104 protein-coding genes, 1 other RNA gene, 2 pseudogenes and 1 riboswitch (2 of these 108 running past the window's edge) are annotated in these 112,814 nt (G+C 71.9%); of the genes and pseudogenes, 40 read left to right on the forward strand and 67 right to left on the reverse strand.

Going from position 1 to position 112,814, the window contains the following annotated elements:
* A protein-coding gene (locus AB0I52_RS05735; protein ID WP_363069246.1) for a cytochrome P450 crosses the window boundary here: on the reverse strand, positions 1-981 show its 5' portion. The gene continues 270 nt to the left of window position 1, outside the view; the window shows 981 of its 1,251 coding nt (coding positions 1-981); it begins with the start codon at positions 979-981; the stop codon falls past the left edge of the window.
* 303 nt (positions 982-1,284) lie between these two features.
* Here AB0I52_RS05735 and AB0I52_RS05740 point away from each other — a divergent pair, with 303 nt between their 5' ends.
* Positions 1,285-2,454: a steroid 3-ketoacyl-CoA thiolase gene (locus AB0I52_RS05740; protein WP_362958764.1), complete on the forward strand. Its 1,170-nt coding sequence runs from the start codon at positions 1,285-1,287 to the stop codon at positions 2,452-2,454.
* Positions 2,455-2,665: 211 nt separating this feature from the next.
* Here AB0I52_RS05740 and AB0I52_RS05745 read toward each other — a convergent pair whose 3' ends face one another.
* From AB0I52_RS05745 to AB0I52_RS05775, 7 genes are all read right to left on the reverse strand, one after another.
* On the reverse strand, positions 2,666-3,106 hold the full coding sequence (locus tag AB0I52_RS05745) for a transglycosylase SLT domain-containing protein (protein WP_363069248.1): 441 nt from the start codon (positions 3,104-3,106) through the stop codon (positions 2,666-2,668).
* Positions 3,107-3,408: 302 nt separating this feature from the next.
* A complete protein-coding gene (locus tag AB0I52_RS05750; protein WP_363069250.1) occupies positions 3,409-4,236 on the reverse strand; it encodes an ECF transporter S component in 828 nt (275 codons plus the stop codon).
* Positions 4,233-5,957 carry an ATP-binding cassette domain-containing protein gene (locus tag AB0I52_RS05755; protein WP_363069252.1) on the reverse strand — a complete coding sequence of 575 codons (1,725 nt, stop codon included), beginning with the start codon at positions 5,955-5,957 and terminating at the stop codon, positions 4,233-4,235. The genes AB0I52_RS05750 and AB0I52_RS05755 overlap by 4 nt, the downstream gene beginning before the upstream one ends.
* Entirely contained in the window at positions 5,954-7,147 is a 1,194-nt protein-coding gene (locus AB0I52_RS05760) for an energy-coupling factor transporter transmembrane protein EcfT (protein ID WP_363069254.1), read from the reverse strand. Before AB0I52_RS05760 ends, AB0I52_RS05755 begins: the two co-directional genes overlap by 4 nt.
* A complete protein-coding gene (locus AB0I52_RS05765; RefSeq protein WP_363069256.1) occupies positions 7,144-7,833 on the reverse strand; it encodes an SCO2322 family protein in 690 nt (229 codons plus the stop codon). Before AB0I52_RS05765 ends, AB0I52_RS05760 begins: the two co-directional genes overlap by 4 nt.
* Complete coding sequence (locus AB0I52_RS05770) at positions 7,830-9,092, reverse strand: prenyltransferase/squalene oxidase repeat-containing protein (RefSeq protein ID WP_363069258.1); 1,263 nt, start codon at positions 9,090-9,092, stop codon at positions 7,830-7,832. Before AB0I52_RS05770 ends, AB0I52_RS05765 begins: the two co-directional genes overlap by 4 nt.
* Before the next feature lie 127 nt (positions 9,093-9,219).
* A riboswitch (cobalamin riboswitch) is annotated at positions 9,220-9,295 on the reverse strand.
* A gap of 354 nt (positions 9,296-9,649) precedes the next feature.
* Positions 9,650-10,690 (reverse strand): MBL fold metallo-hydrolase, encoded by a 1,041-nt coding sequence (locus AB0I52_RS05775; RefSeq protein WP_363069260.1) that lies wholly within the window; start codon positions 10,688-10,690, stop codon positions 9,650-9,652.
* Positions 10,691-11,334: 644 nt separating this feature from the next.
* Between AB0I52_RS05775 and AB0I52_RS05780 the strand changes: the two genes are divergently transcribed.
* Both AB0I52_RS05780 and AB0I52_RS05785 read left to right on the forward strand, forming a co-directional pair.
* Entirely contained in the window at positions 11,335-12,798 is a 1,464-nt protein-coding gene (locus AB0I52_RS05780) for an aldehyde dehydrogenase (RefSeq protein WP_363069262.1), read from the forward strand.
* A complete protein-coding gene (locus AB0I52_RS05785; protein ID WP_362958791.1) occupies positions 12,798-13,031 on the forward strand; it encodes a ferredoxin in 234 nt (77 codons plus the stop codon). The genes AB0I52_RS05780 and AB0I52_RS05785 overlap by 1 nt, the downstream gene beginning before the upstream one ends.
* 22 nt (positions 13,032-13,053) lie before the next feature.
* On the opposite strand, the gene AB0I52_RS05790 is transcribed toward AB0I52_RS05785, so the two are convergent.
* Together AB0I52_RS05790 and AB0I52_RS05795 are read right to left on the reverse strand one after the other, a co-directional pair.
* Positions 13,054-15,033, reverse strand: coding sequence for a GAF domain-containing protein (locus AB0I52_RS05790; protein WP_363069264.1), 1,980 nt, complete (start codon positions 15,031-15,033; stop codon positions 13,054-13,056).
* Positions 15,034-15,069: 36 nt separating this feature from the next.
* Positions 15,070-15,891 (reverse strand): 3-hydroxybutyrate dehydrogenase, encoded by an 822-nt coding sequence (locus AB0I52_RS05795; RefSeq protein WP_363069266.1) that lies wholly within the window; start codon positions 15,889-15,891, stop codon positions 15,070-15,072.
* Between the two features lie 257 nt (positions 15,892-16,148).
* Between AB0I52_RS05795 and AB0I52_RS05800 the strand changes: the two genes are divergently transcribed.
* Positions 16,149-17,639, forward strand: coding sequence for a PHB depolymerase family esterase (locus AB0I52_RS05800; RefSeq protein ID WP_363069268.1), 1,491 nt, complete (start codon positions 16,149-16,151; stop codon positions 17,637-17,639).
* A gap of 53 nt (positions 17,640-17,692) precedes the next feature.
* On the opposite strand, the gene AB0I52_RS05805 is transcribed toward AB0I52_RS05800, so the two are convergent.
* The 7 genes from AB0I52_RS05805 to AB0I52_RS05835 form a co-directional block, all read right to left on the reverse strand.
* A complete protein-coding gene (locus AB0I52_RS05805; RefSeq protein ID WP_363069270.1) occupies positions 17,693-18,583 on the reverse strand; it encodes an alpha/beta hydrolase in 891 nt (296 codons plus the stop codon).
* Entirely contained in the window at positions 18,580-19,722 is a 1,143-nt protein-coding gene (locus tag AB0I52_RS05810) for a branched-chain amino acid ABC transporter permease (protein ID WP_363069272.1), read from the reverse strand. Before AB0I52_RS05810 ends, AB0I52_RS05805 begins: the two co-directional genes overlap by 4 nt.
* Positions 19,719-20,606 carry a branched-chain amino acid ABC transporter permease gene (locus AB0I52_RS05815; protein WP_363069274.1) on the reverse strand — a complete coding sequence of 296 codons (888 nt, stop codon included), beginning with the start codon at positions 20,604-20,606 and terminating at the stop codon, positions 19,719-19,721. The genes AB0I52_RS05810 and AB0I52_RS05815 overlap by 4 nt, the downstream gene beginning before the upstream one ends.
* Entirely contained in the window at positions 20,606-21,352 is a 747-nt protein-coding gene (locus AB0I52_RS05820) for an ABC transporter ATP-binding protein (protein ID WP_363069276.1), read from the reverse strand. Before AB0I52_RS05820 ends, AB0I52_RS05815 begins: the two co-directional genes overlap by 1 nt.
* On the reverse strand, positions 21,349-22,140 hold the full coding sequence (locus AB0I52_RS05825; RefSeq protein ID WP_363069278.1) for an ABC transporter ATP-binding protein: 792 nt from the start codon (positions 22,138-22,140) through the stop codon (positions 21,349-21,351). The genes AB0I52_RS05820 and AB0I52_RS05825 overlap by 4 nt, the downstream gene beginning before the upstream one ends.
* Positions 22,141-22,143: 3 nt before the next feature.
* Positions 22,144-23,442 (reverse strand): substrate-binding domain-containing protein, encoded by a 1,299-nt coding sequence (locus AB0I52_RS05830; protein ID WP_363069280.1) that lies wholly within the window; start codon positions 23,440-23,442, stop codon positions 22,144-22,146.
* A gap of 153 nt (positions 23,443-23,595) precedes the next feature.
* Positions 23,596-24,207, reverse strand: a complete 612-nt coding sequence (locus AB0I52_RS05835) for a TetR family transcriptional regulator (RefSeq protein ID WP_362958820.1) — start codon at positions 24,205-24,207, stop codon at positions 23,596-23,598.
* A 230-nt stretch (positions 24,208-24,437) separates the two neighbouring features.
* Between AB0I52_RS05835 and AB0I52_RS05840 the strand changes: the two genes are divergently transcribed.
* The 6 genes from AB0I52_RS05840 (at position 24,438) to AB0I52_RS05865 (ending at position 30,408) form a co-directional block, all read left to right on the forward strand.
* Positions 24,438-25,781 (forward strand): glycosyltransferase family 4 protein, encoded by a 1,344-nt coding sequence (locus tag AB0I52_RS05840; protein WP_363069282.1) that lies wholly within the window; start codon positions 24,438-24,440, stop codon positions 25,779-25,781.
* Between the two features lie 69 nt (positions 25,782-25,850).
* Positions 25,851-26,627 carry a methyltransferase domain-containing protein gene (locus AB0I52_RS05845; protein WP_363069284.1) on the forward strand — a complete coding sequence of 259 codons (777 nt, stop codon included), beginning with the start codon at positions 25,851-25,853 and terminating at the stop codon, positions 26,625-26,627.
* Positions 26,624-27,697, forward strand: a complete 1,074-nt coding sequence (locus tag AB0I52_RS05850; protein ID WP_363069286.1) for a prenyltransferase — start codon at positions 26,624-26,626, stop codon at positions 27,695-27,697. The genes AB0I52_RS05845 and AB0I52_RS05850 overlap by 4 nt, the downstream gene beginning before the upstream one ends.
* A 203-nt stretch (positions 27,698-27,900) precedes the next feature.
* Complete coding sequence (locus AB0I52_RS05855) at positions 27,901-28,452, forward strand: hypothetical protein (protein WP_363069288.1); 552 nt, start codon at positions 27,901-27,903, stop codon at positions 28,450-28,452.
* Positions 28,453-28,491: 39 nt separating this feature from the next.
* The gene (locus AB0I52_RS05860; RefSeq protein WP_363069290.1) at positions 28,492-29,271 is read left to right on the forward strand and encodes a maleylpyruvate isomerase family mycothiol-dependent enzyme; all 780 of its coding nucleotides are present in this window, start codon (positions 28,492-28,494) and stop codon (positions 29,269-29,271) included.
* A 96-nt stretch (positions 29,272-29,367) separates the two neighbouring features.
* The gene (locus tag AB0I52_RS05865) at positions 29,368-30,408 is read left to right on the forward strand and encodes a PHP domain-containing protein (RefSeq protein WP_363069508.1); all 1,041 of its coding nucleotides are present in this window, start codon (positions 29,368-29,370) and stop codon (positions 30,406-30,408) included.
* On the opposite strand, the gene AB0I52_RS05870 is transcribed toward AB0I52_RS05865, so the two are convergent.
* From AB0I52_RS05870 to AB0I52_RS05900, 7 genes are all read right to left on the reverse strand, one after another.
* Positions 30,398-31,408 (reverse strand): LLM class F420-dependent oxidoreductase, encoded by a 1,011-nt coding sequence (locus tag AB0I52_RS05870; RefSeq protein ID WP_363069292.1) that lies wholly within the window; start codon positions 31,406-31,408, stop codon positions 30,398-30,400. The two genes, AB0I52_RS05865 and AB0I52_RS05870, sit on opposite strands and share 11 nt — an antisense overlap.
* A gap of 111 nt (positions 31,409-31,519) precedes the next feature.
* A complete protein-coding gene (locus AB0I52_RS05875; protein ID WP_363069294.1) occupies positions 31,520-32,302 on the reverse strand; it encodes a hypothetical protein in 783 nt (260 codons plus the stop codon).
* A 221-nt stretch (positions 32,303-32,523) separates the two neighbouring features.
* Entirely contained in the window at positions 32,524-33,453 is a 930-nt protein-coding gene (locus AB0I52_RS05880) for an N-acetylmuramoyl-L-alanine amidase (RefSeq protein ID WP_363069296.1), read from the reverse strand.
* Positions 33,454-33,494: 41 nt separating this feature from the next.
* On the reverse strand, positions 33,495-34,139 hold the full coding sequence (locus tag AB0I52_RS05885) for a class I SAM-dependent methyltransferase (protein ID WP_363069298.1): 645 nt from the start codon (positions 34,137-34,139) through the stop codon (positions 33,495-33,497).
* A gap of 202 nt (positions 34,140-34,341) precedes the next feature.
* Positions 34,342-35,670 (reverse strand): M20/M25/M40 family metallo-hydrolase, encoded by a 1,329-nt coding sequence (locus AB0I52_RS05890; protein ID WP_363069299.1) that lies wholly within the window; start codon positions 35,668-35,670, stop codon positions 34,342-34,344.
* Positions 35,667-37,058, reverse strand: coding sequence for a cytosine permease (locus AB0I52_RS05895; RefSeq protein WP_363069301.1), 1,392 nt, complete (start codon positions 37,056-37,058; stop codon positions 35,667-35,669). Before AB0I52_RS05895 ends, AB0I52_RS05890 begins: the two co-directional genes overlap by 4 nt.
* Positions 37,058-38,011, reverse strand: coding sequence for a DUF1177 domain-containing protein (locus AB0I52_RS05900; protein ID WP_363069303.1), 954 nt, complete (start codon positions 38,009-38,011; stop codon positions 37,058-37,060). The genes AB0I52_RS05895 and AB0I52_RS05900 overlap by 1 nt, the downstream gene beginning before the upstream one ends.
* A 153-nt stretch (positions 38,012-38,164) precedes the next feature.
* On the opposite strand from AB0I52_RS05900, the gene AB0I52_RS05905 reads away from it, so the two are divergent.
* Positions 38,165-38,986 (forward strand): IclR family transcriptional regulator, encoded by an 822-nt coding sequence (locus tag AB0I52_RS05905; protein ID WP_363069305.1) that lies wholly within the window; start codon positions 38,165-38,167, stop codon positions 38,984-38,986.
* A gap of 62 nt (positions 38,987-39,048) precedes the next feature.
* Positions 39,049-39,777: a dipeptidase PepE gene (pepE, locus tag AB0I52_RS05910; protein WP_363069307.1), complete on the forward strand. Its 729-nt coding sequence runs from the start codon at positions 39,049-39,051 to the stop codon at positions 39,775-39,777.
* On the opposite strand, the gene AB0I52_RS05915 is transcribed toward pepE, so the two are convergent.
* Positions 39,740-41,533, reverse strand: coding sequence for an MFS transporter (locus tag AB0I52_RS05915; RefSeq protein WP_363069309.1), 1,794 nt, complete (start codon positions 41,531-41,533; stop codon positions 39,740-39,742). The two genes, pepE and AB0I52_RS05915, sit on opposite strands and share 38 nt — an antisense overlap.
* A gap of 260 nt (positions 41,534-41,793) precedes the next feature.
* Between AB0I52_RS05915 and AB0I52_RS05920 the strand changes: the two genes are divergently transcribed.
* From AB0I52_RS05920 to AB0I52_RS05930, 3 genes are all read left to right on the forward strand, one after another.
* Entirely contained in the window at positions 41,794-43,974 is a 2,181-nt protein-coding gene (locus AB0I52_RS05920) for an acyl-CoA dehydrogenase (RefSeq protein WP_363069311.1), read from the forward strand.
* A 33-nt stretch (positions 43,975-44,007) separates the two neighbouring features.
* Complete coding sequence (locus tag AB0I52_RS05925; RefSeq protein ID WP_363069313.1) at positions 44,008-45,219, forward strand: lipid-transfer protein; 1,212 nt, start codon at positions 44,008-44,010, stop codon at positions 45,217-45,219.
* Between the two features lie 113 nt (positions 45,220-45,332).
* Positions 45,333-46,754 (forward strand): MFS transporter, encoded by a 1,422-nt coding sequence (locus AB0I52_RS05930; protein ID WP_363069315.1) that lies wholly within the window; start codon positions 45,333-45,335, stop codon positions 46,752-46,754.
* Positions 46,755-46,817: 63 nt separating this feature from the next.
* On the opposite strand, the gene AB0I52_RS05935 is transcribed toward AB0I52_RS05930, so the two are convergent.
* The 3 genes from AB0I52_RS05935 to AB0I52_RS05945 form a co-directional block, all read right to left on the reverse strand.
* Positions 46,818-47,450 (reverse strand): response regulator transcription factor, encoded by a 633-nt coding sequence (locus AB0I52_RS05935; RefSeq protein ID WP_363069510.1) that lies wholly within the window; start codon positions 47,448-47,450, stop codon positions 46,818-46,820.
* A gap of 111 nt (positions 47,451-47,561) precedes the next feature.
* A complete protein-coding gene (locus AB0I52_RS05940) occupies positions 47,562-48,716 on the reverse strand; it encodes a N(5)-(carboxyethyl)ornithine synthase (protein WP_363069317.1) in 1,155 nt (384 codons plus the stop codon).
* 135 nt (positions 48,717-48,851) lie between these two features.
* Complete coding sequence (locus tag AB0I52_RS05945) at positions 48,852-49,160, reverse strand: hypothetical protein (protein WP_363069319.1); 309 nt, start codon at positions 49,158-49,160, stop codon at positions 48,852-48,854.
* Positions 49,161-50,665: 1,505 nt separating this feature from the next.
* Here AB0I52_RS05945 and AB0I52_RS05950 point away from each other — a divergent pair.
* Positions 50,666-51,250 (forward strand): hypothetical protein, encoded by a 585-nt coding sequence (locus tag AB0I52_RS05950; RefSeq protein WP_363069321.1) that lies wholly within the window; start codon positions 50,666-50,668, stop codon positions 51,248-51,250.
* Positions 51,251-51,271: 21 nt separating this feature from the next.
* Here the strand turns inward: AB0I52_RS05950 and AB0I52_RS05955 are convergent, their stop codons facing one another.
* From AB0I52_RS05955 to AB0I52_RS05970, 4 genes are all read right to left on the reverse strand, one after another.
* Entirely contained in the window at positions 51,272-51,766 is a 495-nt protein-coding gene (locus AB0I52_RS05955) for a MarR family winged helix-turn-helix transcriptional regulator (RefSeq protein ID WP_363069323.1), read from the reverse strand.
* Between the two features lie 34 nt (positions 51,767-51,800).
* Positions 51,801-51,983 (reverse strand): hypothetical protein, encoded by a 183-nt coding sequence (locus tag AB0I52_RS05960; RefSeq protein WP_363069325.1) that lies wholly within the window; start codon positions 51,981-51,983, stop codon positions 51,801-51,803.
* Between the two features lie 609 nt (positions 51,984-52,592).
* Positions 52,593-52,796 carry a hypothetical protein gene (locus AB0I52_RS05965; protein ID WP_363069327.1) on the reverse strand — a complete coding sequence of 68 codons (204 nt, stop codon included), beginning with the start codon at positions 52,794-52,796 and terminating at the stop codon, positions 52,593-52,595.
* Entirely contained in the window at positions 52,793-52,987 is a 195-nt protein-coding gene (locus tag AB0I52_RS05970) for a hypothetical protein (protein WP_363069512.1), read from the reverse strand. The genes AB0I52_RS05965 and AB0I52_RS05970 overlap by 4 nt, the downstream gene beginning before the upstream one ends.
* A 156-nt stretch (positions 52,988-53,143) precedes the next feature.
* On the opposite strand from AB0I52_RS05970, the gene AB0I52_RS05975 reads away from it, so the two are divergent.
* Together AB0I52_RS05975 and AB0I52_RS05980 are read left to right on the forward strand one after the other, a co-directional pair.
* Positions 53,144-53,983: a helix-turn-helix transcriptional regulator gene (locus AB0I52_RS05975; protein WP_363069329.1), complete on the forward strand. Its 840-nt coding sequence runs from the start codon at positions 53,144-53,146 to the stop codon at positions 53,981-53,983.
* On the forward strand, positions 53,980-54,195 hold the full coding sequence (locus tag AB0I52_RS05980) for a DUF397 domain-containing protein (RefSeq protein ID WP_363069331.1): 216 nt from the start codon (positions 53,980-53,982) through the stop codon (positions 54,193-54,195). Before AB0I52_RS05975 ends, AB0I52_RS05980 begins: the two co-directional genes overlap by 4 nt.
* A 66-nt stretch (positions 54,196-54,261) precedes the next feature.
* Here the strand turns inward: AB0I52_RS05980 and AB0I52_RS05985 are convergent, their stop codons facing one another.
* The 4 genes from AB0I52_RS05985 to AB0I52_RS06000 form a co-directional block, all read right to left on the reverse strand.
* Positions 54,262-55,695 carry a glycosyltransferase family 39 protein gene (locus tag AB0I52_RS05985; RefSeq protein ID WP_363069333.1) on the reverse strand — a complete coding sequence of 478 codons (1,434 nt, stop codon included), beginning with the start codon at positions 55,693-55,695 and terminating at the stop codon, positions 54,262-54,264.
* Positions 55,696-55,949: 254 nt separating this feature from the next.
* Entirely contained in the window at positions 55,950-57,197 is a 1,248-nt protein-coding gene (locus tag AB0I52_RS05990; RefSeq protein WP_363069335.1) for a sensor histidine kinase, read from the reverse strand.
* Between the two features lie 11 nt (positions 57,198-57,208).
* Complete coding sequence (locus tag AB0I52_RS05995; RefSeq protein WP_363069337.1) at positions 57,209-57,931, reverse strand: ABC transporter permease; 723 nt, start codon at positions 57,929-57,931, stop codon at positions 57,209-57,211.
* Entirely contained in the window at positions 57,931-58,851 is a 921-nt protein-coding gene (locus AB0I52_RS06000; RefSeq protein ID WP_363069514.1) for an ABC transporter ATP-binding protein, read from the reverse strand. The genes AB0I52_RS05995 and AB0I52_RS06000 overlap by 1 nt, the downstream gene beginning before the upstream one ends.
* Positions 58,852-59,178: 327 nt before the next feature.
* Between AB0I52_RS06000 and AB0I52_RS06005 the strand changes: the two genes are divergently transcribed.
* The 3 genes from AB0I52_RS06005 to AB0I52_RS06015 all read left to right on the forward strand — a co-directional run bounded on the left by AB0I52_RS06005 (position 59,179) and on the right by AB0I52_RS06015 (position 62,177).
* Positions 59,179-60,051: a MaoC/PaaZ C-terminal domain-containing protein gene (locus AB0I52_RS06005; protein ID WP_363069339.1), complete on the forward strand. Its 873-nt coding sequence runs from the start codon at positions 59,179-59,181 to the stop codon at positions 60,049-60,051.
* 67 nt (positions 60,052-60,118) lie between these two features.
* Positions 60,119-61,195 carry a Zn-dependent alcohol dehydrogenase gene (locus AB0I52_RS06010; protein WP_363069341.1) on the forward strand — a complete coding sequence of 359 codons (1,077 nt, stop codon included), beginning with the start codon at positions 60,119-60,121 and terminating at the stop codon, positions 61,193-61,195.
* A gap of 40 nt (positions 61,196-61,235) precedes the next feature.
* Entirely contained in the window at positions 61,236-62,177 is a 942-nt protein-coding gene (locus AB0I52_RS06015; protein WP_363069343.1) for a 3-oxoacyl-ACP reductase, read from the forward strand.
* Positions 62,178-62,583: 406 nt separating this feature from the next.
* On the opposite strand, the gene AB0I52_RS06020 is transcribed toward AB0I52_RS06015, so the two are convergent.
* On the reverse strand, positions 62,584-63,966 hold the full coding sequence (locus AB0I52_RS06020) for a hypothetical protein (RefSeq protein ID WP_363069345.1): 1,383 nt from the start codon (positions 63,964-63,966) through the stop codon (positions 62,584-62,586).
* Positions 63,967-64,163: 197 nt separating this feature from the next.
* On the opposite strand from AB0I52_RS06020, the gene AB0I52_RS06025 reads away from it, so the two are divergent.
* The 4 genes from AB0I52_RS06025 (at position 64,164) to AB0I52_RS06040 (ending at position 68,136) form a co-directional block, all read left to right on the forward strand.
* Positions 64,164-65,207, forward strand: a complete 1,044-nt coding sequence (locus tag AB0I52_RS06025; RefSeq protein WP_363069347.1) for an iron-siderophore ABC transporter substrate-binding protein — start codon at positions 64,164-64,166, stop codon at positions 65,205-65,207.
* Between the two features lie 84 nt (positions 65,208-65,291).
* Positions 65,292-66,128, forward strand: a complete 837-nt coding sequence (locus AB0I52_RS06030) for a Nif3-like dinuclear metal center hexameric protein (protein ID WP_363069349.1) — start codon at positions 65,292-65,294, stop codon at positions 66,126-66,128.
* The gene (locus AB0I52_RS06035; RefSeq protein ID WP_363069516.1) at positions 66,125-66,868 is read left to right on the forward strand and encodes a C4-type zinc ribbon domain-containing protein; all 744 of its coding nucleotides are present in this window, start codon (positions 66,125-66,127) and stop codon (positions 66,866-66,868) included. The genes AB0I52_RS06030 and AB0I52_RS06035 overlap by 4 nt, the downstream gene beginning before the upstream one ends.
* Positions 66,868-68,136 (forward strand): bifunctional RNase H/acid phosphatase, encoded by a 1,269-nt coding sequence (locus AB0I52_RS06040; protein ID WP_363069351.1) that lies wholly within the window; start codon positions 66,868-66,870, stop codon positions 68,134-68,136. Before AB0I52_RS06035 ends, AB0I52_RS06040 begins: the two co-directional genes overlap by 1 nt.
* Positions 68,137-68,410: 274 nt before the next feature.
* Here the strand turns inward: AB0I52_RS06040 and eda are convergent, their stop codons facing one another.
* Both eda and yaaA read right to left on the reverse strand, forming a co-directional pair.
* The gene (eda, locus tag AB0I52_RS06045) at positions 68,411-69,031 is read right to left on the reverse strand and encodes a bifunctional 4-hydroxy-2-oxoglutarate aldolase/2-dehydro-3-deoxy-phosphogluconate aldolase (RefSeq protein WP_363069353.1); all 621 of its coding nucleotides are present in this window, start codon (positions 69,029-69,031) and stop codon (positions 68,411-68,413) included.
* 159 nt (positions 69,032-69,190) lie between these two features.
* Positions 69,191-69,991, reverse strand: coding sequence for a peroxide stress protein YaaA (gene yaaA / locus AB0I52_RS06050; RefSeq protein WP_363069355.1), 801 nt, complete (start codon positions 69,989-69,991; stop codon positions 69,191-69,193).
* 177 nt (positions 69,992-70,168) lie between these two features.
* Between yaaA and AB0I52_RS06055 the strand changes: the two genes are divergently transcribed.
* A complete protein-coding gene (locus AB0I52_RS06055) occupies positions 70,169-71,611 on the forward strand; it encodes an RNB domain-containing ribonuclease (RefSeq protein WP_363069357.1) in 1,443 nt (480 codons plus the stop codon).
* On the opposite strand, the gene AB0I52_RS06060 is transcribed toward AB0I52_RS06055, so the two are convergent.
* A complete protein-coding gene (locus AB0I52_RS06060; protein ID WP_363069359.1) occupies positions 71,562-72,422 on the reverse strand; it encodes a hypothetical protein in 861 nt (286 codons plus the stop codon). The two genes, AB0I52_RS06055 and AB0I52_RS06060, sit on opposite strands and share 50 nt — an antisense overlap.
* On the reverse strand, positions 72,419-73,192 hold the full coding sequence (locus tag AB0I52_RS06065; protein WP_363069361.1) for a MerR family transcriptional regulator: 774 nt from the start codon (positions 73,190-73,192) through the stop codon (positions 72,419-72,421). The genes AB0I52_RS06060 and AB0I52_RS06065 overlap by 4 nt, the downstream gene beginning before the upstream one ends.
* Positions 73,193-73,427: 235 nt before the next feature.
* Here AB0I52_RS06065 and AB0I52_RS06070 point away from each other — a divergent pair, with 235 nt between their 5' ends.
* Complete coding sequence (locus AB0I52_RS06070; protein WP_363069363.1) at positions 73,428-73,955, forward strand: TetR/AcrR family transcriptional regulator; 528 nt, start codon at positions 73,428-73,430, stop codon at positions 73,953-73,955.
* Between the two features lie 56 nt (positions 73,956-74,011).
* Positions 74,012-74,413, forward strand: an RNA gene (gene rnpB, locus AB0I52_RS06075) — RNase P RNA component class A.
* A gap of 188 nt (positions 74,414-74,601) precedes the next feature.
* Here rnpB and AB0I52_RS06080 read toward each other — a convergent pair.
* From AB0I52_RS06080 to AB0I52_RS06105, 6 genes are all read right to left on the reverse strand, one after another.
* Positions 74,602-75,204, reverse strand: coding sequence for an IS3 family transposase (locus AB0I52_RS06080; RefSeq protein ID WP_363069518.1), 603 nt, complete (start codon positions 75,202-75,204; stop codon positions 74,602-74,604).
* A gap of 234 nt (positions 75,205-75,438) precedes the next feature.
* Positions 75,439-76,107, reverse strand: coding sequence for a DUF998 domain-containing protein (locus AB0I52_RS06085; protein ID WP_363069365.1), 669 nt, complete (start codon positions 76,105-76,107; stop codon positions 75,439-75,441).
* 1,001 nt (positions 76,108-77,108) lie between these two features.
* Positions 77,109-77,876, reverse strand: coding sequence for a nucleotidyltransferase domain-containing protein (locus AB0I52_RS06090; protein ID WP_363069367.1), 768 nt, complete (start codon positions 77,874-77,876; stop codon positions 77,109-77,111).
* A gap of 519 nt (positions 77,877-78,395) precedes the next feature.
* The gene (locus AB0I52_RS06095) at positions 78,396-78,959 is read right to left on the reverse strand and encodes a hypothetical protein (protein WP_363069369.1); all 564 of its coding nucleotides are present in this window, start codon (positions 78,957-78,959) and stop codon (positions 78,396-78,398) included.
* A gap of 196 nt (positions 78,960-79,155) precedes the next feature.
* Entirely contained in the window at positions 79,156-79,545 is a 390-nt protein-coding gene (locus tag AB0I52_RS06100; RefSeq protein ID WP_363069371.1) for a VOC family protein, read from the reverse strand.
* 150 nt (positions 79,546-79,695) lie between these two features.
* The gene (locus AB0I52_RS06105) at positions 79,696-80,358 is read right to left on the reverse strand and encodes a ScbR family autoregulator-binding transcription factor (protein WP_363069373.1); all 663 of its coding nucleotides are present in this window, start codon (positions 80,356-80,358) and stop codon (positions 79,696-79,698) included.
* 125 nt (positions 80,359-80,483) lie between these two features.
* Here AB0I52_RS06105 and AB0I52_RS06110 point away from each other — a divergent pair, with 125 nt between their 5' ends.
* Positions 80,484-81,548, forward strand: coding sequence for a ScbA/BarX family gamma-butyrolactone biosynthesis protein (locus tag AB0I52_RS06110; protein ID WP_363069375.1), 1,065 nt, complete (start codon positions 80,484-80,486; stop codon positions 81,546-81,548).
* Entirely contained in the window at positions 81,545-82,471 is a 927-nt protein-coding gene (locus AB0I52_RS06115; RefSeq protein WP_363069377.1) for an NAD-dependent epimerase/dehydratase family protein, read from the forward strand. Before AB0I52_RS06110 ends, AB0I52_RS06115 begins: the two co-directional genes overlap by 4 nt.
* Positions 82,472-82,621: 150 nt before the next feature.
* On the opposite strand, the gene AB0I52_RS06120 is transcribed toward AB0I52_RS06115, so the two are convergent.
* Positions 82,622-83,089, reverse strand: coding sequence for a lamin tail domain-containing protein (locus AB0I52_RS06120; RefSeq protein WP_363069379.1), 468 nt, complete (start codon positions 83,087-83,089; stop codon positions 82,622-82,624).
* A gap of 207 nt (positions 83,090-83,296) precedes the next feature.
* Positions 83,297-84,070 carry an SDR family oxidoreductase gene (locus AB0I52_RS06125; RefSeq protein WP_363069381.1) on the reverse strand — a complete coding sequence of 258 codons (774 nt, stop codon included), beginning with the start codon at positions 84,068-84,070 and terminating at the stop codon, positions 83,297-83,299.
* A gap of 319 nt (positions 84,071-84,389) precedes the next feature.
* On the opposite strand from AB0I52_RS06125, the gene AB0I52_RS06130 reads away from it, so the two are divergent.
* Positions 84,390-86,030, forward strand: a complete 1,641-nt coding sequence (locus AB0I52_RS06130; RefSeq protein ID WP_363069383.1) for an alkaline phosphatase D family protein — start codon at positions 84,390-84,392, stop codon at positions 86,028-86,030.
* Positions 86,031-86,097: 67 nt separating this feature from the next.
* Here the strand turns inward: AB0I52_RS06130 and AB0I52_RS06135 are convergent, their stop codons facing one another.
* Positions 86,098-87,096, reverse strand: a complete 999-nt coding sequence (locus AB0I52_RS06135; protein WP_363069385.1) for a Gfo/Idh/MocA family oxidoreductase — start codon at positions 87,094-87,096, stop codon at positions 86,098-86,100.
* 78 nt (positions 87,097-87,174) lie between these two features.
* Here AB0I52_RS06135 and AB0I52_RS06140 point away from each other — a divergent pair, with 78 nt between their 5' ends.
* Positions 87,175-88,500, forward strand: a complete 1,326-nt coding sequence (locus AB0I52_RS06140) for a multidrug effflux MFS transporter (protein WP_363069387.1) — start codon at positions 87,175-87,177, stop codon at positions 88,498-88,500.
* Between the two features lie 41 nt (positions 88,501-88,541).
* Here the strand turns inward: AB0I52_RS06140 and AB0I52_RS06145 are convergent, their stop codons facing one another.
* The gene (locus AB0I52_RS06145; protein WP_363069389.1) at positions 88,542-89,861 is read right to left on the reverse strand and encodes a hypothetical protein; all 1,320 of its coding nucleotides are present in this window, start codon (positions 89,859-89,861) and stop codon (positions 88,542-88,544) included.
* 153 nt (positions 89,862-90,014) lie between these two features.
* Between AB0I52_RS06145 and AB0I52_RS06150 the strand changes: the two genes are divergently transcribed.
* Positions 90,015-91,013 carry a small ribosomal subunit Rsm22 family protein gene (locus AB0I52_RS06150; protein ID WP_363069391.1) on the forward strand — a complete coding sequence of 333 codons (999 nt, stop codon included), beginning with the start codon at positions 90,015-90,017 and terminating at the stop codon, positions 91,011-91,013.
* Here AB0I52_RS06150 and ddaH read toward each other — a convergent pair.
* The 4 genes and pseudogenes from ddaH to AB0I52_RS06170 all read right to left on the reverse strand — a co-directional run.
* Positions 91,010-91,825, reverse strand: a complete 816-nt coding sequence (ddaH, locus tag AB0I52_RS06155) for a dimethylargininase (protein ID WP_363069393.1) — start codon at positions 91,823-91,825, stop codon at positions 91,010-91,012. The genes AB0I52_RS06150 and ddaH overlap by 4 nt on opposite strands.
* Before the next feature lie 212 nt (positions 91,826-92,037).
* Positions 92,038-92,763, reverse strand: a pseudogene (locus AB0I52_RS06160) (ISKra4 family transposase); the annotation flags it as partial.
* Between the two features lie 73 nt (positions 92,764-92,836).
* Positions 92,837-93,142, reverse strand: coding sequence for a transposase (locus tag AB0I52_RS06165; RefSeq protein ID WP_363069395.1), 306 nt, complete (start codon positions 93,140-93,142; stop codon positions 92,837-92,839).
* Positions 93,143-93,185: 43 nt separating this feature from the next.
* Positions 93,186-93,554: pseudogene (locus tag AB0I52_RS06170) on the reverse strand (GAF domain-containing protein); the annotation flags it as partial.
* Between the two features lie 471 nt (positions 93,555-94,025).
* On the opposite strand from AB0I52_RS06170, the gene AB0I52_RS06175 reads away from it, so the two are divergent.
* Positions 94,026-94,772 carry a bifunctional DNA primase/polymerase gene (locus AB0I52_RS06175; RefSeq protein WP_363069397.1) on the forward strand — a complete coding sequence of 249 codons (747 nt, stop codon included), beginning with the start codon at positions 94,026-94,028 and terminating at the stop codon, positions 94,770-94,772.
* A gap of 235 nt (positions 94,773-95,007) precedes the next feature.
* Here AB0I52_RS06175 and AB0I52_RS06180 read toward each other — a convergent pair whose 3' ends face one another.
* The 7 genes from AB0I52_RS06180 to AB0I52_RS06210 all read right to left on the reverse strand — a co-directional run bounded on the left by AB0I52_RS06180 (position 95,008) and on the right by AB0I52_RS06210 (position 102,593).
* A complete protein-coding gene (locus AB0I52_RS06180) occupies positions 95,008-95,940 on the reverse strand; it encodes a hypothetical protein (RefSeq protein WP_363069399.1) in 933 nt (310 codons plus the stop codon).
* Positions 95,873-96,844, reverse strand: coding sequence for an iron uptake transporter permease EfeU (efeU, locus tag AB0I52_RS06185; protein ID WP_363069401.1), 972 nt, complete (start codon positions 96,842-96,844; stop codon positions 95,873-95,875). Before efeU ends, AB0I52_RS06180 begins: the two co-directional genes overlap by 68 nt.
* 39 nt (positions 96,845-96,883) lie before the next feature.
* On the reverse strand, positions 96,884-98,200 hold the full coding sequence (efeB, locus tag AB0I52_RS06190) for an iron uptake transporter deferrochelatase/peroxidase subunit (protein ID WP_363069403.1): 1,317 nt from the start codon (positions 98,198-98,200) through the stop codon (positions 96,884-96,886).
* Between the two features lie 23 nt (positions 98,201-98,223).
* Positions 98,224-99,360 carry an iron uptake system protein EfeO gene (gene efeO / locus AB0I52_RS06195; protein ID WP_363069405.1) on the reverse strand — a complete coding sequence of 379 codons (1,137 nt, stop codon included), beginning with the start codon at positions 99,358-99,360 and terminating at the stop codon, positions 98,224-98,226.
* A 220-nt stretch (positions 99,361-99,580) separates the two neighbouring features.
* Positions 99,581-100,420 carry a heme ABC transporter ATP-binding protein gene (locus AB0I52_RS06200; protein WP_363069407.1) on the reverse strand — a complete coding sequence of 280 codons (840 nt, stop codon included), beginning with the start codon at positions 100,418-100,420 and terminating at the stop codon, positions 99,581-99,583.
* Positions 100,417-101,517: an iron ABC transporter permease gene (locus AB0I52_RS06205; RefSeq protein ID WP_363069409.1), complete on the reverse strand. Its 1,101-nt coding sequence runs from the start codon at positions 101,515-101,517 to the stop codon at positions 100,417-100,419. The genes AB0I52_RS06200 and AB0I52_RS06205 overlap by 4 nt, the downstream gene beginning before the upstream one ends.
* The gene (locus tag AB0I52_RS06210; protein WP_363069411.1) at positions 101,514-102,593 is read right to left on the reverse strand and encodes an ABC transporter substrate-binding protein; all 1,080 of its coding nucleotides are present in this window, start codon (positions 102,591-102,593) and stop codon (positions 101,514-101,516) included. Before AB0I52_RS06210 ends, AB0I52_RS06205 begins: the two co-directional genes overlap by 4 nt.
* 132 nt (positions 102,594-102,725) lie before the next feature.
* Between AB0I52_RS06210 and AB0I52_RS06215 the strand changes: the two genes are divergently transcribed.
* The 3 genes from AB0I52_RS06215 to AB0I52_RS06225 all read left to right on the forward strand — a co-directional run bounded on the left by AB0I52_RS06215 (position 102,726) and on the right by AB0I52_RS06225 (position 106,554).
* A complete protein-coding gene (locus AB0I52_RS06215; protein ID WP_363069413.1) occupies positions 102,726-104,144 on the forward strand; it encodes an HtaA domain-containing protein in 1,419 nt (472 codons plus the stop codon).
* 71 nt (positions 104,145-104,215) lie between these two features.
* A complete protein-coding gene (locus tag AB0I52_RS06220; RefSeq protein ID WP_363069415.1) occupies positions 104,216-105,802 on the forward strand; it encodes an HtaA domain-containing protein in 1,587 nt (528 codons plus the stop codon).
* Positions 105,803-105,882: 80 nt separating this feature from the next.
* Positions 105,883-106,554 carry a PhzF family phenazine biosynthesis protein gene (locus tag AB0I52_RS06225; protein ID WP_363069417.1) on the forward strand — a complete coding sequence of 224 codons (672 nt, stop codon included), beginning with the start codon at positions 105,883-105,885 and terminating at the stop codon, positions 106,552-106,554.
* Positions 106,555-106,703: 149 nt separating this feature from the next.
* Here AB0I52_RS06225 and AB0I52_RS06230 read toward each other — a convergent pair whose 3' ends face one another.
* The gene (locus AB0I52_RS06230) at positions 106,704-107,369 is read right to left on the reverse strand and encodes a biliverdin-producing heme oxygenase (protein WP_363069419.1); all 666 of its coding nucleotides are present in this window, start codon (positions 107,367-107,369) and stop codon (positions 106,704-106,706) included.
* 266 nt (positions 107,370-107,635) lie between these two features.
* On the reverse strand, positions 107,636-108,493 hold the full coding sequence (gene map, locus AB0I52_RS06235; RefSeq protein ID WP_363069421.1) for a type I methionyl aminopeptidase: 858 nt from the start codon (positions 108,491-108,493) through the stop codon (positions 107,636-107,638).
* Between the two features lie 107 nt (positions 108,494-108,600).
* On the opposite strand from map, the gene AB0I52_RS06240 reads away from it, so the two are divergent.
* Positions 108,601-108,834 (forward strand): hypothetical protein, encoded by a 234-nt coding sequence (locus AB0I52_RS06240; protein ID WP_363069423.1) that lies wholly within the window; start codon positions 108,601-108,603, stop codon positions 108,832-108,834.
* Positions 108,835-108,881: 47 nt separating this feature from the next.
* Here the strand turns inward: AB0I52_RS06240 and AB0I52_RS06245 are convergent, their stop codons facing one another.
* Positions 108,882-110,195 (reverse strand): MFS transporter, encoded by a 1,314-nt coding sequence (locus AB0I52_RS06245; RefSeq protein WP_363069425.1) that lies wholly within the window; start codon positions 110,193-110,195, stop codon positions 108,882-108,884.
* Between the two features lie 88 nt (positions 110,196-110,283).
* Positions 110,284-110,886 carry a hypothetical protein gene (locus tag AB0I52_RS06250; RefSeq protein ID WP_363069427.1) on the reverse strand — a complete coding sequence of 201 codons (603 nt, stop codon included), beginning with the start codon at positions 110,884-110,886 and terminating at the stop codon, positions 110,284-110,286.
* A 191-nt stretch (positions 110,887-111,077) separates the two neighbouring features.
* On the opposite strand from AB0I52_RS06250, the gene npdG reads away from it, so the two are divergent.
* Together npdG and AB0I52_RS06260 are read left to right on the forward strand one after the other, a co-directional pair.
* Positions 111,078-111,788, forward strand: a complete 711-nt coding sequence (npdG, locus tag AB0I52_RS06255; protein WP_363069429.1) for an NADPH-dependent F420 reductase — start codon at positions 111,078-111,080, stop codon at positions 111,786-111,788.
* Between the two features lie 96 nt (positions 111,789-111,884).
* Positions 111,885-112,064 carry a hypothetical protein gene (locus AB0I52_RS06260; RefSeq protein ID WP_363069431.1) on the forward strand — a complete coding sequence of 60 codons (180 nt, stop codon included), beginning with the start codon at positions 111,885-111,887 and terminating at the stop codon, positions 112,062-112,064.
* Here AB0I52_RS06260 and AB0I52_RS06265 read toward each other — a convergent pair.
* A protein-coding gene (locus AB0I52_RS06265) for a site-2 protease family protein (RefSeq protein WP_363069433.1) crosses the window boundary here: on the reverse strand, positions 112,061-112,814 show its 3' portion. The gene runs 32 nt beyond the window's last position; only the last 754 of its 786 coding nucleotides appear in the window; the start codon falls outside the window, past its right edge; its stop codon occupies positions 112,061-112,063. The two genes, AB0I52_RS06260 and AB0I52_RS06265, sit on opposite strands and share 4 nt — an antisense overlap.

A 112,814-nucleotide genomic window follows, 5' to 3' on the forward strand; every position in this document is an offset into this window, starting at 1 on the left:
CAGCCCGACCCGGTCGCCCTTCTTGATCTGCTGACCTCCCAGTTCGAGGTCCTGGGTGGCGGTCCGCTGGAAGGAGACCACGGGCGTCGCCCAGCGGACGATCTCCTCGGCGGTCGTCTCCGGCCGCTCGCGCTTGTAGAGCTCCCACTGATCGGGATGGGTGAGGAAGGCGTGCATGCCGTGGCTGATGGCGTTGCGGGTGGTCTCGTTCCCGGCCACGGCGAGCAGGATGACGAAGAAGCCGAACTCGTCGGACAGCAGGTTGCCCTCGCCCTCGGCGGCGACCAGCTGGGAGACGATGTCCTTGGCCGGGCACTCCTTGCGCGCCGCCGCGAGGTTCATCGAGTACGAGACGAGCTCCATGGCCGCCTCGGCGCCGATCTCCTCGGTGATCGCGTACTCCGGATCGTCGTACGAGGCCATCTTGTTGGACCAGTCGAAGATCCTGGTCCGGTCCTCCTGCGGTACGCCGATCAGCTCGGCGATGGCCTGGAGCGGCAGTTCGACGGCGATGTTGTTGACGAAGTCGAACGAGCCGTCGTCGTCCGCGGCGGCCAGCGCCGTCTCGACGATCGAGCGCGCCCGGCTGCGCAGCGCCTGTTCCAGGGAGCGGACGGCGCGGGGGGTGAAGCCGCGCTGGACGATCTGGCGGACCCGGGTGTGCTCGGGCGGGTCCATGTTCAGCATGATCAGCTTCTGGACGTCGATCTGGTCGCGGCTGATCGTCTCGTTGAAGCGGATCACCGCGGTGTTGGTGTTCGACGAGAACAGCTCGGGACGGGTCGAGACGTACTTGACGTCCGCGTGCCGGGTGACGACCCAGTAGCCCTCGTCGTCGAAGCCGGAGATGCCAGCGGGCTGGGTGCACCACCAGACCGGCGCGGTCTCGCGCATCCGGGCGAACTCCGGGTGCGGTATGCGGGATTGGAGCAGGTCGGGATCGGTGAAGTCGAACCCTTCGGGCAGATGGGGGCAGGGCATCGGCAACTCCAGGTCGGTCCGAGAGCCGCCCGAACGATGTCTGACGACCCATCAGAAGTTGCCCGAAAGGTAGTAACGAGTTCTACAACTGGCAAGGGGCGTGGCCGGATCTGTTGCGTGAAGTGCCGGTGAACCGGGCCGGTTTGGGGTGGGTTCTGGCAGTGAAGTGCGGGCAAGTTCCGTGCAGGCCCCTTGCGTACCCGGGGTAATCCTCATAAGACTGCACACAGAACTAGAACGCGTACTAGTTCCTTCCGTGGGCGCCGGGACGCCTCTGCGGAAGTGCGAGGAGAGGACGAGCTCATGGCCGCGGAACCCGTCATCGTCGAAGCCGTACGCACTCCCATCGGCAGGCGCGGAGGCGCGCTCGCCAATCTGCACCCCGCCTATCTGCTGGGTGAGACCTACCGTGAACTTCTCGGCCGGACCGGTATCCACGCCGACTGCGTCGAGCAGATCGTCGGGGGCACCGTCACCCACGCCGGCGAACAGTCCATGAACCCCGCGCGCAACGCCTGGCTCACCGTGGGGCTTCCGTACGAGACCGCCGCGACGACCGTGGACTGCCAGTGCGGCTCCTCGCAACAGGCCTCCCACATGGTCGCCAACATGATCGCGGCCGGGGTGATCGACGTCGGCATCAGCTGCGGGGTCGAGGCGATGTCGCGGGTGCCGCTCGGCAGCGGCTCCAAGCACGGGCCGGGCAAGCCGTGGCCCGACGAGTGGAACGTCGACCTGCCCAACCAGTTCGAGGCCGCCGAGCGCATCGCCCGCAAGCGCGGCCTCACCCGGGAGAACGTGGACTCGCTCGGACTGATCTCGCAGGAGCGGGCCGCCGCCGCCTGGGCCGAGGAGCGCTTCAAACGGGAGACGTACGCGGTCCAGGTGCCCACCACCGAGGCGGAACAGGCCGCCGGGCAGGGTATGTGGCGGCTGGTCGACCGCGACGAGGGGCTGCGCGACACCACGATGGAGGGGCTCGCCGGGCTCAAGCCGGTGATGCCCACCGCCATCCACACCGCGGGCAACTCCTCACAGATATCCGACGGCGCCTGCGCGATCATGTGGGCGTCCAAGCGCATGGCGCGGGCGCTCAAGCTCAAGCCGCGGGCCCGGATCGTGGCCCAGGCACTCGTCGGCTCCGACCCGCACTTCCACCTCGACGGTCCCGTCGACGCCACCCGCGCGGTGCTCGGCAAGGCCGGGATGTCGCTCAAGGACATCGACATCGTGGAGATCAACGAGGCCTTCGCGTCAGTCGTGCTGAGCTGGGCCCAGGTCTTCGAACAGGACCTGGAGAAGGTCAACGTCAACGGCGGTGCGATCGCGCTCGGCCACCCGGTCGGCTCCACCGGGGCCCGGCTGATCACCACGGCCCTGCACGAACTGGAGCGCAGGGACAAGGAGTTCGCGCTGATCACCATGTGTGCGGGCGGGGCGCTCGCCACCGGAACGATCATCCAGCGGCTGTAGGGGCCCCGGCGGTTCCCGGCGGCGCCGGTGACCGACCGGGGGCCGACCAACCACAACGAGACGTTCCTGAAGTCGGGTCCGGAGATCGTGCGCTGGTTCGACGCCGCGGCGGCGCGGCGCTGACACCGGGCACGGACGCCGACAACGCCGACAACCCCGACCGCAGTGCGGTCGGGGTTGTCGGTCACTGCCGGACGGAGTCCGGGCCGGCTCAGTACCAGCTGTTGGACTGCCAGAACGTCCAGGCGCCGCACGGGCTGCCGTAACGGGAGTTCATGTAGTCCATGCCCCACTTGATCTGGGTGGTGGGGTTGGTCTGCCAGTCGGAGCCGGCGGACGCCATCTTCGAACCGGGCAGGGCCTGGACCAGGCCGTAGGCGCCGGACGAGGCGTTGGTGGCGCTCGGGTTCCAGCCGCTCTCGTGGCTGACGATGTTGCTGAAGCACTGGAACTGCGCCTCGTCACCGATCAGCTGCCTGGCCGCGTCCTGCGCACCGCCACCGGCGGCGGCCGGTGCGGCGGACGGGGCCGCCATGGCGGAGGAGGCGCCCACGGCCAGGCCGCCGACGCTCAGGAGCGCGGCTGCGCCGGCCATGACGGTCTTGCGACGGGCGGTGCGGGGCTTGGCGAGAAGGGTGCTGGCGAACGACACAGGGAACCTAACGTCGGGAACGGATGAGTCGCCCGCCGGTCCGAATCCTGCCTGGCCCGGTGCTCGTTGACCGCTGTCCGTTCCGGTGGACGCTGCGGTGCTCGGCGACTTCTCAAGTGTTAGCGGCGCCGTTCAACCACCGCAATGACCTCCGATACGACCCCGCTTCGCACCCAGGACCAAAGGTCCTGAACCGCCCCAAAACGCTGCATAGCAGGTCGGAGGGGATGGAGCGGGGGTTGGCATACCGCCCCCGCCGCTCCTATTCCGCGTAGTACAGGACCAAGGTCCTGTGGGTGCCCTCACTCCTGCGGGACGTCGAATGTGACCTGGGCCTCGAAGGCGGCGCGACGGGTGGCCCTGCGCAGCGCCTTCAGCAGCGCCGCCCCGACGGTCAGCGTCAGTACGACGGTGAGCACGGCCCGGCCCAGGTCCCAGCCCAGCGAGGTGGCCGTGCAGTACGCGAGGAAGCGCACCAGGTTCTCGGACAGCGGGTCACCGGGATGGAAGGAGATACCCGAACCGAGGCCCGGCACGATCGTCCACCCGTACAGATTCATGACCGTCCCGTACGCGAACGCCGCCACCGCCCCGTACGCCGCCAGCATCAGCAGCTCGGCGCGCCCGCGCAGCCGGTCCGGTCCCGGCAGCAGGCCCGCGCCCATCGTGAACCAGCCCATCGACAGCATCTGGAACGGCATCCACGGGCCCACCCCGCCGGTCAGCAGCGCGGACGCGAACATCGTCACCGAGCCGAGCACGAAGCCGAAGCCCGGCCCCAGCACCCGCCCGCTCAGCACCATCAGGAAGAACATCGGCTCAAGGCCCGCCGTGCCCGCCCCCAGCGGCCGCAGCGCCGCGCCGACCGCGGCCAGCACCCCCAGCATCGCCACCGCCTTCGCGTCGAGCCCGGCGTCCGCGATCATCGCGACCACCACCCCGACCAGCAGCGGCAGCAGCGCGGCGAACAGCCACGGCGCGTCCTGCGAGTGCGCGAGACCCGAGTCGGCCCCGGCCAGCAGCGGCCAGCCGAACGCGACCACACCGATCGCGCTGATCAGCACCAGCGCGGCGACGGCCCGCGGCCCGAGCCGCACCGGCCGCGCCCCGCGCCCGCCCGTCCCGCTCACGCGCCACCCCCCAGCGCCCCGCGCACCTGTGTCACGGTCAGCCATTCCTGCGGGGCGAGGATCTTGGCGATCTGCGGGGCGAACGCCGGGGACGACACCACGACCTCCGGGGTCGGCCCGTCCGCCACCACCTCCCCGTCGGCGAGGATCACCACCCGGTGAGCCAGCTCGGCGACCAGCTCCACATCGTGCGTGGCCAGCACGATCGCGTGGCCCTCGGCCGCCAGGGCGCGCAGCACCCCGACAAGCCGGGCCTTCGCCGCGTAGTCCAGGCCCCGGGTCGGCTCGTCCAGGAGCAGCAGCGGGGGCCGGGCGGTGAGCACGAGGGCGAGCGCCAGGGCGAGCCGCTGCCCCTCGGAGAGATCACGGGGATGGGTGTCGTCCGGTACGCCGGGCAGCAGCTCGGACACCAGGGTCCGGCAGCTGCCCGGCGCGGCGCCCGCGTCGGCGTCCGCCGCCGCGCACTCGGCCGCGACCGTGTCCGCGTACAGCAGATCGCGCGGCTCCTGCGGTACGAGGCCGACCCGGCGCACCATCTCGCGCGGCGGTGTCCGGTGCGGGGTCCGGCCGCCGACCAGGACGCCGCCGGAGGTCGGCTCGACCATGCCGACGAGGGCGGCGAGCAGCGTGGACTTGCCCGCGCCGTTACGTCCCATCAGCGCGACGGCCTCGCCTGGCGCGACGGTGAGCGTCACCCGGCGCAGCGCCTCGACCCGGCCGCGCCGCACCCCGAGGCGCTCGATCCGGGTGGTGGCGTCGGTGACGGGCCCGGGGGCGGCGCTTTCCTGCGGCCCGCGGCCGAACAGTCTGGCCAGGGCGCCCCGCCGCGCGGCGGGGCGGGGCGCGGCGGTCACCTCGGCCGGGAGCGCCGGCCCGTCCGTACCGCCGACCGGCCCCGGCCGCTCGCCCGCCAGGGCCTCGCGCATCCCGGAGGCGCGCCGCCGGGCGTCCCGTACCGAGAGCGGGAGCGGGTCCCAGCCCGCCAGCCGCCCCAGCGCCACGACCGGCGGATGCACCGCCGACACCGCCATGACGTCGGCGGGCGCGCCCATCACCGGGGCGGTGCCCGGCGCGGGCAGCAGGACGACCTGGTCGGCGTACTGCACGACGCGCTCAAGCCGGTGCTCGGCCATCAGGACCGTCGTCCCCAGGTCGTGGACGAGCCGCTGGAGCACCGCGAGGACCTCCTCGGCCGCCGCAGGGTCCAGCGCGGACGTCGGCTCGTCCAGCACCAGGACCCGGGGGTGCGGGGTGAGGACCGAGCCGATCGCGACCCGCTGCTGCTGACCGCCGGAGAGCGTGGCGATCGGCCGGTCGCGCAGCCCCGCGAGGCCCAGCAGGTCGAGGGTCTCCTCGACCCGCCGCCGCATCACGTCCGGGGCCAGGCCCAGCGACTCCATGCCGTACGCCAGCTCGTCCTCGACCGTGTCGGTCACGAAGTGGGAGAGCGGGTCCTGACCCACCGTGCCGACCAGGTCGGCCAGCTCGCGGGGCTTGTGCGTGCGGGTGTCGCGCCCGCCGACGGTGACCCGCCCGGTCAGCCGGCCCCCGGTGAAGTGCGGGACCAGCCCCGACACGGCACCCAGCAAAGTCGACTTGCCGACCCCCGACGGCCCGACGAGCAGTACCAGCTCACCCTCCGGAACGGTCAGATCGACCCCCGACAGGGTGGGGCGCTCCGCCCCCTCGTACCGCACCGAAACATCGTCGAACCGGATCACACCTGCTCCTCGAAGCCTGTGGGGGAAGGCGGGACGGGCGCGACCAGCGCGGGCAGCAGACCGATCAGCACCGCGGCGGCGGGCCACAGCGGCAGCACCGGCGCGGTCAGCGGTACGACACCGGGGTGCAGCGCCGCCGGATCCGCGCCGCCCGCCCAGATCATCGCCGCCGCGACCGCGGCACCGGAACCCGCGACCAGCCAGGCCCGTACGCCCCACCGGTCGGGGCGGTAGCGGGTCCGCACCGAACGCGCCCCGCCGAGGCGCAGCCCGGCCATCGCCGCGACCAGCCCGGCGACCAGCAGCGGCAGACCGTACACCGCGCCCTGCGCCGCCAGCAGCCCGTACGTACCGGCGCAGACACCGAGCAGCCCGCCGAGGGTGAGGACGTTGGTGGTGTGCCGGACGGCGGCCGGCACCTGTGCGGTGCGCCCGTAGCCGCGCGCGTCCATCGAGGCCGCCACCGCGACCGAGCGCTCCAGCGCCCCTTCCAGGACCGGCAGCCCGATCTGGAGGACGGCCCCGACGCCGCCGGTCGGCCGGCCGCGCAGCCGGCGGGCGGTGCGCAGCCGCACCACGTCGGCGACCATGTTCGGCGCGAACGTCATCGCGACGACGACGGCGACCCCGGCCTCGTACAGCGCACCGGGCAGCGACTTCAGCAGCCGGGCCGGGTTGGCGAGGGAGTTCGCCGCGCCGACACAGATCAGCAGGGTGGCCAGCTTCGCCCCGTCGTACAGCGCGAAGAGCAGCTGCTCGGCGGTGACCCGGCCACCGATCCGGACGCCCTTCGCCCACTCCGGCAGCGGCACCTCGGGCAGCGTGAACACCACATGCGCGCCGGGGATCGGCGATCCGAGGAAGACCGAGAAGAGCAGCCGCACCCCGATGACGAACAGCCCGATCTTGATGAACGCCCCGTAGGACCGGGCCCACGGCGCATCCGTCCGGCGCGCGGCCACCACATACCCCGCCACGCCCACCAGCAGGCCGAGCAGCAGCGGGTTGGTCGTGCGGGACGCGGCGGTGGCGAGCCCCAGCGCCCACAGCCACCACGCCCCGGCGGGCAGCGCGTTGCTCCGGCTCGCGGCGGGCGCGCGCCAGGCGGGGACCGGGGAGGGGCCGGACGCCGCACGGCCCGCGGTGCCGGTCACCGGGTCCTCCCCGATGCCGGCTGTCGAGCGGCTCATCCGCGGCGGCGGCGGGCCTGCGCGACTGCGGCGATGCCGAGCAGAAGGACGGCGCCGACCCCGAAGAGCACCCCGGCGGACGGACCGCCGCCGGAACCGCCGCCGCTGCCGGCGGCAGCGGACGCGGACGTGGGCGCGGACGCGTCCGCCGTGGCCCGCCCGCTGCTGTCCCCGTTCCCGGAGACCTGCTCACCGCACCCGGTGACCGGGTAGCCGGAGATCGCGCAGAGCAGCGCGTCGCTTCCGTAACGCAGCGGCTTCGCCACCGACGCGAGCGCCACCGCGCTGCTCGCGTCCTTCGGGACCTGAGCGCACGCGGTACGCGGCGGGGGCGGGGTCTCACTCTCCGGCGCGTCGGCGGCGGTGCCGGGGTCGATGACGAGCGCGACGCGCTTGGTGCCGGTCCGGGCGGGGGTGTCCGCGCAGATCTCCGAGAAGTCGGGGGAGCGGCGCGGCTTCGCCGCGTCCTGGGAGTCGGCGCTCACGGCGAACCGGAAGCCCTGCACCGCACCGTCGTCCGGCCGGACCAGGGACGGCCCCTGGGTGGCGTACGCCCACCCGCTGCCGGAACCCTCCCAGAAGGACCAGTAGCGGTAACCCGCCGCCTGGGCCGTGCCCGTGCCGAGCACGGCCAGGACGGAGCTCAGGACGATCAGCAGCGCGGTGGCCCTTCCACGTCCTTTCACAGCTGCTGGTTCTTCCGGCGGCCGCTGATCAGGAATCCGGCGCCCGCGCCGACGGCGAGCCCGATTCCGACGAACCACCAGACACCGCCGATCCCGTCGCCGTCGCCGCTGTCCTTCTTCTCCTCGTCCTTGGTGGCGCTCGCCTTCGGCTTCTTCACGGCGGCGGGTGCGGGCCCGGTCGCGTTCAGCTGCGCGACGAGGTCGGCGCCGCCGAAGTCGTGCACGTCGGCGCCGGTCGCGTGGGCGGCCATGACGAGCTGGGCGTAGGCGGCGGGGCCGCTCTGCCCGGCCCAGCCCGCGGAGTTCTTCGCCAGCCAGTCGACGGACGCGGCGGCCTTGTCCTTGTGCCCGGCGGCGGACAGGGCGACGACCGCGTCCGCGGTGTTGCCGAAGTCGGGCTGCGGGGCGCTGTCCTCGGCGCCCGGCATCGGCGGCTGGTCGAGGTGACCGGTCTTCGCGAGGGCGCCGGCGAGGTAGTAGGCGCCGTTCTGGGCGGCCTGCTCCGGCTTGAGCGCGGCGCCCTTGTGGCAGCTGGGGTCCTTGACCGCGGCGTTGTCGGCGACGAGGAGCCCCTTGCCGAGCGAGCCGAGCACGCCCGCCGCGGTGGCGTCCCCGTTGGCGACGAGCTTGCCGGCCTTGTCGGGCTGGTAGGCGAAGGCGCCGCCGTCCTTGCCGCCGCAGGGGATGGCGAAGGTGAGCAGGGCGTCGTACGGGGTCCTGCCGCCGTCCGTCGTCACATCGCCGAGCTTCTGTCCGGCGCGGGCCAGGGCGCCGATCACGATCGAGGTGGAGTTCGCGTCACTGGCCCCGTCGGCGGTGTACCCCCAGCCGCCGTCCTCGTTCTGCACGGACTTCAGCCAGTGGACCCCGTTGGCGACCAGGTCCTTGTGCCCGCCGACCTCGTGCAGCGCCTGTACGGCGGCCGCCGTCGCATTGGTGTCGATCATGGTCTTGGCATCGCACGGCACGGAGGAGTCGGGACGGTACGCGGGGAACGCGCCGCTGTCGCACTGCTGCCCGATCAGCCAGTCCACCGCCTTCGCGGCGGGCGTGACGCCCACGGCCCGCTGCGAGACGAAGGCCAGGGACTGCCGCCACACACCGTCGTACGTGGGGTCCGCCGTGCCGTACAGCCCCGAGGGCAGCGCCGCGGACGGCGACGGGGAGGGGGACGGTGCGGCGACCGCGGCGGGGGCTGCGGCCGCACAGAGCACGGTGGCGGTGGCGGCGAGCGCGGCTGCGCTGCGGCGTACGGTCATGGCGGGTGGGGCCTCTCCTGCGGGAAACCGGGCACAGGCACACACAGGCACCAGGCTCCGGCTCCGTATACCTCGACGGTGCCGGCCACCGGGGTCCCGATGGCGCGAGCCGGTCACGACACGGACAGGGCATTCCGGCTCGCCGCCGAAGGGGCGGCATACACGGTTGCGGGTCAGCGCCGGATTCGCACCGGCTTCCCCCTGAACGGGCATGATGACGACTCGCACACTCTACCGGGCAGGTACAAGGAGAGCCCTGGCCGGGCGCTGCCGCCGGGGCGGAATCCGGCCGGGACACCGCGGCTGTCCCCGCGTGCTCCGTGCCGCAGCCGCCGAGCGACAAGGCGGCGAGGATCACCAGTGTGTCGTACGAGGTCAATGTGTCCGTGACCGCCCCCGTCGCGAAGTGGCCGCCCTCTCGATCGTGGTCCGGACCCCGCACCGGCTCCGTGGGCTTTTGAGCGGGGTGCAGGGTCGCCGCGCTGAACGGCGGCTGACCCTCCGGTGGCCGGCGCGAACGGCGCGCCCGTCACACCGCGACGAACAGCGCGCCGTCGTCACACCGCCACGAACGTCACCGGCTCGCTTCCCGTGACCGCCTCAGCGCGCCCCAGTTTCACCAGTCGGCGCAGATGCGCCTCGGCCTCCGAGACGGCGATGTTCCGTGACCCGTAAGGGATTTGCTCCCAGGGGCGGTTCCACTCCATCCGCTCGGCCAGCTGCCACGGCGTGAGCGGTTCGGCCAGCAGGGACAGGAGGCCGGTGAGGCGCTCCTCGTGGTGGTCGAGGAGTTCCCGTACACGGCCCGCAGCGTCCGGGAACGCGTGCTGGTGGGCGGGCAGTACCTCCGCGACGCCCAGGCGCCCGATCCGTTCCAGCGAGGCGAGGTAGTCCCCGAGCGGGTCGGTCGCGTTCGCGCTGTCCGGGTCCTCGTAGAGGCCGACGTGCGGGCTGATGCCGGGGAGCAGGTGATCGCCGGAGAAGAGGCGGCCGCGGCCGGGCAGGTTGGCCGGGTGGTCCTCCTCCAGGTGGAGACAGACATGGCCCGGGGTGTGGCCCGGGGTCCAGATGGCACGCAGTTTGCGGCCCGCCAGGTCGAGGAGTTCGCCGGGCACGATCTCGCGGTCCGGGAGCGCGGCCCGCAGACCGGGCAGGGTGCGCATCCGGCCGCCCTTCTCGCGGGCGGCCAGGAGCGGGGCGATGTGGTCCTCGGGTGCGCCGACCGTGGCCAGCTTCGTCGCGAGGTAGGACAGCCAGGTGCCCGGTTCGGACTCCCGGGTGCGGCGGACGATCGCCGTGTCGGCGGCGTGCATCGCGATCCAGGCCCCGGAGGCGTCGCGCACCTGGCCGGACAGGCCGTGGTGGTCGGGGTGGTGGTGGGTGATGACCACGCCGTGGATATCGGCGATGTCCACGCCGACCGTCGTGAGCCCGGCCGTCAGGGTGTCCCAGGCCTCCGGGTCGTCCCAGCCCGTGTCGATCAGGACCGGCCCCCGGCCGGTGTCCAGGACATGGACCAGGGTGTGGCCCAACGGGTTGTCCGGGATGGGGACTTTGATGCTGTGGACGCCTCCACCGTGGTTCATCACCTGCGTCATGGACTCCCCATCTCTCCGCGGTCTCGGCGGCGTGCGGGGTACGGCCACGACGCGCCGCGTCCACTGTAACGAGAACTTGTTCCAGTGGTAGCCCCGGGCACCTGTCCGATCGGGGTGGAGTGCAGGCGGACGGCGAGGGGGGCTCGTTGTCCTCGGGGTCTCCCGGTCATGTTGCCGGTCTCACCCTGACCTGCAACATGACCGGCCGGACGATTCCTGGTCGGCGAGGTCCGCCCAGGCGCTCACGACGTACGACGCACCCCACGGGTTGGAGGCGACCGAAGCCTGCCCGACCGGGGACCGGTCGCCGAGGATGATGCGCTGCGGAAGTCTGGGGTCGAGTGGGTTGAGCACCGCGTGAATCGCCAGTCAAATCCTGCCCGGACGCGCGGTTCCCGGCAAGAGCGCGGCCAGGCTTGGTGCAGACCAATTGTCGTTCCGTCGGGGGTGTTTGACGTGGGGTGGCGACGAGGCGTCCGGCGTTCCGCCTCGGTGCGTGTGGCCCATCCGTGGACTCCTGGAACTGGAACTGGTATCAGTTCTGACATGGAGTCAGATGTGGACCGGGAACAGAGCCTCGGAACGCAGGGCTCGGAACCAGTCATCGAGTCGGGTCACGTGCCGCGTCGCGGGAGGCAGCAGCCATGAGCGAGCTTGTCGAACACGGAAAACTGTTCATCGGCGGGGAGTTGGTCGATCCGCTCGGGCGGGAGGTCATCGAGGTCATCTCCCCGCACACCGAGCAGGTCATCGGCCGGGTGCCGCATGCCGCCGAGGGAGATGTGGACCGGGCCGTCGTCGCCGCCCGGCGGGCGTTCGACGAGGGTCCCTGGCCCCGGATGACGCTTGACGAGCGGATCGCCGTCGTCACCCGGATCAAGGACGCGTTCGCCGTCCGGTACGAGGAGATCGCCCGGGTCATCAGCTCGGAGAACGGCACCCCGTACAGCTCCAGCGTCATGGTGCAGGCCCTCGCCGCGATGATGGTGTGGGACGCGGCGATCACCGTCGCCCGCACCTTCCCGTACGAGGAGCGCCGGGACGGGGCGCTGGGGCCGCTGCTCGTACGGCGGGAGCCCGTCGGGGTCGTCGCGGCCGTCGTGCCCTGGAACGTGCCGCAGTTCACCGCCGCCGCCAAACTCGCGCCCGCGCTGCTCGCCGGGTGCTCGGCCGTCCTGAAGGTGTCGCCCGAATCGCCGCTCGACGCCTACATCCTGGCGGAGATCGTCGCCGACGCCGGGCTGCCCGAGGGCGTGCTGTCGATCCTGCCGGCCGACCGCGAGGTGAGCGAGTACCTGGTCGGGCACCCCGGCGTCGACAAGGTCTCATTCACCGGGTCCGTCGCCGCCGGAAGGCGCGTCATGGAGGTCGCCTCGCGCAACCTCACCCGCGTCACCCTGGAGCTGGGCGGGAAGTCCGCCGCCGTGATCCTCCCCGACGCCGATCTGGACGCCGCCGTCGCGGGCATCGTGCCCTTCGCCTGGATGATCAACGGGCAGGCCTGCGTGGCCCAGACCCGGATCCTCGTGCCGCGTTCCCGCTACGAGGAGATGGCCGAGGCGTTCGCCGCCGCCGCCGGTGCGCTGAAGGTCGGCGACCCGCTCGACCCGGCCACCGAACTCGGCCCGCTCGTCGCGCGGCGCCAGCAGCAGCGCTCCCTCGACTACATCCGGATCGGGCAGGAGGAGGGGGCCAAGATCCTCACCGGTGGCGGCCGTCCGGCCGCGCAGGAGCGCGGGTGGTACGTCGAGCCGACGCTCTTCGGGGACGTCGACAACTCCATGCGCATCGCCCGCGAGGAGATCTTCGGCCCGGTCATCTGCCTGCTGCCGTACGGCGACGAGGACGAGGCCGTACGGATCGCCAACGACTCCGAGTACGGGCTCAGCGGCAGTGTCTGGACCGCCGACACCGAGCGCGGCATCGACATCGCCCGCCGGGTCAGGACCGGCACCTACAGCGTGAACACCTTCAGTCTCGACATGCTCGGGCCGTTCGGCGGCTACAAGAACTCCGGTGTGGGAAGGGAGTTCGGGCCCGAGGGGTACGGGGAGTACTTCGAGCACAAGATGATCCATCTGCCCGCCGGGTACGGGGGCGCGTCCTGATGGGTGACCGGTGGAGCGTCGAGGTCGACCGAGGGGTGTGCATCGGGTCGGGGATGTGCGTGAACCACGCGCCGGACGGCTTCCGGCTGGACTCCGCCCGGCAGTCCCACCCCGTCGACCCGGAGACCGACGCCAACGAGCGCGTCCTCGCCGCGGCCGAGGGGTGTCCGGTCGAGGCGATCACGGTCGCCCTGGCCGACTCGGGAGAGGTGGTGTTCCCCCCGGAGGAATGAGGGCTGCGGGGGGACGGGTGGGTCAGCGGCCGTCCGGTGTGCTCGACAACAAGTGCAGGCGCAGCGCCAGTTGCAGTTCCAGGGCGCGGTCCGGCTCGTTCCAGTCCCGGCCCAGCAGCACCTGGATCCGGTCCAGCCGCTGCACCACCGTGTTGACGTGGACGTGCAGCTCGTCCTTGGCCCGGATCAGGCTGCCGCCCGCGCCGAAGTACGCGCCGAGCGTCCGCACCAGGTGGGTGCCGCGCTGGGCGTCGTACTCCAGCAGCGGCCCCAGCGTCGCCGACACGAAACCGTCGACGTCCTGCCCGTTGCCCAGCACCACGCCCAGGAAGCCCAGTTCGTCCACGCACGCGCCCTCGCCCGTACGCCCCAGCACCCGCATCGCCCGCAGACAGCGCGCCGCCTCCGCGTACGCGGCGGCCAGCTCACGGGGGCCCCGGGCGGGGCCCGTCGCCGCCACGGTGACCGGCGTCTGCGCCAGCTGGCCGAGCTGGGCCGCCGCCGAGCGGGCCACGGTCCCGGCCGCCGGGCCGGAGCCGTCCGCCTCTATCAACAGCACCACCCCGCCCGCGTGTTCGGCGCTCACGCCATGGGTGTCCCCGCCGAACAGATAGCGCATCGCGGCCGGGGCCAGCCGCTCCCGGGCGCCGGTCTCCGCGACCAGCAGCAGGTGCGGGCGGTCCAGGTCGATGCCCAGCCGGCGGCCCCGTTCGGCGAGGCCCGCCGGGTCGCGGCCGGTGTCCGTCAGCAGGTCGGCGATCAGTTCGCCGCGGATGCGGTTCTCGGTCTCGGCCACCGTGCGCCGCAGCAGCAGAAGGAGCCCGGTGACCACCGCCGACCGCTCGAACAGCCGGCGGTCGGAGTCGTCCAGCCGCCGGCTCCGGTGCAGCACGAGACCGGCCAGGAGCTCCTGCCCGGCGAGCACCGCGCAGACCACCCTCCCGTCGCGGTGCACGGCGCGGGCCCCCGTACGGGACTCCTCGGCCGCCTCCGCGAGCCACCCGGCGTCCATGCTGTCGGCGGCGAAGCCCGTACCGTCCGGGCGGACCGCCGCCAGCGGGCGCCCGCCCGGGTCGTGGATGGTCAGCGGGGAGTCGAGCAGTCCGGCGACGGCCGCCGCCACGTCCTTGACGTCCCGGCCGCGCAGCACCAGGTCCGTCAGCCGGTCGTGCGACTCCTCGGCCCGCCGCATGGCCGCCGAGTGGGCCCGCACCGAGGCGTTGGCCTCGGCGAGCTCGGCGTTCGCCCCCGCCAGTTCGGCGAGGGCCGAGGTGGTGTCGGCCAGGGCGCGGGCGGTGTCGATGGCGATCGCGGCGTGGGCGGCCAGCGAGCACAGCAGGGCGACCTCGTCGGGGCTGAAGACCCGCGGCGCCCGGTCGGCCGCGAACAGGACGCCGATCACCTTGCCCGTGCCCCCGCGGCTGGAGCCGAGCAGCAGCGGCACACCCAGAATGGCGACCAGGCCCTCGTCCAGGACCCCGGCATTGATGTTGTGGGTGTGGCGGAAGCGCTCGTCGGTGCGGTAGTCCGGGGTCGCGTACGGGCTCGCCGTCTGCGCCACGAGACCGCCGAGGCCCTCGCCGAGTTCGAGGCGCAGCCGCTGGAAGACCAGCGACACCGACCCGTCGGTCACCCGCATGTAGGTGTCGCCCGCCTCCTCGTCCGGGAGCGTGAGGTAGGCCGTGTCCGTCCCCAGCAGCATCCTGGCCCGCCGCACGATCGCCTTCAGCACGTCGTCCAGATCGCGGGAGGCCGCCAGGTCGCCCGCCGTGTCGAAGAGCGCGGTGAGCTGGAGCTCGCGGCGCCGGTGCTGGCGCAGGGCGCCCCTGATCCGCAGTGCGATGGCGGTGGCCCGCTCCACCTCGGCCAGCTCTCCCTCCGCCACCCCGTCGGCCCGCGCCGTCGACAGGACCGCGCCCAGCGCCTCGGCGGGGGCGTCGTCGGCCAGCAGGTCGAAGAGGTACCGGAGATGGGGTGCGGCGGAGGGGGACGGTTCAGACATGGCGGCCAGCGTTCGTAGACAGGGGCGGTGAGGGGGTCAGTTGGCGGTCCAGCCGCCGTCCATGGAGAGCGAGGTGCCGGTGATGTGGCCGGTACGCGGACCGCACAGCCACAGGACGGCCTCGGCGACGTCCGCCGGCTCGATCAGCCGCTTGATCGCGCTGCGCTCCAGCATCACCCGCCCCACCACCTCCTCCTCCGAGATGCCGTGCGTACGGGCCTGGTCGGCGATCTGGTTCTCGACCAGGGGAGTGCGTACGTAACCGGGGCTGACGCAGTTGCTCGTCACCCCGTGCTCCGCCGCTTCGAGCGCCACCACCTTGCTCAGTCCCTCCAGTGCGTGCTTGGCCGTCACATAGGCCGACTTGTACGGGCTCGCGCGCAGCCCGTGCACCGACGAGATGTTGACCACGCGCCCCCAGCCGCGTTCGTACATGCCCGGCAGGGTCCGGCGCAAGATGCGGAACGGGGTCTCCACCATGACGCGCTGGATCAGCGCGAAGCGTTCCGGCGGGAACGTGTGGACCGGGGCGACGTGCTGGAGCCCCGCGTTGTTGACCACCACGTCCGCGTGGGCCGGCAGCGTGTCGACGACTCCGGGGTCCGACAGGTCCACCACCCAGGCCGTCCCGCCGATCTCCCCGGCCAGGCTCCTGGCCGCCTCACCGGCCTTGTCCACCACGTGCACATGGGCGCCGGCCGCCGCCAGCGCCTGTGCGCAGGCCCGCCCGATCCCGCTCGCCGCACCGGTCACCAGCGCGGTCCGCCCGGCCAGGAACGGTGCCGCGGGCACCTGCGTCGGTCCGCCGCCCGGGGCGGGGGCGGGGGGCTCGTGATCGGGTCTGCGGGAAGTCTCCATGGCCGTCACCGTAGGTACGCGGCGGCCCGTGTCACACGGGGCCGGTGCACACACCCTCCCGCCCCGGCATGGTGGCGGCGTACATGGTGCGGTGCGGCGCCGGGCGGCCCCGCCGGGCGGCCGGCGGGGCCGCACAAGGGACCCGCCGCACACACCCCGCACCCGCGGGTGTCCGCCTGCCACATGGGCGTGCGGCGCCGCTGCTCGTAGGTTCCGGCAGCAGCCAGTACCCGCACGTACCGACCAGGGAGGCACCCGTGCGCCCACCGATCCTGAGACGCCTGTTCCGCCGCGTCGCGTCCACGGCCGTCCTCGGCCTGCTCGCGGCCACACTGAGCACCACCACCGCTGTCGCCGACGCCCGGCCGGCCGCCGCTGCCGCCGGGGGCCTCCAGCAGGTCACCGGCTTCGGCTCCAACCCCGGCAACCTCCAGATGTACGAGTACACCCCCGCCGGCCTCCCCGCGAACGCGCCCCTGGTCGTCGCCCTGCACGGCTGCGCCCAGACCGCCGACGCGTACTACACCAACTCCGGCTGGCCGAAGTTCGCCGACCAGTGGGGCTTCGACGTCGTCTTCCCGCAGACCACGTCCGCGAACAACGCCCTCTCCTGCTTCGGCTGGTTCGACCCGGCCGAGGACAGCCGGGGCAGGGGCGAGGCCGCGTCGATCGTGCAGATGGTGGAGCACGCGAAGCAGAGCCGCGGCTCCGACGGCCAACGGGTCTACGTCACCGGTCTTTCGGCGGGCGGCGGCATGACCGCGGACCTGCTGGCCGCCTACCCGGACGTGTTCGCGGGCGGCTCGGTGGCCTCGGGGCTGCCCGCGCAGTGCGCGACGAGCCAGGCGGCCGCGTCGGGCTGCCAGACCGGCCCGCAGAAGCTGACCCCCACGCAGTGGGGCGACAAGGTCCGCGGCGCCCATCCCGGGTACGGCGGCCCGTGGCCCCGGGTGGCGATCTGGCAGGGCACCGCCGACTACACCGTGTACCCGGCCAACGCCACGGCCCTGCGCGACCAGTGGACGGACGTCTGGGGCATCGGCCAGACCCCGTCGTCCACCGGCACCCTCCCCGGCAACACCACACGCGCCGTCTACAACGACTCCGCAGGGCAGCCGGCCGTGGAGACGTACACCGTCTCCGGCATGGGCCACGGCCTTCCGGTGGGCCCCGGTTCGGGCGCCGAGCAGTGCGGGACGGCGGCCGCGTACTTCCTGAACACCATCTGCTCGACGTACTACACGGGCGTCTTCTGGGGCCTCGACGGCGGCGGCACCCCGGGCGGTGGCGGCGACGGCCGGCTGCCGGCCCCGGCGGGCGTGACGGTCACGGGCGTCACCGACACCACCGCGTCCCTGTCCTGGAGCGCGGTCGAGGGCGCCGCCTCGTACGCCGTGTTCCGCAACGGTACGAAGACCGCGTCCCCGGCCGGCACCACGTACACGGACACCGGCCTGACCGCCGGTGCCACCTACCGCTACACCGTGGCGGCGGTCGACGGATCGGGGACGGCAGGCACCACGTCGGCCCAGGTGACGGCGGTCACGACGGGCGGCGCGACCGCGCGGTGCTTCACCGCCACCAACTACGCGCACGTGGTCGCGGGCAGGGCCCACACCACGGGCGGGTACGTCTACGCCAACGGCTCCGAGGCGAACATGGGCCTGTACAACGTCTTCGTCGCGCACACCCTCAAGGAGTCACCGGCGGGGTACTTCGTGATCGCGGACAGCGGCTGCACCGGCTGATCCGGAACGGCGGACGGGGCCCGGCGCAGCCGCCGGGCCCCGTCCGCCGGGCGTCAGCCGCCCTGTCGCGCGTACGCCACCAGGCGGTCGGCGATCTCCCGCCCGCCCCGGTCACCCGTGAGCACCGTGTAGTGGTTCACGTCCCGCACCGCCACCGGCGTCAGCCGGGTCCCGGCCAGGTCCGCCGCCGCGAGGCGCTTCTCGTCGTACAGGCCCTGCTCCTCGTCCATCAGGCCGCGCGCCGCCCACAGCAGCGTCGCCTCGACGGGCAGCTTCCGTACCGCCGAGAGCACCTCCTCGTCGAAGAGGCCGATGCCGTCCGTGCGGACCGCCTCGATCCGGCACGTCGAGTGCATGGCCGGTTCGGCGCCCGTCAGGTCGCGCTGGATGTACGCGTCCACCTCGTCCGACCAGGCGCCCGCGAACGCCGGGTGCGCCTGCCAGAAGGCGCGGTAGGCGGCCCGGTGCGCGAACGTCATCGACAGCCGGTCCATCGCCGGACCGATCACCGCCGTCATCAGCTCGTCCGGTGACAGGTGCACGGGCGCCGGGAAGCCGATGCCGCCGTCGACGAGCAGCAGCGGCCCGAAGCGCTCCGGGTGGCGTACCGCGGCGAACGCCGCCACGAACGCCCCCATCGAGTGGCCCGCCAGCACCACCCGGTCCGGGCCGAGCGACTCGGCCAGGGCCGCGATGTCGTCCGCGTGGGCGGCGATGCCGTACGGGCCGGGAAGCCCCGAACTCCCCGCCCTGCCGCGCAGATCCGGGGCGATGAGGGTGACGCGGCCGGCCAGCAGCCGGGCCACCGGGCCCCAGGACAGCGCGTTGGCCGTGATGCCGTGCAGCGCCACCACCACCGGCGCGTCCGGTCCGGCGGCCGGCCAGCGCACGGCCGCCAGCTCGCCGCCGGCGACAGGAACCTTGATCTCTTCGTACGGAATCACGGGTTTCCGTTCTCCTTCCGGGGCGGGATCTCTTCGGCGGGCCCGCCTCGGCGCGACGCGGCCAGTCTGGACGGCAGCCGGGCCAGGCCGCCCGGCAGCAGATGTACCACGGCCACGAACAGCACGCCCAGCAGGAACAGCGGCTGGGAGAGCGGGACGCGGAGCACCGCCGGGAGGCCGGCGACCGCGCCCGAGCCGGCCAGGTCGCCGAGCCGGTGATCGGCCCAGGTGTAGAGGATGCCGCCGACCATCGGGCCCCACCGGGTCCCCGAGCCGCCCAGCACCACCATCACCAGCAGCGACAGCGTGAAGTCGGACGTGGTCGTCTGCGGAGTGGAGCCACCGGTCAGCAGCAGGTGCACGATGCCGCCGAGAGCGGCCAGCGCGCCCGCGAGGACGAAGGCCGTCAGCTTGAACCCGTACGGTTTCAGCCCCAGCACCTCAACCCGGCGCTCGTTCTCCTTGATGCCCTCCCAGACGCGTCCGGTGGGGGAACGGACCGCCCAGTGGACGACGCCCAGGGTGAGCACGAGGTAGGCCAGCGCGATCCAGTAGAGGTTCGCGGTGTTGTCGATGCCGACGAGCCAGGAGGGCAGCAGATCCGCCGGTGCCGCCCGGCCCTCCTCGCCGCCGGTGACGCCACCGGGGTTGCGGGAGACCAGGATCGAGCCCGCCTGGGCGAACGCCAGCGTCACCATGGAGAAGCCGATGCCGGTGACGCGCAGGCTCACCGACCCCAGGACCAGGGCCAGCGCGATCCCGAAACAGAGCCCGAGGACGGCTGCGGCCGCGAAGGGGAGCCCCGCCTCCAGCAGGAACACATTGGTGGCGTAGCTGCCCGCCGCGAAGTACAGGGCGTGCCCGAAGGAGAGCAGCCCCGTGCGGCCGAGCAGCAGGTCGTAGCCGGTGGCCAGGGCGCCGAACAGCAGGCAGGTGGCGATGAGTTGCAGGCTGCCCGCACTGCCCAGCGGACCGTCGAGGAGACCCGGCACGGGCAGCGCGCTGTAGGGCGCCACGGCCAGGACCAGCAGGACGGCGCCGGGCCACCAGCGCAGCAGCCGCCGGGACCGGCCGGGGGGCGCCGGTGCGGCCAGGGGGCCGCCGTCGGTGCGGTCGTGTGTCTCGGTGGCGGTGCTCACGCGAGCCTCCCCGTCAGTCCGCGCGGGCGGATCAGCAGCAGCGCGGCGAGCAGGACGACGACCGCCAGATCGCCGAGGCCCGCCGCGGTGTAGTAGTTGGCGAACTGCTGGACCAGACCGATGACCACGGACGCCACGGCGGCGCCGGTCACCGAGCCCATGCCGCCGGTGACCACGACGACGAACGCGAAGATCAGCAGCGAGGTGCCCTGACGGGGGTCGACCGAGCCGAAGTACAGCCCGCCGAGCGCCCCGCCGAGTGCGGCGGCGCACCCGCCGATCGCGAAGACGAGGGTGAACGCCCTGCGGACGTCGATGCCGAGCGCGGTGACCATCGCCCGGTCCTCGACCCCCGCCCGTACGACCAGGCCGTGCCGGGTCCGGCCGAGGAAGAGCCGCAGCGCCGCCAGGACCACGACCGCCGCCGCCACCAGGACGAGGCGGTTGACCGGGACCTGCGCGCCCAGCAGCCCGAACGTGCCGGACAGTGCCTCCGGGCCGGGGAAGGTCCGGGCGTCCGATCCCCAGATCCCCGACAGCAGCGCGGGGACCGCGAGGCCCACCCCGACCGTGGCGAGCACCTGCTCGCGCGGCCGGGTGTAGAGCGGGCGGACGACGGCGAGTTCCAGGAGCACGGCGGCGGCGGCGCCCACCGCCGTGCCGAACAGCACCGCGAGGACGAAGCCGGCCCCGCCGGGTCCCGCGCCCGGCAGATGGCCGGACGCCGCCCACCAGGTGCCGTACGCGCCGATGGACAGCAGCGCCCCGTGCGCGAAGTTGAGCACGTCCATCAGGCCGAAGATCAGCGAGAGCCCGGACGCGACGAGGAAGTAGAGGGCTCCCAGACCGAGTCCGGTCATGGTGAGCAGCACGATGGTGGACATCAGGAATCCGCCTCCACGGAGAGCGCTTCGGTGGCCGGCCCGTGCCCCACACCGAGCAGCCGGCGGGCCGCCTCCGCGTCGCCGAGCAGTTCGGCGGCCGGGCCGCGGTGGGCGGTCCGGCCGTCGGCGAGCACCACGCAGTGCTCGGCGAGCCGGCGTACGACGGCGAGGTTCTGCTCCACGAGCAGCACCGGCACCGCCTCGGCGGCCCGCTCCAGCACCTGCGCCACCTCGGTGACCACCTTCGGCGCCAGGCCCTTGGTGGGCTCGTCCGCGATGATCAGCCGGTTGGCGTTGAGCAGGGTCCGGCCGATGGCGACCATCTGCTGCTGGCCGCCGGAGAGCGTCCCGGCCAACTGCCGTGCCCGCTGCTTGAGTTCGGGGAAGAGTTCATGGACCAGGGGGTAGTCGGGACCGCCCGCGCCGCGCCGTTCGGCCAGGCGCAGGTTCTCCGCCACGGTCAGCCCGGCGAAGACGCCCCGGTCCTCGGGGGCGTAACCCACACCCCGCCGGACCACGGCGTGGGTGGGCAGGGACACGGTCTCCTCGCCGTCCAGCAGCACGCTGCCGCTGCGCGGGACGAGGCCCAGGATGCCCCGTACGGTCGTGGTCTTCCCGGCGCCGTTGCGGCCCAGCAGCGCGGTCACGCCGTGGGCGGCGACGTCCAGGTCGACGCCGTGCAGGATGTGCCGGCCGCCGATCAGGACCCGCAGGTCCCGTACGGCGAGCAGGGCCCGCTCGCTCACAACCCCTCCCCGAGGTAGGCCTGTTGCACGGTCGGATCGGCGGTGACGGCCTCGGGGGTGTCCAGGGCCAGCAGCCGGCCGTGATGCATCACCGCGAGCCGGTCGGCCAGGCCCAGGAGCACGTCCATGTGGTGCTCGACCATGAGGACGGTGCGCCCCTCGTCCCGGTGCAGAGTGCGGATCAGCTCGGTCAGCGCCGGGACCTCCTCCGCGCTCACCCCGGCCATCGGCTCGTCGAGCAGCATCAGCCGGGGCTCGCCCACCAGCAGCACGGCCAGCTCCAGCTTCCGCTTCTCGCCGTGCGACAGCTCGGACGCCGTCGCCCCGGCCCGGTGGCCGAGACCGGTGCGCTCCAGCACGCCGGCCACCTCGGCGGTGTACGGGTCGGCGCGCCGCCAGAGCCGGTACGAGCCGCCCCGGGCGGCCTGCGCCGCCAGCCGGACGTGGTCGGCCACGGTCATGGCGGGCCAGAGGCTGGACGTCTGGAACGTCCGGCCGATCCCGCGCCGGGCCCGCACGTGCGCGGGCCGGTGGGTCATGTCGGCGCCGTCCAGCGCGATCGTGCCGGCGGTCGGCATGACCAGTCCGCTGATCAGGTTGAACAGGGAGGTCTTTCCCGCCCCGTTGGGGCCGATGAAGGCGAGGAACTCGCCCTCGCGGACGCCGAGCGTGATGTCCTGGAGGATGGTCGCGCCGCCGATGCTCCAGCCGAGTCCGTCCAGCCGGAGCACCGGGGCCGCGGGGTCCGCCGGCCCGTCCCGGCGCCCGAGGGTGTGCGGTGCGGTCATGGTTCAGCCCGCCGAGGGCTTCACGGGCGGCGCCACGGCGTCCATCGGCTCGGTGTCCAGCAGCTCCGGCTTCGCGGCGGCGCCCTTGCCGGTCAGCCGGGCCACGAACATCGGCTGCACCAGGGCGTGGTCCTCGGCCCTGACCTGTGTCCTGCCCTTCACCCCGTCGAAGGTCCAGCCCTCCAGGGCCTTCACCATCGCGGCCGGGTCGGTGGCGCTGCCCTCGGCCACGGCGTGCACGATCATCTGGGCCGCGGTGAAGCCGTCCGGGGTGAACAGGTCGGGGGTGCCGCCGGCCTTCGTCACCGAGTCGAGCATGGCCTTCTCCGCGGCGTTGCCGCCGCCCGCGCCGGGGAAGTAGTGCGCGAGGAACGACACCTTGGCCCCGGCCGTCCCGAAGACCGGGTACGAGGCCGTCCCGGCGAGCCCGGTGACGACCTTGCTCGCGCCCAGCACGCCCTGCTGGTCCAGCGCGGTCCACAGCGCCGGTGCGGTGGAACCGGCCCAGGCCACGAAGACCAGATCCGGCCCGCCCGCCTTCACCTGCCGGGCGAACGGCGTCAGGTCCGTCGCGCTGGGCGGCGCCAGCACGGAGCCCACCTTCGCGCCCTTCGCGCCGAGCACCGCCTTCACCGCGGTGACGTTCGCCTGGCCGAACGTGGAGTCCTGGGCCAGCACGGTGACCTTCTTGCCCTTGGCGTCGCCGAGCATCGCCCCCGCCGTGAGGATGTCCTGGTAGGACTGGCGGCCCGAGCGGAAGGTGTAGCCGTTGATCCCGGTCACCGCGTCGGTGGCGGCCGGGCCGTTGACGAACAGCACCTTGTTCTGGGCGGCGAGCGGCGCCATCTGGAGGGCGACGCCGGAGTCGGTGGTGCCGGCCAGCACCTTGTACCCCTTGCCGATCAGGTTCTTCGCCGCCGAGACCGCCTTGCCGGGGTCGCCCGCGTCGTCCTGCTCGGTGACCTCGATGCGGTGGCCGGCGACCTTGCCGGTGCCCTTCGTCGCGTAGTCCAGGCCCGCCATGAAGCCGTCCCGGTACTGCTTGCCGTAGTCCGCGAGCAGCCCGGTCCGGGAGTAGACCAGGCCGACCTTCACGGCCGAACCGCTGCCGGACTTCCCGGACCCGGAATCGGTGCTGCCCGCCTTGCCGGCGGCGCTGCACCCGGTCGCCAGCAGACCGGCGGCGGCCAGTACGGCCACGGCGGACAGGGCTGTGGGCCGGACGGTGCGGGTGGCCCCGCCTGCTCTGCTGGTGCTGCTCGTCCTGCTGTCCGCGCTGGCTCTGCTGGCTCTGCGACGCATGGTGACCGGCTCCTCGGCGTGTTCCTGTGATGTCGCCGAACCGTATGAACACCGTGCCGTCGTCGATATGGTGCAGGGCACCTCACCTGACGGGGGACCCATGTGGGTGCCGTACATGGGCAGGACCCGAACCGGGGCGGGGCCGCGCGGAAGTCAGCGGACCGGGCCCTCGGCCGTCAGGTCGATCAGCCGGCACACCGTCTCGATGTCTATCTTCACCTGGGCGATCGACGCCCGGCCGGACAGCCAGGTGATGAGCGCGGAGTGCCAGGTGTGCTCGATCACCCGGACGGCCGAGAGCTGCTCCGGCGTCGGGTGCTCAAGTCCCATCGAGTCCAGGATGATCGCCGTCGTGAGGCGCGAGACGGTGTCCACCTCGGGGCTCACGCTGCGGTCCGCGAAGGTCAGCGCGCGCACCATCGCGTCCGCCAGATGCGGTTCGCGCTGGAGCGCCCGGAACGCCCTCATCAGGGTGTCGGCGACCCGGTCCGCCGCGTCGGCCCCGGCCGGCGGACGTTTGCGCAGCGTGCCGTGCATGTGCTGGAGCTGGTCCTGCATGGTGGCGACCAGCAGGTGGACCTTGGACGGGAAGTAGCGGTACAGGGTGCCCAGGGCGACCCCGGCGGCCTCCGCCACCTCACGCATCTGGACGGCCTCGAAACCGCCCCTGCTGGCGAGCTGCGCGCTGGCGTGCAGGATGCGGCGGCGGCGGGCCTCCTGGCGTTCTGTCAGGGGCGGCGATGCCGGTCTGGCTTCCGCTGTCATGTGTCCCATCCCCGTGGCTTCTGTCCGCGACCGCGAGGACGCGGTGGCCGGTCCGGAGGCGCACAGCATGCCAGGGTGTGTGTCGTGGCGCGAATCACCTGATCCGGCCGTTGCGCCGACGCTACCTGCCGGTAGATTCGTAGCTCATTGAACGATCCGGTCTATAACTTGTTCTAGATTAGCGCGAGCGGTTACGCTCCGGCGAACACGCAGTGAGAAGGGGGCCGAGTGTGACCGCTGAGGCCATAGAGTCGGGCCCCCGCACGGGCGTCGGTACGTCGGACACGGAGGCAGGACCCGACGGCGACCGGCCGTTGCGCATCGCGCTCCTCACCTACAAGGGCAACCCCTTCTGCGGCGGCCAGGGCGTCTACGTGCGCCACCTCGCCCGCGAGCTCGCCCGCCTCGGCCACAGCGTCGAGGTCATCGGGGCCCAGCCCTACCCCGTGCTCGACGAGGGCGTCCCGCTCACCGAGCTGCCGAGCCTGGACCTCTACCGGCACCCCGACCCGTTCCGCACGCCCAGGCGCGGCGAGTACCGGGACTGGATCGACGCCGCCGAGGTCGCCACCATGTGGACCGGCGGCTTCCCCGAACCGCTCACCTTCAGCCTGCGCGCCCGGCGCCATCTCGCCGCCCGGCGCGGCGAGTTCGACGTCATCCACGACAACCAGACACTCGGCTACGGACTCCTCGGCGATCTCGGCGCCCCCCTCGTCACCACGGTCCACCACCCCATTACCGTCGACCGGCGACTCGACCTGGACGCCGCCCCGACCCGCCGCCGCCGCGTCTCCGTACGCCGCTGGTACGCCTTCACCCGTATGCAGAAGCGGGTCGCGCGCAGGCTGCCGTCCGTGCTCACCGTCTCCGGTTCCTCCAAGCAGGAGATCGTCGAGCACCTCGGGGTGAGTCCCGGCCGCGTCCACGTCGTGCACATCGGCGCCGACACCGACCTGTGGTCGCCCGACCCCGCGGTCGAGGAGGTCGAGGGCCGGATCGTCACCACCTCCAGCGCCGACGTACCGCTCAAGGGCCTCGTCCACCTCGTCGAGGCGCTCGCCGTGCTCCGTACCGGGAACCCCGCGGCGCACCTCGTGGTCGTCGGCCGGCGGGCCGAGGACGGGCCGGTCGCTCAGGCCATCGAGCGGCACGGGCTCGGGGACGCCGTCGAGTTCGTCAAGGGCATCAGCGACGCCGAACTCGTCGACCTGGTGCGCGGCGCCCAGATCGCCTGCGTCCCCTCGCTGTACGAGGGCTTCTCACTGCCCGCCGCCGAGGCCATGGCCACCGGCACCCCGCTCGTCGCCACCACCGGCGGTGCGATCCCCGAGGTCGCGGGACCCGACGGCGAAACCTGTCTCGCGGTCCCGCCCGCCGACGCCGGGGCCCTGGCCGACGCGCTCGGCCGGCTGCTCGGCGACGCCGCGCTGCGCGAGCGGCTCGGGGCGGCGGGCCGCGCACGGGTCCTCGCCCGGTTCACCTGGAAGCAGGCGGCGATCGGTACCGCCGCCCGCTACCGGGAGGCCATCGCCGCCCGCGCCGCCGCCACTGGACCCGACGGCCGTCGGTGACACCGCACCGCCCCTGACGTCTCCGCTCTCCCGCCCCCTTCGAACCCCCGACCGCGAAAGCAGGCATTCGTGCTGACCGTGGACTTCACCCGCTTCCCGCTCGCCGCAGGCGACCGAGTGCTCGACCTGGGCTGCGGCGCCGGACGCCACGCCTTCGAGTGCTACCGGCGCGGCGCCCAGGTGGTGGCTCTCGACCGGAACGGTGAGGAGATCCGCGAGGTCGCGAAGTGGTTCGCCGCGATGAAGGAGGCCGGAGAGGCCCCGGAGGGCGCCACCGCCACCGCGATGGAGGGCGACGCGCTCAACCTGCCGTTCCCCGACGAGTCCTTCGACGTCGTGATCATCTCCGAGGTGATGGAGCACATCCCCGACGACAAGGGCGTGCTCGCCGAGATGGTCCGGGTGCTCAGGCCCGGCGGCCGGATCGCGGTCACGGTGCCGCGCTACGGCCCCGAGAAGGTCTGCTGGACGCTCTCCGACGCCTACCACGAGGTCGAGGGCGGCCACATCCGCATCTACAGGGCCGAGGAGCTCCTCGGCCGGATGCGCGGCGCCGGCCTCAAGCCGTACGGCACCCATCACGCGCACGCGCTGCACTCGCCGTACTGGTGGCTGAAGTGCGCGTTCGGCGTCGACAATGACAAGGCGCTGCCGGTGCGGGCGTACCACAAGCTGCTGGTCTGGGACATCATGAAGAAGCCGATGGCCACCCGGGTCGCCGAGCAACTGCTCAACCCGGTCGTCGGCAAGAGCTTCGTCGCCTACGCGACCAAGCCCCACCTGCCCGCCACCCCGGTCACCGACACCCCGGCGAAGGCCGACGACTCCGCCGAGGCCAAGGCGTGACACTTCCCGAGCGGACCGAACACCTTGTGCTGCCCGGAGTGCTCACCGCCGGGGAAGCGACCGAGACCGTCGCCGCGCTGCTCGCCATGCAGTGCGAGAACGGCGCGCTGCCCTGGTTCCGCGGGCACCACCTCGACCCGTGGGACCACACCGAGGCGGCCATGGCCCTGGACGCGGCCGGCGAGCACGACGCCGCGGCACGCGCCTACGAGTGGCTGGCCCGCAACCAGAACGGCGACGGCTCCTGGTACGCCGCCTACCACGACGGTGACCCGCGGCGGCCGACCGACCGCGGTCAGGAGACCAACTTCTGCGCGTACGTGGCCGTCGGCGTCTGGCACCACTACCTCGCCACCGGCGACGACGCGTTCGTCGACCGGATGTGGCCGACCGTCTTCGCCGCCGTCGAGTTCGTGCTGAGGCTCCAGCAGCCCGGCGGCCAGATCGGCTGGAAGCGGGAGGCCGACGGCACCCCGGTCCAGGACGCGCTGCTGACCGGCTCCTCCTCCGTCCACCAGGCGCTGCGCTGCGCGCTCGCCATCGCGGAACGCCGCGAGGAGCCGCAGCCCGACTGGGAGCTGGCCACCGGCGCACTCGCCCACGCGATCCGCAGCCATCCGGAACGCTTCCTGGACAAGAGCCACTACTCGATGGACTGGTACTACCCGATCCTCGGCGGCGCGCTCGACGGACCGGCGGCCACGAAGCGGCTCGCGGAGGGCTGGGACCGCTTCGTCGTCCCGGACCTCGGGGTGCGCTGTGTGCTGCCCAACCCATGGGTGACGGGCGGCGAGAGCTGCGAACTCGCCCTGGCGCTCTGGGTGATGGGCGAGTCCGACCGGGCCCTGGAGGTCCTGCAGTCCATCCAGCACCTGCGGGCCGAGGACGGGCTGTACTGGACGGGGTACGTCTTCGAGGGCAACCGGGCGTTCTGGCCCGAGGAGCGCACGGCCTGGACCGCCGGTTCGCTGCTGCTGGCGGTGGCCGCGCTCGGCGGGGACGAGGCGACCACCGCGGTCTTCAGCGGGGAACGGCTGCCGAAGGGGCTGGAGCCGGACTGCTGCGGCTGAGCAGCCGCCCCGGTGCGCCGGGCCCGTCGGCCTCGGGGGAGGCCGTCAGCGGCGGAGGACATGCCGTCCGGGTTGCCGCACTCCGCCGGGCGGAACCCGGACGGCGTACCCGGGTGGCGGGCCGTCCGGGCCGGGGCAAGCCTTGCGGGGGAGTGCCGGGCCCCGGCGCCCCGTCGTGACGTGCCCGGTCAGGGAGGCCCGCCGTGCCCCGTTCCGTACCGCTTCGCCGTCTGCTCGTGGCGCTGCTGCTGTCCTGCACCGTGCTGGTGGGCGCCACCGCGTGCGGCGGTGACGGCGACAGCGGCGCGAGCAGCTCCGCGTCGCCCACCGGTACGTCCTCGGCCCAGGCGCAGAAGTTCGCCAAGACCCGGTTCGTCACCAACGCGGGGCTGGCCGCGGGCGCCACGTACCAGTGGGTCGTCAAGCCGTACCGCGCCGGCAAGTTCAAGAAGGGCGCGGACGGCCGGACGTTCGCGCTCGTCAAGGCCGGACTCGCGGGCGGCTTCGCCTACAACAGGCTCAAGGCCGCCTCCGACAACGCCAAGGGCGACCCGCTGCTCTCGAAGGCCGTCGCCCCGCTGACCGCGGGCATCGCCTCGCTCAAGGGCCTCGCCACCAAGCTCCGCAAGGGCGAGGCGGGAGAGGGCGACATCGGCGCCTTCGAGAGCGTCATCAACAGCATCAAGGGTGCCGGCAAGAGCGCGGGCGCCGAGGTGAAGGACAAGGTGCCGTCCACCTCGCAGCTCGGCGGATAACCCGTGGGGCACGGATCGAACCCCCATTAGGGTGCGGGCATGAGCCATCTTTCCCATGAGCGCTACTGCGACGAAATCGTCCTGAGGACCGAGGCGTTGAGGGCCGCGGTGCGCGGCGCGGACCTCGACGCGACCGTACCGACCTGCCCCGGCTGGACGCTGCGCGACCTCGCCGTCCACGTCGGCCGCGCCCACCGCTGGGCCGGTGAGATCGTGCGCACCCGGGCCACCGAGGAGGTCCCGAAGGAGAAGGTGCCGCACTTCACCCCCGACGGCGACGACCCCGCCGTGCTGGACGCCTGGCTGGCGGAGGGGGCGGCGCTGACCGCCGGGGCGCTGCGGGAGGCGGGACCGGAGCTGCCGGTCTGGTCCTGGGCCTGGGAGCACAGCTCCGGGTTCTGGGCCCGCCGCATGGCGATCGAGACCGTCGTCCACCAGGCGGACGCGGCCCTGACCGCGAAGGTGCCCTATGAGATGGCGCCCGACCTGGCCGCGGACACCGTCGACGAATGGCTGGAGATCGTCGCCTTCGCCCAGGCCGCCGGGTACGACCCGGAGACGGCGGAGCTGCGCGGCGCCGGGCGCTCCATCCACCTGCACGCCACCGACGCCCCCGGCGCCGAATGGCTGATCGAGTTCGGCGAGGACGGCTTCATCTGGCGCCGCGCGCACGCGAAGGCGACCGTGGCGCTGCGCGGGCCGCTCACCGACCTGATGCTGGTCTTCAACCGCCGCCTCGCCCCCGACAGCGACCGGGTCGAGGTCCTGGGCGACGCGGAGCTGCTGGACTTCTGGCTGGCGCGGTCGTCCTTCGGCTGACGGGCGGGGGCCGCGACGGCTCCGGCCGGTGTGCGGGGCGGGCGCCGCTGGGCCAAGCTGGAACGGCAGCCCGTCCTGTCCGGCGAGGAGGTGGCGATGGACCCGGTCCGGGCCCTGGAGCGGATCGCCTTCCTGCTGGAGCGCGGCAGGGGCGACACCTACCGCGTCCAGGCCTTCCGCACGGCCGCCCGCACCGTCGCCGCGATGGGCGAGGGCGAGGCCGTCCAGCTGGTGACGGACGGCTCGCTGGAGCGGGTCAAGGGCATCGGCCCCCGGACCGCGCAGGTCGTCCGCGAGGCCGTGGCCGGAGAGGTGCCCGCGTATCTGGAGCGGCTGGAGACCGAGACCGAGGAGGGCGGACCGCTCGCCGAGGGCGGTGAGCGGCTGCTCGCGCTGCTGCGCGGCGACTGCCATCTGCACTCCGACTGGTCGGACGGCGGCAGCCCGATCGAGGAGATGGGACGCACCGCGGCGGAGCTCGGCCACGACTGGGCGGTGCTCACCGACCACTCGCCCCGGCTGACCGTGGCCAACGGACTCTCGCCCGAGCGGCTGCGCCGGCAGCTGGCGGAGGTGGCCGAACTCAACGAGCGCTGGGCGCCGTTCCGGCTGCTGACCGGCATCGAGTGCGACATCAACCTCGACGGCAGCCTCGACCAGGAGGACGAACTCCTGGAACAGCTGGACCTGGTGGTCGTCTCCGTCCACTCCAAGCTGCGGATGGACCCCGGCCCGATGACCCGGCGGCTGCTCGCGGCCGTCCGCCATCCGCGGGCGAACGTCCTCGGGCACTGCACCGGACGCCTGATCACCGGCCGGGGCCGTCCGGAGTCGCGGTTCGACGCGGACGAGGTCTTCGCCGCCTGCGCGGAGGCGGGCACGGCGGTGGAGATCAACAGCAGACCCGAGCGGCTGGACCCGCCCAGGCGACTGCTGCGCCGGGCCGTCGAGGCGGGCACGCTCTTCGCCGTCGACACCGACGCGCACGCGCCCGGACAGCTGGACTGGCAGATCCACGGCTGCGCCCGTGCGGAGGAGTGCGGGGTCCCGGCGGAACGCGTCGTCACGACGTGGACGGCCGACGAGCTGACGGCCTGGACGCGCGAGGGGCGGCTTCCCGTCGGTTCTACTGACTGAGCTCCGCCAGCACCCGCAGGGTGTGCGGGTCGGGGGCCGTCACCAGGAGGTCGGTGACCGGCCCCTTGCGCCACAACTCCAGCCGCTCCGCGATCCGTTCACGGGGACCGACCAGGGAGATCTCATCGGCGAACGCGTCCGGCACGGCGAGGACGGCCTCCTCCTTGCGGCCCTCCAGGAAGAGCTGCTGAATCCGCCGGGCCTCCTCCTCGAACCCCATCCGCGCCATCAGGTCCGCGTGGAAGTTGCGGGCGGCGGCGCCCATGCCGCCGATGTAGAAGCCGAGCATCGCCTTCACCGGCAGCAGTCCCTCCGCGACGTCGTCGCAGACCTGCGCACGGGCCATCGGCGCGATCATGAACCCGTCGCGGAGGCCGGTGAGCGAGGCCTCGTACACGTCGGTGCGCAGCGGCGACCAGTACAGCGGCAGCCAGCCGTCCGCGATCCGGGTGGTCTGCGCGATGTTCTTCGGCCCCTCCGCGCCGAGCAGCACCGGGAGGTCCGCCCGCAGCGGATGGGTGATCGGCTTCAGCGGTCTGCCGAGCCCGGTGGCGTCCGGGCCGTTGTACGGGTGCGAGTGGAACCGGCCGTCCAGCTCGACAGGCGCCTCGCGGCTGAGCACCTGGCGCACCACGTCGACGTACTCGCGGGTCGCGGTCAGCGGGCTGCGGGGGAACGGCCGGCCGTACCAGCCCTCGACGACCTGGGGGCCGGAGAGCCCGAGACCGAGCATCATCCGGCCGCCGGAGAGGTGATCGAGCGTCAGGGCGTGCATGGCGGTCGCGGTCGGGGTGCGCGCCGCCATCTGCGCGATGCCCGTGCCCAGCCGGATCCGGGAGGTGTGGGCGGCGATCCAGGTCAGCGGGGTGAAGGCGTCCGATCCCCAGGCCTCCGCCGTCCACACCGACGCGTAGCCCAGGTCCTCGGCCTCGCGGGCGAGGTCCAGATGGGCCGGGTTCGGGCCGCGGCCCCAGTATCCGAGAGCGAGTCCGAGCCGCATTCCGCTGCCTCCCAGTATTTCTGACGATGCATCAGATATATCCGGAGGGTACGACAGCGGCCCCCCGCCCGGAAGGGGCGGGGGGCCGCCGTCGGTTGTCCGTGCGCCGCGTCAGCCGCGCTGGATGCCCGTGGTGTCCTGGAGCACGCCACGACGGCCGTCCTGTGTCTGGGCGATGAGGCCCGGACCGCGCTGCTCGACCGCGAGGTACCAGGTACCCGGGGCCAGTTCGGCGATCGGGGACGGCGAACCGTCCTCGCCGTACAGCGGACGCGCCACCGGAACCGCGAACCAGAACGGGGTGAACTCACCGCCCGCCGCCGGGGCCTGCTGAGCCGGCGCACCGGCCTGCTGCGGCTCGGGCTGACCGGGCTGCTGGGCACCGTACGGCTGCGGCTGGCCCGGCTGCTGACCACCGAAGGACGGCTGCTGCGCGCCCGGGTAGCCGTAACCCTGGCCGGGCTGCGGCTGGCCGCCGTACGGCGGGTGCACGGCCTGCGGCTTCGGGGCGCCCATGAGCGGGCCCTTGAGCGCGGGAAGCAGCGGGGAGGCGACCGCACCGGCGGCCAGCACCAGAGCGGCGATCATGCCGAGGATCAGACCGGCACCGGCGTCGATCTGGCCGAGGTCGATGATCGTCCAGAACAGGTTCCACGCGGTGAACACCGTGGCGGCCACGCCGAACTGGGCGAGATCCAGACCGGCGACCTTGCGCGGCTGCGGCTGGGAACGGGAGAGCACGATCAGTGCGGCACCGGCCACCCCGACCATGTAGACACCGATCGCGTTGCCCAGCGAATCCCAGGAGTTCGGCGCGTCAATGCTGGAGTTCCCATAGGAGAAGTAGTCGAGGAAAGAGGCGATGAACAGCACGACCGCTGCTCCGATCACCACGCCATCGCCTCGAGTGAGGGAGCGGATATTCACGTGAAGGTCCTTAGTCGGTCGTCTCGTCGGGGCGGTCGTCGCTGCCACCGGTACGGGCGGGCACGGCGCGAAGCTCGGGGGCGGCTCCCCATCGTACGGATGAATCTATCGTCTGCCCGGTCGGGTGGTGGCCCCCCGTCCGGACGTTGGGCGGGCATCCTCCCGATTCATCGCAGAACCACCTCTTACTACCCGTTGAGGTAGCTGCTGATGCCGTCGGCGATCCCCTGCGCCGCCTTCTGGCGCCAGCTCGCACTGGTGAGCAGGGCCGCGTCCTTCGGATCACGCATATTGCCGCATTCGATGAACACTTTGGGCACGGTGGACAAATTAAGTCCGCCGAGATCCTTGCGGGTGTCCAGTCCGGTATTGCCGCCGATGTAATTGGAAGGAGCACTTCCGGTAGCGCGGACGAAGAGTCCGGCGATACGCGTACCGAGATCGCGCGACGGGCCGACGATCTTCGAGGTGTCCGCGTCGCCGCCGCGCACCGAGGCGGGAAGGATCACGTGGAAGCCCCGGTTGCCGGCCGCCGATCCGTCCGCGTGGACCGAGACGACCGCGTCCGCCCCGGCCTTGTTGCCGATCCGGGCCCGTTCGTCGACACACGGGCCGAACGGCCGGTCGTCGTCGTACGTCAGCACCACCTTCGCGCCCTGTGCCCGCAGCAGCGTGCGCATCCGGTGCGACACGTCGAGGGTGAACTCGGCTTCCGCGTAACCGGAGTTGGTGGAGGTGCCGGTGGTGTCGCACTCCTTGCGCGTGGTGCCGATGTCCACCTGCCGGCCGATCTCGGCGTTGTGCAGGTGGTTGCGCGGATTGTGCCCGGGGTCGATGACGACCGTCTTCCCCGACAGGGGCCCGGACGGGGCGTCCGGCGCGGACGCCGACGGGGAGGGCGGCCGGGTGGCGGAGGGGCTGCTGCGCACCGGCGACGGGGAGGCCGGGGCCGGTGAGGAGGCCGTCGCGGCGGCCGTGGTGCCGGCCGGGCCGGGCCGGGCCTGCGCGGTGTCATCGCCGCCGCAGCCGGTGGCGCCCAGGCACAGCACGATCAGCGTCGCGGCGGCGAACAGGGCCGGGCGGCGCGGGGTGGGGGGAACGCTCTCGTCGTCACGCACCCGGCGATGCTATCCGGGAGCCCGCCCGGCGTCCGGAGGCCTCAGATCCCGGGCCCGGTACGCCGCAGGACGCGCAGCGAGTCGGTGACCGAGATCTCGGTGAACGCCCCGGAGGCCAGCGCCCGCAGATAGATCCGGTACGGGGCCTGGCCGCCGTGCGCCGGGTCGGGGAACACGTCGTGGATCACCAGCAGTCCGCCCTCGGCGACATGCGGCGCCCAGCCCTCGTAGTCGCCGTTCGCGTGCTCGTCGGTGTGACCGCCGTCGATGAAGACCAGGCCGAGCGGCCCGCCCCAGACGGCCGCGACCTGCGGGGAGCGCCCCACGAGCGCCACCACGTGCTCCTCCAGACCGGCCGCGTGCAGCGTCCGGCGGAAGGTGGGCAGCGTGTCCATCCGGCCGACCTCCGGGTCCACCACGGTCGGATCGTGGTACTCCCAGCCGGGCTGCTGCTCCTCGCTGCCCCGGTGGTGGTCGACGGTGAGGGCCGTCGCCCCCGAGGCGCGGGCGGCGTCGGCGAGCAGGATGGTGGAGCGCCCGCAGTACGTGCCCACCTCCAGCAGCGGCAGCCCGAGCGCGGCGGCCTCGGCGGCTGCCGCGTACAGGGCCAGCCCCTCCACCACCGGCATGAAGCCCTTGGCGGCCTGGAACGCGGCAAGAATCTCCGGCTTGGGCTCGGCGGCCACGGGGTTCCTCCTGGTGGGGCGGGATGCGGGGACGGGGCATTTCGACGGCGCCCCATCGTGCCGCACGTCCGGGCCGGGGGTGCGCGCGGGGGTACGTCCGGCCGCGCGGGAATGCCCGCGCCCCCGCCGACGGGGTCGGCGGGGGCGCGGGTGGGGTGAGCCCGGGTCGGGGCGGGCCCCTGGTGGAGCTGTGACGCGGCGGTCAGCAGCTCTGCCAGAGTCGGGTCATGACGCGGACGCCGAAGCGCAGTCCCTCCAGCGGGACGCGCTCGTCCACGCCGTGGAACAGGCGGCCGTAGTCCAGGTCGTGCGGGAGCTTCAGGCCCTTGAAGCCGAAGCAGCGGATGCCCAGGTGGGTGAAGGCCTTGGCATCCGTACCGCCGGGGTTGCAGTACGGCACGGGGTGGCCGTCCGGGTCCTCGGCGCGCACCGCGTCGCACATGGCGTCGACGAGCGGGCCGTCGAAGGTGGTCTCCATCGCGATGTCGTGGTTGACCCACTCGCGGGTGACCGAGGGGAGCAGCAGCCCGTCGATCGTGTCGATCAGCTCCTGCTCGTGGCCGGGCAGGAAGCGGCCGTCGACGCGGGCGGTGGCCTTTCCGGGAATGACGTTGGTCTGGTAACCGGCGTTGAACATGGTGGGGTTCGCCGAGTTGCGGAGGACCACCTGCATGAAGTCGGAGACCGGGCCCAGCTTGGCGAGGCTGCCCTCGATGTCGTTCTCGTCGAACTCCACGCCGTAGAGGCGGGCGGCCTCTTCGAGCAGGGCGCGGACCGGCTCGATCAGCCGGATCGGGAAGGTCTCGCGGCCGATCCGGGTCAGCGACTCCGCGAGGTCGGTGACCGCGTTCTCGTCGTTGGGCGAGGAGCCGTGGCCGGCCCGGCCGGTCGCGGTGAGCTCCATCCAGGCCATGCCGCGCTGGGCGTTCTCGATCGGGTAGAGGCGCCGGGTGTCGTCGAGGGCGAAGGAGAACCCGCCGCCCTCCCCGATCGCCTCGGTGACCCCGGCGAACAGCTCCGGGCGGTGCTCGACCAGCCAGTGGGCGCCGAACTTGCCGCCCGCCTCCTCGTCCGCGAGGAAGGCCAGGACCAGGTCGCGCGAGGGCCGGGTGCCGGTGCGGGCGAAGTGCCGGGCGGTGGCCAGCATGACGGCCACCGTGTCCTTCATGTCGATCGCGCCCCGGCCCCACAGATAGCCGTCCCGGATCTCGCCGGAGAACGGGGGCACCTGCCACTCGGAGGCGTCGGCGGGGACCACGTCCAGATGGCCGTGGACCATCAGGGCGCCGCGCTCGGGGTCGCGGCCGGCGATCCGGGCGACGACGCTGGCCCGGCCCGGGGCGGACTCGATCAGCTCCGAGGCGATGCCCACCTCGGCGAGGCGGCCCACCACCCACTCGGCACTCGCACGCTCGTCGCTGGTGGGGTTGGAGGTGTCGAACCTGATCAGTTCGGCGCAGAGGCCGATGACCTCGGCCTGGGCCTCGTCGGAGGCGGGGACCATGGGGGCGGTGGGGTCGGGGGTGCTCATGCTGCTCCCACAGAGGTGGTGGCGGGGGCGTCGGGGACCGCGTTGTCCTCGTCGTCCTCGGTGGTGGAGGTGCCGTACAGCTTCACCCAGCCCAGCAGGCCGAGGACGCAGTACAGGACGAATGCGGTGGCCAGCGAGTTCAGGGCCGGGATGCCGCCGTCGTAGAACTTGCCGACGCAGAAGGCCACGATCCAGATGACGATGGACATCGGCACCCAGGTCGGCGAGGACTTCGGCAGGGTCTCGGCCTCCCGGGTGTCGTCCAGCGGCTTGCGCATCCGCTTGACCACCCAGTACTCGGCCACGATGATGCCGCCGATCGGCGGGATCGCGACGCCGAGGATCGTGAGGAACTCGGTGAAGTGGGTCATGATCCCGACCGCGGACAGGAGTGTGCCCGCGATGCCGAGGACGATGGTGACGGCGCCTCGGTGGATCCGCTTGCCGAAGACGACCTGGAAGAAGTTGACGACGCCGAGCGAGGAACCGTACAGGTTCCAGTCGTTGATCTTCGCCGTGGACATCAGGACCACGATGACGCCGAAGGCGCCGGAGGTGGAGAGCACGATGTGCGAGACCTCGTTGCTCTTGACCAGGTGGCCCAGGAGCACGCCGGTCATGCCGACGATGTACTCGGAGAGGATCATCGAGGAGGCGCTCTGCAGGAAGACGTGCGAGCCCTTGCGGTTGTAGCGGGTCATCTCCGGGGAGACGATCGCACCCGTCATGTAGCCGCCCGCGATGGCGGTGGCGGCGACGGCCAGCGGGATCGTTTCGCCGGGCGGCGGCGAGTGGATCAGATCGCTGAACGAGTGGTCCTTGAGCGTGTTGATGACGGACCAGGCGACCATCGCGAAGAAGAGCGGCGTGACGATCTTCGCGAAGTTCGCCATGTACTTGAAGCCGAAGATCACCAGGGCGGTGATGGCGATGCCCGCTATCACGCACCACATCCAGGACGGTCCGCCGACCAGCGCCGAGACGCTGTTGCCGAAGATCGTGTTCTGGACGCCGAACCAGCCGACCAGGCTGACCGCGATGACGAAGCTGACCAGCGCCGAGCCGTTGCGGCCGAAGCCCACCCAGCGGGTCAGCATCGGGGTCGCGAGACCCTCGCGCATACCGGCCAGGCCGATCGCGAAGATCACGACCTCCAGGATGACCGCGCCGAGCGTGAAGGCGAGGAAGGCGTTCCCGAAGGTCATTCCGACGCCGATGGTGGCGCCGAGCGTGAACTGCGAGATCGAGCCGGACTGGGCCAGCCACTGGAGCAGCATGGACCAGAAGCCGAACCGCTTGTCGCGCGGGACGCGCGAGAGCGAGTAGTCGTCGCTGCCGATGCTCTTGGTCTCGTTGACCGCGGCGTCGGCCGGCGGGGCGGCAGCCATCAGGACTCCAGGGGTGTGCGGCCGAAGGTCTGCAGGTGGGACAGCGACCCGTAGCGGTTGACGAGGTTGTCGAACTCCACCGCGTCGTGGAAGTCCAGGTGGCCCGCGCCGTAGGCCTTGGCGACCTCCACGGCGTAGCGGGCGGCGGACGCGATGTCGGTCTCGTGACTCGCGCCCGTCTGACAGCCCGGCACCGCGGCGGCCGAGGTGACCGCCAGGCCGACCACGGGCGCGGTCGTGGCGGTGGAGGGCTGAAGGATCGAATTGATGTGGTGTGCACCATTACCGTACGGCGTGATGTCCTGCGTGGTCACCGGGTACGTGACCAACGGCTCACCGGTCACCACGGCCAGCAGCTCGCCGAGCTGCTCGCTCACCCGGAGCACCCAGCCCTCCTTGACGGTGGGCGACAGGGCCAGGCCCTTGTGGTTGATGATGCGGTTGCCCTTGGTGGTGTCGATGGAGAGCACGGCCTCCATGGCGTCGGTCACCTCGTGGCGGTTCATGGTGGCGATGTCCACGGGCGATCCCATGAACGGCACCGGGTCGTGCGGCTCGGTCGGCGCGTTCGGGCAGATGTGGGTGGCGACGATCACATCGCCGGGCAGCACGTCGCCGCGCCGGCGCATGTCGAGCAGCTTCGCGGCGGTGGCGACGGCGGAGACCGCGCCGTCGGCGTCGGAGACCAGGCCGGTCACCTCGGGCCGGGCGCCGATGCCGCCGAGCCGGCCGACCACACCCAGAGTGCGGGCGGTGCCCCCGGCCGTGCGGCCCCGGGAGCCGGGGATGCGGACCATCACGAAGTCCGTCGAGCCCCGCTCGCCGGCGACCGTGGTGACCTCCGCGGACGAGCCCTCGGCCCCCGCCGCGGCGTCGAGGTACTCGACGACCGTCTTGCCATTGGCCTGCGGGTCGTCGAGGAGGTCGACGATGTCCAGTACGTACTTCAACATGGGGGGCCTTTCTCGCGCATCCATCACACCCGTCCGGCGCCCGGCAGGGAGTGGGACGCCGGACGGGGTGCTGAGAGCAGATTCGGGATCGGATAGCGTTGAACGCAACTGTTTCCCGTTATTTGCAACTCAGGTCTGAATGGTGAGATCAGGATGGCGGACTTCGATGTGGACCGGCGCACCCCCGCCGGAGCCCTGCAAACGGTCGACCGGGCACTCCTCGTGCTGCTCGCGTTCGAGCGGACCAGACCCGACTGGGGCGTCACCGAGGTCGCCGAGGAGTTCGGCTGGGACACCTCGGTGGCCCAGCGGCTGCTGGCCACCCTCGCGGGCCGCGGCTTCCTGGTGTCCGACCCGGCCACCCGCCGCTACCGCATCGGCCCCGCCGTGCTGCGCCTGGGCAGGCTCTGGGAGCGCTCCGGATCGCTGGAGCTGCTCGCCGGGCCGGTCCTGGAGGAGCTGCGCCGGGTCACCGGCGACACCGTGCTGTTCTGCCTGCCGGACAGCTTCCACATGCGGTGCGTGGCGGCCGAGGAGGGCGAGACCGGGCCGCTGCGCTACTACCCCCTGGTCGGTGAGCTCTACCCGGCGCACGCCGGGGCGACCAGTAAGTCGTTCTACGCCTACCTGCCGGACGAGCAGCGCCACCGGCTCTTCCGGGGGCGCCCGATGGCCCGGTTCACCGACCGGACGGTGACCGATCCGGATCTGCTGGAGCAGGAGCTGCTGAAGGTGCGCGCCCAGGGGTACGCCTGGACGGTCGGTGAGTACGACACCGGCATCGCGACCCTCGCCGTACCGGTCTTCCTGGGGCGCGAACCGTACGGAAGTCTCAGTCTGGGCGGCGCGGAGGAACGGTTCGAGGGGGCGCCGGAGAACCGGATCGACGCGCTGCGCAAGGCGGCCGACATGCTGGAGAGGCGCCTCACCCACCCGCCGCAGCGCCCCAAGCCCCGGTCCCGCCGCACCACCTGACCGGCGGCCGGGCCCCGCTCCACCCGCACGATCTGAAGCGAAGAGAACCCAAGAGGAACCCCGTGAATCTGCTCCTGCTCTCCAACTCCACCCAGCACGGCTGCGGTTACCTGGAACACGCCCTCGACACGGTGGAGGCGTTCCTGCCCTCCGGCGCCCGGCTGGCCTTCGTGCCGTACGCGCTCGCGGACTACACGACGTACACCGCGCGGGTCCGCGACGCCCTGGAGCCGGCCGGCATCAGCGTGCGCGGGGTCCATGAGAACGCCGACCCGGTCGCCGAACTCGCCGCGTCCGACGCCGTGTTCATCGGCGGCGGCAACTCCTTCCGGCTGCTGAGCGCGCTCTACCGGACCGGGCTGCGCGACGCCGTGATCGAGGCGGTGCGCGACGGACTGCCGTACATGGGGGCCAGCGCGGGCACGAACATGGCGTCGCCCACCCTGCGCACCACCAACGACATGCCCATCGTGCAGCCGCCGTCCTTCGAGACGCTCGGCCTCGTCCCGTTCCAGATCAACCCGCACTACCTGGACCCGGACCCGGACAGCACCCACAAGGGCGAGACCCGCGAGGAACGGCTCACCGAGTTCCTGGAGGAGAACGACGTCCCGGTGCTCGGCCTGCGCGAGGGTTCATGGCTGCGGGTCAACGGGCGCCAGGCCCGGGTCCAGGGCGCCCGCCCCGCGCGGCTGTTCACCCGCGGCGCGCGTCCGCAGGAGCTCCCGGCGGGGACGGACGTCTCTCATCTGCTCACGACCGCACCGAGGTTCGACGCGCCGGTGCGCTGAGGGCCAGCACCAGATCGGCCTCGGCGGGCCGGCCGCTCGCCGGGTGCGCCGCCGGGTAGGCGCGCGGCGCGTATCCGGCGGCCGATCCGGCCAGGACGAAGCTGCCGCCGGCCGGGGCGGCGAGCGCGTACCGGCCCTCCGCGTCCGTCGTGGTGAGCCCGGCCTGCCGGCCCTGCCGGTCGATCAGGGTGACGTTGGCGCCGGCCACCGGGGTCCCGTCCGCTTCGAGGACCCGGCCGCGGAAGCCGGAGCCGGGGAGCGGGAGCGGGAGGCCGGACAGCCGGGCCGTCTCGTCGCCCGCGCTGCTCGCCAGCAGGACCGGCGCGGCAGCCGCCCGCTGCGACGGCAGGAACGCGGCCAGCACCAGGCCGGCCAGCACCGCACCCGTGGCGATCATGAACGAGGTGCGGAACCCCTGCATGCTGGGCACCGCGACCGGCCCCATCTGCACCGAGGTGTGGGCCAGCACCATGCCGATCACCGCGCTGGAGACCGAGGTGCCGATCGAGCGCATCAGGGTGTTGAGCCCGGTGGCAGCGCCCGTCTCCGAGGCGTCGACGGCCCCGATGATCAGTGCGGGCAGCGAGGAGTAGGCGAGCCCGATGCCGGCGCCGAGCACCACCGCGATCACGACGGTCTGCCAGGCGGCGCTCATCAGGCCGAGCCCGGCCCCGTATCCGATGGCGATGACCGCCATGCCGAGCATCAGTGTGACCTTGGGGCCGTACCGGGCGGACAGCCGGGCGTACAGCGGGGCGACGAGCATCATCGTCAGGCCCAGCGGCGCCACGCACAGCCCGGCGACCACCATCGACTGGCCGAGGCCGTAGCCGGTGGACAGCGGCAGCTGGAGGAGTTGCGGCAGGACCAGCGAGACGGCGTAGAAGGCGACCCCGACCATGATCGAGGCGAGGTTGGTGAGCAGTACCTCGCGGCGTGCGGTGGTCCGCAGGTCGACCAGGGGTGCGTCGCTGCGCAGCTCGAACACGCCCCACAGCAGCAGCACCGCCAGGCCGGCGGCGATCAGCCCGAGGGTGGTGACGGAGGTCCAGCCCCAGTCGCTGCCCTTGGTGATGGCCAGCAGCAGGAGGACCAGTCCGGCCGAGAGGCCGAGGGCGCCGGTGACGTCGAACCGGCCGGGGGCCCGCAGCGGGGGCTCCGGCACGGCGAGCACGGTCAGCCCCATGGCGAGCACGCCGAGGCCGGCCGAGCCGAAGAAGAGGGTGTGCCAGTCGGCGTGCTGGGCGACCAGGGCGGCGGCGGGCAGGGCGAGTCCGCCCCCGACGCCGATCGAGGAGCTCATCAGGGCCATGGCCGAGCCGAGCTTCTCGCGCGGCAGCTCGTCGCGCATGATGCCGATGCCCAGCGGGATGGCGCCCATGGCGAAGCCCTGGAGCGCGCGGCCCACGATCATGATCACGAGGTCATCGGTGAAGGCGCATATGAGGGAGCCGACCACCATGACGGCGAGGCTGGCCAGCAGCATCTTCCGTTTGCCGTTGAGGTCTCCGAGCCGCCCCATGATCGGCGTGGAGACGGCTCCGGCGAGCAGGGTCGCCGTCATCACCCAGGTGGCGTTGGACGGGTCGGTGTCGAGGAGAGCGGGCAGGTCCTTGATGACGGGGACGAGCAGGGTCTGCATCACCGCCACGGTGATACCCGCGAAGGCGAGCACGGGGACGATCCCCTTGCCCGACTTCGACGTCCGCGGCGAGGGGAGCTCCGCGGACTGCTGTTCGTGCGTCGTCTGTGGCATACGTGCGGCCTCCGGGCAGCGGAAGGGGGAGGGACGGGAAGGCGTGCGGCCGGTGCTGCGGGCAGCACCGGCCGCCAAGTGCGTGCAGGGTGCAACCTTCCGCATGTCCGAGGTATTCCGGTGAACGGGGTACGAACAGGACACGGCGGCGGCCGGGACTGCCCGTCCGGCCGGAAACAGATGCCCATCTGACCTTCCGTCAGATTGGAACGTGTTCTACTCTTGCGCCGTTCCAGTGGCTGCGACCGGCGAGGATCCGCATGGGCATCGGAATCACCGAAGAACACAGGGAGCTCGCGCAGGCCGTACGGGGGTGGCTCGCGCGGACCGTACCGCCCGGGGAAATCCGTAAGATCCTTGACGCGGACGCCCCCACCACCACCGGCGCACGCCCCGAGTACTGGGACGGGCTGGCGGAACAGGGCCTGCTCGGCATCCATCTCCCCGAGGAGTACGGAGGAGGGGGCGGCGGGCTGCTCGATCTCGCCGTCGTCCTCGAAGAGGCGGGCCGGGCCGCACTTCCCGGCCCCTTCCTGACGAGCGCCCTCGCCTCGGCGGTGCTGCACGCCTCCGGGCCGGACACGTCCGCCCTGGTGCGGGACCTCGCCGCGGGCCGGCGCATCGGCGCCGTCGCCCTCGGCCCCGGCAGCCTCACCGCCGTCGAGCAGGAGGACGGACATCTGCTCGACGGTGAACTCCCGCCGGTGCTCTGCGCCGACGGGGCCGACCTGCTGCTGCTCCCCGCCGCCTCGGTCACCGGCACCCGCTGGTTCGCCGTCGACGCCGGCACGCGGGGACTGGCCGTCCGCCCGCACCGCGGCGCCGACCCGACCCGCCCCACCGCCGAGGTCCGGGCCGAAGGGATCCTGGTCCCCGCCGGGCGGCTGCTGCCCACCGACTCCGGACTCGTCCGCGACCTGGCCGCCGTCCTCTTCGCCGCCGAGGCCTGCGGCACCGCCGCCCGCTCGCTGGACACCGCCACCGAACACGCCAAGGTCCGCGAGCAGTTCGGCCGCCCCATCGGACAGTTCCAGGGCGTCAAACACCTCTGCGCCGACATGCTCGTACGGGTCGAACAGGCCCGCGCGCTCGCCTGGGACGGCGCCCGCGCGGCCGACGAGACACCGGAGGTACGGGGTATGGCCGCGGCCCTCGCCGCGTCGAGCGCCCTGGACGCCGCGTACAGCTGCGCCAAGGACGCCATCCAGATCCTCGGCGGAATCGGCTTCACCTGGGAGCACGACGCCCATCTGTACCTGCGCCGGGCCCTGGTGGCACGCCAGTTGCTGGGGTCGGGGGACGTCCACCGGCAGCGCGCCGTCCGGCTGGCCTCGGCCGGGGCGCGCCGCGAACTCACCCTGGAACTCCCGCCGGAGGCGGCCGCGCACCGCACGGCGGCCCGTGAGGCCGTCGCCGCCGCCCGAGGCCTGGACCCGAAGGCCGCCCGCCGCGCCCTCGCCCCCACCGGCTACGCCGCCCCGCATCTGCCCGCGCCCTACGGCCTGGACGCCGGACCCGTACAACAGCTCGCCGTGCAACAGGAGTTGCGCGAACAGGGCGTGAAACTGAGCGACCTCCAGATCGCCACCTGGGTGGTGCCCTCCCTCATCGCGCACGGGACGGCCGAGCAGCAGGACCGCTATCTGCTGCCGACCCTGCGCGGCGAACTCCTGTGGTGCCAGCTGTTCTCCGAACCCGGCGCCGGCTCCGACCTCGCCTCGCTGCGCACCCGGGCCGAACGCACCCCCGAGGGCTGGCGGATCAACGGCCAGAAGGTGTGGACGAGCGCCGCCCAGTGGGCCGACCACGGCATCCTGCTCGCCAGGACCGACCCGGACGCCCCCAAGCACCAGGGCCTCGGCTACTTCCTCGTCGACATGAAGAACACCGAGGGCATCGACATCCGCCCGCTGAAGGAGATCACCGGCGACTCCCTCTTCAACGAGGTCTACTTCGACGACGTGACACTGCCCGCCGATGCCCTGGTCGGCGAAGCCGGCGGCGGCTGGCAGGTCGCCCGCAACACCCTGGGCAACGAACGCGTCCACATGGCCGACCAGATGACCTTCGACACCGGCCTCGAAGCCCTGATCGACCGCTCCGCCGGACTCGACGGCGCCTGCCGGGCCCGGATCGGAGCACTAGCAGCCGAGGCCCACGCGCTGGCCTGCATCGGGCTGCGCACCACGCTGCAACAGGTCTCCGGCCTCGAACCGGGAGCGGGCGCCTCGGTACGCAAACTCATCCAGACGACCCACCAGCAGAAGGTCGCCGAACTCGCCCTCGAACTCCTCGGCCCCGCGGGCGCGGTGGCCGAGGGAGCCGGTGAACGGGCCGTGCACGGATTCCTGATGTCCCGCTGCCTGACCATCGCGGGCGGCACCACCCAGGTCCAGCTCAATGTCGTCGCCGAGCGCATCCTCGGCCTGCCGAGGGACTGAGAGGGCCCACCGCCCCCTCCGAAAGGACACACCATGACAGCGAAGGCCGCGAAGGCGTACATCGTCGGCGTCGGGATGACGAAGTTCGAGAAGCCCGAGACCCGTGACTGGCAGTACTGGGACATGGCGAAGGAAGCCGGCACGGCGGCGCTCACCGACGCCGGTGTCGCGTACGAGGACGTCCAGCAGGCCGCCGTCGGCTACTGCTTCCAGGCCTCCACCGCCGGACAGCGAGCCGTGTACGAGCTCGGCCTGACCGGGATACCCGTCTACAACGTCAACAACAACTGCGCCACCGGCTCCACGGCGCTGATGATGGCCCGGCAGTTCGTCGAGGGCGGCGGCAGCGACTGCGTCCTCGCGCTCGGCTTCGAGAAGATGGCGCGCGGATCGCTCGGCGGCGGCGGATCCGACGGCGGAGCGGGTGATTTCAAGACCTCCCCCGTCGCCCGCCACTACGGGATCATGGCCGCCGGACACGGCTTCGAGATGACCCCGCCCACCGCCCAGATCTTCGGCAACGCGGCCCGCGAGCACATGAAGAAGTACGGCACGACCGAGGCACAGCTCGCCGCCGTCGCGGCCAAGAACCACCGCCACTCGACGGGCAATCCGTACGCCCAGTTCCAGGCCCCGTACACGGTCGACGAGGTCCTCGCCGCCAAACCGATCCACCAGCCCCTGACCCGGCTCCAGTGCTCACCGACCTCCGACGGCGCGGCCGCGGCCGTCGTCGTCTCCGGGCGCTTCGTCGAGGAGCACGGGCTCGGCGACCGGGCCGTCGAGATCGCCGCCCAGGCCATGACGACCGACACCGGTGACTCCTTCGCCTCCGGGACCTGCATCGACGCGGTCGGACTGCCCATGTCACGGGCCGCCGCCCAACAGGTGTACGCCGCCTCGGGACTGTCGGCCGACGATCTCGACGTCATCGAACTCCACGACTGCTTCTCCATCAACGAACTCCTCACCTACGAGGCGCTCGGGCTGTGCGGCGAGGGCGAGTCCGGGGCGCTCGTCGAGTCCGGCGCCACCACCCACGGTGGCCGCTGGGTGGTCAACCCGTCGGGCGGCCTGATCTCCAAGGGGCACCCGCTCGGCGCCACCGGAATCGCCCAGGCCGCCGAACTCACCTGGCAGCTCAGGGACGAGGCCGGCGCCCGCCAGGTGCCCGGCGCCCGCACCGGGCTCGCCCACAACATCGGGCTCGGCGGCGCGGCCGTGGTGACACTTCTGCGCCGCTGAGGACGGGCGGGTCCGAGGGGCCCGGTGGGGCGTTGGTCCTGCACCGCAGGACCGGGGCCGGTACGGTCCGGAAACCGATGTACGGGGTGCTGGGCGGCTGCGAGTATGACGCCATGGTTGACGTCTCGACGCCCACACGCCGTACCGCCCGGACCCGTACCCGCACGTGGGCGGTGGTGCTCGCCGCCTGCGTCGGCCAGTTCCTCGTCGTCCTCGACGTGTCCGTCGTCAACGTGGCTCTCCCGTCCATGCGCACCGACCTGGGGCTGAGCACCGCAGGACTCCAATGGGTGCTCAACGCCTACTCGATCGCGTTCGCCGGATTCATGCTGCTCGGCGGGCGGGCCGCCGACATCTACGGCCGCAAGCGGATGTTCCTGGTCGGCCTCGGCCTGTTCACCGCAGCCTCCCTGGCCGGCGGACTCGCCCAGGAGGGCTGGCAGTTGCTCGCCGCCCGCGCCGCTCAGGGCCTCGGCGCCGCCGTGCTCGCCCCCGCGACCCTCACCCTGCTCACCGCGGCCGTCCCCGAGGGGCCCGCCAGGACGAAGGCCATAGGCACCTGGATGGCGGTCGGCGCGGGCGGCGGCGCGACCGGCGGCCTCATCGGCGGGGCGCTCACCGACACGCTCTCCTGGCGGTGGGTCCTGCTGATCAACGTGCCGGTCGGCGTCCTCGTCCTCACCGGCGCCGCGATCTGGCTCGCCGAGGGCCGGACGGGCGAGCGGAGCCGTATCGACCTCCCGGGCGCGCTGCTCGTCACGGCGGGCCTCGCCTCCGTCGCGTACGGCATCGTGCAGACCGAGGAGTCGGGCTGGACCGCGTCCGCCACCCTCGTCCCGCTGCTGGGCGGACCGGCACTGCTCGCCCTGTTCGTCCTGGTGGAGTCCCGCACGGCGAAGCCGCTGATGCCACTGAGGGTGCTCGGCGCACGGGCGGTCGCCTCGGCGAACGTGGCGATGCTGTTGATCGGCTCGGCGACGTTCTCCATGTGGTACTTCATGACCGTGTACGCGCAGAACGTGCTGGGCTACACCGCGCTGGAGGCCGGACTCGCCCTGATGCCCACCTCGGTGGCCATCGTCGTCGGCTCCAAGTGCGCCCCTCGGCTGATGGCCCGCGTCGGAGCGAAGAACCTGGCGCTCGTCGGCACGGTGGTCGCCGCCGCGGGCTTCGGCTGGCAGTCCACGATGACCGCCGACGGCTCCTACCTCACCTCGATCTGCCTGCCCGGCGTACTGATGATGACCGGCACCGGCCTCGCGGCCACCCCGCTCGCCTCCCTGGCCACCTCGGGCGCGGCCCCCGGCGAGTCCGGCCTCGTCTCCGGACTCGTCAACACCTCCCGCACGATGGGCGGCGCACTCGGCCTGGCCGTGCTCTCCACCGTCGCCGCGGCCCGCACGGCCGGCGGGACGGGCCCGGCGGACCTCACGGCCGGCTACGCCCTGGCCTTCCGGACGTCGGGCTCGGTGCTGCTGGCCGGCCTGCTGCTGATGATCCTCTGGCTGCCGCGCCACCGCTCCGTACAGCGCTGAGGCCGACTCCCCGGCGGGCCGGGCTTACGACCGGATCCGCTCCCTATCGCGCGCACCAGGTCGTCAGAGCCAGCCCTGCTGCCGCGCGGCCCGGACCGCCTCCATCCGGTTACGGGTGGAGGTCTTGCCGATCGCGGACGACAGGTAGTTGCGCACGGTCGACTCCGACAGATGAACCTTCACCGCGATGTCCGCGACCGTCGCCCCGTCCACCGAGGCCATCAGCACATCGCGCTCCCGCGCGGTCAGCGGACTCGGCCCCGCGCTCAGCGCGGCGGCGGCCAGCGCGGGATCGATGACGGTCTCCCCGGTCAGCACCCGCCGGATCGCCACCGCGAGCTCCTCGACCGGCCCGTCCTTCACCAGGAACCCCGCCGCCCCGGCCTCCATCGCACGCCGCAGATAACCGGGCCGCCCGAACGTGGTGAGGATCAGCACCCGGCAGTCCGGGACCTCATCCCGCAGATCGGCGGCCGCGTCCAGACCGCTGCGCCCCGGCAGCTCGATGTCCAGCAACGCCACATCGGGCCGCGTCGCGACGGCCGCCGCCACGATCTCGTCCCCGGCCCCCACCTGGGCCACCACCTCGATGTCCGCCTCAAGACCGAGCAACAGGGCGAGCGCGCCCCGCATCATCCCCTGGTCCTCGGCGAGCAGCACTCGTACGGACCTGACCGGCCGGTGATCCTGCGGCATCTCGTTCACGGGGGACAGGGTATGGCGGGCGGGGCGTCGGGGCGCGTCATCCGGCCGGGCCGGCCGACGGCGTACCCGGCGCGGGTCTGCCGTCGGCCGGGCGGTGCCGGTTCAGCGCTGCGCGTGCGGGTACTGCTCGGCGCGGTTCTGGAAGGCGAGAACCGCGGGGTTCTGAACGGTGCCGTCGCGGATCTCGATCGCTCGGCCGATGGTGCGGTCACCGTCCCAGCCGGCCGGCCCTTCGAGGACCGGCCGCAGGAACGGGATCAGCGCCTCGCTGTTCTCCCAGGTGGCCGCGTCCCACAGGTAGGAGGGGCTGTGGTCCACGGCGTAGTAGTGGACGTTGTCGCCGACGGTGAACATCGGCTCGCTGAAGGTGGTGGGCCGGGCCCAGGCGAAGCCCATGCCCTCGTCGCAGGAGACGTCGATGACGAGGGTGCCGGGTGCGAGCTTCGCCAGATCCTCCTGTATCAGGAACATCAGCGGCGCGGCGGTGTCCTGGAGCACGCAGTTGACGATGATGTCGTGCCCGGCGAGGAACTCGGCCAGCGGCTCCGGGCCGTCCTCGGTGAGCGCGATGCTGCGCCGCGGGTCGAGGGTGTCGTCGGCCACGTCGTGGTCGAAGCGCACGATCCGCGCCGAGTGGATCGGTGAGCTGACGGCGGTGGTGCCGCGGGCGGTCAGCACGTCCACGTCGTGCACGCCCAGCGCGCTGAGCGCGGTCACCGCGCCGCGGGCGGTGGCGCCGAAACCGATCACCGCCGCACGCCGCCGACGCCCGTAGTCACCGGTCGACCCGGTCAGCTGCATGGCGTGCAGCACCGACGAGTAGCCGGCCAGCTCATTGTTCTTGTGGAAGACGTGCAGGCCGAATCCACCCTTACGGTTCCAGTGATGCATCGCCTCGAAGGCGATCAGCGTGAGCCTGCGGTCGATGGCTGCCTGCGTGACCTTCTCGTCCTGCACGCAGTGCGGCCACCCCCACAGCACCTGCCCGTCCCGCAGCTCCGCCACATCCTCGTGCAACGGTTTGGCCAGCAGGATGACGTCACACTCCGCGATCAGTTCGTCGCGTGAGCGGAAACCGGCGACCTGCGGTGCGAGCTGATGGTCCGGAACACCGAAGTGCTCTCCGTAACCGGTCTGCAGATAGATGCTGGACCGGAGGTCGGCGTCGATGCGATCGAAGTGCGCTGGGTGGATCGGCAGACGGTGCTCGTTCTCTTTGCGGGTCTGCGACATGATTCCGAGCTTGAGCTGCTGCAAGGTACCCCTCTGTTTGCTACCTGTATAACACCCCCCGAGGCGCGCGGACGCGGTCGGCGGTGCTCCTCCTCCGGGCCGGGCGCCCTGATGGGCGCCCCTCCAGGCCCTTCAGTCGACAGGCAGGGGAACGCCGGTTCAGCGCGGAGCGGCCAGCAGCCCTCCGATGACCCGGCGGGCCTTGCTCACCGCGCCGACGTCCCCCGCCTGCAGGGATGTGTTCGCGGCGCACAGCAACGCATCGATCTGGAAGACCGTCAGTTCGACATCGAGTTCGGCGATCTCGCCGGAGTCCAGAGCGTGCCGCAGTTCAGCCGCGATGACCTCGCGCCATTCCTGCTGATCGTGGAACAGGGCATCGTGGACCGGTCCCGGCCGACTGTCGAACTCCGCGGGATTCGCCACCCTGAAGCACCCGCCGGCAAAAAGCGGTGTCTCGGCGTACACGGAGCCATCTCCTCGCCCGTGCGACGGGCGGCCGGCCTCATCACGGCCGGCCCGATGGTCGGTAGAGCTTCCACGTGCGGGGCGGCATTCCCAGGAACTGACGGCATTTCACGCGGTCCGGGAGTTGACCGAGCCGCTCGCCACGGCGTTCGGCAGCCCGGAGTTCCAGCGCATGGCGGCCGAGTTCCCCGACGACATCGTGTCGTACCCGCACATCTTCGAGCAGATCGACGTATGACACGGCCGCTGTAGCCGGGGAGGGCGGCCGGAGAAGCCCTGTCCTCCCCCCGGCGGTCACCCATCCACGCACCACGCCGGGCCGCCGAGGCCGCCGAGCAGCCCACCGCGCGCCGCACCGTCCCTGAAGAGGAGTCACCATGCCCGTGGAACTGAACCACACGATCGTGCGCACCATGGGCCGCAGGGGCACCTGCTTCCACGACCCCGACGGGCACCTCATGGAAATCCTCACCACGGGCGGCGCCGGGTCGTGAGGCCGAGGGCGACTCAGCGGACCATGGCTTCGCCGCCGGCGGGAACCGTGTTCGTGAAATCGGCATCAGACAAGACGAAACGGCAGTCGAGCGCCTGAACTGGGCCTTCGGAAACTACCGTTGGGGCAGGACTCATTAAGTACTACGTATACTGAGCGCGCTCCAGGCGTGGTGGCGGTAACAGTATGAGCGCGGCATGCCGGATGGCTGCGCTCTCCTACAGGGATTGCTGGGTGTTTCACTTGTCCGGAACCGAGTCCGAAGCACTGGCGCACGAGATACCCGCTCCCGCGCCAGGTGAGGCGCGGCGGAAGTCACTGTGCGACCGGGGACAGACGGCTGTGGAGTATCTGGGGTTGGTCACTGTTGTCGCCGTGATCGTGCTGGCCCTGACCATGAGCGGAGTCGGCGGCAGTATCGCCGGGCGCATCGAGTCGCAAGTCTGCGCCATCGCCGGCTCCAGCTGCGGGTCGAGCGGCGGCGGCAGCGGAGACCCGTTGGATGACATGGTGAAGCACGGGGGAAGCAAAGCGAGTGTTCCGAAGCCGACGGGAGGTGCTCAGCCAGGTATTTCGGCGCCGGCTGAGCTGCCTCTGCCAGGTGTCTCGAAGCCGGGGTCGACTCCATGGCCGGGCGTTTCGAATCCGGGAGTGACCCCTCACCCGGGCCTTTCGGATCCGCCGAAGGATCCTCGGCCGGCCGTCTCGAAGCCGGCGGTGACTCCCTATCCGGGCGTTTCCAAGCCGAGGGTGACTCCTCAGCCGGGCGTTTCGAAGCCGATGGTGACTCCTCAGCCAGGGGTTTCCAAGCCGAGGGTGACTCCTCAGCCGGGCGTTTCGAAGCCGCCGGCGGGCTGACCGGCGGACCCAGGGGCCCGTGACCCACCACAGGTGAGCCCGACCGGGGCGATTCCTGGGTGGTCCGGGTGCCCTTGAGGAGCCAATCCCCTGCTGCCCGGCTGCGCGCTTGAATGCGATGACATGGGAGCGGGCTCTGCCGCATGATCACGCCATGACGAGTCCTGCTTCCTTCCGGGACCGGACCAACTGGTCCGGTGGCTACTACGAGCTGGCCATCGAGGTCGGGTCGAGTGACGATGCCCGGCTTCAGGCCGTCCTGAGCGCGCTGTGGTCCGCAGCAGGCGTTCATGGGTGCTTCGGGCACGGAGACCGTGAACCCGAGGAGCAGGATCCCGTGCCGTGCACGGTTGGCTCACTGGCCGAGTTCGGCCACCTCCACGGTCGGGTCCGCCTGCCGACGGGCCAACTGGTCGTGTGCGGTTGCGTGGCGATTCGCGGCGGTGATGACAGCGGCGACTGGCTGGACCTCTATGTCCCCGTCGGTGCGCTGGACCACGCGGGTACGGCGTACTGGGACGGCCGGCCCTTCTTCAGGTCCGGCGTGATGGATGACTGGCTGGCCGCCATCGGGATCGAAACCTTCAACAACGCTCCCTTCAGCCTCGGGGTCATCGGCTTCGAGGTCTCCGGCTGCACCGACGCGTCTACGCTGGCAGGGCAGTTGCCGCAGACGCGGGACATCGGGTACCTGCTTCCACACGGCAACGCCCTGCACTACGGCGCTGCCAACACCTGAGTCGTACGCGACCCCGGCCCGTCAGGAGTCCCCGGCGTCCTCGATGTTGGCGACCATCCTGCGCAGAACCTTGAGCGCGGTCACGTACTCCGCGTCGCTGATGCCCTCGTGGACCACGGCGCGCAGCTCGGTCACCAGCTCGCGCAGCCGGACCCTGGCAGCGTCCCCCGCATCAGTGAGGTGCAGGCGGTGCCCGGCGTCGATCCGGAGCCAGTCACGGTGGATCAGCTGGTCGACGACCCGCCCCATCTCATCCGGCCCCTCCGCGAGGGGCGTCAGCTGGATGACGAGCTCCTCGCGGCTCGGCGGCGCCGAGGACCCGCCGTTCACGCGGTTCAGCACCCAGTACTGCGGTTGCGTGACGTCGATCCTGGCCATGGCGTCACGCAGATGTCTGGTGACGACCGTATGGGCGAGGCCGCTCCAGTACCCGACGGGCTGGGTGGCCAGCATGTCGTCGGTGGCGGCCGGATCGGCCGGTGCCTGATCGGTGGTGGTATCGGTCGGCGGTTTCATGAACCGACGCTATCTCCCCATCTCCCCAAGAACGTCAGTCGTGCAGGAAGTCCTCGAACTCCCAGGAGTGCCCCGGCGCGTGGTCGACGTACAGCGTGCAGGCCTGTTGCCGCAGGGGAGCGAGGGCGGGGTCGACCCTTTCGCACGGCTCGGCACAGACGTAGGTGAAGTGGTCGCCGTCCCAGCGCACCCATACGTCAAACGTGCCGCGCCCCATGTCCTCCAGGTGGCCGGCGTGCTCGTCGGTATGTCCTTTGGCCAGTTCGCAGACAAGGGAGTGGGGCAGTCCTGTACTACCCGCTTGCTGATGCGTTTGCCCCGTGTCGAACCAGGGCGGACGAGCGTGGGAATTGCAGTGGATCACCGCTGAGCCTCCGGTTGAGGGGACGTGGGACCCGGTCCGTGCGGCGTGCGGCAGCACACGGACGGGGAGGGGGCTCGGGAGCGCCGTACCCGGCCACGGCACGGCGAGACCGGACGGGCCACCCGGCGAGCGTCACCAGCAGGCCGGCGGCCGGGTCGAGCACGGTGAGCACATCGGGGCCCCCGGCCTCCAGCCGCGCCATCGCGTGGTCCTGCTGGTCCGGGTCGTGTGCCCACGCCCGTAGCCCGTTCGGGACGGCGGGGCTCTGAAAGCCGATCGGCCGGACGTCCCGCGTGCCGGCAAGTTGTTGGGGCTCGGGAGCGCCGAGCCCGTCCGCGAGCCGATGCGCCTGCCGCCGCAGCCACCGGAGCGCGAGCCTGCGGTTCGGCAGGGTGGCCCTGCCGAGCGAGAGGGCCCTCCCGCCGGTCGTCGCGGTGATCTCCGCCGTGTAGGGGACGCCGTTCACGCGGCGCGTTCCCCGGTCGGGAGCCGGACCACCGCTTGCAGCGCTTCGGGTGCCGCTTCTGCGAGCGCCGCCGACTCGGCCGTATCCGCGAGGTGTTCGGCAATCGCACGGTCCAGCTCGGCGCGGAACAGCGCGCGGGTTTCGGGGTCCGACGCGATGCGGTCCAGCTCGGCGTCCAGGTCGTGTGCCGGGACGCTCACAGCACCTCACCCCGACTCCGCGCGTTGCACCGCGCGTTCTGGGCTCGCAGACGCTCTATCGAGTCCGCGGGACGTACGTGCTCGGGCTCGGCTTCCCACTCCTGACCGCCGCAAATCGGTCGCAGTGACCAGTACGGGCCGGCGAGCCCTCGGAACTCCCCGACCTTGTTCGCGTGGGCCGTGTCCACCATGAGTGTGCCGGGGGCGGGGACGTGGTGGGCGTGTTCGCTGGGGGAATCGTTTTCTGCGCACACGATCGTGCCTCTCCGTAGTCATTCCACTACCAAGGCGGCCCAGCGTGGCCTACAGTCGGGCTGGTCTTCAACGTTCAGAAAACGGAGGGAACGTTGGTAAACATCAAGGAGTTGAACCCGGGCAGCAGCCCCCAGGCGGCGTTCGGTGCGCGTCTGCGCAAGGCACGTGAGGGACGTGGTCTGAAGCAGGACGAACTTGGCACGCTGATCGGCTACTCGGGGCGGCACATCTCAGGGGTCGAAACTGACAACAAACCGCCGAGCCGCAAATTTTCGCGCAGCGTCGATGTTGCCCTCGGACTCGCCGGGACCGCAGAATCGTTCGAACGTGCATGGGGAGAACTGCGGAACGGCAGTCTCCTGGAGGGGTTCCCGGAATACGTGGGATACGAGGGGCGAGCAGCAGAGGTGAAGCTGTTTGAGTCGGGCGTGATACCCGGTCCAATGCAGACACGAGAGTACGCACAGGCCCTTGCTGACAGCGCTGTCGAGCGGGGAGTCATCACATGCGAGCAGGCGGATGAACGAGTCTCGTTCCTCATGGAGCGGCAGGCGGCGTTAGTTCGCCCGGTGCCACCCTTGGTGATCGCGGTGCTGGATGAGAGTTGCATCCGTCGGCCGATCGGTGGCCCGGCCGTCATGGACGCACAGTTGCAACGCCTGATCGACTTTGCCGCGCAGCCGAACACCATGCTCCAACTCGCACCCTTCGGCCTCGGCGAGCGACGGCCCTTCGATCGGTTGGTGAATCTGCTGACCCTCCAGGACCGATCCGTAGTCTCTTACGTCGAGTCGCAGACTCAGGGTCACCTAGACCGCGAACTCACTTCAGTGTTGCCGCTGGTGAGGGCCTACCATCAGCTACAGGCCGAATCGCTCTCCCAGACGGCATCTGTGGCCATGATCAACGAGGTACGAAAGGGCACCCCGTGACGACCGACTCTCCTCCCTCTCTCTGGCTCAAGTCCTCCTACAGCAACAACGGCGGTTCCTGCGTCGAGTGGGCTCCGAATCACGCGTCTGCTACCGGCACCGTCCCCGTCCGCGACTCCAAGGATCTGAGCGGCCCCACGCTGTCCTTCCCGGTCGCCTCGTTCACCTCCTTCGTGGCGGGCGTCAAGGCCGGAGACTTCGGCACCATCTGAGCAATCGATTCAGCGCAGCCCCACCGTGCCCCGCACGGTGGGGCTTTGCTGCGGCCACCCGGGCTGTCACCGGCCCTGTACCGGCCGAGCCCGGTACACCGTGACCCGGCGGCCGTGCTCGCTGACCTCGGAGCAGCGTACGAAGCGCTCCTTGAGGACACGCCATTTGGCCCGATCGCGATCCGTGCCGGTGGACGGCGCACCGTCGTCACTGACGACCAGAATGCGGCTCACGTTCGGCATGGCCTCCGCTATCTGGTCCGGGGTGCCCTCCACGCCGTTCATGGTGCCGGATTCCGGTGCGTCCCGGACCAGCGCCAGATCCCTGATCCCGGTGAACGCGGCGGGCGAGACAAGGGCGGTGTCTCGACGTGCCGCGGGGATGTACAGCACCGCGTCGCCCGCCTCGTGGACCGCGGCGACGTTCTCGGCCGTGGCGAGCACGTCGTCGATCCGGCTGGCCGGGCCGCGCAGTGACAGCTGGACGGGGATCAGCCCGAGGAAGGCGAGGGCCATGACCGCGACGATCAGCCGACGTGGTGGTGGGGCCAGACGCAACGTGAGTGCGCGGCACGCCGCGCCGATGAGCAGGGCGAGCCCGAGGTAGCTGAACAGGACGTAGCGGGTGAGGTAGACCGGGTGGGCCAGCGAGGCTGCCAGCAGCAGGAGTTGAGGCACGGCGAGCAGGGGTGCGGCCACCGCCGTGAGCTGGACCCGGGCGCGGCGGGGCGTGCGGAGGTCCTTGCCCGGCCGGGCGAGCCAGGCGCAGAGGCCGCCCGCGAGAAGGGTCAGCAGCAGGCCGAGCAGTGTGCTCAGGCGGACCGGAGGGATCCAGGCGACCTGCCCCGTCTGGGCCCTGCTCGCCAGGATGAGGGGGAGCGTGCCGATCACGGCGGCGGACGAGGCGGCTCCCCAGCGCAGTACGGTCGCGCGGGGCGGACGGGACAGGGCCAGCGTCACGGCGTGTGCGAACAGCAGCAGGAGCGAGAACCAGTTCAGCAGCGCGGCCAGCAGCACAGCCGTGCCGTACGCCGCCCAGCGGCCAGCGCCCGGCCTGTCGATCGCCTCGACCAGCAGCAGGCAGGCCAGTGCCACACAGGCTGTCACCAGGGCGTACGAACGCCCCTCCTGCGCGTACTGCTGGACCGCGGGGATCAAGGAGAAGGCCAGGCCCGCGGCCAGTCCCGTGCACGGGTCGGCCAGCCGGGCGCCCAGTAGGGTGATCACGGCGGCGGCGCCGGCCATGGCGAGGACGGAGGGCAGCCGCAGGGCGAGGAGGCTGTCCCCGAAGACGGCGAAGACGCCGTGCGCGAACAGGTAGTAGAGGCCGTGTACGACCTCGGCCGTGTCCAGCAGGTGCCAGATCTCGGGGATGCTCCTGTGGGCCACCTGCCACGTCGCCGCTTCGTCCCGCCACATGCTGTTCTCGCGGGTGATCCCCCACAGCCCGAGTAAGAGGCTGAGGGCCGCGGGACCGGCCGCGAGCGTTGTTCTAGGCATGGCGAAGCTCCGGCTCGGCGTGAAGGGGGAGGCGACCGGAACCCCTGACAGCCGTCGGAGGGCTCCGATTACCTGAAGCACGCTAGGCGGCGGCAGTGATCGGGGTCGTCACCTGCGCTGACGACCCCGGGTCCGTCGCAGGTGCTACACGAGGTGGGGCCCGGGTCCGTCGCAGGTGCGATGACGGGCCCGGCATCGGCCGTACGCCGTAGTCCTTGGCGCCTGGAGTCCGGTTCCGCCCCCGGCCCCAGGCTCTATGTGCCCGGGGCCGGAACCGGGGCGGGAGCAGGAGCCGGGCAGCCGTTCTCGTCGGCCTCGCCCGGCGCGTCCGCCGGGAGTTCCGCCGTCACCACGAAGCCGCCGCCCGGTCCCGGGCCCGCCTCCAGGGAGCCGCCCGCCGCCGCCAGGCGTTCGGTGAGGCCCTTCAGGCCCGTGCCGCCGATGCCCGGGGTGGACGGTGCCTCGGCGGACGGGCCGGAGCCGTCGTCGGTGACCGTCAGCCGGACCCGGTCCGAGGTGCCGTCGATCACGAACGTGCAGGCGGTGGCGGTGGAGTGGCGCAGGACGTTCGTGACGGCCTCCCGGGCCACCCAGCCGAGCAGCGCCTCCGTCTGCGGTGCGAGCGGCGGTCCTGAGCGGCGGACGGTCGGTTCGATGCCGGCGGAGGTCAGCGCGGACCTGGCCCGGTCGAGCTCGGTGGCGAGGCTCCCCTCGCGGTAGCCGGTGACCGCCTCCCGGATCTCGGTGAGCGCCTGCCGGCCGACCGACTCGATGTCGGTGACCTGCTGGAGCGCCTGGTCCATGTCGTGCGGCGCGAGCCTGCGCGCGGCCTCCGACTTGACGACGATCACAGAGATCGTGTGGCCCAGCAGATCGTGCAGATCGCGCGAGAAGCGCAGCCGCTCCCGCTCGACGGCGGCGCGGGCCAGTTCCTGCCGGGTGGAGCGCAGCTCCATCACCGTCTCCGACAGGGTGAGCAGCGCGGCCGTCACCGCACCGGAGATGAACGTGCCGTAGGCCAGCGTCCACGGCGTCGACGCGCTGTCCCGGTGCCACACCGAGACGAGGCAGGCGACCACGGCGAGCACGAGCAGACAGACCGCCAGCCAGTGTCTGCGCAGGACGGTCCCGCAGGCCAGCGAGAGCAGCGGGAAGAACAGCAGCCAGCTGCCGCCGTACCCGGCCGCGAGCCCCAGTGTGACGGCGGTCAGCGCGGCCAGCAGCACGTACGTCAGCCGGCTCTCGCGCGCCCTCTTGTCGAAGCCCCGGACCACCACCGAGATGTAGAGGGAGTTGAAGGCGAGCAGGCCGATGCCCCCGATCCAGGGATTGGGGGTCTCGCCCTGGAACAGATTGGAGAAGGCGCCCAGGCCCAGCAGCAGCCAGGGGAGCAGGACATAGGGTCCGGGAGGTCCGGGACGCCGGTGCTCCTTGCGCCACTGCCGTCGCTCCGCACGCCGCCTGCGCCGTACCTCGCGCGCTCCCGATCCGCTCCCGAACATGTTCACTCCCGTCACACGGTCCTCGCGGACCGACGGTACGAGACCACGGCGTACGTGCCGAACAGCAGGAGCCACGCGGCGAGTACGCCGATGGTCGTGGCGCCGGGCGCGTGGCCGTCGGTGGCCGCCCAGCCCAGTTCCGCGAACCGGTTGGCGGGGGTGAACCCGCCGATGGAGCGCAGCCGGCCCGGGAGCAGTTCCAGCGGGAACCACAGCCCGCCGACGATCGCGAAGCCCATCAGGCACGCGACGTTGACCACGCCGGTGCCCTGCGGGGTCAGCCGGTAGCCGTTGCCGATCCCGAGCAGGGTGAAGGGCAGGGCGCCGATCCAGAGGAGAAGGACGAGCGCGGCCCACTGCCAGGCGTCCAGCCGTACCCCGTTGAGCAGCCCGCCGGCCAGCAGCACGGTGAGGATCGTCGGGAGCACCGTCACCGAACCGCTGATCGCGCGGCCCACGACCGCCTGCGACGGGGAGAGCGGGGTGACCCGCAACTGCTGGAGCCAGCCCAGCGACTTGTCGGAGGAGACACCCGTACCGATCGACATCGCGGAGCCCAGCGCCCCGTACGCGGCCATGCCGACCATCGCGGTGGTCTTCCAGCCGTCGACGCCCTCGCCGCCGCCGATGTTGGTGAAGAGCAGATACATCATCACCGGCATCCCGGTGCCGAAGATCAGGAAGAAGCCGTCGCGCAGGGTCCGGCGGATTTCGAGCACGATGTACTGGAACATCAGGCGGTCTCCTTCCGGCCGGTCCGGTTCTCCGGAGCGGCGGCCGTAGAGGTGAGGGAGAGAAAGGCGGTCTCCAGCGTGGCGTGGGAGACCTGGAGGCCCCGGACCAGGCCGAGGCGGGCGAGCTCCACGACGGTGGCGTCCGAGTCGTCCGTGTGCAGCAGCGCCCGGTCCCCGGTCACCTCGACGGTGGCGACGCCGGGCAGCAGCTCAAGGCCCTCGGTGGGCCGGCCCGCCAGGTCGAAGGAGACCTGGTGGTGGCCGGCCGCGCCCTTGATGGATTCGCCGCTGCCGTCCGCGACGATCCGGCCCCGGTCGATGACGACGATCCGGTCGGCGTTCTCGTCGGCCTCCTCCAGGTAGTGGGTGGAGAAGATCACGGTGTTGCCGCGCCGGGCGTAGGCCCGCATCGATTCCCAGAAGCCGCGGCGTCCCTCCACGTCCAGGGCCGCGGTCGGCTCGTCCAGCACGATCAGTTCCGGATTCCCGGCCAGGGCGACGGCGAACCGGACCCGCTGGATCTGGCCGCCGGAGAGCTTGTCGATCCGCCGGTTCGCGTACTCCGCGACGCCCGCCAGGTCCAGCGCCTCGGTGATCGGCAGCGGGTGCGGGTAGGTGGAGGCGACGAAGGCGGTCAGCTCGCGGACGGTCACCCGCTGGATGGGCCGCCCGTCCTGGAGCATCGCGCCGACCAGACCGGCCCGGACCGCCTGTTCGGGGGAGCGGTCCAGGACCCGCACACTGCCGGAGTCCGGCTCGTTCAGGCCGAGCAGCAGGCTGATGGCGGTGGACTTCCCCGCGCCGTTGCGGCCGAGCAGCGCGACCGTCTCCCCCCGTTCGACGGTCAGCCCGATCCCGTCCACGGCCCGCACGCTCCGCCCGGCCCGGCCGAAGGTCTTCACCGCCCTGGTGAAGACCACCGCGGCCCCGTTCCCCGTTGTCTCTCTCATGTCCATGACGCTACGGAGTCGGGGCCGGGCCCCGGCAGAGGCGCATGTACGGACTCCGTGATGACAAATGTCATCGCGCCGGGGCGGACGGGAACCGGGCGGCCGATCGCGGTCCGAAGCGTGATCTGACACAACGTCAGGAGACTTCACAACTGCTGGGCGCTGCGTTATACATAGGGCCACCGGCTAGAACGCGTTCTAGAACGGACGCGGCTTCCGGTCCCGCACGACCTCGGTGCGGCCGACGGTGCGGACGGCCGCGCCGAGGTCTTCCCACCATCAAGGAGCAGCTCTCCCATGCCCATTGATGCCGCAGAGGCGGTTGCCGCCGAACCCCGCTCGACCTCGATCAGCTGGGACCACAAGGACATCCAGCTCTACCACCTGGGCCTCGGCGCGGGGACGGCCCCCGGCCGGCCCGACGACGCCACCGACCCGGACGAGCTCCGCTACACCCTGGAGTCCCGGCTCCACGTCCTGCCGAGCTTTTCCACCGTCGCGGGCGCCGGCCTCGCGATGGGCGGCGGCCTCGCGTCGCCCGGGGTCGACGTCGACCTCGCCGCCGTGCTGCACGGCGGTCAGTCCGTACGTCTGCACCGGCCGATTCCGGTGCGGGGCAGCGCCGTTCAGACCTCGAAGGTCGCCGCGGTGTACGACAAGGGCAAGGCGGCGGTCCTCGTGCTGCGTACCGAGGCCGCCGACGACGACGGCCCGCTGTGGACCAACGACGCCCAGATCTTCGTGCGCGGCGAGGGCGGTTTCGGCGGCGAGCGCGGCCCCTCGGAACGGCTCGCCCTGCCCGACCGCGCCCCCGACCGGGTGGTGGAGCGGCCGGTCCGGCCGGACCAGGCGTTGCTGTACCGGCTCTCCGGGGACTGGAACCCGCTGCACGCCGACCCGGAGTTCGCCAAGCTGGCCGGGTTCGACCGGCCGATCCTGCACGGGCTCTGCACGTACGGGATGACGCTCAAGGCGGTGGCCGACACCCTGCTGGACGGCGATGTGTCCCGCATCGCCTCCTACCGCACCCGGTTCGCCGGGATCGTCTTCCCCGGCGAGACCCTCCGCATCCGGATGTGGGCCGGTGACGGCCGGGTCCAGGTGGTGGTGACCGCCGTCGAACGCGACGACGCACCGGTCCTCGCCGACACGCTCGTCGAACACTCCTGAAGCACGCACGGCACGCACCGCACGCACCGCACCAACCGCACGTACCGACCCCGAGGGGAGCCGCACCATGCGCGCAGCCGTACTGCACGAGATAGGCCAGGACAAGCTCGAAGTCCTCGACGACGTCGAGGCGGTGGGCTTCGGCCCCGGCAAGGTCAGGCTCCGCATCCGGGCCACCGGGCTCTGCCACTCCGACGTCTCCGCGATGAGCGGGGTGCTGCCGCAGCCCGCCCCGTTCATCCCCGGCCACGAGGGCGCCGGTGAGGTCATCGACGTCGGCGACGGGGTGAGCGGCCTGAGCGCGGGGGACCGGGTGCTGGTCTGCTGGCTGCCCGCGTGCGGGGAGTGTCCCTCCTGCAAGCGCGGCCAGACCCAGCTCTGCCTGGCCGGCTTCATGAACGCGGGCACCCCCAACTTCAAGCGCCCCGGCGGGGACGTCTTCGGCTTCGCCGGCACCGGCACCTTCACCGAGGAGGTCGTCGTCGGCGCGGGCTGCGCGGTGCCGATCCCCGACGACGTGCCGTTCGAGATCGCCGCGCTGATCGGCTGCGGGGTCACCACCGGCCTCGGCGCGGCCATCAACACGGCGAAGGTGGAGGCCGGTTCGTCGGTCGCCGTGATCGGCTGCGGCGGCGTCGGCATCTCCACCATCCAGGGAGCCAGGGTGCAGGGCGCCGCCCAGATCGTCGCCGTGGACCCGGTGGCCTCCCGCCGCGAGGCCGCGCTGCGGTTCGGCGCGACCGAGGCCGTCTCGCCCGACGAGTTCGCCGACGCCAAGCAGCGGATCACCGCGGGCGAGGGCTTCGACTACGTCTTCGAGGTCGTCGGCAAGTCGGTCACGGCCCGCACGGCGTACGAGAACACCCGGCGCGGCGGCACCCTCTGCATCGTCGGCGCGGGCGCCATGGACGACAACTTCCAGGTCAACATGTTCGAGCTGTTCTTCGACGAGAAGCGCATCCTGCCCTCCATGTACGGGGGAGGGGACGTGCTCCGGTCGTACGAGCGGGCCATCGCGCTCTGGCGGGCCGGCCGCATCGACCTCGAATCGATGATCACCCACCGGGTGCGGCTCGACGGCATCAACGACGCCCTCGACCAGATGCGGACCGGCGAGTCGCTGCGTACCTGCATCGAACTCTGAACCACCGCCCCGCCCCCTCCCGAGAGGACCCCGAGATCCGATGTCACTACCCCTGGACGGACTGTCCGCGATCGTCACCGGCGCCGGCCGCGGCCTCGGGCGCGCCGAAGCGCTGGAACTGGCGCGGCTCGGCGCGGCCGTCGTCGTCAACGACTACGGGCAGCCGGGCCGCGACGGCTCGGGCGAGGCGTCCGCCGCTCCCGCCGAACAGGTCGCCGAGGAGATCCGGGCGGCCGGTGGCCGGGCGGTCGCGCACCTCGGCGACGTCTCCGACCACGAGCAGGCCCGCGCCCTGGTGGAACTGGCCGTCGAGACGTACGGGCAGCTCGACGTCCTGGTCAACAACGCGGGCATCCTGCGCGACCGGATGATCTTCTCGATGACCGAGGACGAGTGGGACTCGGTCATACGGGTGCACCTCAAGGGCCACTTCAACACCACGCACTTCGCCGCCGCGCACTGGCGGTCCCGGTCCAAGGCGTCCGGCGGTCCGGTCTACGGCCGGATCGTCAACACCTCGTCGGAAGCCTTCCTGGCCGGTTCGGCGGGCCAGCCCAACTACGCGGCGGCCAAGGGCGGCATCGTCGGGCTGACCACCTCCACCGCACTGGCCCTGGCCAAGTACGGCGTCACCGCCAACGCCATCTGCCCGCGCGCCCGGACCCGGATGACCGAGGACGTCTTCGCGGGCTTCGAGGAACCGCAGGACGGGCGGCTCGACGCGCTCGCACCCGAGCACGTCTCGCCGCTCGTCGGCTATCTGGCCTCCCCGGCGGCCGCCGGGGTCAACGGGCAGCTGCTCGTCGTGCACGGCGGGATGGTCGCGATCGTCGAACGCCCCAGGGTGGCGGTGAAGTTCGACGCGGCGAAGGAGACGTTCTCCTTCGACGAGCTGGACGAGCTGATCTCCCCGTACTACGCGGACCGCCCGCCGAACGAGACGTTCGCGGCGGCGGAGGTGCTCGGCCTGAAGCGGGGCTGACCACCCGCCGCGCACCGCACAGGGGAGGGCCCCCGCAGCCGGCCGGCCGCGGGGGCCCTCCCTCGCTCGTTTCCCTCGTTTGCTGTTCTGGGCGGTCAGGCCGCCCTGCTGCCCCCTTCGGGGGTGCGGCGGTGGCGGCCGAGCGGTTGTGCTGCCGAGTCGTCCGGCGCCACACCCCCTCGGTGTTTTCCGGCGCCGCCGGCTTCGGCCCGGTCCGCGTCCGCCCCCGGCGGATGCGTCTGGGTCGTGTCGGTTCGGGCTTCAGACATGTGGGAAGTCACCCCGTTGTGATCGCTTACGTGCTTGTCTCCGGGGCCATCACGCCACCGTCACCCGGGCAACGGTCACCGTCGGCGACCGCGGTGCCCGCATACGTGAGCCCCGGTCCAACTTTAGACCGGCGGGTCTAACGAGGAGCGGTACGCCCCACGAGAGGCGCCTGCCCCAAAGGAACCGGTCTGCACACAGAAGGAGGCGCCACGGCCCCGGACGGTTGCATACCGCTTTGCGGATATCCGGCCGGGGTCCGTCCCATGGCCGGCTCCTCGTCGGCCGGCGCCGCCAGGAACGCCACCGCGCAGGCCGTCTCCCCGTTCGCGTACGGAAGTCCGAGTACGCCCTCGCGCGACCAGACACCGCTGCCCGCCAGCCATCCCTCCGGCACCGGGAGCTGGTGCAGCCGGCGGCCCGCGGGACGCCACACCCCCAGCCAGCTGCCCGCCGCCGCGTCGATCCGCAGGGCGACCGCGCAGCTCTCCGGCATCAGCATCTGCCCCGGCTGCACGGCGAACGGACTCACCGCGGCATCCGGCAGCCGCAGGCACTCCGGGAAGCGCACCGGCAGACAGCTGCCCAGCACCCCCCAGCCGAGCCGGTCGTGCCCCGGCGCGTTTGAGCGGATCAGCAGGAGGCCGCTGTCCGGGTCGGCGAGCAGCAGCCGGTCGTCGCTGTCCGGCGCGATCTGGAGCAACGGGGTCATCTCGGCGCCCCGCCCCAGGTCCACCGCGACCGCCTTCACCGGACCGCCCTCCGCCGGCTCCCGGTCCAGCGCCAGCAGCCGGCCGGCCCGGTCCAGCCAGACCCCGCCGGAGCAGCGCCCCGGCAGCTCCGCGACCTGCTCGGGCCCGGACGGACCGCCCGCCACCAGCCAGAGCCCGGTGGAGTGCGCACCCGCCGCCAGGGCGTACGCGCTGACGCCGTCCGGCGAGGGCGGCAGCAGGGTCAGCTCCGCGCACTCGACCGCGCCCAGCGGCAGTTCACCGGTGCCGGGGCCGGTCGGGTAGAGCAGCGAGAGGGTGTGCCGGTCCGCGACCCGGCGCCGGATGAGCACCCGCCCGTCGGCGAGCGGCAGCACCTGCGAGTCGGCCTCCTCCGGCTGGTTGAGGGGGAGCGGCACGGCGTACGGCTCCGGCCCGTCCAGCGTCCAGCGCTCCGGGTACCAGGCCGTGTCGGCGGGAATGCCGGAGCCCGCCCCGCCGGTCTCGTGCGCCTCGCCGGGGGCGGCCGTGAGCCGCGCCGCGTACGCGCCGTTCGCCGTGATCGTGAACGCGGGCGGAGCTGTCGGCAGGACCGTTTCGGCAGGGACCCGCGCCGGGGCAGCCGACTCCGCCGGCACCGCCGACTCCGGCGGAACAGGGGGTTCCTGCGGATCCGCAGCGGCATCCTCTGCCGCGTCCGTCGCCGGATCCGGGGGCTCCGCGGCCCCGCCCGGGTCTTCGGACCCCGGCTCCACCGTCTCGCCGGCTTCGACCGCCACCGCGGTCCCGTCCTCGATGGCACAGGCAGTCATCGACTCGTCACCTCCGGCCACCGAAGCTAGTTTTCGCACTTCCTGCCGAACAACACGAGACCCGCCACTTCACGCAAATGGGTGGCGATGCCCGTATTCACCTGAGAGAGAGGGGGTGGTTGTGCTTCGCGATGAACGCGTGGCTAAGGTTAGGCACTCCTAAGTGTTACCTGTGTGATCCACAACTGGAGCAAGTGATGTCCCTTCGACGCCGCGGCACCGCCGCAGTCGGCCTGGCCGTAGTCGCCGCCCTGTCCCTCTCCGCCTGCGGAAGCGACGACGGCGCGTCGGGCGGCTCGGGCAAGTCCGAGGCCGGTGGCGAGAAGAAGGCCGCGGTCGCGACGGGCGGCAAGGACTTCGGCGACGCGGCGAAGAAGACGGCGGAGTACGGCACCGACGCCCCGGCGGGTCAGTTCCCCCGCACGCTCACCCACGCCATGGGCAAGACCGAGCTCAAGGCCGCCCCGAAGCGCGTCGTCGTGCTCGACGTCGGTGAGTTCGACAACGTCGTGTCCCTGGGCGTGAAGCCGGTCGGCTACGCCCCCTCCGAGGGCGACGCGGCCATTCCCTCGTACCTGAAGAAGGACGCCGGCGACCCGAAAAACGTCGGCACGATCAACAACCTCAACCTTGAGGCGATCGCGGGCCTGAAGCCCGACCTGATCCTCGGCAGCCAGCTGCGCGCGGCCGACAAGTACGACGAGCTGTCCAAGATCGCGCCGACCGTGTTCTCCATCCGTCCGGGCTTCACCTGGAAGGAGAACTACCTCCTCAACGCCGCGGCGCTGGACAAGACCGCCAAGGCCAAGTCGGAGCTGGGCACCTACGAGGCGAACGCGAAGAAGCTGGGCGCGGACATCGGCCCGAAGAAGCCGACCATCTCCATGGTCCGCTACCTGCCGGACAAGATCCGCCTCTACGCCAAGGCCTCCTTCATCGGCACGATCCTCGACGACGCCGGCCTGCCGCGGCCCAAGAACCAGCAGATCAACGAGCTGGCCGCGGAGATCAGCCCGGAGAAGATCGACGACGCGGACGCCGACTGGATCTTCACCGGCGTGTACGGCGACGTGAAGGCCACCAAGCGCGACACCGCCCAGTCCAACCCGCTGTGGAAGAACCTCACGGCGGTGAAGGAGGGACGGGCCAAGAACGTCTCCGACGAGACCTGGTACCTCGGCCTCGGCGTCACGGCCGCGAACCTGGTCCTCGACGACCTCCGCGCCGACCTGGTGAAGTAACGATTCATGACTCGCCGCCGCCCCGTCCGTACGGGGCGCAGCGCCATGGACCGCGGGGCACGGAGGGCAGGTAGCCTTTCCTCCGTGCCCCGTCTGTCTGAAGTCATCAGCGAGCTCGACGCCCTCTGGCCGCCCGAGTGGGCCGAAGAATGGGACGCGGTCGGCACCGTCTGCGGTGATCCGGACGCCGAGGTCGACCGGGTGCTCTTCGCCGTCGATCCCGTCCAGGACATCGCCGACGAGGCGCTGAGGCTCGGCGCCCAGCTGATCGTCACCCACCACCCGCTCTATCTGCGCGGTACGACGACGGTCGCGGCCGGCACCTTCAAGGGCCGGGTCGTGCACACGCTGATCAAGCACGACATCGCGCTGCACGTGGCCCACACCAACGCCGACTCCGCGGATCCCGGCGTCTCCGACGCCCTCGCCGGCGCCCTCGACCTGCGCGTCGAGCGGCCCCTCGTACCGGACCCGACGGACCCCAGGGGACGCCGGGGCCTCGGCCGGATCTGCACGCTCGACCACCCGCAGACCCTCGGCGAGTTCGCCGCCCGAGCCGCCGCCCGGCTGCCCGCCACCGCGCAGGGCATCCGGCTGGCCGGCGACCCGGACACCCTCGTGCGCACCGTCGCGGTGAGCGGCGGATCCGGTGACAGCCTCTTCGACGCCGTGCGCGCCGCGGGTGCGGACGCCTACCTCACCGCGGACCTGCGCCACCACCCGGCCTCCGAGGCCGTCCAGCACTCGTCGCTCGGCCTGGTCGATGCCGCACACTGGGCCACCGAATGGCCGTGGTGCGAACAGGCCGCCGCACAGCTCGACGCGATTTCCGACCGCCACGGATGGGACCTGCGGGTCCACGTCTCGAAGCAGGTCACCGACCCCTGGACCACCCACCACTCTTCTGGAGCCCCCAACTGAACGCCGCGCCCGCCGACCAGATCCGACTCCTCGACGTCCAGGCCCTCGACCAGCGCCTCGCCCAGCTCGCGCACAAGCGCAACACCCTTCCCGAGCACACCGAGATCGAGTCGCTCACGACCGACCTCGCCCAACTCCGCGACCTCCTCGTCGCCTCCACGACCGAGGAGAGCGACACCGCCCGCGAGCAGATCAAGGCCGAGCAGGACGTGGACCAGGTGCGCCAGCGCGCCACCCGCGACCAGCAGCGGATGGACTCCGGCAGTGTCACCTCGCCCAAGGACCTGGAGAGCCTGCAGCGGGAGATCGTCTCGCTGGCCAAGCGCCAGGGCGACCTGGAGGACGTCGTCCTCGAGGTCATGGAGCGCCGGGAGTCCGCGCAGGAGCGGGTCGCCGAGCTGACCGACCGGGTCTCCGCCGTCCAGGCCAAGGCCGACGACGCGACCGCCCGCCGGGACGCCGCGACGAACGAGATCGACGAGGAGACCGCGACGCTCACCAGGGAGCGCGAGGTCGTCGCCGGTTCTGTCCCCGCCGACCTGCTCAAGCTGTACGACAAGCTCAGCGCCCAGCAGGGCGGGGTGGGCGCCGCCCGCCTCTACCAGCGCCGCTGCGAGGGCTGCCGGCTGGAGCTCAACATCACCGAGATCAACGACGTGAAGGCCGCGTCCCGCGACACGGTGCTGCGCTGCGAGAACTGCCACCGCATCCTGGTCCGCACCGCGGACTCGGGTCTGTAGTGACCCCGCCGCGCCAGTTCGTCATCGAGGCCGACGGCGGCTCCCGGGGCAACCCGGGGCCCGCCGGGTACGGCGCGGTCGTCATCGACCCGGTGACGGGGGAGACGCTGGCCGAGGCGGCCGAGTACATCGGCGTCGCGACGAACAACGTCGCCGAGTACAAGGGCCTCATCGCCGGTCTGCGGGCCGCGAAGGCACTCGTGCCGGACGCCTCGGGTGACGGCGGGCCGCGGGTGCACGTCCGGATGGACTCCAAGCTGGTCGTGGAGCAGATGTCGGGCCGCTGGAAGATCAAGCACCCCGACATGAAGCCGCTCGCGGCCGAGGCCGCCCGGGTCCTCCCGGCCTCCGCCGTCACCTACGAGTGGATCCCGCGCGAGGAGAACAAGCACGCGGACCGGCTCGCGAACGAGGCGATGGACGCGGGCAAGCGGGGCAGGCAGTGGGAGCCGTCGTCCTCGACGGCCGCCCTCGACACCCCGAGGTCCTCGGTGGCCGCCGCCCTGCCCCCGGTCTCCGGCCCGCCGGGTGACGCGGCGGCCGGCGCCGCGAGGGCCAGGGCCGCGCTGAACCGGCCCGCCGGCGAAACCCCGCAGGTCGCCGGCGAAACCCCGCAGGTCGGCTGGGGCGCCGCCCCCGACCTGGGCGCGCCCGCCACCTTCCTCCTGCTGCGGCACGGCGAGACCGCCCTCACCCCGCAGAAGCGGTTCTCCGGCAGCGGCGGCACCGACCCCGAGCTCTCCGCCGCCGGCCGTCGGCAGGCCGAGTGCGCCGCCGAAGCCTTCGCCGCCCGCGGGACGGTGCAGGACATCGTCAGCTCCCCGCTGCGCCGCTGCCGAGAGACGGCCGGCGCGGTGGCGGCCCGGCTGGGCCTGGAGGTCCGGATCGAGGACGGCCTGCGCGAGACGGACTTCGGTGCCTGGGAGGGGCTGACGTTCGGCGAGGTCAGGGAGCGTCACCGCGCGGACCTGGACGCCTGGCTCGCCTCCGCGAAGGCGGCGCCCACCGGTGGCGGCGAGAGCTTCGCCGAGGTCGCCCGCCGCGTCGCGGCCACCCGTGACCGCCTCACCGCCCGCCACGCGGGCCGCACGGTGCTCGTGGTCACGCATGTCACGCCCATCAAGACCCTGGTCCGGCTGGCGCTGGGTGCACCGCCGGAGTCGCTGTTCCGGATGGAGCTCTCGGCGGCGTCCCTGTCGACCGTGGCCTACTACGCGGACGGCAACGCCTCCGTACGGCTCCTGAACGACACGTCCCACCTGCGGTAGCCACCCAGGGGGCACCGGCCCCGGACAGCGCGGTGCCCCATCGGCCGGGGGGAGGCCGATGGGGCACAGGCGGTTCCGGCGAGGCGGGGGATACCTGCCGGAACCCGGGTCACCCGGAGTCCGGGTCACGTCCCTGAGGGTCTCGTGCCCCGGTTGCCGGGGAGCATGCACACGAACTGAGGGAGTTCACCACGACCGGTCGGGCGGCGGCGAACTGAGGGAGTTCACCGCGACCGGCCGGGCCGCACGGTGTCCGGGGGAGTCGTGTGGGGGATCAGCCGCGCAGGGCCGCCGCCTCGGCGGCCAGCCGCTCCACCCGCGCCCAGTCCCCGGCCGCCACCGCGTCGGCGGGCACCATCCAGCTGCCGCCCACACAGCCGACGTTCGGCAGGGCCAGGTAGGAGGGCGCCGAGGCGAGCGAGATGCCGCCGGTCGGGCAGAACCGGGCCTGGGGGAGCGGTGCGGAGAGCGCCTTCAGATAGGCCGTGCCGCCCGCCGCCCCGGCCGGGAAGAACTTCATCTCGGTGACCCCGCGCTCCAGCAGCGCGACCACCTCGGACGTCGTGGAGACACCCGGCAGGAACGGCACCCCCGACGCCTTCATCGCGTCCAGGAGGGCGTCCGTCCAGCCGGGGCTGACCAGGAACCGCGCCCCGGCGGCCACGGTGTCGGAGACGTTCCGGGGGGAGATCACCGTGCCGGCGCCGACCACCGCGTCCGGCACCTCCGCCGCGATGGCCTTGATCGCGTCCAGGGCCGCGGCGGTCCGCAGGGTCACCTCGATCGCCGGGAGCCCGCCCGCGACCAGGGCACGGGCGAGCGGCACCGCGTCGGCGGCGTCCTCCAGGACGACGACGGGCACGACGGGGGCAAGGTCCAGCACGGAGGAGGTCATGACGTCATCCTGCCGCGAAGACCGCACTCCACGCAACGAGCGTTGCGTATGTTGCAACGCTGGCCGGGGACAGGGCCGGGGCCGGGGCCGGGGACAGGGCTGGGGCTGGGTTCGGGGACGGGTCCGAGTCGGGGTCCGAGTCAGGGGCGGGGGCCGGGGTCAGTGGATCTCCGTCACCACGACATCGAGCTCCCACGCCCGCCCGGCCCGCGCGGGCGCCTCGGCCTCCACCGCGTACCCGAGATCCCGCAGGACGCCCACCAGCTCCGCGGGCCCCTTCGGGGCGGCGCCCGACATCAGCAGATCGCGGACCATCCGGCCCTTCGTCGCCTTGTTGAAGTGACTGACCACCGACCGCTTCTCCACCCCGCCCACCAGCTGGGAGTGCAGCACCCGCACGCTCGCCGTCCGCTCCGCGACCGCGTCCTTCGGCTTCCACGCCGCCGCGTACGCGGACGACCGCAGATCCAGCACCAGGCCGTCCCCGGCCGCTTCCGGCATGACCTCCGCCATCGGCGTGCGCCAGAACGCCCCGAGCGCCCCGAGACCCGGCAGCTTCACCCCCATCGCGCAGCGGTACGGAGGAATCCGGTCGCCCACCCGGACCGCCCCCCACAGCCCGGAGAACACCAGCAGCGACTTCCCGGCCCGGCGGCGGGCGGCGGTGTCCAGGGACGCCAGATCCAGCGCGTCGTACAGCACCCCGGTGTAGATCTCCCCGGCCGGGCGGGTGCCCGCCGTCCGCAGCTCGACGTTCTTCGCGATCTCGCCGCGCAGCCCCTCGCTCAGCCCCAGCACCACACGGGCCTTCTCCTCGTCCGCCACGGACAGCTCCACGAGCCCGTCCAGCACGGCGGCCCGCGCCGCGGCCAGGCCCGGCAGCGACAGCGACTCGGGCTTCAGAGGTGCTCCCCGACCCGAGGCGGCCTTTCCTTCGGAGGGCGGCAACAGCACGAGCACGGCGGTTCTCCTTCGTACGCACGGAAAGGGGTGACAGGCGTTGCGGACCGGTCCACAGCCCCGGCGGTGACGCCCGGGTCCGTAAAAAAACCCCTCGCGCCAGCGTACGGGGGAGTCACGCCCCCGATCCCCGCCACCCGGGATGCCGCCCTCCCCGCCCGGCCATACGCTCGGTCCATGCCCCGCCGCCATCTCCACCTGACCGGCGCAGCCGGCACCCCGCTGCGGACGGCCCTGCGCGGGCTGCGCACCGAACTCGGGCTCCCGGACGACTTCCCGCCCGACGTGCTCGCCGAAGCGGCCGACGCGGCGAGGAACCCGTCGGTCGCCGGACACGAGGACGCCACGGAGCTGCCGTTCCTCACCATCGACCCGCCCGCCTCCACCGACCTCGACCAGGCGATGCACCTCGAACGCCGCGCCCACGGCTACCGCGTGCACTACGCCATCGCAGACGTCGCCGCCTTCGTCCGCCCAGGCGGCGCACTCGACACCGAGGCCCACCGCCGGGTGACGACCCTCTACTTCCCCGACGGCAGGGTGCCGCTGCACCCCACGTCGCTCTCCGAGGGCGCCGCCAGCCTCCTCCCCGGTCAGACCCGCCCCGCCGTGCTGTGGGAGATCGACCTCGACACCGAGGGCCGCGCCGTCGCCACCCGGGTGCGCCGGGCCCTCGTACGCAGCCGCGCCAAACTCGACTACGCGGGCGTGCAGCGGCGGATCGACGCGGGGACCGCCGAGGAGTCCCTCGCGCTGCTCAGGGACATCGGCACCCTCCGCGAGGAGCAGGAGGTCGCCCGCGGCGGCATCTCCCTCAACGTGCCCGAGCAGGAGATCGTCGAGCGCGACGGCGGCTACGGCCTGGAGTACCGGGCCCCGCTGCCCGCCGACGGCTGGAACGCCCAGATCTCACTGCTCACCGGCATGGCCGCGGCCCGGCTGATGACCGGGACCGGCACCGGCATCCTGCGTACGCTGCCGGTCGCCCCGGACGGCGCCGTCGCCCGCCTCCGGCGCTCGGCCGAGGCCCTGCGCATCGACTGGCCGCACCATGTCCCGTACGCGCGGATCGTCCGCTCGCTCGACCCGAGGAAGACCAGCCACGCCGCCTTCCTCCAGGACTGCACCACCCTGCTGCGCGGCGCCGGGTACACCGTCTTCGAGAACGGTGAACTGCCCACCCCCGCCGTCCACGCCGCCGTCGCCGACCTCTACACCCACTGCACCGCGCCGCTGCGCCGCCTCGTCGACCGGTACGCGGCCGAACTGTGCGTCGCCGCCGCCGCGGACCGTGAGCCGCCCGAATGGGTCCTGGCCGCGCTGCCCGCCCTGCCGAAGGAGATGGCGGACGGGACCCGGCGGGCCAATACGGTGGAACGCGAGTGCGTGGACCTCGTCGAGGCCGCACTGCTCAAGGACCGGATCGGCGCGGTCTTCGACGCGTACGTGGTGGACGTGAAGGAACAGGAGCCGACCACCGGCACCATCCACATCGACGACCCGGCGATCGTCGGCCGGATCGAGGGCGGCACCACGAGGCTCCCGCTCGGGGAACGGCTGCGGGTACGGCTCACGCAGGCGGATCCGGGCTCGGCGAAGGTGCTGTTCGCGCCGGCGTGAGCGCGGCGACGACGGACCGCGGGTCATCGGCGTGGAAGCGGACGGTGTGCGCCTGCCCGCGTCCGCCGAACGGCCGCACGAAGCCGAGCGGTGCGGTCAGCTCCACGGTCACCGTCGTCTGGCCGCCCACGGCGAGATCCAGCACCCCGTCCGTGTGCAGCTGCACCAACTTGCCCTCGGGGTAACGCCGTTCGACCCGAGCCCTGGCGATCGCGACAGCCGGGACCCGCAGGTCGAACAGCGCCCCGTACCGAATCCGCAGCGAGCCGTCCACGCCCGCCACGTGCGGCCGGACCACGCACGAGGCGTGCAGGGCGAGCACCAGCAGCACCCCGTACACATCCACCACGAGCAGAATCCGGTGCACGGCCGGCCAGGGGATCAGCAGCGCGAACATCACCGTCTCCACCACGGAGACGAAGAGCAGCGCGTACATCATCGCGGTCTGCGGCCCGGTGTACGGGGCGGCGAGCGCCCCCTCCGGCACCGCGTGGCGCCGCCGGAGCACCCACAGCCCCAGGCTGTGCAGGGCGCGCATCTCGTGCCCGACGAGCCGGCACACCTTCTCGGGTACGACGGTACGCAACGCCGCACCCACCGCCTCCCGCCGCCCCGCGCCCGCCCGCCGGCCCGCGCGCCAGAGCCGCCCCAGCACGACGGCCTCCAGGACCAAGGCGGCCAGGACGGTCACCTCGGCGCCGATCAGCACGGCGGCCGGTATCCGTATCCCGGCCAACAGGCAGACAGCCAGCCCAAGTTCGAAGGGCACCACCCCCATGACCACCAGCCGCGCCCCTCGCACTCCACTCATTGCGCCCCCTTCTCCTTCTTCCCGTTCTCGCTCCTGCTCCTGCTCCTGCTCCGTACGGTCAACGCGACCATCACCCGGCGCACCACCTCGGCCTGCGCGGGTGTGTAGTCCGCGAGCAGGGCCTCCCCGAATCCGGTCATCACCGGTCCGTCGGCCGGAATCGCGTCCAGCACCTCATCGGGAGCGAGGGCGGCCATCCGGTCGGCCAGCGGTCCGATCCGGGGATCGTCGGGGGACGCGGCCGCGAGCGCGTCCAGTTGTTCGTAGAGTGCGAGCACGGCCGGATCGCCCGCCAGCGGCCGCAGCGCGGCGTAGATCTCGCTGCCGCCACCGATCGTGTCCAGCAGCATCAGGTGCTCACGGTCCTTGGCGGCGGCCGGGGAGCCGGTGACCGGCGCGGTGGCCAGCAGCTCGGCCAGCGCGGGCGACACGGACTCCGTACCGTCCAGCGGCCCGTCCATCAGGCCGGCCAGGCGTTTCCGCCGCTCCCGGATCTCCCGCTCCTGCCGGGCCAGGTCGGCATCCAGCTCACGCAGTACGTCACCGAGCTCGCGCCCGGCGTCACCGGCGAGGACCTCGCGCACCTCGTCCAGGCCGAGCCCCAGCTCGGTGAGCCGCCGGATGCGCGCCAGCAGCACGGCGTCGCGCACGCCGTAGGAGCGGTATCCGTTGGCCCGGCGTGCGGGCTCGGCCAGCAGGCCGATGTGGTGGTAGTGCCGAACGGTCCGGGGGGTGACCCCGACGAGCGCGGCGATCTCTCCGATGCGCATGGCGCCAGTAGAAACCCTGACGCTGCGGCAAGGTCAAGCCGCCCGGCCATCCGTTCCCGCCCCGTCTGGCCCGTCCGCCCTGTCCGCGCGGATCGTCCGTATCTCGTACGATCGCGCATTCGGCCCGGTGCTCGTGTGCCGGGCTCGTGTGCTGTGCCCGTGCCCGCGTGCCCCCGTGCCCCCGTGCCGCGTGCCCGTGCCCGCGCTCCGTGCCTCGTACGAAGGAAGGACCGGCGTGACTGACCTCGTGGCCCCGCCCGCCACCGACCGCCCCCGCCAGATCGTCACCGCCGCGCGCACGCTCCTGGAGCAGGAGGGCCCGGAGGCGCTCACCATGCGCCGCCTCGCCGCACGCGTGGGCATCACGGCGCCCTCGCTGTACAAGCACTTCCCGGACAAGTCGTCGGTGGTGAACGCCCTGGTCGGCGTGATGCTGCGGGAGACGGCCGGGGCCCTGGAGGCGGCCGAGACCGCCGCGCCGGGCTCCTTCCCGGCCCTGGCCACCGCCTACCGGACCCACGCCCTCGCACACCCGCACCTCTACCGCCTCACCACCGGCCGCCCCCTCCCCCCGGACCTGGAGGCACGCGCCGCGGCCCCGCTCCTGCGCGCCCTCGCCGGCGACGAGGACCGCGCACGCGCGGCCTGGGCCTTCGCCCACGGCATGGTGACGATGGAGCTGAACGGCCGCTTCCCCGCGGACTCCGACGTACCGGCGGCCTGGGAGGCCGGGATCGCGGCCTTCGGCGCGCCCCGCGCCTGACACCTCCGCGCGGTTCCGGGCCACCGTCGGGCAGGTAGCATGGGCGCCACGGCAGACGAGCCGGGCGGACGGCCGCGTGAGGATCTTCGGACCCTCCCGAGGAACGTCCGGGCTCCACAGGGCAGGGTGATGGCTAACGGCCACCCGGGGTGACCCGCGGGACAGTGCCACAGAAAACAGACCGCCTTGGACTTCGGTCCTCGGTAAGGGTGAAACGGTGGTGTAAGAGACCACCAGCGCCTGAGGCGACTCAGGCGGCTAGGTAAACCCCACCCGGAGCAAGGTCAAGAGGGGCCGTCGCAAGAGGGCCCTGCGCGAACGTTCGAGGGCTGCCCGCCCGAGTTCGCGGGTAGACCGCACGAGACCGGCAGCAATGCCGGTCCTAGATGGATGGCCGTCTCCCCGGCCGCCGCGAGGCGACCGGGCGACAGAACCCGGCGTACAGCCCGACTCGTCTGCCGCTACCAGCGGTTTTGCCACTGAAAGGGTCTCTGACCTGTGTCGGAGGCTCTTTCTGAACTTTCGCAGCCTTGCCGCGTTAGACAGCGGAAAGTCCCTCGAAAGCCCCTCGGACAGCGCTGGAAGTCCCTGAGGCGGAGGGGCAGGTGAGGCCCTGAGGGGTGCGAACGTATGTGGCTGGTGCTCTTCAATTCCGGCGCGGGCTGAGACCCGCCAGATCGGCCTCGCGCATCAACCGTTCGACGCGCTTGCGGCCCGCGTGGACGCCCTCGCGTTTCAGCATGGCGTGCACGCGCGGTGACCTGTAGATGCCACCGGACTGGGTGTGGATCTCCTTGATCTGCTCGGTGAGCTCGACGTCGCGACGCCGCCGCTCGCATGGCTCCTTCTCGGCCCGGCGCCAGCGGTAGTAGGTGGAGGGGGCGATGGAGAGTTCCCGAAGTACGCACTCGACTCCCAGGTGCGGATGCTCGTCGAGGAGCGCGGTTACCTGGGCCGGGTCGGGGCGAGTTGCGCCGCGAAAAATGCCGAGGCCGTCCGTAGTACGTCGTTCGCCCGCTTGAGCTGGGCGTTCTCCTTGCAGGGCCACCAGCTCGGCGTGTTCATCGGTGGTCAGCCGGTCGTCACGCTCGCCGGCATCGGCCTCGGCCTGGCGGATCCAGCCCCGCAGGGCCTCCGGATGCACGCCGAGGTCGACGGCCAGCTTCTTGATCTGCGGCTTCGGATCCGAGGTGCGATACATCCGCACGCGCACGCGCACGCAACTCCAGCGAGTATTTCCTGGGGGCAGCCATGGTCGATGTTCCTCTCATGAGAACCATCTGACTCTCTGTCACCATCTTCCGCATCTCGGGGAACCTCAACGTCTCCAACTCACACGAACTACGCTGGCACAAGCCGCATAACCCGTGTTCAGGATTTCGGGGTCAAGACCCCCTCTCTAACTGCCCTGCCCCGCCGGCGAGGCGTGACCGAGCAGGCCACCAACGCCGCGAGCGACCCGAAGGGCCGTTCCAGGTGGTGATCAGGCCGGCTGTCCGTCGTCGCCCGTCCACCGGGCGCATGAGACGACCACGACGAGGGGCCAGAACGACTGCGCGAACGTGGTGACGCGCTCGGCGGCTCCGGCCGAGCCGAACGCCAGGAGTGCGAGCAGAAACCACGCACCCGCGAGCCACATCACCGCGGTGGCTCCGGCGGACGGCATGGGCCGCAGGCCCCACGGCATGGTTCTGCCGAGGGACTCGGCCGCTCGCCAGACCGACGCGGTCGCTCGTTCTGTCGGCAGTCGCACGGTGGAGGCGCCGCGTCGCACGGCCAGAACCGGCCACATCGCCAGCAGCGCGAATCCCACCACCACCACGGCACCGTGCGCGAACGAGCCGCCGCTGGGCGGCGCCGGGAAGAGCGCGAGCAGCATCGCCGAAAGCCCGCCGCCCGCCAGCGCCAGCCGTCCGAAGGGCGCGGCCAGGCGCAGCCCGCAGGCGGTGACCATGTGGCACACGCCGAGGGCCAGCATGGCCGATGTCATCACCCAGTAGCCGGCGGCACCGTCGGCGGCGAGGATGCTGATCGTTGTCGAATCCGGGTCGTATCCGGGTCCCTGAAGTTCCGCCGCGACCGACCAGCCTCCGACGAGAAGGATCGGCGCGCACACCGAGGAGAACAGGACCCACCAGGGGACAGAGCGCACCGGAGAACAATAGAACGCCCCCGGTCCGCGACTCCCGGTGTACACGCAGGCGGAAGCCGTGATCAACCGTGTGGCCGTTTCCACCGGCCGGGGCGGAAGCCCTGCTGCCCGCCGGCACTCCCTTCTCGTAGCGCGCGGGGCCGGCCGTTCGGAACGCCCACACGGACCGGTCCGCCGGTACGTCTCGCGACGACCAGGACTCGCGACCACCAGAACTCGTCCGGCCGATCACCCCCGTGTCCGCGGGGGAGCGCGAGAGGGCCACCGGCGCCCACGGGGCGCCAGGGCCGATGCCGCGGACGCGGATCTCATTGTGTTCTGGCGTGAGGGCATCAGTGCGGTCCTCGCCGAGGTCACCACCACGGTGCGAAGTGGCGCCATTTCGTCGAATGCGCCGTGGTGGTCTTGAGAGTGATCGCCGCGAGAGGGCTGCCGGGCAACCATGTCGGTGAGCGGATACTGCCGCTCACCGAAATGGTGGGGAATTCTGACGTGCTGCCAGTTGCGTGTTCAGTTGCGGAGTGGGGGCTCCCAGGCGGAGCCTCCGAAGCGTGCCAGGGCTTCTCTGAGCTGAGTGTCGAGGGGGTGCATCGGAGCGAGAGGAATGAGAGTAATCCATTCCTGCGGCAGTGGGGCGTCGGTGGAGGAGAGCGCGTGGTTATGGAGGATTGCCTGGATGGCGTGGTAGCGGGTCGGGCGCCCTGCTGAGTCGCGCATTGTCCGTACTGACAGGCGACGGATGTCCTGGTGCAAGAACTGTGTGCCGATTGCGGTGCACGACTTCGATCCGGTCCTGGTCGATGAGTACGGAGAAAGACGTTCCGAGGAGTAGGCATCGGCGCACAAAGAGCATTAGTACCGCAAGCGGCCATGCCATACCGACGAGCACGACAGGAAGGTTGGATCTGATGCTCTCGCCCTCGCACGGGCCCTCGCATGGGCCCTCGCACGGGCCCGCCGCACAGGCCCGCGGACAGGCCCGGACGGGCCCGGAGGAGGCCCTACGCGGATCCTTCGTCCGTCGCGATCGCGAGCGTGCTCCGGATGCCGCGCCGGACGAAAGCGCGCGCCCGTTCCCCCCGGCGCACGCGCTCCGCACGGCTGATCGGTACGGGATCCGCGTACCGGCGCTCGCGGATGTCGCGGACCAGGTCCGCGGGCGCGCCGAGGTCCAGCAGTTCCGTCAGGGCCTCGCCCTTCGTGATCATCAGCCCGTCGCGCAGCGTGACCACGGCGCGGGCCAGGACCAGCGGGCCGAGGTCCACCCAGATGTCCTGGAGCCAGAGGTGAGGTCTGCCGGTGGCCGGGAGCCAGTACTCCCGCAGGTCGCCCCGGATGTAGTCCTCCAACTGCCCGGGTACGAGCGGCGGGAGCAGTTCGGCCGGCGGCGGGCCGTGCAGGGCGAGTCCGCCGTCGAGCAGTTCGCGGCGGGTGACCGGTGTGACGGGGCGTTCCAGGATCGTGCCGTGTGCCCAGGTGACATGGTCCGTTCCGGCCTCGGCGAGTGATCCCCTGGGCATGTACGAGCAGTGCAGCTTGGCCGCGGCCGGCTCCTCGTCCAGCAAACGCTGGTGAACCTCCGCCAGCCGCTCCCGCCGGGCCGCGTCCGGCGGGCTCTCTACCACGGCGATGAGGTCGAGATCGCTCCGTCCCTCCTGGAAGTCACCGAGCGCGAGCGAGCCGTGTGCCCAGACGGCCACCGTGGGCACCGACAGCCTCACATCGGCGACGAACCGCTTGAGCACAGAATCGGTTTCGGTCGCTGTCATGGCCCTGATTCTCGCAGAGTGCCCCACGGCACGCCGTGGTTCCCGCGGGTTCACGACCTCCCGAGACAGAACATCTGGGGTCTTTCGTTTGGATCAGGCTGGATCAGGGAGCGGGGTCCGGTGCCGTGCATGGCAAGGCGGAGGAGGGAGTCAGGGCGAAGGGGCCTCCCCTGCTCGAGCGGAGCCGAGAGCTTGGGGAACCTGGCGACCGATGACAACGCCGCGAGGTACGGCACCGGCCCCCGCGAGCCCGGCATGATCCAAACGAGAGGCCCTAGTCCTCCGATGCGCGAACCCGCTCCGGCCCGGCGGGAGTTTGCGTCCTCGTCGAATCGCGGTCCGGGGCCGCGCGCCGCCCCGTCATGGGAGGTGCGTGAACGCCTACGGCGGCGGCCGGTACGGGGGTCCGGCCGCCGCCGTACGCGTGTCACGCCGCCGTGCCCGGCTCGCCGTTCAGCAGGGCCTCGCCCAACGAGGTCCGCCGGTGCAGCACATGGTGGCGCCGGCGGTGCGAACTGATCAGGCCCGCCTCGCGGAGCACCGCCGCGTGCCGGCTCGCGCTCGCCGGGGCGAGGACAGCTCGGCCGCGATCCCGCCGGTCGACATGGGCCGGTCCAGGAGATCGAGCACCTGCGCGCGGGTGTGGCCGGGCAGCCGGCCCAGTGAGTACAGGGTGCCGGAGGGCGGGCGGGTCCGGTCGAGCCGGCCCGGCGCGGGAGCCGGCGGGAGCACCAGGACGGGCGGCAGCTCCGGGTCGGCCGGCGTCACCGGCCAGCGGGTGCGGAAGAACGACGGGATCAAGTGCAACGGCCGCCCGTTCAGGGCGAGTTCCCACTCGATTGGATACGCGCACTCCAGCGTCCCGTCCCGCCGGATCAGCTCCGACCGGTAGCTGGCCAGCAGCCCTTCGGCACCCGAGGCGAGCGCCGCCTGCGAGCGGTGCGGCAGGTCGGCGGCGACCTCGGCGCGGATCGCGTCCTGGTAGGGCGCCACCGCGACACGGTGGAAATGCCGCAGCGAGTCGCCCAGCCGGTGCAGCGCTCCGAGATCCCCCTCTGCGAGCCGGCGCACGGATGCGGGCATGCACCCGTCCGGGTAGAGCTGTCCGAGCTCACGTCCAAGTCGGATAGACGGTTTCCGCCAGCCGCAGCCGGTTGAGATCCTCTGTCCCGAATTCAATGCGCAGCATCTCATCCGCCGATGTCCCCGTAGCTGCGCTGTCCACTACGGCAGGGGTTGACGGGGAGGACGAGGCCTTGCCGGGTCACTGTCGCCGGGGTCAGTGACCGCTCGCGGCATGGCTCAGGACGTTGATGACCCGGCCGTTCGGGTCCCGTACGAAGAAGCGGCGCACGCCCCATTCCTCGTCGTGCGGGCCGTACACGATCTCCGCGCCGGTGTGCACCAGCGCCGTGTGCGCCGCGTCCACATCCGTCACCTCGACGCTCATGTCCGGGATGACCGGTGCGGTCCTGTCGGCGGTCATCACGCTGACCTGGGCGGTGGGTTGGGAGGGGGAGGCGAGCGTCATGATCCAGCCCTGGTTCATGACCTCCTCGAACCCCAGCAGCCCGTAGAACGCCGCGTTCGCCCGCATGGCGCCGGCCTCGCCTTCAGGGTCCGAGCCCGCGTCGACGGGGATGTTCGGGACGACGCGGCGGACGGACATCGGCTGCTCCTGTCAGGTAATTGACTCCGTGTCACCGACCATACGGGCGCCGCGCGGACGGGGCGTGGATTCGGCCGAACCGGCAGGATCGGGCGGCTCATTCCCGACCATGCGGTCTGCTTTCGGCCGCCAAGCGACCGATTCGGACGGTCAGTTGGGGCTGCCGACCTGGCTGGGTACGGTTTCGAGGGAGCGGAGCAGACGCTCACCGCGATCTTCGGCCATATCCAGAGTGGCCAGAACAGCCGGCGTCGAGATGCTCGGCAGGACGTAGTGCAGCAGGACCGAGATGCGCCGGCCGAGGTCCTCGCGGTTGGACAGGACCTGGGACATCACCTGGATCCCCGAGAAGGATCCGGCCAGCATCTCGGCGGTCTCACCCGGGTCGACGTGCGGCAGTAGCTCGCCCTGGCCCTTCGCGGCCTGCAGCAGGTGTTCGAGCCGGTCTATCCAGGCGCGAAACGGCGTGCCCCGGTCGAGCCCCTCCACGGCCTGGTCCATGGCCAGGCCGACGCTGGCCCGTACCAGTGGCTCATGGCGCAGGCGGTAGGAGAGAATCATCCCCTGGTCCACCAGTTCCTGGAGCTTGGTCAGCTGAGGAGGAAACGGGTCGCTGTGCAGCTGTATGTCCATCACCCCGAGCGCGAGATCCTCCTTCGAGGCGAAGTGGAAGTAGAGCGCGCCCTTGGTCACCCCCGCCCGCGCGAGGATCTCGCTGATGGTGGCGCTGCTGTAGCCGCGCTCGTCGAACACCTCGGCGGCCGCCACCAGGATCGACCGTCGGGTCTGGATCGCGCGCGCCTGTTGTGCCATCAGCTTCTCTCTAGTGGTGGCGGGGTCGGTGCCACATGGGGTTGGCTGGAAAGTAAAACCGGGCTGTCAGTATCTTACTGCGGGGCGGCTCGGCTCTGTGACTCGGATCCTCCTGGGGGAACTTCATGGTTCAGATCACCTCACGCAGCGCTTCGGTGTCGGTCGAGGATGTCGGAGCCGAGGGGAACACCGGACACGCCGGGACGTCCTGCGGAGCTCCGGGCTCCGCCACCGCCGCCGGAATGGCGCAACCGGCGCGAAGAGGGGGCTCCCCGGAGCACCTGAGACAGCTGGTCCACCGGTCCGACGCGCAGGACGTGTTCCCCACCGGACTGACCCGGCTGACCGACTCCCAGTTCTCGGTGTCGGCCCACTGGCCGCGGTCCCACCGCTTCTTCGCCCCCGTCGCGGGCCGCCACCAGGACCCGCTGCTGATCGCGGAGACCATGCGGCAGACCACCATGCTGATCGCACACGCCGAGTTCGGCGTACCCCTCGGAGACGCCTTCGTGATGTGGGAACTGCGGTACTTCTCCGAGGTCGAGCGCCTCGTTCTGGGCGAGGACCCCTGGGACATCACGGTGGACGTGTCCTGTTCCCGGATACAGCGCCGCGGCCGGAGCCTCGGCTCCATGCAGCTGGAGCTCCTCCTGCACCGCCGCGGCGCCGTGCTGGCCTCCGGCGGCGGGCGGATCAGCTGCACCTCGGCCAGGGCCTACCAGCGGGTACGCGGCCACCACAGCGCCACGTCCGACGCGCGCATACCCCTCCTGCCCGCCGTCGCACCCCGCACGGTGGGCAGGACCTCCGAGCAGGACGTCGTCCTCGCGCCCGCGGCGGCCCCCAGCACCTGGGCGCTGCGGCTCGACACCGGCCATCCGACCCTGTTCAGCCACGCCAACGACCACGTGCCGGGCATTCTGCTCCTTGAGGCCGCCCGGCAGGCCGCCCAGGCCGCCTCTCCCGGCCGCACCTTCCTCCCGACATCGATACAGGCCGACTTCCTCCAGTACGTGGAACTCGACCGGCCCTGCTGGATCGAGGCCCTGCCCGTCCCCGCCGACGGCACCTTGCCGGCCGGGGTACGCATACGGGCCGTCCAGGACGACGAACCCGCCTTCACCTGCACTCTCCGCACGCCGGATCTCCGTCAGACCGGCCTCAGCGACGCCCGGAGCCGCCGCCCATGACCACGCGCATCCTCATCACCGGCGCGGCCGGTTTCGTCGGCAGCCGGGTGGCCGCCGCCGCCCGCTCCACGCCCGGTGTCAGTCTCCGGCTGATGACCCACCGCACCGAGCTCGACGCCTCGGCCGCCGGCGTCGAGACGGTGTACGGGGATCTCGCCGATCCCGGGACGCTGCGCGGCAGCTGCGAGGGCATCGACGCGGTGATCCACTGCGCGTCGCACATCGGCTCCGGTGAACGGACCGCCCGGACCGTCAACGACCACGGCACCCGGGCCCTGGTCGACGAGGCGGTACGCAGCGACGTCGGCCGGATCGTCCAGCTGAGCACCGCTTCCGTCTACGGCCGGGGCCCCTTCGCGGGGCTGCTCCCCGGTACGGCCGAACCGGCCCCCGCCTCGGCCACCAGCCTGACCCGGGCTGCCGCCGAACAGCACGTCCTCGCGGCCGGGGGAGCCGTCCTGCGCCCGCACATCGTCCACGGGGCGGGGGACCGGTGGGCGATCCCCGGGCTGGTCGCCCTGCTGCGGTACCTGTCGGCCGGGCCGGTCGGCTGCGACGCCCGCCACTCGATGATCGACGTGGGGACGCTGGGCCGTGCGCTGCTCGGGGCGGCGCTCGCCCCGAAGCGCCCGGCCGGCGTCTACCACGTGAACCATCCGGAGCCGGTGACCTGTTCGGAGCTGCTGTCCACGGTCCTCACCGAGCTCGCGCTGCCGTGGGCGCGGACGGAGATCGGACTGGACGAGGCCCGCGCCCGGCTGACCGGTGTCCCGCACGCCACGCATCATTTCGAGATGCTCACCGTGGACCACTGGTTCGCCGACGAGCGGGTCTGGGGCGACTTCGGCTGCGTACCGGGTCCGGACTTCCGTACGTCCTTCGCCGAACACGCCCCCTGGTACCAGAAGTTCCTCAGCCTCTGATCCTGGCGCCCGTGCCGCTCACCCGTACCCGGTTGTCGCCCGCCCGTAGAAGCAGAAGGGGACCTCGGCCCTCGGGCAGAGCTCGTTCACGTGCCGCACAAACGTGCCGCGGTCCGGAACATTCCGCAGGTCCCGGACCGCGACGGCCGGTCAGTGGCAGTTCTTGGTGCCCTTGCCCGACTTCGTCCAGGAGCAGGAGTCCAGCAGCTTGCCGTTCGGCTTGATCAGCCGCGCCTTGTCACCGGTGTTGTTCCAGACGTACGAACCGCGGTTCCAGTACACATGGCCGGAGCTGACCTTGCCCTTGCCGGTGTGGACCTTCACGGTCTTGCCCGCGCTGACGTTGTAGCTGCCGAAGGTGAAGGTGTAGCCGGTGTTGTCCTTGAGCTTGTAGCCCTTGAGCTGCACCTTCGACTTGGTGTTGTTGTGGATCTCGACCCACTCGGCGTTGAGCGACGCGTTGGAGCGGGTGTCCTTGCCGGGGCTGTCGTACTGGATCTTGCCGAGGTGCACTCCGCCCTGGTGCGCGGCGGCGGAGGCCGGTGCCGCGACGAGCAGCGAACCGGCGAGGGCGGTGGTTGCGGCCAGAGCGAGAGGCACCGCCGTGCGTATGTGCATGTTGTGTTCCTTGCGTGGAGTTCCGGTGAAGAGCAGTGAGCATAAGGGCAGCACGCGCTTGCCGGACCGGGCGGGGTGCCTTTCCGGCGGGCGTTGAACGCTCCGGTGTAATGGCTGGCCACTTCTGTCCGTTCGGAGAGCGATTCCAACCGAATCCCAACCGATTCCGGTCGACTCCAGCCGATCCGGCCGCCGCTGGTCGAGGGGTCAGCCCCGGCCCACGTACGGCATGGCCGTCGCGAGCACCGTGGCGAACTGGACGTTCGCCTCCAGTGGCAGCTCCGCCATGTGGACCACGGTCCTCGCCACGTCCGCGGCCGCCATCACCGGCTCCACGGCCAGCTCGCCGTTGGCCTGGAGGATTCCGGTCCGCATCCGCTCGGTCATCTCGGTCGCCGCGTTGCCGATGTCGATCTGCCCACAGGCGATCCGGTACGGGCGCCCGTCCAGCGACAGTGACTTCGTCAGGCCGGTCAGTGCGTGCTTGGTCGCGGTGTAGGCGACCGAGTGCGGGCGCGGCGCGTGCGCGGAGACCGAGCCGTTGTTGATGATCCGTCCGCCCTGCGGGTCCTGCTCCTTCATCTGGCGGTACGCCGCCTGCGCGCACAGGAAGGCCCCCGTCAGGTTCACGTCGACCACCGTGCGCCAGTCGTCGTACGCGAGGTCCTCGACCGGCACGCCGCCCGGACCGAAGGTGCCCGCGTTGTTGAAGAGGAGGTCGAGGCGGCCGAAGGACTCGCGCACCGAGGAGAAGAGCGCGTCCACCTCCTCGGGGTGCGAGACGTCGGTGGGGACGGTGATCACCCGGGCGTGCTCCCCGGTCAGTGCGGCGGTCCCGGCGAGCGGTTCGGGGCGGCGGCCCGCCAGTGCCACCGACCAGCCGGCGCCGGTCAGGGCGAGAGCCACGGCGCGGCCGATCCCCGAGCCCGCGCCCGTGACCACAGCCGTCCTCGTCGCGGAGTTCAACAGATTGTTGCTCATGGTGCGGCAGCGTACGCCCAGGGTCCGGGCGGGGCGAAGGGCACCGGCCGTCCGCACCGCCGATCCTCTCAAAGGGTGCCCCCGGATGGCGGGTTCGTGTTCCCAGGGGTGATTTCGGCATCGGGTTCCGGCGATTCCCTGGCCAACCGGACCGGAGTTGATGATCATGGTTCTGGCCGCATATGCGGAGTTTGCCCTTGGGGACCCATTCCTGTCGCATTCCTCATCCCGGCGACGCCCGCGCGACGCGAGCACGACAACCGCCGGATGTGCTGGGCCGGTGGACTTCCCCTCACATCACCAGTCAGGGGAGGGACAGATGACGCACTCATCGCACCAGCAGGAGCAGGAGCAGGAGCTGCGCGACGCCGCCCGGCACACGGGCCGCCGCCGATTTCTCACCGTCACCGGTGCCGCCGCCGCGCTCGCCTTCTCGGTCGGCCTGCCGGCCGCGGGAGCCGCGGGCGCCGCCGAGCTGGACACCCGGCAGATCGGCGAGGACCCGTTCACCCTCGGCGTCGCCTCCGGCGACCCGCTGCCCGACTCCGTCCTGCTGTGGACGAGGCTCGCGCCCCGCCCCTACGAACCCGACAGCGGACTGCCCCGCGCCCGCGTCGAGGTGGGCTGGGAGCTGGCCCGCGACGAGCGCTTCACCCGTGTCGTGCGGCGCGGCTCCGCCACCGCCCACCCGGAGTTCCACCACAGCGTCCACGTGGAGGTCAGGGGACTGGACGCCGGCCGCGTCCTCTACTACCGCTTCCGCGCCGGCAAGTGGACCAGCCCGGTGGGCCGGACCCGCACCGCGCCCGCCAACGGGGCCCGCAACAGCGAACTGCGTCTGGCCGCCGTGTCCTGCCAGGCCTACCACGACGGCTACTTCACCGCCTACAAGCACCTCGCCCAGGAGGACGTCGACGTCGTCTTCCACCTCGGCGACTACCTCTACGAGTACGCCGTGAGCGCGACCGGCGGGGCCCGCAACTACACCGACCGCACCCTGCCCGCCCTCTTCAACCGGGAGACGACCACGCTGGAGGACTACCGGCTGCGGTACGCCCTCTACAAGTCCGACCCCGATCTGCGCGCCGCCCACGCCGCGCACCCCTTCGTCGTCACCTGGGACGACCACGAGACCGAGAACAACTACGCGGGGGACACCCCCGAGAACGACGTACCGCCGGAGGAGTTCCTGATCCGCCGGGCCGCCGCCTACCGCGCGTACTGGGAGAACCAGCCGCTGCGCGCCCCGCAGCGGCCGACCGGCCCCGACATGCGGCTCTACCGGCGCCTGCAGTTCGGCCGGCTCGCCCAGTTCGACATCCTCGACACCCGCCAGTACCGCAGCGACCAGGCGTACGGCGACGGCTGGCAGACCCCAGGACCCGAGTCCGAGGACCCCGCGCGCACCCTGACCGGCGCGGCCCAGGAGCGCTGGCTGATCGACGGCTGGCGCCACTCGCGGGCCATCTGGAACGTCGTGCCGCAGCAGGTCAACTTCGCCCAGCGGCGTGACGTACCGACCGACGCCTACAAGCTCTCGATGGACTCCTGGGACGGCTACCCGGCCTCCCGCGACCGGGTCCTGAAGGGTGCCGAGGCCGCCGGAGCGGACAACCTGATGGTGCTGACCGGTGACGTCCACGTCGGCTACGCCTTCGACCTGAAGCGGGACTTCGACGACCCCTCGTCCCGCACCGTCGGCACCGAGATCGTCGCCACATCCATCACCAGCGGCAAGGACGGCTCGGAGAAGCCGGCCAACTGGAACAACCTGATGCGGGCCAACCCGCACCTGAAGTTCTACAACGGACGCCGCGGGTACGCCGTCATCACCCTCCAGGAGCGGCAGGCGCGGGCCGACTACCGCACGGTGGCCGCCGTCACCACGCCCGGTTCCCCCGTCACGACGGCCGCCTCCCTCGTCACGGAGGTGGGCAACCAGGGCCTCACCCCGGCCTAGGCCGTGTTTCGAAAGTCCCGCCTGCCCGGCGGTGTCTGGCGCTACTTTCGAAACACGCCCCAGGGATCTACAGCGCGTCCACCGGGTAGCGGACGCCGATGCGGTCACGTACCGCGTCGAGCGTCCGCATCACCGCGAGTGAGCCGTCCAGCGGCACCAGCGGGGACTCCGTCTCGCCCGCCCGGACCGCCCGCATCACCTCCGCCGCCTCGAACTGCATCCCCGACAGGCCCTGCGGCCCCGGCCCGGAGGTGACCTCCTCGGGCTCGTGGCCCGCCCGGTGCAGCACGAAGCTCCGCGGGTAGAAGAAGCTGTCCGGGAAGTCGATCCGCCCGGCCGTCCCGATGACCGTGGCGGCCGTCGGGTGGTGCCCGACGATCGAGCAGGCGAGCAGCGCGGTGGCGCCCGAGTCCCAGCCCAGCAGCATCCCGGTGTTCAGGTCGACGCCCTCCCGGGACAGCAGCGCGTCCGCCCGCACCCGGTCCGGCTCACCCAGCAGCAGCTGCGCGAACGACACCGGGTAGACCCCGAGGTCCAGCAGCGCACCGCCGCCCAGCGCGGGATCGCGCAACCGGTGCTCGGCGCCGAAGTCACCGGCGAAGCCGAAGTCGGCCTGCACGGTGCGGATCTCGCCGATCGCCCCGTCCCGCACCAGCTCGGTCATCCGCCGGATGACCGGGTTGCAGTACGTCCACATCGCCTCCATCAGGAAGAGGCCGCGGTCCCGGGCGAGCTTCACCAGCTCCGTCGCCTCGCGCTCGTTGAGCGTGAACGCCTTCTCGCACAGCACGTGTTTTCCGGCTTCCAGCGCGAGCGCGGCCGCCTCCCGGTGCGCCGAGTGCGGCGTGGCCACGTACACCACGTCGACCTCGTCGTCGCCGACGAGCTCGGCCCAGCTGCCGTACGCCCTCGGTATCCCGAACCGCTCGGCGAACGCCTTCGCCGAGGCGTCCGTACGGGAGGCGACGGCCACCACCTCCGCATCGGGCATGGCCAGCAGGTCAGCGGTGAATGTCGCCGCGATGCCACCTGTCGCCAGCACGCCCCAACGGACAGTCCTGCTCATGCATGCTCCCAAAAAGGTATCGACCATTCCGGCTGAGCTGAGAGCATAGAGGTGGATTCAACAACAATGGAGATGAGAATGCCGGAGAGCGGCGTCAGCCGGGCCCAGCAAGCGCACATAACCGACATCGACCCCGGAACCGGACTTCCCGGCGGTCCCGTCGCCTCTCCACCCCGGCCGGCCGCCACGACGGCGGCCCGGCGCACCGGACTTCTCGTCACCCTGGTCCTCGGCGGTCTGACCGCGCTGCCGCCGCTGTCCATGGACATGTACCTCCCGGCGCTGCCCGCCGTCACCGACGCACTGCACGCACCCGCCTCGACCGTCCAGCTCACCCTCACCGCCTGCCTCACCGGCATGGCGCTCGGCCAGGTCGTCGTCGGACCGATGAGCGACCGCTGGGGCAGGCGCCGCCCGCTGCTCCTCGGCATGATCATCTACGTCTTCGCCACCGCGATCTGCGTCTTCGCCCCGACCGTCGAACTCCTCATCGGCTTCCGGCTGCTCCAGGGCCTCGCGGGCGCGGCCGGCATCGTCATCGCCCGTGCCGTGGTGCGCGACATGTACGACGGCATGGAGATGGCGAGGTTCTTCTCCACACTGATGCTGATCTCCGGCGTCGCCCCGGTCATCGCCCCCGTCATCGGCGGACAGGTCCTGCGGATCACCGACTGGCGGGGCATCTTCGCCGTCCTCACCGTGGTCGGCATCCTGCTCACCCTGGTCGTCTGGAAGTGGCTCAAGGAGACCCTGCCGGCCGAGGAACGTCACACCGGCGGCATCGGCGACGCGCTGCGCACCATGCGCGGGCTGCTCGCCGACCGCGTCTTCACCGGCTACATGATCGCGGGCAGCCTCGCCTTCGCCGCCCTCTTCGCCTACGTGAGCGCCTCGCCGTTCGTCGTGCAGGAGATCTACGGCGCCTCGCCGCAGACCTTCAGCCTGCTCTTCGGCATCAACTCGGTCGGCCTGATCGCCGTGGGCCAGATCAACGGCAAGATCCTCGTCGGGCGGATCAGCCTCGACAAGGCACTCGGCTTCGGGCTCTGCGTCATCGTGCTGGCCGCGACGGCGCTGCTGCTGATGACGTCCGGGGTCTTCGGCGACGTCGGACTCGTACCGGTGGCGTCCGGGCTCTTCGTCCTGATGTCCGCGATGGGTCTCGCGATGCCGAACACCAATGCGCAGGCCCTGATGCGCACCAAGCACGCCGCCGGGTCCGCCTCCGCGCTGCTCGGCACCTCGTCGTTCCTGATCGGTGCCATCGCCTCGCCGCTCGTCGGGATCGCGGGGGAGGCGACCGCCGTACCGATGGCCGTCGTGCAGCTCGTGTGCGCGGTGGGCGCGATGGCGTGCTTCCTGGGGCTGTGCCGACCCTGGCAGCAGGTGGCCGGGCGCCCGTGACGGGCAGCGGACCGGGCCGGAGCGCGTGAGGCGCACGGCGGTCAGTCCTCCGGGACCGACTTCGTCCGCGGATAGCCGATCAGGTGCAGCCGGTCCTTCCCGTCCGTCCAGCGGAACAGGCCGACCCCCTCCGCACCCTCCGCGGAGGGCACCCGCACATTCGAGGACAGCGGGTCCGTCGTACCGGCGGTGACCTCGACCTTGACCGGGTAGCCGCCGCCGGCCAGCACGTCCGCCGCGTTGCGCACGCTCGTCGCCCCGTACGCCGTGCCGTCGTCGGTCACCGACGCCAGCGTCAGCGCCTTCGCGCCCGCGCCGTCCTCGAAGCAGTAGCCCTTCCTGGCGCTCAGGTCGAACGCGAGGTTCCCGGCCACCAGATAGCCGCCCGAGGGCGCGACGACGGCCTGCGGGTACTGGCCCGGCTCTATCGCCGGTTTGTGGCACGCCACCGAGACCAGCGGCTTGCCCGTCTCCGCGTCGTGCACCGTCCACAGATCATGGGTCGCGGCGTTCTTCGACTTCTTGTCGAGCTTCCACTTCGCCAGCACCACGCCGGGGGCCACGGACGTCGGGATGCCGCTCTGGCGGTCGGTGCCCTTGGGCGCGATGTTCCGGCTGAACCAGCCGCCCTGCACCCAGAACTCCCGCGCACCGCTCACCAGCAGGCCCTTCGAGGTCAGCCCGCGCACCTCGGTGAGCTGCTTGCAGGACGCGCAGTCCTTCGGGTACTTCAGCGACTTGGCGGGCACCTTGCTGATCCTGCCGGTCTTCGGGGACACCACCACACTGTTGCTCCGGCCGTCGGTGATCAGGATGCCGGGGCCGGTGGCGGTGATCGTCGGAACCGTGTTCCACGGCACCTCGACGCGCCGCCGGGAGCCGTCCTCCACGCCGTACACGTCGAGGGAGACGATCGTGGCGGGCGGGGTCAGCGCGTTTTCGCCGATCTTCCCGTAGGACCAGGTCACGAAGTACTCGTGGTCGTCCGCGGTGACCGTGAGCAGCTTCGGGAAGTGGTTCGCGGCCGGTGGCCGCCATGCCTCACCGCTCCAGCCGGCCCGCCCGGTGTCCGAGTCGACGGTCCGCAGCCGGAACTGGTACCCGGCGGCCCGCACCAGGTACGCCAGCCGCCCCGTCGTCCGGGAGACCGCGTAGTCGGGCGAGGTGCCGATGAGCTCCCAGCCACGCTGTGTCGTGTACGCGGACGGGACGGGCAGCCGCGTCGCGGGACCGGTGCTCTTCTTCACCGGCTCCTTCGCCTTGCCGTCGTCCTTGCCGCCACCGCAGGTGGCCAGCAGAAGCAGCAGAGCGAGCACCATCACTCCGGCGACCAGCGTCAGGCGCACGATCTTCTGTCTCATGGTCCCCCCGATGAGCAATTCCCGACGTCGCGCCGGTCAGCGTAGCAACTGGCCCATGACTGTCCGAAGTTCGGTTCCGTGTACGTTCCGCCCCCGTTCCGCACGGAGTACGGGTCCGGCGGAGCCCGGCCCGGCTCCGCCTACACTTCGTCGGTGAACGTCACCCTCCCCACCGCGGACGCCCTGCGTGCGGCACTGGCCGGACTCCTCGACGGGCTGCCGCCCAAGCAGGCCGCCCAGGCCGTCGACCGGCTCATCGCCAGCTACCGGGGGACTACCCCCACCGACGCCCCGGTGCTCCGCGACCGCTCGGACGTCGCCGCGTACGCCGCGTACCGGATGCCCGCCACCTTCGAAGCGGTACGGTCCGCCCTCCACGCCCTGCGCGAGGCCGCCCCGGACTGGGTGCCCGCCACCCACACCGACGTCGGCGGCGGCACCGGAGCGGCGAGCTGGGCGGTCGCCGGGGCCTGGGAGGGGCCGCGGACCACCGTCCTGGACTGGGCCGAACCCGCTCTCGCGCTCGGCCGCGAACTGGCCGAAGCCTCCGGCCTCCCCGCGCTGGACTCCATCGAGTGGCAGCGGGCCCGCATCGGCACGGACCTCGACCTCGCCGCCACGGACCTGGTGACCGTCTCCTACGTGCTCAACGAACTGACGCCGCAGGCCCGCACCGCACTCGTCGACGCCGCGGGCCGGGCGGCGCGGGCCGTGGTGATCGTCGAGCCCGGCACCCCCGACGGCTACGCCCGCGTCATCGAGGCCCGGGACCGGCTGATCGCCGCCGGGTTCACCGTCGCCGCGCCCTGCCCGCACAGCGAGGCCTGCCCCATCGAGCCGGGCACGGACTGGTGCCACTTCTCGGCCCGGGTGAGCCGCTCCTCGCTGCACCGGAAGGTGAAGGGCGGCTCACTGCCGTACGAGGACGAGAAGTTCAGCTACGTCGCGGCCACCCGCTTCACCCCGTCGCCCGTGGCGGCCCGGGTCACCCGCAGACCGCAGATCCGCAAGGGCCAGGTGCTGCTGGAGCTGTGCACCCGGGACGATGCACTCCAGCGGGCCACGGTCACCAAGCGGCACGGCGAGCTGTACCGCGCCGCCCGGGACACCGACTGGGGCGACGCCTGGCCGCCCCCTGGGGAGGCGGGCTAGCCGCGCAGCTCCTGGGTGCAGCACTTCACGCTGCCGCCGCCCTTGAGCAGCTCGCTCAGGTCCATCGGCACGGGCTCGAAGCCGCGTGCCCGCAGCGGGTCGAACAGGCCCGTGGCGGCCTGCGGCAGCAGCACATGACGCCCGTCGCTCACCGCGTTCAGCCCGAGCGCGGTGGCGTCCTCCTCCCGCGCGATCAGCGCGCCGGGGAAGAGCCGGGCCAGCACCGCGCGGCTGCCCGGTGAGAAGGCGGCCGGGTAGTACATGATCTCGTCGGCCGCCTCGTCGAGCACGCTCAGTGCCGTGTCCAGGTGGTAGTAGCGCGGATCGACCAGGTCCAGGCCGATCACCGGCCGCCCGAAGAACTCCTGGGCCTCGTCGTGCGAGAGCGGACTCGACCGGAAGCCCCGCCCGGCCAGCAGATACGAGGAGGTCACCGCGAAGTCGCCCTCGCCCTCGTTGACATGGGCGGGCTCATGGATCTCGGTGAATCCGTTGGCGCGGAACCAGTCGCGGTGGGCGGCCGCTTCGGCGAACCGCTCCTGATACGCGAACCGGGCGCCCAGCACCCGGCCGTCGACCACGGTGGCCCCGTTGGCGGCGAACACCATGTCGGGCAGCTCGGGGTGGGGGGAGAGCAGGTCGACGGTGTGGCCCAGCGCGCGGTAGCGGTCGCGCAGATCCTCCCACTGGGTCTGCGCCAGGGGGAGGTCCACGGGCTTGGTGGGGTCCATCCACGGATTGATGGAATAGGTCACCCTGAAGTGGGCCGGGGCGCACATCAGGTAGCGGCGGGGTGTGGCTTCACGAGGCAACTAGGGCTCCTCACGAATCGTCGCGGCGGCATTGGTGGCCGCTGCGGCCGGTGCGTCGCACGGGTGTGTGCGTGAGCCCATGGTGCGCCGTCCCGGGCCCGCGGCACAGTGAACCGATCGGGTGGTTCCCGAGAAGTGATGACGCGGCACGGGTTCCCCGCACCGGGGCCGAACGGCACCGGGTGCGGATCCTCTCGGGGGAAGGTCGTTGATCAGGCTCCGAGTTGGTAGTTGTGCTGGTCGGGGTGGGTGCGCTGGTGTTCGCGGGTGTGGTGGTAGGCGAGGTAGGGGTCGAGGTCGTCGTTGGCGTGGACGGCTCGGAGTTCGAGGACGGCCTCGGCGCCGTCCAGGTCCCAGCGGGCGCCGGTGATGTCCAGGCGGTCGCCGATGAGGTGGCGGCAGGCGCCTTCGACGGAGCCGGTGGCGATGGGCCAGCCCGCCTCGTCGAGTGCGGTGTCGTAGTGGAGCTGGTCGAGGTGCCCGGTGAGGTAGTTGACGCTGGTGGTGACGGTGTCGCGTTTCGCGGCCGGGAGGTGCCCGGCGGCGGCCTGGGTGGTCATTTCGTCGGCGACGCGGGCGGGGTGTCCGTGGAGGATGGCGGTGAGTTTCTCGGCGGCGAACGTCTCGGCCGCCTCGCTGCCGACGGGGTGGAAGGCGTGGGCGGCGGTCCATATGTACTCGGCGACGTGGACGAAGTCGATCAGAATGTCGATCTTCACGTGGCGGCGTCGGGCTTCGGCCTGGATCAGGTCGAGTTGGTGGCGGGCGCCGTCGACCAGGACGAGCCAGGGCCGGTGATGTCCCGGATCACGGTCGCCTGCCTGGGCGAATGCCTCGGCGATCACGTCGTCGGGGTCGTGGATCAGGGAGGCGGTGCACCACCGGTTCACGGCTTTGGGGCCTGGGCTCACCTTGCGTCGGTCGCTGCGGCCGCCGGGTCCCAGCCGAGAACATCACACATCCGCTTCACCCTGTGGGCGCCTCTGTGTTCGTCGACGAAACGGAAGCGGATCACCGTGTCGTCTCCCGCGCGAAATAGGCGGCGGCTTTCCGGAGGATCTCGTTGTCCTCCTTCAGCCGGGCGTTCTCCCGCCGCAGGCGCTTGAGCTCCTCCTTCGCGTCAGAGGTCATGCCGGCGTCATCCCCGCCGTCCGCCGCCTGGACACGGGTCCGGTCCTCCCGGACCCACTTGCGCAGGGTCTCCAGGTGGATCCCCAGGCTGTGAGCGATGTCGGTGAGGGAACGGTCCGGAGAGGAACCCACCAGGTCCACCGCGTCCCGCTCGAACTCTTCGGGGGAGCTCTTCCGCTTTGCCACCTTGGATCACTTCCCCTGGATGACGAAACATCCAGCGTCCAGGTGTCGGAATTTCGGGGGTCACTCCAAGATTGCCGAACACCTCGTCGCGCACCCGGACCGGCACCCCGAGGAAGGTGTGCATCGGGGGATGGCGGGATGGGAACCCGAAGCTGCGCGGATGGCTGCTCAGATCGGTGAGCCGCAGGGGTTCCGGGTGATGGATCAGCTCACCGAGGATTCCGCGCCCGCACGGCGACGGGCCGATCTCGGCCGCGAGCCGTTCCGATATCCCGACCGGCAGGAACTCCAGGAGCTTCTGCCCGTCCCCGACGATGCCGAGCGCTCCGTACTCCGCGTCGGTCAGGGCCACCGCGGCCTCCACGATCCCGCGGAGCACCTCGGGCAGCTCCAGTCCGCGCCCCAGACTCATCACGGCGTCCAGCAGCCGGCGCGTGCTGTCCGGCTGACCGGGCTCGGGCCGGGCCGCCGGGCCGGGGCAGCGGGCTTCGGGGGAGCCGGGCGCGGTCGGTGCTGTCTCAGTCATCGGGGCGCCGCTCTCTGGGTCCATGTGCCGTGGGCCGGGGAATGTGCTCGCCGGATCACCGCGGGGTGGGGACCGGTCACGGACGGTCAGCCTACGACAGCCGCGGGGCGGGGAGCGCGCCGGTGCACCGCCGTCCCGGGACCTGCCGCGCTCCCGGCGGCCGGCCGGGCCGCGGAGGACGAGCGGTGAGCCCCTGAACGGGCGCGACCCCCTGAACCGCATCCGTCATTTCGTGACAAGGGGTGTGATAGTGCTCACTTCGTGTCGCCGATCTCCGCACCCCGCTTCGGGACTCTGGCCACCCGAGGCGCAGGATGGTGGGACGATGGACAGGGGCAACGTGAGGTAAGGGGATAGATGGGCGCCGATTTCGGCCGTAGTCGCGGCTCAGAGAGCAAGTTTTCCCACTGGCTGCGCCGGCGACCCAAACCGCAGCAGAGCGAGGTCGACGACACCGCACGGGAGGCACTGCTCCTGGCTGTCGCCGAGGCCGGAATGCCGATCTCGCCCGCCGCGCATCCGGTGGGCTACCGGTGTTCGTGCGAACGCATGGGCTGTCCCACGCCCGCCAGGCATCCGATCTCGTTCGCCTGGCAGACGCAGTCCACCACCGACCGGCCCCAGATCGAGCGCTGGGCCCGCAGCCAGCCGCAGGCCAACTTCATCACGGCGACCGGCATGATCCACGACGTTCTCGACGTCCCGCTGTCGGCGGGTGAGCAGGCGCTGGAGCGGCTGCTCGCGGCCGGTATCGAGGTGGGCCCGGTGGCCCGGTCCGGCGACGACCGGATGCTCTTCTTCACCGCGACGCGGGGTACGCCGGAGGACGAGGACGAGTGGTGGCCGTGCGAGCTGGACTGCCACCCCGAGACGATGGACGAGCACCCCGGGCTGCGGTGGCACTGCCGCGGCAGCTACGTACTGCTGCCGCCCGCGCGGCTTCCGGGTGAGCTGGACGTGCGGTGGCTGCGGGGGCCGGAGAATCCGCTGCCGGATCCGCTGACGTTGCTGGAGACGCTGACGGACGCGTGTGCGCGGTTCGTGGGGTCCGCGGAGCAGAGTGATGTCGACCACGAGTCGGTGGCCTGGCCGCTGAGCCGGTAGGCGGTGGCCTGGGCGGGGTGGGGTGACCGGGTGCCGGGGCGGCCGGCGGCCGGTTTCGTCCTCAATCGCCGGACGGGCTGAATGATGCCCTCAAGCGCCGGGCGGGCTCGGGTTGCCGGGGGCGGCTGAAAGGTGCCCTCCGGTGCCGGGCGGGCTCGGGTTGCTGGGGTCAGCTGGAAGGTGCCCTCGATCGCCGGGCGGGCTCGGGTTGCCGGTGCCGGGTTTCGCTCGGTGGTTACGAGCCCTTGGCCGAGGTCAGGCCCGGGAGGCGGTTCAGTACGGTCACCTTGCCCGTTCCGGCGCCCTTCTTCGGGACGTACACCAGCTGGCTGGAGACCCGTTCCTTCGTGAGGGTGCTCTTCACCTCGCCGGACAGCAGCGCACGCACGTCCGGGGTGACCGCCGGGTGCAGCCCCTCCGCCGCGGTCTGGCGCTCGAAGTGCTTGCTGCTGAAGAAGACCAGCGCCCCGCCGTCCGCCGTCTCCAGGCCGAGCGGGCCGAACGCGCCGCTGTCCAGCGGCTGGTCGATGTACTGGTACGAGAACCCCGCCCGCCGGGTGTCCTGGCGCGTGGTGCGCCACTGCGAGGTGGACGGCCCGGGGGTGAACACGTCGGGCGTGCCCTTTTGCAGGTAGCCCGTGTACCGCTCGCTCAACTCCTCCGGGGACACCACCAGCGCGGTGCTGTCCGCCGGTACCGGCTTGGCCCGGCCGTCGCCGTCCTTCGCGAAGCCGGGCAGCTGCGACGGGGCGACGACCGACAGATAGACGGCCTTCCACCCGGCTCCGGGACCGGACTTGGTGAAGACGAGCAGCCAGCGGGTGTCCTGCTTGCCGCTGTCCACATCCCGGTTGGAGTCGGTGTCCGCGACGAACCACCGCGGCCAGCCGGCCTTCTTGGGGATGACGTAGGTCGCGTCGGTCAGCTCCAGCGCCCGGTGGTTCGCGTTGCCGTCGGGGTTGTTCTTCTGCCGGGCCGTCAGGCCTGCCTGGTTGATCGCCCCGAGCGAGCCGCCCACCCGGTCCTCGTCCAGTGCCGGATCGTAGGCCTTGTCCGCCGCGTTGTACGCGGCGGTGAAGGCCTTCAGGGCCTGCGCGGCCTCAGCTCTCGTCGCCGCCGGTACGACTTCCAGCTCGCCGTGCACCGTCATGCACCCGCTCGCCGTCATGCTCAGCACCGTCGCCGCCGCGAGCCCCGTCGCCAGCCGAACCGGCCTCAGACTTCTCATCCGTTGCTTTCTGCGCCTTCTGATCCGTCGCCCCCACTGACCGTGCGAACCCTACCGGGGCGAGGAACAGTGCGAGCGTGGGGATCAGATACAGCGCCCACACCGTGATCTGAAGGACCGTCGGGTCGGGCTGGAAGTTGAAGGTGCCCTTCAGCAGCGTGCCGTACCAGCTGTCCGGCGGAATCGCGGCGCTGATGTCGAACGCCTGGTTCTGCAGACCGCCGAGGAACTCGGCCTCCTGGAGGTCGTGCACACCGTAGGCGAGCACGCCCGCCGCGACGACCACCAGCATGCCGCCGGTCCAGCTGAAGAACTTCGCCAGGTTGATCCTCAGCGCACCGCGGTAGAACAGCCAGCCCAGCAGCACCGCGGTGGCGATGCCCAGCACCGCACCGATCATCGGATGCCAGCCGTCGTCCGCCGCGTGCACCGCGCGCCACACGAACAGCGAGGTCTCCAGGCCCTCCCTGCCCACCGCGAGGAGCGCCGTGGCGACGAGCGCTCCGGTACCCATCGCGAGTGCCGCGTCGAGCTTGCCGTGCAGCTCCGACTTCAGGTGCCGGGCGGTGCGCCGCATCCAGAAGACCATCCAGGTGACCAGGCCGACCGAGAGGATCGACAGCGAACCGCCCAGCGCCTCCTGCGCCTTGAAGGTCATCTCCTGGGAGCCGAATTCGAGCCCCGCGCCGAACGCCAGGCTGACGACGATCGCGATGCCGACACCGACCCAGATCGGCAGCAGCTTGTTCCGGTTGCCCGTCTTGACCAGATAGGCGATGAGGATGCAGACGACCAGGCTGGCCTCAAGGCCCTCGCGCAGGCCGATCAGGAAGTTACTGAACACGATTCGGGTCCCTTTCCGCTTCGGGGTACTTGAGAGCGACTACGAGAACAGCGCACGGCCCCACCAGTCGTCCTTGTCGCGGACGCCCGGCGGGACGGCGAAGTGCGCCGAACCCACGTGCTGGATGTACTCGTTGAGTGCGTCGTGTGCCGCCAGGCGGCGTTGGAGCGGCACGAACCCCTTGCGGGTGTCGCGCTGGTAGGCGAGGAAGAACAGCCCGGCGTCGAGGCGGCCCAGCCCGTCCGTGCCGTCGGTGAAGGAGTAGCCGCGCCGCAGGATCGTCGCCCCGGCGTTGCTGTCCGGATGCGCGAGCCGTACGTGGGCGGTCGGCAGCATCGCCTTCAGGAACGGCTCGTCGCGCTCCTTGGCCTTGCCGACCGGGGCGCCCTCGCCCTTGTCGCGGCCGAAGACGTCCTCCTGCTCCTGGAGCGGGGCGCGGTCCCAGGTCTCGATGTGCATCCGGATGCGCCGGGCCACCAGGTAGGAGCCCCCCGTCATCCAGTCCGCCCGGTCCTTCCCGCCGACCCAGACGTGCTCGTCCAGGGCCGCGGTGTCGCTGCCGGCGATGTTCCGGGTGCCGTCCTTGAAGCCCATCATGTTGCGGGGGGTCTGTGCGTCGGGCGTCGTCGAGGACGTCTTGCCGAAGCCCAGCTGGGACCAGCGGATCGCGGTGCGGCCCATGCCGATCCTGGCCAGGTTGCGGATGGCGTGCACCGCCACCTGCGGGTCGTCCGCGCAGGCCTGGACGCACAGGTCGCCGCCGCTGCGGGCCGCGTCGAGGTTGTCGCCGGGGAACCTGGGCAGATCGACAAGCGCGTCGGGCCGCTTGTCCTCCAGGCCGAACCGCCCCTTGGCGAACAGCGAGGGACCGAAGCCGATGGTCAGCGTCAGCCGGGACGGCTTGAGCCCCAGCGCTTCGCCCGTGTCGTCCGGCGGGGCCTCGGCCAGGCCCCCGTACGCCCCGTCGCCGACCGCGTGACCGGCTGTCATCCGCTCGGCGGCCCGGGTCCACTCCTTGAGCAGCGCGACGAGTTCGGACCGGTCCTTCGTGGTCACGTCGAACGCGGCGAAGTGCAGCCGGTCCTGGACCGCGGTGGCGATTCCGGCCTGGTGCGCACCGTGGAACGGCACCGCCGCGCCGCTGTCCGCGGCCGGGACCGTCGCGTCGTCGGAGCGGACGGCGGCGACGGCACCTCCGGCCGCCACCGCACCGAGTGCGAGTCCGGCGCCGCCCCAGCCGAGCAGCGCCCGCCTGGAGGGGGCGCCGCCGGGGCCCCGCGCGGCCGGCGCCCCGGAGCCGGGGCCCCCGGCGGTGGCGGGGCCGGCGTCGGCCGTGTTCTGCGTCTCCTCGGACATGCCCGGAACCTCTCTGCGAATGGCTACTTGGTCACCGCGGCGGCGAGCCTGGAGAGCGGCTCGGCCAGCGCGTTGACCGCGTCGGACAGGTCCTTGCGGTCCGCCTTGCCGACCTTCTCGTACGAGGTGAACTCGTAGGAGGTCTTGTCCTTGCGGTAGGTGTCAAGGAGCTTGTTCAGCTCCGCGAACCGCTTGTCCAGGGTGGCTGTCAGCGCGGCGTCGTTCTTCGAGGCGATCGGCTTCAGCAGCTCGTAGGACTTCTCGGCGCCCTCGACGTTGCCCTTGAAGTCGATCAGGTCGGTGTGGCTGTAGCGCTCCTCCTCGCCGGTGACCTTGCCGGTCGCGACCTCGTCGAGGAGTTCCTTGGCGCCGTTGGCCATCGAGGTCGGGGTGATCTCCGCCGTGCCGACCCGCTTCTGCCAGTCGAGCAGGTCCTTGTAGAGGGCCGGCGCGAGGGCCTTCTCCTCGGCGCCCAGCTTCTTGTCCTGCCACAGCGCCTTCTCCAGACGGTGCCAGCCGGTCCACTTCTGGCCGTCCTCCAGGCCGTCCTCGCGGACGTCGACCTTCGGGTCGATGTCACCGAAGGACTCGGCGACGGGCTCGGTCCGCTCCCAGCCGAGCCGGGAGTCGGCGTAGGCCTTCTTGGCGGCCTCGATGTCCCCTGCGGCGACCGCGTCCGTGAAGAGCTTCGCCTTCGGCAGCGTCTCGTCGGCCTGGTCCTGGACGTAGGTGCGGTAGGCGGCGACGGCCTTGTCCATCTCCGGGCTGCGCTTGGCCGCGGTGCCTCCGCTGACCTCCAGCTTCTGCCGGATGCCGTGGCCCTTCATGCCGGGCTTGCAGGCGATCTCGTACGAACCGGCCTTGATCTCGGCCGTGATGGTCGCTTTGGTGCCGGGGCCGATGTTCTCGCGCTCGGCGACGATGCGGTCGTCCGGGAACAGGACGTAGACCTCGGTGACCTTGGAACCCTTGTTCTGCACGGCCAGTTCGACGTGTCCGGCCGGCAGCTTCTTCTTCGACACCTCGCAGGAGTCGTCCTTCGCGACGACCTGGACGGCGCCGTCACCCTTGCCGTCACTCTTCTCGGCGCAGCCCGTGACGGCGGTCAGAGCGGCCACGGTGGCGGCAGCGGTGACGACGGAGAGACGAACGGCTCGCATACGGGCTCCACATGAGGATGAAGGAGAAGGATGAGGGAGAGGAAAGGACGACGGAGACGAAAGGAAAGGCCGGACAAAGGTAGGTGAGGCGGACCTAACTTAACCGAGCCTTACCTGACCGATACCCACTCGTGCCGTGATTCAGCTCTCACTGTGCGAGCACGGGAACGAGATGATCACGACCGACCCATGGGCGAGCCTGGTAAGGGTAAAGTAATGGTCAAGTCGTCCGGTCCGGCACGACGAGCGGCACCCCGGTCCGCGGATGCGGGAACACCTCGACCGGCTGCCGGTAGACCTCGCCGAGCAACGCACTCGTGAACACCTCGGCGGGCGGGCCCGCCACCGCGATCCGCCCTTCGTGCAGCACGGCGGCCCGGTCCGCGTACGCGGCGGCCAGCCCCAGATCGTGCAGTACGACGACGACCGCGTCACCGGCGGCGGCCCGCTCCCGGCAGATCCGCAGCACCAGTTCCTGATGGCGCAGGTCGAGCGCGGCGGTCGGCTCGTCGAGCAGCAGCAGCGGGGCGCGCTGCGCCAGCACCCGGGCCAGCGCGACCCGGGCCCGCTCGCCGCCGGACAGCGCGGAGAAGGGGCGCGCGGCGAACTCGGTGACCTCGGTGGCCGCCATCGCCGCGCGGACCGCCGGATCGTCCTCGTCCTCGCGTTCCGTACCGGCCCAGGGCGCACGCCCCATCCGTACGACGTCCTCCACCGGGAACGGGAAGGAGAGCGCCGCGGACTGCGGCAGCACGGCCCGGCGCAGGGCGAGTTCGGGCGCGGACCAGTCGGTGACCGGCCGCCCGTCGATCCGTACCGCACCGCTCTCGGCGGGCAGGTCGGCGGCGAGCGCGGCCAGCAGCGTCGACTTCCCGGCCCCGTTCGGGCCGACGAGCGCCAGGACCTCGCCCGCGTGCACCGTCAGCTCGATGGAGTCGAGCACCTGGCGCCCGCCCAGCCGGACCCGCAGTCCGCGCACCTCGGCGACCGGGGCGCCGGGGGCCACCGGGGCCGGGGGCCGGCGGTCGCGTACCGCGAAGAGGTTCCGCAGCGTCCTCATGCCCAACCACCTTGCTTGCGACGGGTCCTGCGCAGCAGCCAGAAGAAGAACGGGCTGCCGAAGAGCGCGGTCAGTACGCCGAGCGGCAGCTCGGCCGGATCGGCGACGGTACGGGCCGCGAGATCGCCCGCGACCAGCACCAGCGCACCGCCGAGCGCACTGCCGGGAACGAGGAAGCGGTGCCCAGGGCCGTTCGCCATCCGCAGCAGATGCGGCACCAGCAGCCCCACGAACGAGATGATCCCGGCGACCGCCACCGCGGCGGCGGTCAGCAGCGCCACGACGAGCACCAGCACGATACGGAGCCGTTCGACGTCCACGCCCAGGTGCCGGGCGGGCCGCTCACCGAGCGCGAGCAGGTCCAGCTTGCGCGCGTAGAACGGGGCGAGGACGAGTCCGAGCACCGCGCACGGCAGCACGGCCAGCACCTTGGGCCAGGTGGCCTGGGCCAGCGAACCGAGCTGCCAGAAGGTGATCTGGGTGATCTGCGCGTTGTCCGCGAAGAAGATGAACAGCCCGATCAGCGCGCCCGCGAAGGCGTTGACGGCGATGCCGGTAAGGATCAGCGTCACCACCTCCGTCCGGCCGCCCGACCGCGACAGCGCGTAGACGAGCAGCACGGTCAGCAGTCCGGCGACGAACGCGCAGACGGTGATGGTCCAGTTGCCGAAGAAGCTCAGCCCCAGCGCGATCGAGGCGACCGCGCCGACCGCCGCGCCCGCCGAGATCCCGATGACGCCCGGCTCCGCGAGCGGATTGCCGAACACCCCCTGCATCAGGGCGCCCGCGCAGCCGAGCGACGCCCCGACCAGCAGGGCGAGGGCGACCCTCGGCAGCCGTACGTTCCACAGGACGCTCTCCCCGACCCGGTCCAGGGCGTGCCCGCCGAGCCCGGCCCGGTGCTGGACCGAGGCGAACACGTCACCGAGCGGGATGCGGTAGGCGCCGAGTCCGGCGGAGAGCAGGCAGCAGACGGCCAGGGCCGCGAGCAGTCCGACGGTCAGGGTGACGGCGGTGGAGCGCCGGGCCGGGGGTGCGCTCGCTTCCGGGGCCTTCACTTCGGCCGGCCGGGTGCGTTCGTCGGACGGGGCGCTCACTTGGCCGCTCCGTCCTTCGGGTGGAGCTGGGCCACCAGTTCGCTCAGCACCCGGTCGGTGCGCGGCCCGTAGTTCAGCAGCACCCCGTCGTCGATGGAGAGGATGCGGCGGTCCATGCCGGCCGGGGTCTCGGCGACGCCGGGGATCTTCACCAGGCCGTCGACACCGCCGACCGAGTCGAGCCCCTTGGACATCACCAGGATCGCGTCGGGAGCCGCCTTGGCCAGGGCCTCGCTGGTGATGGCGGTGAAGTCCTTCTTCAGCCCGGACGCCTTGCCCGCGTCGACCGCGCCCGCCGCTTCGAGCAGCGAACTCGCGCCGGACTCACGGCCGCCCAGCAGATAGACGGAGGCGGAGCCGCGCAGATAGAGGAAGGCGACCCGCGGCTTCTTCGCCCCGTCGGCCGGTGCGGGCACGGACTGCCGGACGGCGTCGATCCGGTCCTGGGTGCGCCGCTTGAGCTCGCTGCCGGACTTCGGTACGCCGAGGGCCGCCGCCACCGTGTCGATCCGGCGGCCGACGTCGGCGAGTTCCGTGGCCGGTTCGACGACGACGAGCGGAATCCCGGCGTCCCGGATCTGGCCGATGGCCTCGGCCGGGCCGGTCGTGGTGTCCGCGAGGACGACGGTGGGCCGCAGGGACAGGACACTCTCCGCCGACACGTCGTGGGCGCGGGTCACCACGGGGAGCTTCTCGGCCTGTTCGAAGGTGGCGGTGATGTCGCGGGCCACGACCTGCTTGCCGAGGCCGAGGGTGAAGACGATCTCGCTCAGGCCGCCGGTCAGCGGCACGATCCGGTCGGCCGAGGTGATCGTGGTCCGCTTGCCGTCCGCCGATGTCACGGTGACGGGCAACTCCGGTGCCGGCACGGTGGCCAGCGGCTCGATCCGGTCGGCGTCCGCGGCCGTGGCGGCTCCGGCGCCCGCCGTCCTCGCCGCGGGAGTCCCCGTGCCCCCGCAGCCGGTCAGCAGCAGAGCCGTCGCCAGGGACAGGGCGGCCGTCAGGACGCCGGTACGCCCGCGCCCGGGTTGACCGGCGTCCGGGGCCGGCCGGGCGAAGTCCTGCGAGAAGCGCACTGGGCACCGTCCTGTCGTTCTGCGGCGTGCAGTTGGGAGTGGATTGCGAGGAATGTGACGGAAGGGGTACCGGCACAGGATGTACATATCTTAGGTTAGCCTTACCTCATCTTCTAGGCCTCGGAGGGGTCCATGCCGCCGTTCAGACCTGCCCGCGCGCTCGCCGTCGCGCTTCTCGCGGTACTGCTGGGAGCCCTGCTCCCGGCCACCGCCGCGCAAGCGGCGAACCGAACGGTGCAGGGCGGCCGGCTGGACTGGGGCATCAAGTCCTCCTTCCAGAGCTACGTCACGGGCCCCGTCGCCCATGGCAGCTGGAACCTGACCGGCGGCGCGGCCACGGTCGGCGGCAGCCAGTTCCGCTTCCACTCCGCCACCGGCTCCTACGACCCGGCGAGCGGCGCCCTCAGCTCCGGCTTCTCCGGCGGAGTCCGCTTCACCGGGCACAAGAAGCCCGACGGCTCCAACGAGCTGGACCTCACGATCAGCCGCCCCACCGTCCGCATCCAGGGCGGCAGCGGCACCTTGTACGCGGACATGGTCAGCAAGGACCGGGGGACCGGCCGGGTCGCCTCCGCCGCCCGGGTACCGCTGGCCACACTCGGTCTGTCCGGGATCGACATGAGGGGCGGCTCCACTCCGGTCGCCCTCAACAACGTCCCGGCGACGCTGACTTCACAGGGCGCGAAGTCCTTCGCCGGCTACTACACGGCCGGTACGCCACTGGACCCGGTCAGCCTCTCCGTCGACACCACGGGCCCTGCGCCGAAGCCCGCCGCGTCCAAGTCCCCCGGGAAGAAGCCCGCCGGCACCGCGAAGCCGAAGGAGACGGCGGGCCGCTTCGAGGACGCCGCCGTGGACTGGGGTGTGCGCCGCACCTTCCGGGAGTACGTCACCGGCTCGATCGGCCGGGGGAAGTGGACCCTGGCCGGGGGCGCCCGGGACGGCGGCGCGCTCTTCCGCTTCCCGGAGGGGCAGGGCACGTACGACGCGAAGAAGCAGACCCTGGCCGCCGCCTTCGCGGGCAGCGTCCGCTTCACCGGGGCCAATGACCTCGATCTGACGCTCTCCCGGTTCGCGGTGGGGCTGAAGGCGGGCAGGGGCACGCTCAGCGCCGACGTCCGGACCGAGGGCGACACCCGCAAGGCCGTGCCGCTCATCACCTTCACCGCCAAGGACTTCGTACCGAAGGACGGCCTCGCGGTCCTCACGGAGGCCCCCGCGAAGCTGACCGCCGACGGCGCGAAGGCCTTCGGCTCCCTCTACAAGGAGGGCACCGCGATGGACCCGGTCTCGCTCGCCGTGGCCGTCGACGCGAAGGCGAAGCTGCCCGCCCTCCCCGACCTGGGCAGCGACCCCGCACCCTCCGCGCAGCCGTCGGGCACCCCGTCACCGAAGAGCACCGAGGCCGCCACGGCAGCCGTGGCGTCCGTGCCGGACAAGGGCTCACCGACCGCCCTGTACCTGGTCCTCGGCGGCGCCGGCGTGCTCGCCGCGGCCGGCGTGCTGTTCCTGGTGCGCCGCAACCGCTCGACGCCGGGTACCCCCTCCTGACCTCCGCAGCCCTTTCTCCCCTCGCACCACCCCCGTTGACCACCGCTCATCCCCCGAGGAGACCACCGACCATGGCAGCCACCCGCCGCCCCATAGCCCTCGCCGCCGCCGTCGCCACCGCTGCCGCCCTCGGCACCGCCTTCGCCCTCCCGGCGTTCGCCGCCGGACAGTCCGCCCAGGACGGCGCCACCGCTGCCGCCCCGGCCATGGAACTGAAGGACGGCACGCTGGACTGGGGCTTCAAGGAGTCCTTCCGCAAGTACATCGGCGCCGCCGGCAAGATCACGGTCAAGGACGGTGCCACCCAGGCCGCCGGCAACGGTGTGTTCACCTTTGTCAACGGCAAGGGCACGTACGACATGACCACCCACGGCACCGACACCGCTTTCGAGGGCGGCGTCAACTTCTCCGCCCACGGCGGCGTCCTCGACATCACGCTCTCGGACGTCAAGCTGTCCACCGCCGGTACGGGCGGTGCGATCACCGCCGACGTGGCGACCCCGCAGGGCACGCAGAACGACGTGGCCGTCGCCGACCTCGACCTGTCGGCCGTGAAGCCGGGCCAGGGCGCGGGCGGCGCGATGGTCTTCAAGGACATCCCCGCCAAGCTGACGAAGGCGGGCTCCGACGCCTTCAACGGCCAGTACCAGGCGGGCGAGCTCCTCGACCCGGCCACGCTCACGGTGAAGGCGGTCGCGGCCCCCACCGAGAAGCCGACCGACCCGGCCGAGCCCACCGACACGCCGACCGACCCGGCCGAGCCCACCGACAAGCCGACCGTGAAGCCCACGGACAAGCCCACCACGCAGCCGACGCAGCCGACACCGAAGCCCTCCCCGAGCGTCACGGCCACCGACAAGCCGGCCGCCGACCCGGGCGCCATCGTCGACGGCACCCTGAACTGGGGCGTCAAGGCCTCCTTCCGTACGTACGTCACCGGCCCCATCGCCCACGGCAAGGTCGAGACGACGGGCGGCGCGACCGCGTCCGGCGACGGCTACCGCTTCCCTGACGCCACCGGCCACTTCGACGCCGGCAAGCAGACGCTGAACGCCGGGTTCGACGGCAAGGTCCGCTTCCTGGGCCACCAGGAGGACGGCGCGTACACGCTCGACCTCGCCCTGAGCAACCTGGAGATCCAGGCCACCGGGACCAAGGGCAAGCTCATCGCCGACGTGTCCACCAAGGACCGCGGGACGAAGAAGGTCGACACCCACACCGGTCTCGCCGTCGCCGACCTCAAGCTGCCCGCCGGCGGACTCACCGCCAAGAACGGCGTGGTGACCCTCTCGGCCGTTCCGGCGACCCTCACGTCCGACGGCACCAAGGCCTTCGGCGGGATGTACCGGGCGGGTGAGCAGCTCGACGCGCTGACCGTCTCGGTCGCCCTGGACAAGGACGCCGAACTCCCGTCCGGCGAGACCCCGACCGGCGGCTCGTCCACCACGGGCGGCACGTCCACCACGGGCGGCACGGGCGGTTCGACCACCGGCGGCACCGGCGGCACCGTGGGCGGCGGCGGTACGGTCGGCGGCTCGGGCGCCCTCGCCGCCACCGGCTCCGACGTCCCGGCCGGCGCGCTGTTCGCCGCCTCGGGCCTCATCGTGGCGGCCGGCGCCGGAGCGGTCGTCGTGGCACGCCGTCGCCGCACCGCCTGATCCCGCCGCACCGCGCGACACCGCCGCCCGGGTACCGGCCCTCTTGGGGGCAGGCACCCGGGCGGTGCTTGAATGCGCACGTGAGCGACTACGACGTACCCGCCGGCATCGACGTACTGCGCGTGTTCTGCGGCCCCGACGGGCGGCACGGCAACGCGCTCGGTGTCGTACGCGACGGACGCGACCACCCCGACGAGGCCTCCCGGCAGGCACTCGCGCGGCGACTGGGCTTCAGCGAGACCGTGTTCGTGGACGACCCGGAACGCGGCCACCTGGACATCTACACCCCGTCCCGCCGGCTGCCGTTCGCCGGTCACCCGCTGGTCGGCGCCGCCTGGCTGCTCGACCTGGAGGTCCTGGAGCTGTCGGTGGGGGAGGTCTTCGCCCGCCAGGACGGCGAGTTCACCTGGATCACCGCCCGCCCCGAGTGGGCCCCGCCGCGCACGCTGGAGCGGTACGGCTCGGCGGCCGAGGTCGAGGCGCTGACCGGCCCGCCGCCCGGTGAGGGCTGGCTCTACGCATGGGCCTGGGAGGACGGGGCGGCGGGCCGGGTCAGGGCACGGGCGTTTCCCCGGCGGGGCGACGGCATCGAGGAGGACGAGGCGACGGGGGCGGCCGCGCTGCTGCTCAGCGCCCAGCTGAACCGCGCCCTGAACATCAGGCAGGGCCGAGGCTCCCAGATCCTCACGGCCCCCGCACCGGACGGCACGGTGGAGATCGGCGGACGAGTACTGCTGGCGGTCCAGGGATGAATCAGGCCGTCCGACGGCACACCCCAAGCCCGTCCGGGAAACACCAAGCCCGTCCGGCGGAAAAATCAAGCCCGTCCGGCGATTGAGGACAAAAGACGAAGCGGCGGGGCGACCCGAGCCCGGGTCACTCCGCCGCCAACCACCAAGCGCTACGCACTCAGCGGAAACGCCTCCCCCAGCTCCCGGAACACCGCGGTGTTCAGCGCGAACGCCCGCTTGCACTCGTCCACGATCCGCTGCTTCTCCAGGTCGTCCGCGTTCACCGCGTCCAGCAGCTCGCGATAACCCCGCTTGAACGACGCGGGGTTGGCGATCCCCTCGAAGACGTAGAACCGCACGCCGTCGCCCTTGCGGTCGAAGCCCCAGGTCCGCTCCGCCTTGTCGCGGATGATCTGGCCGCCCGACAGGTCGCCCAGGTAGCGGGTGTAGTGGTGCGCGATGTAACCCGCGGGCCAGGTGCGGGCGCACTCGGCGACCCGGTCGGCGTACGCGGCGGTGGCCGGCAGCGGCTCCAGGCCCTCGCGCCAGTCCGCACCCCGCAGGTGCGCCAGATCGCGCTCCAGCTCGGCGGTGCGCATCAGCTCGGCCTGGATGAACGGACCGGCGACGGGATCGTTGCGCAGCGCCTCGGCGCCGTCCTCCAGGGCCCGGTACACGAACCACAGCTGCTCGGTGTAGCGCGTGTACGCGTCCACGCCGAGGCGTCCGCCGAGCAGGTCGCTCATGAAGGTCGAGGTCTCCGCCTCGGTGTGCTGCTCGTGCGACGCGGTACGGATCAGCGTGGAGAAGGGTGTGGCGGTGACGGTTGCGTCCAAGGCGGGCCTCCGGGGACCAAGGGGGACGGGAAGTCCAGAAAGAGACGGAGATCGTCCCGCCGCGGCTGTGTACCGCGGCGCGGTCCGATGTCCCGATCTTCCTACTTAGGCTTACCTAAGTCAACTGCTTCCCGACGCTCTGTCGGTAAAACCGTACCCCGATCCGGCCCGGACACACGGATGCGCGAAGGAACGGAAGCACGAAGAACGGCCGCCCGAGGGGACGGCCGTTCTTCGTACAGGGGAGAGGAGGGGGGACGGTGCGGCTACGGGAGCGTGAGGATCTCGGCCCCCGTCTCCGTCACCACCAGCGTGTGCTCGAACTGCGCGGTGCGCTTGCGGTCCTTCGTCACCACGGTCCAGCCGTCGTCCCACATGTCGTAGGCATGGGTCCCGAGCGTCAGCATCGGCTCGATGGTGAACGTCATGCCCGGCTTCATCACGGTGGTGGCGTGCTCGCTGTCGTAGTGCGGAATGATCAGGCCGGAGTGGAACGAGGAATTGATCCCGTGCCCGGTGAAGTCCCGTACCACCCCGTACCCGAAGCGCTTCGCGTACGACTCGATGACCCGCCCGATCACGTTCACCTGGCGGCCCGGCCGGACCGCCTTGATCGCCCGCCTCAGCGACTCCTCGGTGCGCTCCACGAGCAGCCGCGACTCCTCGTCGACGTCACCGCAGAGGTAGGTGGCGTTGTTGTCGCCGTGCACCCCGTTGATGTACGCCGTCACATCGAGGTTCACGATGTCGCCGTCGCGCAGCACCGTCGAGTCCGGGATGCCGTGGCAGATCACCTCGTTGAGCGAGGTGCAGAGCGACTTGGGGAAGCCCCGGTAGCCCAGCGTCGACGGATAGGCGCCGTGATCGCACATGAACTCATGGGCGACCCGGTCGAGTTCGTCCGTGGTGACGCCCGGGGCGATGAGCTTCGCGGCCTCACCCATCGCCTGCGCGGCGATCCGCCCCGCGACGCGCATGCGCTCCACGGTCTCGGCGTCCTGGATCTCCGGGCCGGTGTACGGCGTCGGAGCGGGCTTGCCCACATACTCGGGGCGCCGGATGTTTCCGGGCACGGAACGGACGGGAGTGAGCTCCCCTGGTACAAGCAGCGACTGGCCAGACATGCCAGCGAGTTTAGGGCAGGGCCTGACGACCGGGTGCGCGATAGGGAGCGGATCAGATCGTACCCAGCGTGTATGGGGCAGCATGGCACCGAGGAAAGGAGTCGACGATGGCCCTGTTCAAGAAGCGCACGGTCGGCAAGCCCGGCGAGTGGTTCTACTGCCTGGAGCACAAGAAGGTCGAGGAGGGCCCCGAGTGCCCCGCCAAGGACCGCTTCGGCCCGTACGCCTCCCGCCAGGAGGCCCAGCACGCCATGGAGACCGCGCAGGAGCGGAACCTGGAGTGGGAGACCGACCCCAAGTGGCACGACCGCCAGGGACCGGACGAGAGCCCGAGCGGCTGAGGGCGCGGGCCCGGGGCACGGCGGCTTGAGGCACGGCGCGGCGGGGCTCAGCCGGTGGCGGTGGCCACCGGGCCCTCCTCGTTCCGCGCCGCCCGCCTGCGCAGCGCGTCCTCGTCCGTCGCGGAGTCGTACGTCAGCAGCTTCGGGAGCGCCGCCGCCAGCAGCGCCACCGAGGCCACGCACGCCACTCCGCCGGACCAGACCGCGGACCGGGTCCCCGTCCACCCCGCCATGCCGCCGGCCCGCACCTGGCCCAGCTGCGGGCCGACACTGTACGAGAGCACCTCGATGCCCGCCAGCCGGCCCCGCAGCTCCTCCGGGATGGTCTGGTTCCAGATGGTGGAGCGGCCCAGCCCGCTGAGCATGTCGCCCGCGCCCGCCACGGCCAGGCAGACCAGCACCAGCCACACGTTGCCGAACCAGCCCGCCGCCGCGATGGCGAGCCCCCAGACGGCGGCACCGGACACCACGAACAGTCCGTGTCTGCGCACCCCTGCGGTCCATCCGCTGGTCAGTCCCAGCATCAGCGACCCGACCGACCCCGCCGCATACATCAGGCCCAGCGACCACTCGGCGTCCAGTTCGTCGCTGAGGAACGGGAAGATCGCGTTCGGGAAGGCGAAGAACATCGCCGCCATGTCGATGGCGTACGTCCCCAGCAGTACGGGACGGCTCCAGGCGTAGCGCGCGCCCTCCGCGATACCGCGCAGCGACGGTCTCTGCCCCGCCTCCACGGGCGGTGCGGGCGCGAGCCGGCGGCACAGGACCACGGAGACGGTGAACGTGACGACGGTGACCGTGTAGGCCGTGGCGTGCCCGGCGTACGCCACCACCACACCGGCCAGCGAAGGACCCATGATCGCGCCGAACTGCCACCGCAGCGAGTTCAGCGCGGCGGCCGCGGCGAGCTGGTCGTGCGGCACGATCCGGGCCATCAGCGAGTCCAGCGCGGGCCGCTGGAGACCGGAGAGCGCGGAGACCCCGCCCGCGACCACGTAGAGCGGCCACAGCATCGGGTCGGGCAGGGCGGCGTTCACCAGCAGGACGAGCGCGAGCAGTCCGAGCCCCGCCTCGGTGGCCAGGATGACCTTGCGGCGGTCCACGGCGTCGGCGAGCGCACCGCCGTAGAGGCCGAACACGACCAGCGGCACCAGCTCCACCGCTCCCATGGCACCGACGGCGAGCGGGGACCCGGTGAGGTCCTTGATCTGGAGGGGCAGCGCGATCAGCGCCATGGAGCTGCCGAAGAAGGTGACGAGCCCCTGCACCCACAGCAGCCGGAAGTCCGCCGAGGAACGCCAGGGCGAGAGGTCGGGAAGAAGCGCGGCCAGCCTGGCGGCGAGCGAGGGACGAGAGGTCACGAGCGGTCATGGTCCGCCGGGATACGTGCCCGGTGCAAATGTGTTTTCGAAACCGCGGGACCGCCCCTGGGAAGAAGGCGGCCTCCTGTCACCAGCGCGGTGGCGGGGGAGCCGTCAGCTGGTCGGCGAGCCGGGACAGCCGGTCGCGGAAACGCCGCCGGCCACGCCGCACGGGTGCGCCGTTCTCCCCGGCCGCCGCGCTGACCAGGTGCTGGACCGTGTCCAGGTCCACGTCGTCGCCGCCCGCCACGGACAGCGCCTCATGGGCCAGGCCCCGGACCTCCGGATCGCCGTTGTCCAGCGAGAGCACCGTCGCGCCGGCCCGGCGGGCGTCGTGCACCCGCGCCAGCAGGCCCTCGCCAGGCGACTCCGGCACCACCACGAGCAGGGTCTCGCCCCGCCCGGCCGCCTCGATCCGGCCCAGGCCGACAGCCAGGTGGGCCGGGTCCCCGGGCTCCACCCGGTGACGCACCAGCGTGGGAGCCAGCTCGGGCAGCCCCGACCACGCCGACTCGTCGACCAGATGCGCCGCCAGGTGCCACGGCTCGTACACCTCGGTCCCCACCAGCAGCAGCCCGCCGCCGTGCGGAACGACGGACGAGCGCAGCGCCCCGGCGAACCGCCGGGTGGCGGCCGGCCACTCGGTCCCGGCGAGCACCTCACGCAGCAGCGCCACCCGTACGGCATCCATGGCCCGGCATCCTGCACCACACGCAGGCTCCCGCGCGGGGGAACGGCCGCGGAATCATCCGAACGGGGCCGGGGCATCCGAACGGGGCCGGGGACGTGCCGGGGCCGGGGACGTGCGGGGCCGGAAACGTGATCCGGATCGCGGTCCGGCGACGGGGCGGCCCTTCCCCGCCTGGAAGTACTGTCGGGGCCATGACTACGAATGACAGCGGCAGCGCGCCCAAGCCCCCGGCCAAGGACCCCTGGGACCTACCCGACGTGTCCGGCCTGACCGTCGGCGTACTCGGCGGCACCGGCCCGCAGGGCCGCGGACTCGCCTACCGGTTCGCCCGCGCCGGACAGCAGGTCGTCATCGGCTCCCGCGCGGCCGACCGCGCACAGGCCGCCGCCGAGGAGATCGGCCACGGCGTCCGGGGCGCGGACAACGCCGCGTGCGCCCGCGACAGCGACGTCGTGATCGTCGCCGTGCCGTGGGACGGGCACGCCAAGACCCTGGAGTCGCTGCGCGAGGAACTCGCCGGGAAGCTCGTCATCGACTGCGTCAACCCGCTCGGCTTCGACAAGAAGGGCGCCTACGCGCTGAAGCCCGAGGAGGGCAGCGCCGCCGAGCAGGCCGCCGCCCTGCTGCCGGAGTCCCGGGTCACCGCCGCCTTCCACCACCTCTCGGCCGTGCTGCTCCAGGACGCGGCGATCGAGGAGATCGACACCGATGTGCTGGTGCTGGGCGAGGCCCGCGCCGACACCGACCTCGTCCAGGCGCTGGCCGGCCGGATCCCCGGAATGCGCGGCATCTTCGCCGGGCGGCTGCGCAACGCCCACCAGGTCGAGTCGCTGGTCGCCAACCTGATCTCGGTCAACCGCCGCTACAAGGCACACGCGGGGCTGCGCACCACCGACGTGTGAGCCGCACCTTGGCGGGCCGTACCCCGATCGGAGCGGCCGGAGGCATGGGGGACACTGGACGGGACCGCGCGCCATCCCCCGACAGGAGCCGTCCCCATGCCCCGCCTCGCTCTCTACGCCGTAGCCGTCTGCGTCCTGGCCGTCGCCGCGGCCGTGATCTCCTTCGTGCGGGGCAGCTGGCCGCTCGGCGTCGTCTGGGTGCTCATGATCGGCCTCTCGTCCAACATGGCCTGGTACTACCTGCGCCGGCGGCGCGCCACCGGCACTGCCGCCTAGCAGTAGGCACTCGGGGCCTGCCAGAACCGGTAGGCGTCGAGACCGCAGTACGTGTCGAAGTCGCTGACGCCGAGCGACCGCAGCAGCGCGTCGACCGCGTCGAAGAACACCGCGTTCACCCCCGGAACCCACAGCAGGGCGAAGACCGCGATCAGCCCGAACGGGGCGAACGGCTCCACCTGGCGGCGCACCGAGTGCGAGAGCCAGGGCTCGATCACCCCGTAGCCGTCCAGACCCGGCACCGGTACGGAGTTCAGGATCGCGGCCGTCACCTGGAGCAGCGCCAGAAAGCCCAGCGCGTACCGGAAGGCGGCCGGGACGCCGTCCAGCGCGCCCAGCCAGAACGGCGCCGTGCACACGATCGCGAACAGCACATTGGTCAGCGGGCCCGCCGCCGAGATCAGGCTGTGCCGCCAGCGGCCGCGGATCCGGCCGCGCTCGATGAAGACCGCACCACCCGGCAGGCCGATCCCGCCCATGATCACGAACAGCACCGGCAGCACGATGCTCAGCAGGGCGTGGGTGTAGCGGAGGGGATTGAGCGTGAGATATCCCTTGGCGCCGATGGAGATGTCGCCGCTGTGCAGCGCGGTCCTGGCGTGGGCGTACTCGTGGAGGCAGAGGGACACGACCCACGCCGCCGTGACGAAGAGGAACGTGGCGAACCCGGGCTGACCGGCGAAGTCCGTCCACACGGCCCAGCCGGACACCGCCGCGACGGCTGCGATTCCGAGGAAGACCGGGCTGATC

Source organism: Streptomyces sp. NPDC050423 (assembly GCF_040655445.1).
Lineage (GTDB): Bacteria > Actinomycetota > Actinomycetes > Streptomycetales > Streptomycetaceae > Streptomyces.

Bases quoted from the DNA above. Each gene is read 5' to 3' on its own strand.
- AB0I52_RS05740 (WP_362958764.1), top strand. From the start codon at position 1,285: ATGGCCGCGGAACCCGTCATCGTCGAAGCCGTACGCACTCCCATCGGC.
- AB0I52_RS05760 (WP_363069254.1), bottom strand. From the start codon at position 7,147: ATGAGCCGCTCGACAGCCGGCATCGGGGAGGACCCGGTGACCGGCACC.
- AB0I52_RS05770 (WP_363069258.1), bottom strand. From the start codon at position 9,092: ATGACCGTACGCCGCAGCGCAGCCGCGCTCGCCGCCACCGCCACCGTG.
- AB0I52_RS05775 (WP_363069260.1), bottom strand. From the start codon at position 10,690: ATGACGCAGGTGATGAACCACGGTGGAGGCGTCCACAGCATCAAAGTC.
- AB0I52_RS05780 (WP_363069262.1), top strand. From the start codon at position 11,335: ATGAGCGAGCTTGTCGAACACGGAAAACTGTTCATCGGCGGGGAGTTG.
- AB0I52_RS05785 (WP_362958791.1), top strand. From the start codon at position 12,798: ATGGGTGACCGGTGGAGCGTCGAGGTCGACCGAGGGGTGTGCATCGGG.
- AB0I52_RS05790 (WP_363069264.1), bottom strand. From the start codon at position 15,033: ATGTCTGAACCGTCCCCCTCCGCCGCACCCCATCTCCGGTACCTCTTC.
- AB0I52_RS05795 (WP_363069266.1), bottom strand. From the start codon at position 15,891: ATGGAGACTTCCCGCAGACCCGATCACGAGCCCCCCGCCCCCGCCCCG.
- AB0I52_RS05815 (WP_363069274.1), bottom strand. From the start codon at position 20,606: ATGTCCACCATCGTGCTGCTCACCATGACCGGACTCGGTCTGGGAGCC.
- AB0I52_RS05825 (WP_363069278.1), bottom strand. From the start codon at position 22,140: ATGACCGCACCGCACACCCTCGGGCGCCGGGACGGGCCGGCGGACCCC.
- AB0I52_RS05830 (WP_363069280.1), bottom strand. From the start codon at position 23,442: ATGCGTCGCAGAGCCAGCAGAGCCAGCGCGGACAGCAGGACGAGCAGC.
- AB0I52_RS05835 (WP_362958820.1), bottom strand. From the start codon at position 24,207: ATGACAGCGGAAGCCAGACCGGCATCGCCGCCCCTGACAGAACGCCAG.
- AB0I52_RS05860 (WP_363069290.1), top strand. From the start codon at position 28,492: ATGAGCCATCTTTCCCATGAGCGCTACTGCGACGAAATCGTCCTGAGG.
- AB0I52_RS05865 (WP_363069508.1), top strand. From the start codon at position 29,368: ATGGACCCGGTCCGGGCCCTGGAGCGGATCGCCTTCCTGCTGGAGCGC.
- AB0I52_RS05870 (WP_363069292.1), bottom strand. From the start codon at position 31,408: ATGCGGCTCGGACTCGCTCTCGGATACTGGGGCCGCGGCCCGAACCCG.
- AB0I52_RS05890 (WP_363069299.1), bottom strand. From the start codon at position 35,670: ATGAGCACCCCCGACCCCACCGCCCCCATGGTCCCCGCCTCCGACGAG.
- AB0I52_RS05895 (WP_363069301.1), bottom strand. From the start codon at position 37,058: ATGGCTGCCGCCCCGCCGGCCGACGCCGCGGTCAACGAGACCAAGAGC.
- AB0I52_RS05900 (WP_363069303.1), bottom strand. From the start codon at position 38,011: ATGTTGAAGTACGTACTGGACATCGTCGACCTCCTCGACGACCCGCAG.
- AB0I52_RS05905 (WP_363069305.1), top strand. From the start codon at position 38,165: ATGGCGGACTTCGATGTGGACCGGCGCACCCCCGCCGGAGCCCTGCAA.
- AB0I52_RS05915 (WP_363069309.1), bottom strand. From the start codon at position 41,533: ATGCCACAGACGACGCACGAACAGCAGTCCGCGGAGCTCCCCTCGCCG.
- AB0I52_RS05920 (WP_363069311.1), top strand. From the start codon at position 41,794: ATGGGCATCGGAATCACCGAAGAACACAGGGAGCTCGCGCAGGCCGTA.
- AB0I52_RS05925 (WP_363069313.1), top strand. From the start codon at position 44,008: ATGACAGCGAAGGCCGCGAAGGCGTACATCGTCGGCGTCGGGATGACG.
- AB0I52_RS05930 (WP_363069315.1), top strand. From the start codon at position 45,333: ATGGTTGACGTCTCGACGCCCACACGCCGTACCGCCCGGACCCGTACC.
- AB0I52_RS05935 (WP_363069510.1), bottom strand. From the start codon at position 47,450: ATGCCGCAGGATCACCGGCCGGTCAGGTCCGTACGAGTGCTGCTCGCC.
- AB0I52_RS05950 (WP_363069321.1), top strand. From the start codon at position 50,666: ATGACGAGTCCTGCTTCCTTCCGGGACCGGACCAACTGGTCCGGTGGC.
- AB0I52_RS05955 (WP_363069323.1), bottom strand. From the start codon at position 51,766: ATGAAACCGCCGACCGATACCACCACCGATCAGGCACCGGCCGATCCG.
- AB0I52_RS05960 (WP_363069325.1), bottom strand. From the start codon at position 51,983: ATGGGGCGCGGCACGTTTGACGTATGGGTGCGCTGGGACGGCGACCAC.
- AB0I52_RS05970 (WP_363069512.1), bottom strand. From the start codon at position 52,987: ATGGTGGACACGGCCCACGCGAACAAGGTCGGGGAGTTCCGAGGGCTC.
- AB0I52_RS05985 (WP_363069333.1), bottom strand. From the start codon at position 55,695: ATGCCTAGAACAACGCTCGCGGCCGGTCCCGCGGCCCTCAGCCTCTTA.
- AB0I52_RS05990 (WP_363069335.1), bottom strand. From the start codon at position 57,197: ATGTTCGGGAGCGGATCGGGAGCGCGCGAGGTACGGCGCAGGCGGCGT.
- AB0I52_RS05995 (WP_363069337.1), bottom strand. From the start codon at position 57,931: ATGTTCCAGTACATCGTGCTCGAAATCCGCCGGACCCTGCGCGACGGC.
- AB0I52_RS06005 (WP_363069339.1), top strand. From the start codon at position 59,179: ATGCCCATTGATGCCGCAGAGGCGGTTGCCGCCGAACCCCGCTCGACC.
- AB0I52_RS06010 (WP_363069341.1), top strand. From the start codon at position 60,119: ATGCGCGCAGCCGTACTGCACGAGATAGGCCAGGACAAGCTCGAAGTC.
- AB0I52_RS06015 (WP_363069343.1), top strand. From the start codon at position 61,236: ATGTCACTACCCCTGGACGGACTGTCCGCGATCGTCACCGGCGCCGGC.
- AB0I52_RS06020 (WP_363069345.1), bottom strand. From the start codon at position 63,966: ATGACTGCCTGTGCCATCGAGGACGGGACCGCGGTGGCGGTCGAAGCC.
- AB0I52_RS06025 (WP_363069347.1), top strand. From the start codon at position 64,164: ATGTCCCTTCGACGCCGCGGCACCGCCGCAGTCGGCCTGGCCGTAGTC.
- eda (WP_363069353.1), bottom strand. From the start codon at position 69,031: ATGACCTCCTCCGTGCTGGACCTTGCCCCCGTCGTGCCCGTCGTCGTC.
- AB0I52_RS06055 (WP_363069357.1), top strand. From the start codon at position 70,169: ATGCCCCGCCGCCATCTCCACCTGACCGGCGCAGCCGGCACCCCGCTG.
- AB0I52_RS06060 (WP_363069359.1), bottom strand. From the start codon at position 72,422: ATGAGTGGAGTGCGAGGGGCGCGGCTGGTGGTCATGGGGGTGGTGCCC.
- AB0I52_RS06065 (WP_363069361.1), bottom strand. From the start codon at position 73,192: ATGCGCATCGGAGAGATCGCCGCGCTCGTCGGGGTCACCCCCCGGACC.
- AB0I52_RS06090 (WP_363069367.1), bottom strand. From the start codon at position 77,876: ATGACAGCGACCGAAACCGATTCTGTGCTCAAGCGGTTCGTCGCCGAT.
- AB0I52_RS06095 (WP_363069369.1), bottom strand. From the start codon at position 78,959: ATGCCCGCATCCGTGCGCCGGCTCGCAGAGGGGGATCTCGGAGCGCTG.
- AB0I52_RS06100 (WP_363069371.1), bottom strand. From the start codon at position 79,545: ATGTCCGTCCGCCGCGTCGTCCCGAACATCCCCGTCGACGCGGGCTCG.
- AB0I52_RS06105 (WP_363069373.1), bottom strand. From the start codon at position 80,358: ATGGCACAACAGGCGCGCGCGATCCAGACCCGACGGTCGATCCTGGTG.
- AB0I52_RS06110 (WP_363069375.1), top strand. From the start codon at position 80,484: ATGGTTCAGATCACCTCACGCAGCGCTTCGGTGTCGGTCGAGGATGTC.
- AB0I52_RS06115 (WP_363069377.1), top strand. From the start codon at position 81,545: ATGACCACGCGCATCCTCATCACCGGCGCGGCCGGTTTCGTCGGCAGC.
- AB0I52_RS06120 (WP_363069379.1), bottom strand. From the start codon at position 83,089: ATGCACATACGCACGGCGGTGCCTCTCGCTCTGGCCGCAACCACCGCC.
- AB0I52_RS06125 (WP_363069381.1), bottom strand. From the start codon at position 84,070: ATGAGCAACAATCTGTTGAACTCCGCGACGAGGACGGCTGTGGTCACG.
- AB0I52_RS06130 (WP_363069383.1), top strand. From the start codon at position 84,390: ATGACGCACTCATCGCACCAGCAGGAGCAGGAGCAGGAGCTGCGCGAC.
- AB0I52_RS06135 (WP_363069385.1), bottom strand. From the start codon at position 87,096: ATGAGCAGGACTGTCCGTTGGGGCGTGCTGGCGACAGGTGGCATCGCG.
- AB0I52_RS06140 (WP_363069387.1), top strand. From the start codon at position 87,175: ATGCCGGAGAGCGGCGTCAGCCGGGCCCAGCAAGCGCACATAACCGAC.
- AB0I52_RS06145 (WP_363069389.1), bottom strand. From the start codon at position 89,861: ATGAGACAGAAGATCGTGCGCCTGACGCTGGTCGCCGGAGTGATGGTG.
- AB0I52_RS06175 (WP_363069397.1), top strand. From the start codon at position 94,026: ATGGGCGCCGATTTCGGCCGTAGTCGCGGCTCAGAGAGCAAGTTTTCC.
- AB0I52_RS06180 (WP_363069399.1), bottom strand. From the start codon at position 95,940: ATGACGGCGAGCGGGTGCATGACGGTGCACGGCGAGCTGGAAGTCGTA.
- efeB (WP_363069403.1), bottom strand. From the start codon at position 98,200: ATGTCCGAGGAGACGCAGAACACGGCCGACGCCGGCCCCGCCACCGCC.
- efeO (WP_363069405.1), bottom strand. From the start codon at position 99,360: ATGCGAGCCGTTCGTCTCTCCGTCGTCACCGCTGCCGCCACCGTGGCC.
- AB0I52_RS06200 (WP_363069407.1), bottom strand. From the start codon at position 100,420: ATGAGGACGCTGCGGAACCTCTTCGCGGTACGCGACCGCCGGCCCCCG.
- AB0I52_RS06215 (WP_363069413.1), top strand. From the start codon at position 102,726: ATGCCGCCGTTCAGACCTGCCCGCGCGCTCGCCGTCGCGCTTCTCGCG.
- AB0I52_RS06220 (WP_363069415.1), top strand. From the start codon at position 104,216: ATGGCAGCCACCCGCCGCCCCATAGCCCTCGCCGCCGCCGTCGCCACC.
- map (WP_363069421.1), bottom strand. From the start codon at position 108,493: ATGTCTGGCCAGTCGCTGCTTGTACCAGGGGAGCTCACTCCCGTCCGT.
- AB0I52_RS06240 (WP_363069423.1), top strand. From the start codon at position 108,601: ATGGCCCTGTTCAAGAAGCGCACGGTCGGCAAGCCCGGCGAGTGGTTC.
- AB0I52_RS06250 (WP_363069427.1), bottom strand. From the start codon at position 110,886: ATGGATGCCGTACGGGTGGCGCTGCTGCGTGAGGTGCTCGCCGGGACC.
- npdG (WP_363069429.1), top strand. From the start codon at position 111,078: ATGACTACGAATGACAGCGGCAGCGCGCCCAAGCCCCCGGCCAAGGAC.
- AB0I52_RS06260 (WP_363069431.1), top strand. From the start codon at position 111,885: ATGCCCCGCCTCGCTCTCTACGCCGTAGCCGTCTGCGTCCTGGCCGTC.